Source organism: Luteimonas sp. GW821-FHT14E02, from assembly GCF_058803905.1.
This window is the reverse complement of sequence record NZ_JBXAPK010000001.1, coordinates 114,605-229,947: the sequence shown is the minus strand read 5'-3', so window position 1 is coordinate 229,947 and position 115,343 is coordinate 114,605. Positions and strand designations below refer to the sequence as shown.

Annotated in this window: 89 protein-coding genes and 1 pseudogene (2 of these 90 running past the window's edge); 51 read left to right on the top strand and 39 right to left on the bottom strand. The window is 65.3% G+C overall.

Translation table 11 applies throughout. The features are described 5' to 3' along the window. The 6 genes from AC1RNP_RS00920 to AC1RNP_RS00895 form a co-directional block, all read right to left on the bottom strand. A protein-coding gene (locus AC1RNP_RS00920) for an efflux transporter outer membrane subunit (protein ID WP_493049334.1) crosses the window boundary here: on the bottom strand, window positions 1–42 show its 5' end (the start). Its footprint begins 1,407 nt before the window's first position; only the first 42 of its 1,449 coding nucleotides appear in the window; the start codon lies at window positions 40–42; its stop codon lies off the left edge, out of view. After that, window positions 36–797, bottom strand: a complete 762-nt coding sequence (locus tag AC1RNP_RS00915; RefSeq protein ID WP_493049333.1) for an SDR family oxidoreductase — start codon at window positions 795–797, stop codon at window positions 36–38. Before AC1RNP_RS00915 ends, AC1RNP_RS00920 begins: the two co-directional genes overlap by 7 nt. A gap of 172 nt (window positions 798–969) precedes the next feature. Beyond that, window positions 970–4,143: an efflux RND transporter permease subunit gene (locus AC1RNP_RS00910; protein WP_493049332.1), complete on the bottom strand. Its 3,174-nt coding sequence runs from the start codon at window positions 4,141–4,143 to the stop codon at window positions 970–972. A 257-nt stretch (window positions 4,144–4,400) separates the two neighbouring features. Continuing rightward, window positions 4,401–5,618 carry an efflux RND transporter periplasmic adaptor subunit gene (locus tag AC1RNP_RS00905; protein WP_493049331.1) on the bottom strand — a complete coding sequence of 406 codons (1,218 nt, stop codon included), beginning with the start codon at window positions 5,616–5,618 and terminating at the stop codon, window positions 4,401–4,403. Beyond that, complete coding sequence (locus AC1RNP_RS00900) at window positions 5,615–6,502, bottom strand: SDR family NAD(P)-dependent oxidoreductase (RefSeq protein WP_493049330.1); 888 nt, start codon at window positions 6,500–6,502, stop codon at window positions 5,615–5,617. Before AC1RNP_RS00900 ends, AC1RNP_RS00905 begins: the two co-directional genes overlap by 4 nt. Next, entirely contained in the window at window positions 6,499–6,756 is a 258-nt protein-coding gene (locus AC1RNP_RS00895) for a hypothetical protein (RefSeq protein WP_493049329.1), read from the bottom strand. Before AC1RNP_RS00895 ends, AC1RNP_RS00900 begins: the two co-directional genes overlap by 4 nt. Window positions 6,757–7,028: 272 nt before the next feature. Here AC1RNP_RS00895 and AC1RNP_RS00890 point away from each other — a divergent pair, with 272 nt between their 5' ends. Both AC1RNP_RS00890 and curA read left to right on the top strand, forming a co-directional pair. Then, window positions 7,029–8,081 (top strand): LysR family transcriptional regulator, encoded by a 1,053-nt coding sequence (locus AC1RNP_RS00890; RefSeq protein ID WP_493049328.1) that lies wholly within the window; start codon window positions 7,029–7,031, stop codon window positions 8,079–8,081. Between the two features lie 398 nt (window positions 8,082–8,479). Continuing rightward, window positions 8,480–9,514 carry an NADPH-dependent curcumin/dihydrocurcumin reductase gene (gene curA / locus AC1RNP_RS00885; protein ID WP_493049327.1) on the top strand — a complete coding sequence of 345 codons (1,035 nt, stop codon included), beginning with the start codon at window positions 8,480–8,482 and terminating at the stop codon, window positions 9,512–9,514. A 1-nt stretch (window position 9,515) separates the two neighbouring features. Here the strand turns inward: curA and AC1RNP_RS00880 are convergent, their stop codons facing one another. Then, complete coding sequence (locus AC1RNP_RS00880; protein ID WP_493049326.1) at window positions 9,516–10,355, bottom strand: penicillin-binding transpeptidase domain-containing protein; 840 nt, start codon at window positions 10,353–10,355, stop codon at window positions 9,516–9,518. A gap of 136 nt (window positions 10,356–10,491) precedes the next feature. On the opposite strand from AC1RNP_RS00880, the gene AC1RNP_RS00875 reads away from it, so the two are divergent. Next, entirely contained in the window at window positions 10,492–12,009 is a 1,518-nt protein-coding gene (locus AC1RNP_RS00875) for a hypothetical protein (protein ID WP_493049325.1), read from the top strand. A 79-nt stretch (window positions 12,010–12,088) separates the two neighbouring features. Here the strand turns inward: AC1RNP_RS00875 and AC1RNP_RS00870 are convergent, their stop codons facing one another. Beyond that, complete coding sequence (locus AC1RNP_RS00870; protein ID WP_493049324.1) at window positions 12,089–13,054, bottom strand: LysR family transcriptional regulator; 966 nt, start codon at window positions 13,052–13,054, stop codon at window positions 12,089–12,091. A 211-nt stretch (window positions 13,055–13,265) separates the two neighbouring features. Here AC1RNP_RS00870 and aceB point away from each other — a divergent pair, with 211 nt between their 5' ends. Both aceB and aceA read left to right on the top strand, forming a co-directional pair. Further along, complete coding sequence (gene aceB / locus AC1RNP_RS00865) at window positions 13,266–14,867, top strand: malate synthase A (protein ID WP_493049323.1); 1,602 nt, start codon at window positions 13,266–13,268, stop codon at window positions 14,865–14,867. 186 nt (window positions 14,868–15,053) lie between these two features. After that, on the top strand, window positions 15,054–16,346 hold the full coding sequence (gene aceA / locus AC1RNP_RS00860; RefSeq protein WP_493049322.1) for an isocitrate lyase: 1,293 nt from the start codon (window positions 15,054–15,056) through the stop codon (window positions 16,344–16,346). 165 nt (window positions 16,347–16,511) lie between these two features. Here aceA and AC1RNP_RS00855 read toward each other — a convergent pair whose 3' ends face one another. The 4 genes from AC1RNP_RS00855 to ubiK all read right to left on the bottom strand — a co-directional run bounded on the left by AC1RNP_RS00855 (window position 16,512) and on the right by ubiK (window position 21,119). Beyond that, window positions 16,512–16,997, bottom strand: a complete 486-nt coding sequence (locus AC1RNP_RS00855; protein ID WP_493049321.1) for a nuclear transport factor 2 family protein — start codon at window positions 16,995–16,997, stop codon at window positions 16,512–16,514. Between the two features lie 96 nt (window positions 16,998–17,093). Further along, window positions 17,094–19,169: a S9 family peptidase gene (locus tag AC1RNP_RS00850; protein ID WP_493049320.1), complete on the bottom strand. Its 2,076-nt coding sequence runs from the start codon at window positions 19,167–19,169 to the stop codon at window positions 17,094–17,096. 158 nt (window positions 19,170–19,327) lie between these two features. After that, window positions 19,328–20,842: a YifB family Mg chelatase-like AAA ATPase gene (locus AC1RNP_RS00845; protein WP_493049319.1), complete on the bottom strand. Its 1,515-nt coding sequence runs from the start codon at window positions 20,840–20,842 to the stop codon at window positions 19,328–19,330. Between the two features lie 10 nt (window positions 20,843–20,852). Then, window positions 20,853–21,119: a ubiquinone biosynthesis accessory factor UbiK gene (ubiK, locus tag AC1RNP_RS00840; protein ID WP_493049318.1), complete on the bottom strand. Its 267-nt coding sequence runs from the start codon at window positions 21,117–21,119 to the stop codon at window positions 20,853–20,855. A gap of 306 nt (window positions 21,120–21,425) precedes the next feature. On the opposite strand from ubiK, the gene AC1RNP_RS00835 reads away from it, so the two are divergent. After that, complete coding sequence (locus AC1RNP_RS00835) at window positions 21,426–21,764, top strand: P-II family nitrogen regulator (protein ID WP_493049317.1); 339 nt, start codon at window positions 21,426–21,428, stop codon at window positions 21,762–21,764. Window positions 21,765–21,779: 15 nt separating this feature from the next. Here the strand turns inward: AC1RNP_RS00835 and speE are convergent, their stop codons facing one another. Next, window positions 21,780–22,625: a polyamine aminopropyltransferase gene (gene speE / locus AC1RNP_RS00830; RefSeq protein ID WP_493049316.1), complete on the bottom strand. Its 846-nt coding sequence runs from the start codon at window positions 22,623–22,625 to the stop codon at window positions 21,780–21,782. A 173-nt stretch (window positions 22,626–22,798) separates the two neighbouring features. On the opposite strand from speE, the gene AC1RNP_RS00825 reads away from it, so the two are divergent. The 3 genes from AC1RNP_RS00825 to AC1RNP_RS00815 all read left to right on the top strand — a co-directional run bounded on the left by AC1RNP_RS00825 (window position 22,799) and on the right by AC1RNP_RS00815 (window position 26,921). After that, entirely contained in the window at window positions 22,799–24,646 is a 1,848-nt protein-coding gene (locus AC1RNP_RS00825; protein ID WP_493049315.1) for a M48 family metallopeptidase, read from the top strand. 85 nt (window positions 24,647–24,731) lie between these two features. Further along, window positions 24,732–26,621, top strand: coding sequence for an arginine decarboxylase (speA, locus tag AC1RNP_RS00820; RefSeq protein WP_493049314.1), 1,890 nt, complete (start codon window positions 24,732–24,734; stop codon window positions 26,619–26,621). Window positions 26,622–26,666: 45 nt separating this feature from the next. After that, complete coding sequence (locus tag AC1RNP_RS00815) at window positions 26,667–26,921, top strand: YciI family protein (RefSeq protein ID WP_493049313.1); 255 nt, start codon at window positions 26,667–26,669, stop codon at window positions 26,919–26,921. 21 nt (window positions 26,922–26,942) lie between these two features. Here the strand turns inward: AC1RNP_RS00815 and AC1RNP_RS00810 are convergent, their stop codons facing one another. The 6 genes from AC1RNP_RS00810 to argS all read right to left on the bottom strand — a co-directional run bounded on the left by AC1RNP_RS00810 (window position 26,943) and on the right by argS (window position 32,017). Continuing rightward, a complete protein-coding gene (locus tag AC1RNP_RS00810) occupies window positions 26,943–27,359 on the bottom strand; it encodes a DUF6869 domain-containing protein (protein ID WP_493049312.1) in 417 nt (138 codons plus the stop codon). A 13-nt stretch (window positions 27,360–27,372) separates the two neighbouring features. After that, window positions 27,373–28,122 carry an SDR family NAD(P)-dependent oxidoreductase gene (locus tag AC1RNP_RS00805; RefSeq protein WP_493049311.1) on the bottom strand — a complete coding sequence of 250 codons (750 nt, stop codon included), beginning with the start codon at window positions 28,120–28,122 and terminating at the stop codon, window positions 27,373–27,375. A 68-nt stretch (window positions 28,123–28,190) separates the two neighbouring features. Continuing rightward, complete coding sequence (locus AC1RNP_RS00800) at window positions 28,191–28,742, bottom strand: methyltransferase family protein (protein ID WP_493049310.1); 552 nt, start codon at window positions 28,740–28,742, stop codon at window positions 28,191–28,193. Between the two features lie 203 nt (window positions 28,743–28,945). Further along, on the bottom strand, window positions 28,946–29,326 hold the full coding sequence (locus AC1RNP_RS00795; RefSeq protein ID WP_493049309.1) for a hypothetical protein: 381 nt from the start codon (window positions 29,324–29,326) through the stop codon (window positions 28,946–28,948). 133 nt (window positions 29,327–29,459) lie between these two features. Next, entirely contained in the window at window positions 29,460–30,293 is an 834-nt protein-coding gene (locus AC1RNP_RS00790) for an SPOR domain-containing protein (protein WP_493049308.1), read from the bottom strand. Window positions 30,294–30,313: 20 nt separating this feature from the next. Next, window positions 30,314–32,017, bottom strand: coding sequence for an arginine--tRNA ligase (argS, locus tag AC1RNP_RS00785; RefSeq protein WP_493049307.1), 1,704 nt, complete (start codon window positions 32,015–32,017; stop codon window positions 30,314–30,316). A 173-nt stretch (window positions 32,018–32,190) separates the two neighbouring features. Here argS and AC1RNP_RS00780 point away from each other — a divergent pair, with 173 nt between their 5' ends. Both AC1RNP_RS00780 and AC1RNP_RS00775 read left to right on the top strand, forming a co-directional pair. After that, window positions 32,191–32,817, top strand: a complete 627-nt coding sequence (locus AC1RNP_RS00780; protein WP_493049306.1) for an SLOG cluster 4 domain-containing protein — start codon at window positions 32,191–32,193, stop codon at window positions 32,815–32,817. 83 nt (window positions 32,818–32,900) lie between these two features. Further along, on the top strand, window positions 32,901–33,224 hold the full coding sequence (locus tag AC1RNP_RS00775; protein WP_493049305.1) for a putative signal transducing protein: 324 nt from the start codon (window positions 32,901–32,903) through the stop codon (window positions 33,222–33,224). Between the two features lie 42 nt (window positions 33,225–33,266). Here the strand turns inward: AC1RNP_RS00775 and radC are convergent, their stop codons facing one another. Then, on the bottom strand, window positions 33,267–33,941 hold the full coding sequence (gene radC / locus AC1RNP_RS00770; protein WP_493049304.1) for a RadC family protein: 675 nt from the start codon (window positions 33,939–33,941) through the stop codon (window positions 33,267–33,269). Between the two features lie 362 nt (window positions 33,942–34,303). On the opposite strand from radC, the pseudogene coaBC reads away from it, so the two are divergent. The 5 genes and pseudogenes from coaBC to AC1RNP_RS00745 all read left to right on the top strand — a co-directional run bounded on the left by coaBC (window position 34,304) and on the right by AC1RNP_RS00745 (window position 44,186). Further along, a pseudogene (gene coaBC, locus AC1RNP_RS00765) lies at window positions 34,304–35,496 on the top strand (bifunctional phosphopantothenoylcysteine decarboxylase/phosphopantothenate--cysteine ligase CoaBC). Between the two features lie 102 nt (window positions 35,497–35,598). Beyond that, entirely contained in the window at window positions 35,599–36,054 is a 456-nt protein-coding gene (dut, locus tag AC1RNP_RS00760; protein WP_493049303.1) for a dUTP diphosphatase, read from the top strand. Between the two features lie 141 nt (window positions 36,055–36,195). Next, the gene (locus AC1RNP_RS00755) at window positions 36,196–38,541 is read left to right on the top strand and encodes a phosphomannomutase/phosphoglucomutase (protein WP_493049302.1); all 2,346 of its coding nucleotides are present in this window, start codon (window positions 36,196–36,198) and stop codon (window positions 38,539–38,541) included. A gap of 501 nt (window positions 38,542–39,042) precedes the next feature. After that, window positions 39,043–43,824, top strand: a complete 4,782-nt coding sequence (locus AC1RNP_RS00750; RefSeq protein WP_493049301.1) for an RHS repeat-associated core domain-containing protein — start codon at window positions 39,043–39,045, stop codon at window positions 43,822–43,824. Continuing rightward, entirely contained in the window at window positions 43,800–44,186 is a 387-nt protein-coding gene (locus tag AC1RNP_RS00745; RefSeq protein WP_493049300.1) for a hypothetical protein, read from the top strand. The genes AC1RNP_RS00750 and AC1RNP_RS00745 overlap by 25 nt, the downstream gene beginning before the upstream one ends. A 406-nt stretch (window positions 44,187–44,592) precedes the next feature. Here AC1RNP_RS00745 and AC1RNP_RS00740 read toward each other — a convergent pair whose 3' ends face one another. After that, the gene (locus AC1RNP_RS00740; RefSeq protein ID WP_493049299.1) at window positions 44,593–46,380 is read right to left on the bottom strand and encodes a DUF885 domain-containing protein; all 1,788 of its coding nucleotides are present in this window, start codon (window positions 46,378–46,380) and stop codon (window positions 44,593–44,595) included. 150 nt (window positions 46,381–46,530) lie between these two features. On the opposite strand from AC1RNP_RS00740, the gene AC1RNP_RS00735 reads away from it, so the two are divergent. Continuing rightward, entirely contained in the window at window positions 46,531–48,930 is a 2,400-nt protein-coding gene (locus AC1RNP_RS00735; RefSeq protein ID WP_493049298.1) for a S9 family peptidase, read from the top strand. 159 nt (window positions 48,931–49,089) lie between these two features. On the opposite strand, the gene AC1RNP_RS00730 is transcribed toward AC1RNP_RS00735, so the two are convergent. Then, on the bottom strand, window positions 49,090–49,806 hold the full coding sequence (locus AC1RNP_RS00730; protein WP_493049297.1) for a glutathione S-transferase C-terminal domain-containing protein: 717 nt from the start codon (window positions 49,804–49,806) through the stop codon (window positions 49,090–49,092). A 365-nt stretch (window positions 49,807–50,171) separates the two neighbouring features. Here AC1RNP_RS00730 and AC1RNP_RS00725 point away from each other — a divergent pair, with 365 nt between their 5' ends. The 4 genes from AC1RNP_RS00725 (at window position 50,172) to AC1RNP_RS00710 (ending at window position 57,945) form a co-directional block, all read left to right on the top strand. Then, window positions 50,172–50,801: a TIGR00645 family protein gene (locus AC1RNP_RS00725; protein WP_493049296.1), complete on the top strand. Its 630-nt coding sequence runs from the start codon at window positions 50,172–50,174 to the stop codon at window positions 50,799–50,801. 146 nt (window positions 50,802–50,947) lie between these two features. Then, entirely contained in the window at window positions 50,948–54,301 is a 3,354-nt protein-coding gene (locus tag AC1RNP_RS00720; protein WP_493049295.1) for an EAL domain-containing protein, read from the top strand. 62 nt (window positions 54,302–54,363) lie between these two features. Further along, entirely contained in the window at window positions 54,364–56,589 is a 2,226-nt protein-coding gene (gene uvrD / locus AC1RNP_RS00715; protein WP_493049294.1) for a DNA helicase II, read from the top strand. Between the two features lie 150 nt (window positions 56,590–56,739). Further along, a complete protein-coding gene (locus tag AC1RNP_RS00710; RefSeq protein ID WP_493049293.1) occupies window positions 56,740–57,945 on the top strand; it encodes a threonine aldolase family protein in 1,206 nt (401 codons plus the stop codon). A 54-nt stretch (window positions 57,946–57,999) separates the two neighbouring features. Here the strand turns inward: AC1RNP_RS00710 and cycA are convergent, their stop codons facing one another. Beyond that, window positions 58,000–59,376 (bottom strand): D-serine/D-alanine/glycine transporter, encoded by a 1,377-nt coding sequence (gene cycA / locus AC1RNP_RS00705; protein ID WP_493049292.1) that lies wholly within the window; start codon window positions 59,374–59,376, stop codon window positions 58,000–58,002. 356 nt (window positions 59,377–59,732) lie between these two features. Between cycA and AC1RNP_RS00700 the strand changes: the two genes are divergently transcribed. Next, the gene (locus AC1RNP_RS00700) at window positions 59,733–60,749 is read left to right on the top strand and encodes an AI-2E family transporter (protein WP_493049291.1); all 1,017 of its coding nucleotides are present in this window, start codon (window positions 59,733–59,735) and stop codon (window positions 60,747–60,749) included. A gap of 27 nt (window positions 60,750–60,776) precedes the next feature. Then, window positions 60,777–61,454, top strand: coding sequence for a LuxR C-terminal-related transcriptional regulator (locus AC1RNP_RS00695; RefSeq protein WP_493049290.1), 678 nt, complete (start codon window positions 60,777–60,779; stop codon window positions 61,452–61,454). Between the two features lie 24 nt (window positions 61,455–61,478). Here the strand turns inward: AC1RNP_RS00695 and AC1RNP_RS00690 are convergent, their stop codons facing one another. Further along, on the bottom strand, window positions 61,479–64,070 hold the full coding sequence (locus AC1RNP_RS00690) for a hybrid sensor histidine kinase/response regulator (RefSeq protein WP_493049289.1): 2,592 nt from the start codon (window positions 64,068–64,070) through the stop codon (window positions 61,479–61,481). 242 nt (window positions 64,071–64,312) lie between these two features. On the opposite strand from AC1RNP_RS00690, the gene AC1RNP_RS00685 reads away from it, so the two are divergent. Genes AC1RNP_RS00685 through AC1RNP_RS00675 form a run of 3 tightly spaced genes read left to right on the top strand, consistent with a single transcriptional unit; the run spans window position 64,313 to window position 68,170 of the window. Continuing rightward, entirely contained in the window at window positions 64,313–65,644 is a 1,332-nt protein-coding gene (locus tag AC1RNP_RS00685; protein WP_493049288.1) for a dicarboxylate/amino acid:cation symporter, read from the top strand. A gap of 17 nt (window positions 65,645–65,661) precedes the next feature. Further along, window positions 65,662–66,645 carry an alpha/beta hydrolase gene (locus tag AC1RNP_RS00680; RefSeq protein WP_493049287.1) on the top strand — a complete coding sequence of 328 codons (984 nt, stop codon included), beginning with the start codon at window positions 65,662–65,664 and terminating at the stop codon, window positions 66,643–66,645. Window positions 66,646–66,691: 46 nt separating this feature from the next. Further along, window positions 66,692–68,170: an OprO/OprP family phosphate-selective porin gene (locus AC1RNP_RS00675; protein ID WP_493049286.1), complete on the top strand. Its 1,479-nt coding sequence runs from the start codon at window positions 66,692–66,694 to the stop codon at window positions 68,168–68,170. 28 nt (window positions 68,171–68,198) lie between these two features. On the opposite strand, the gene AC1RNP_RS00670 is transcribed toward AC1RNP_RS00675, so the two are convergent. Both AC1RNP_RS00670 and AC1RNP_RS00665 read right to left on the bottom strand, forming a co-directional pair. Further along, window positions 68,199–69,278 (bottom strand): oxidoreductase, encoded by a 1,080-nt coding sequence (locus tag AC1RNP_RS00670; protein WP_493049781.1) that lies wholly within the window; start codon window positions 69,276–69,278, stop codon window positions 68,199–68,201. Continuing rightward, window positions 69,275–69,574 carry a DUF2782 domain-containing protein gene (locus AC1RNP_RS00665; RefSeq protein WP_493049285.1) on the bottom strand — a complete coding sequence of 100 codons (300 nt, stop codon included), beginning with the start codon at window positions 69,572–69,574 and terminating at the stop codon, window positions 69,275–69,277. The genes AC1RNP_RS00670 and AC1RNP_RS00665 overlap by 4 nt, the downstream gene beginning before the upstream one ends. 105 nt (window positions 69,575–69,679) lie before the next feature. On the opposite strand from AC1RNP_RS00665, the gene polA reads away from it, so the two are divergent. Continuing rightward, window positions 69,680–72,448 carry a DNA polymerase I gene (gene polA, locus AC1RNP_RS00660; RefSeq protein WP_493049284.1) on the top strand — a complete coding sequence of 923 codons (2,769 nt, stop codon included), beginning with the start codon at window positions 69,680–69,682 and terminating at the stop codon, window positions 72,446–72,448. Between the two features lie 588 nt (window positions 72,449–73,036). Further along, a complete protein-coding gene (locus AC1RNP_RS00655; RefSeq protein WP_493049283.1) occupies window positions 73,037–73,513 on the top strand; it encodes a DUF421 domain-containing protein in 477 nt (158 codons plus the stop codon). A 155-nt stretch (window positions 73,514–73,668) separates the two neighbouring features. Here the strand turns inward: AC1RNP_RS00655 and hemF are convergent, their stop codons facing one another. The 7 genes from hemF to AC1RNP_RS00620 form a co-directional block, all read right to left on the bottom strand. After that, on the bottom strand, window positions 73,669–74,580 hold the full coding sequence (hemF, locus tag AC1RNP_RS00650; protein ID WP_493049282.1) for an oxygen-dependent coproporphyrinogen oxidase: 912 nt from the start codon (window positions 74,578–74,580) through the stop codon (window positions 73,669–73,671). Window positions 74,581–74,674: 94 nt separating this feature from the next. Continuing rightward, window positions 74,675–75,169, bottom strand: a complete 495-nt coding sequence (locus AC1RNP_RS00645) for a hypothetical protein (RefSeq protein ID WP_493049281.1) — start codon at window positions 75,167–75,169, stop codon at window positions 74,675–74,677. Between the two features lie 16 nt (window positions 75,170–75,185). Continuing rightward, a complete protein-coding gene (locus AC1RNP_RS00640) occupies window positions 75,186–75,806 on the bottom strand; it encodes a hypothetical protein (protein WP_493049280.1) in 621 nt (206 codons plus the stop codon). Then, complete coding sequence (locus AC1RNP_RS00635; RefSeq protein ID WP_493049279.1) at window positions 75,803–78,178, bottom strand: S9 family peptidase; 2,376 nt, start codon at window positions 78,176–78,178, stop codon at window positions 75,803–75,805. The genes AC1RNP_RS00640 and AC1RNP_RS00635 overlap by 4 nt, the downstream gene beginning before the upstream one ends. A 153-nt stretch (window positions 78,179–78,331) precedes the next feature. Further along, on the bottom strand, window positions 78,332–79,888 hold the full coding sequence (locus AC1RNP_RS00630; RefSeq protein ID WP_493049278.1) for a YadA-like family protein: 1,557 nt from the start codon (window positions 79,886–79,888) through the stop codon (window positions 78,332–78,334). Window positions 79,889–80,107: 219 nt separating this feature from the next. Then, entirely contained in the window at window positions 80,108–82,993 is a 2,886-nt protein-coding gene (locus AC1RNP_RS00625; RefSeq protein WP_493049277.1) for a protein kinase domain-containing protein, read from the bottom strand. Further along, the gene (locus AC1RNP_RS00620; protein ID WP_493049276.1) at window positions 82,990–83,574 is read right to left on the bottom strand and encodes an ECF-type sigma factor; all 585 of its coding nucleotides are present in this window, start codon (window positions 83,572–83,574) and stop codon (window positions 82,990–82,992) included. The genes AC1RNP_RS00625 and AC1RNP_RS00620 overlap by 4 nt, the downstream gene beginning before the upstream one ends. A gap of 141 nt (window positions 83,575–83,715) precedes the next feature. On the opposite strand from AC1RNP_RS00620, the gene AC1RNP_RS00615 reads away from it, so the two are divergent. The 8 genes from AC1RNP_RS00615 (at window position 83,716) to AC1RNP_RS00580 (ending at window position 91,931) form a co-directional block, all read left to right on the top strand. Beyond that, on the top strand, window positions 83,716–85,119 hold the full coding sequence (locus AC1RNP_RS00615; protein ID WP_493049275.1) for a cytochrome ubiquinol oxidase subunit I: 1,404 nt from the start codon (window positions 83,716–83,718) through the stop codon (window positions 85,117–85,119). Further along, window positions 85,116–86,126: a cytochrome d ubiquinol oxidase subunit II gene (gene cydB, locus AC1RNP_RS00610; protein WP_493049274.1), complete on the top strand. Its 1,011-nt coding sequence runs from the start codon at window positions 85,116–85,118 to the stop codon at window positions 86,124–86,126. The genes AC1RNP_RS00615 and cydB overlap by 4 nt, the downstream gene beginning before the upstream one ends. Window positions 86,127–86,241: 115 nt before the next feature. Continuing rightward, window positions 86,242–86,514 (top strand): YcgL domain-containing protein, encoded by a 273-nt coding sequence (locus AC1RNP_RS00605; RefSeq protein ID WP_493049273.1) that lies wholly within the window; start codon window positions 86,242–86,244, stop codon window positions 86,512–86,514. Further along, window positions 86,507–89,824: an ankyrin repeat domain-containing protein gene (locus tag AC1RNP_RS00600; protein WP_493049272.1), complete on the top strand. Its 3,318-nt coding sequence runs from the start codon at window positions 86,507–86,509 to the stop codon at window positions 89,822–89,824. Before AC1RNP_RS00605 ends, AC1RNP_RS00600 begins: the two co-directional genes overlap by 8 nt. A 569-nt stretch (window positions 89,825–90,393) precedes the next feature. Next, the gene (locus AC1RNP_RS00595) at window positions 90,394–90,672 is read left to right on the top strand and encodes a hypothetical protein (protein ID WP_493049271.1); all 279 of its coding nucleotides are present in this window, start codon (window positions 90,394–90,396) and stop codon (window positions 90,670–90,672) included. A 78-nt stretch (window positions 90,673–90,750) separates the two neighbouring features. Next, window positions 90,751–91,062 (top strand): hypothetical protein, encoded by a 312-nt coding sequence (locus tag AC1RNP_RS00590; protein ID WP_493049270.1) that lies wholly within the window; start codon window positions 90,751–90,753, stop codon window positions 91,060–91,062. A 346-nt stretch (window positions 91,063–91,408) separates the two neighbouring features. Next, the gene (locus AC1RNP_RS00585) at window positions 91,409–91,558 is read left to right on the top strand and encodes a hypothetical protein (RefSeq protein ID WP_493049269.1); all 150 of its coding nucleotides are present in this window, start codon (window positions 91,409–91,411) and stop codon (window positions 91,556–91,558) included. Between the two features lie 4 nt (window positions 91,559–91,562). Next, complete coding sequence (locus AC1RNP_RS00580; protein ID WP_493049268.1) at window positions 91,563–91,931, top strand: TfoX/Sxy family protein; 369 nt, start codon at window positions 91,563–91,565, stop codon at window positions 91,929–91,931. A gap of 167 nt (window positions 91,932–92,098) precedes the next feature. Here the strand turns inward: AC1RNP_RS00580 and AC1RNP_RS00575 are convergent, their stop codons facing one another. Then, window positions 92,099–93,901, bottom strand: a complete 1,803-nt coding sequence (locus AC1RNP_RS00575) for a monovalent cation:proton antiporter-2 (CPA2) family protein (protein WP_493049267.1) — start codon at window positions 93,899–93,901, stop codon at window positions 92,099–92,101. Between the two features lie 148 nt (window positions 93,902–94,049). On the opposite strand from AC1RNP_RS00575, the gene AC1RNP_RS00570 reads away from it, so the two are divergent. Then, complete coding sequence (locus AC1RNP_RS00570; protein WP_493049266.1) at window positions 94,050–94,916, top strand: energy transducer TonB; 867 nt, start codon at window positions 94,050–94,052, stop codon at window positions 94,914–94,916. 122 nt (window positions 94,917–95,038) lie between these two features. On the opposite strand, the gene rho is transcribed toward AC1RNP_RS00570, so the two are convergent. Together rho and trxA are read right to left on the bottom strand one after the other, a co-directional pair. Beyond that, complete coding sequence (gene rho / locus AC1RNP_RS00565) at window positions 95,039–96,742, bottom strand: transcription termination factor Rho (protein ID WP_493049265.1); 1,704 nt, start codon at window positions 96,740–96,742, stop codon at window positions 95,039–95,041. Window positions 96,743–97,048: 306 nt separating this feature from the next. Next, entirely contained in the window at window positions 97,049–97,375 is a 327-nt protein-coding gene (trxA, locus tag AC1RNP_RS00560) for a thioredoxin TrxA (RefSeq protein ID WP_493049264.1), read from the bottom strand. Between the two features lie 230 nt (window positions 97,376–97,605). On the opposite strand from trxA, the gene rhlB reads away from it, so the two are divergent. The 8 genes from rhlB (at window position 97,606) to AC1RNP_RS00520 (ending at window position 104,547) form a co-directional block, all read left to right on the top strand. Beyond that, entirely contained in the window at window positions 97,606–99,348 is a 1,743-nt protein-coding gene (gene rhlB, locus AC1RNP_RS00555; protein WP_493049780.1) for an ATP-dependent RNA helicase RhlB, read from the top strand. A gap of 188 nt (window positions 99,349–99,536) precedes the next feature. Further along, window positions 99,537–100,226, top strand: a complete 690-nt coding sequence (ftsE, locus tag AC1RNP_RS00550) for a cell division ATP-binding protein FtsE (protein ID WP_493049263.1) — start codon at window positions 99,537–99,539, stop codon at window positions 100,224–100,226. A 70-nt stretch (window positions 100,227–100,296) separates the two neighbouring features. Continuing rightward, window positions 100,297–101,241: a permease-like cell division protein FtsX gene (gene ftsX / locus AC1RNP_RS00545; protein WP_493049779.1), complete on the top strand. Its 945-nt coding sequence runs from the start codon at window positions 100,297–100,299 to the stop codon at window positions 101,239–101,241. Window positions 101,242–101,262: 21 nt separating this feature from the next. Beyond that, a complete protein-coding gene (locus tag AC1RNP_RS00540) occupies window positions 101,263–102,096 on the top strand; it encodes a response regulator (RefSeq protein ID WP_493049262.1) in 834 nt (277 codons plus the stop codon). 5 nt (window positions 102,097–102,101) lie between these two features. Beyond that, complete coding sequence (locus tag AC1RNP_RS00535; RefSeq protein WP_493049261.1) at window positions 102,102–102,548, top strand: DpnI domain-containing protein; 447 nt, start codon at window positions 102,102–102,104, stop codon at window positions 102,546–102,548. A 110-nt stretch (window positions 102,549–102,658) separates the two neighbouring features. Further along, entirely contained in the window at window positions 102,659–103,381 is a 723-nt protein-coding gene (gene ung / locus AC1RNP_RS00530; RefSeq protein WP_493049260.1) for a uracil-DNA glycosylase, read from the top strand. A gap of 10 nt (window positions 103,382–103,391) precedes the next feature. Continuing rightward, complete coding sequence (locus AC1RNP_RS00525; protein WP_493049259.1) at window positions 103,392–104,183, top strand: HipA family kinase; 792 nt, start codon at window positions 103,392–103,394, stop codon at window positions 104,181–104,183. After that, window positions 104,161–104,547: a DUF3037 domain-containing protein gene (locus AC1RNP_RS00520; protein WP_493049258.1), complete on the top strand. Its 387-nt coding sequence runs from the start codon at window positions 104,161–104,163 to the stop codon at window positions 104,545–104,547. The genes AC1RNP_RS00525 and AC1RNP_RS00520 overlap by 23 nt, the downstream gene beginning before the upstream one ends. Before the next feature lie 40 nt (window positions 104,548–104,587). On the opposite strand, the gene AC1RNP_RS00515 is transcribed toward AC1RNP_RS00520, so the two are convergent. Both AC1RNP_RS00515 and AC1RNP_RS00510 read right to left on the bottom strand, forming a co-directional pair. Continuing rightward, window positions 104,588–105,034, bottom strand: coding sequence for a hypothetical protein (locus AC1RNP_RS00515; protein WP_493049257.1), 447 nt, complete (start codon window positions 105,032–105,034; stop codon window positions 104,588–104,590). Between the two features lie 108 nt (window positions 105,035–105,142). Further along, the gene (locus AC1RNP_RS00510; protein WP_493049256.1) at window positions 105,143–106,192 is read right to left on the bottom strand and encodes a C2 family cysteine protease; all 1,050 of its coding nucleotides are present in this window, start codon (window positions 106,190–106,192) and stop codon (window positions 105,143–105,145) included. A 544-nt stretch (window positions 106,193–106,736) separates the two neighbouring features. Between AC1RNP_RS00510 and AC1RNP_RS00505 the strand changes: the two genes are divergently transcribed. Continuing rightward, window positions 106,737–107,375, top strand: a complete 639-nt coding sequence (locus tag AC1RNP_RS00505; RefSeq protein ID WP_493049255.1) for a hypothetical protein — start codon at window positions 106,737–106,739, stop codon at window positions 107,373–107,375. 63 nt (window positions 107,376–107,438) lie between these two features. On the opposite strand, the gene putA is transcribed toward AC1RNP_RS00505, so the two are convergent. Continuing rightward, window positions 107,439–110,642, bottom strand: coding sequence for a bifunctional proline dehydrogenase/L-glutamate gamma-semialdehyde dehydrogenase PutA (gene putA / locus AC1RNP_RS00500; protein WP_493049778.1), 3,204 nt, complete (start codon window positions 110,640–110,642; stop codon window positions 107,439–107,441). A gap of 463 nt (window positions 110,643–111,105) precedes the next feature. Between putA and coxB the strand changes: the two genes are divergently transcribed. The 5 genes in view from coxB to AC1RNP_RS00475 are tightly spaced (at most 36 nt apart) and all read left to right on the top strand, a layout consistent with a single transcriptional unit that may run on beyond the window. After that, window positions 111,106–112,098: a cytochrome c oxidase subunit II gene (gene coxB / locus AC1RNP_RS00495; protein WP_493049254.1), complete on the top strand. Its 993-nt coding sequence runs from the start codon at window positions 111,106–111,108 to the stop codon at window positions 112,096–112,098. A gap of 28 nt (window positions 112,099–112,126) precedes the next feature. Further along, a complete protein-coding gene (ctaD, locus tag AC1RNP_RS00490; RefSeq protein WP_493049253.1) occupies window positions 112,127–113,773 on the top strand; it encodes a cytochrome c oxidase subunit I in 1,647 nt (548 codons plus the stop codon). Window positions 113,774–113,783: 10 nt separating this feature from the next. After that, window positions 113,784–113,915: a hypothetical protein gene (locus AC1RNP_RS00485; protein ID WP_493049252.1), complete on the top strand. Its 132-nt coding sequence runs from the start codon at window positions 113,784–113,786 to the stop codon at window positions 113,913–113,915. Further along, the gene (locus AC1RNP_RS00480; RefSeq protein ID WP_493049251.1) at window positions 113,912–114,502 is read left to right on the top strand and encodes a cytochrome c oxidase assembly protein; all 591 of its coding nucleotides are present in this window, start codon (window positions 113,912–113,914) and stop codon (window positions 114,500–114,502) included. The genes AC1RNP_RS00485 and AC1RNP_RS00480 overlap by 4 nt, the downstream gene beginning before the upstream one ends. Before the next feature lie 36 nt (window positions 114,503–114,538). Further along, window positions 114,539–115,343: the 5' portion of a cytochrome c oxidase subunit 3 gene (locus AC1RNP_RS00475; RefSeq protein ID WP_493049250.1), read on the top strand. Its footprint extends 77 nt past the window's final position; only the first 805 of its 882 coding nucleotides appear in the window; it begins with the start codon at window positions 114,539–114,541; its stop codon lies beyond the right edge, outside the window.

Genomic DNA, 115,343 nt, shown 5'->3' with positions numbered 1-115,343 from the left:
CAGGGCCGCCGTGAGCCCGAGTGTGAGGGAACGAATCACCATGGCAGGGTTTCTCCGAGGTAGACGTAGCCGCCGCTCGGACCGTTCTGGTCGAGCAGGGCCATGCTGACGCTGGTCTTGGCGCCGGTCGGGATGTCGATCTCGCCTTCGCCGTTGTTCATGTCGGTCTTGACGTAGCCCGGATGCACGGCATTCACCTTGATGGGGGTGTCGCGCAGTTCGTAGGCCAGATGCACGGTCCAGGAATTTACCGCGCTCTTGGAAGCGTTGTAGGCCGGGATCGATTTGAAGTCGTAGATCGGCGAGGCGGGATCGCTGTGCGCGGTCAGCGAGCCGAGGATGCTCGACACGTTGACGATGCGGCCTTCCCCGGACTTGTGCAGCAGCGGCAGGAAGGCCTGCGTCACCGCGACGACGCCGAACAGATTGGTGTCGAAGGTTTCGCGCCAGCGCTCCAGCGGCTGCTCCGACGGTTTCACGCCGAGCGATTCGGCGACGATGCCGGCGTTGTTGACGAGGATGTCGAGGTGGCCATGCTTGCGTGCGACCTCCTCGGCGGCGGAAGCGATGCTCTGGGCATTGGTGACGTCGAGAACGATCGCCTCGACCGGCAGGCCTTCGCCCTGCAGCTTCAGCGAGGCTTCGATGGCCTTGCTGCGATCGCGGCCGGCCAGCAGTACGTGCACGCCGTTGGTGGCGAGCTGGCGCACGGTTTCGAAACCGATACCGCGCGTGGCACCGGTGACGAGGGCGACCTTGGTGGTGGCTTTGATTGGATTATTCGCATTCGTGGACATGGGGGAGTTCCTTGGAGCGGATGCAGGCGGGCCTGCATCGTGGAGAGGGAGGATTGCGATCGTCAGCGGCGAAGGGTGCGCCGCTCGTCGATGCACATTGCGGTGTTGCGACGAGCGGCGCTATCCGATTCTTGCTTCCTCTGTCTTGATCGGCGCGATCACGCCTGCGTGATCACACCTGGGCCGTATGCGTTCCTATCGTGGAATCTCCGTGGCTGACCAGCTTGTGCCCGGCCAGCTTGCGCAGGGCGACGTAGAACACCGGCGTCAGGAACAGACCGAACAGCGTCACGCCCAGCATGCCGGCGAACACGGTGATGCCGGTGACCGAGCGTACTTCCGCGCCGGCGCCGTGCGAGAGCACCAGCGGGACGGTGCCGGCGATGAAGGCGATCGAGGTCATGACGATCGGGCGCAGACGCAGGCGGCAGGCTTCCAGTGCGGCTTCGATGATGCTCTTGCCCTGGATTTCCAGCTCGCGTGCGAATTCGACGATCAGGATCGCGTTCTTGCACGCCAGTCCCATCAGCACCACCAGGCCCACCTGCACGAACACGTTGTTGTCACCGCCGGTGAGCTTGATGCCGAGCAGCGCCGAGAGCATGCACATCGGCACGATCAGGATCACCGCCAGCGGCAGCGTCCACGATTCGTACAGCGCGGCCAGCACCAGGAAGACGAGCAGGATGGCGACCGGGAACACGATCAGTGCCGCGTTGCCCTGCGTGGCCTGCTGGTAGCTCAGGTCGGTCCACTCGATGCTCATGCCGTTGGGCAGCACCTTGGCCGCCAGGTCGGTGAGCGTGCTCATCGCCTGCGCCGAGGAGAGCATGCGCGGATCGGCTTCGCCGGCGATGTCGGCGGCGGGGTAGCCGTTGTAGCGCAGTACCGGGTCGGGGCCGTAGGTCTGTTTGATGTTCACCATCGAGGCGATCGGCACCATCTCGCCGCGGTCGTTGCGGGTGCGCAGGTTGGCGATGTCCTCGACGCTGTCACGATACGAGCTGTCGGCCTGTGCGATCACCTGCCAGGTGCGGCCGAACTGGTTGAAGTCGTTGACGTAGGCCGAGCCCAGGTAGGTCTGCAGCGTGTCGAACAGCTCCGTCAGCGGCACACCCTGCGCCTTGGCCTTGACGCGATCGACTTCGGCATCGAGCTGCGGCACGTTGGCCTGGTAGGTGGTGATCGGGAATCCCATGCCCGGCGTCTGCGACACCGCGCCCTGGAAACTACTGACCGCCGTCTGCAACGCGCCGTAGCCAAGGTTGCCGCGATCCTCGATGAACATCTGATAGCCGTTACCGTTGCCGAGACCGAGGATCGGCGGCGGCATGATGGCGAAGGTGAAACCTTCCTGCAGTCCGGCGATCTTCTGGTTGATCTCGGCGGTGATCTCCAGCGCCGTGCGTCCATGGCGCTCGCTGAAGGGCTTCAGTGGCAGGAACGCGACGCCGGTGTTGGGCGTATTGGTGAACTGGAGCGCGTTCAAGCCCGGGAAGGAGATCGTGTGCGCCACGCCCTCGGTGTTCATCGCGATGTCGCTGACTTTCTTCAGCAACGCGTCGGTGCGGGCGAGGGAGGCACCTTCCGGCAGCTTCACGCCGGCGATCAGGTAGAGCTTGTCCTGCGTCGGGATGAAGCCGGCCGGGACCAGCTTGAACATCATGCCGGTGCACGCCAACAGGATCGCGTAGACCACGAACACCGCACCGCGCTTGCCCAGCGTGCGTGACACCGCACCCTGGTACTTGTCGGAGCTGCTCTTGAAGAAGCGGTTGAACGGACGGAACAGCCAGCCGAACAGGCGATCGATCAGGCGCGACGGGGCGTCCTTCGGCGCATCGTGCGACTTGAGCAGGCGCGCGGCCAGGGCCGGCGACAGCGTGAGCGAGTTGATCGCCGAGATCACCGTCGAAATCGCGATCGTCACTGCGAACTGCTTGTAGAACTGACCGGTCACGCCTGACAGGAACGCCATCGGCACGAACACCGCGCACAGCACCAGCGCGATCGCAACGATCGGGCCGGAGACTTCCTTCATCGCCTGATGCGCCGCCTCTAGCGGGCTCAGTCCTTCTTCGATGTTGCGCTCGACGTTCTCCACGACCACGATCGCGTCGTCCACCACGATGCCGATCGCCAGCACCAGGCCGAACAGGCTCAGTGTGTTGATCGAGAAGCCGAGCACGTAGAGCGCGGCGAACGTACCGACGATCGACACAGGCACTGCGATCAGCGGAATGATCGAGGCGCGCCAGGTCTGCAGGAACAGGATCACCACCAGCACCACCAGCAGGATCGCCTCGAACAGGGTCGAGACCACGGCCTTGATCGAGTCGCGAACGAAGATGGTGGTGTCGTAGACGGCTTCGTACTTGATGCCTTCAGGGAAGCTCTTGGTGAGCTCGTCCATGCTGGCGATCACCTGCTCCTGGATTTCCAGTGCATTGGCGCCAGGCGACTGGAAGATACCGATGCCCACCGCGTTCTTGCCGTCGAGCTGCGATCGCAGGGTGTAATCACCCGCGCCGAGTTCCAGGCGGGCGACGTCGGCCAGGCGCACGATCTCGCCGTTGCTGCCGCTCTTGAGCACGATGTTGCCGAACTCTTCTTCCGAGCGCAGGCGGCCCTGGGCGTTGATCAGGGTGAGGAAGCTGCTGTTGGGCATCGGCTCGGCGCCGAGCTGGCCGGCGGAGACCTGCACGTTCTGCTCACGCATCGCGCGTACCACGTCGCTGGCGGTCAGGCCGCGCGAGGCGATCTTGTCCGGGTCGAGCCAGGCGCGCATCGCGTAGTCGCCACCGCCGAAGATCTGCGCGTCGCCGACGCCGGGCAGGCGCGCGAGCACATCCTTCACGTGCAGTCGCGCGTAGTTGCGCAGATACAGCGTGTCGTACTTGCCGTTGGGCGAGGTCAGGTGCACCACCATCAGGAACACGGGCGACTGCTTCTGCGTGGTCACGCCTTGCCGCCGAACATCCTCAGGCAGGCGCGCCTGTGCCTGCGCGACGCGGTTCTGCACCTTGACCGCGGCATCGTCGGGATCAGTGCCGGGGCGGAAGGTGATGGTCATCTGCAGCACGCCGTCGGAACCGGCGACCGACTTGAGGTACATCATGCCCTCGACGCCGTTGATCGCTTCTTCCAGTGGCGTGGCCACCGTTTCGGCGATCACTTTCGGGTTGGCGCCGGGATACACGGTGCGCACCACCACGGAGGGTGGCACGACTTCCGGATATTCGCTGATCGGCAGAATCGGAATCGCGATCAGGCCGGCGGCGAAGATCACGATCGACAGCACCGCGGCGAAGATCGGCCGGTCGATGAAGAATTTGGAGAAATCCATGGGGGTTTCCTCAGAGGTTTCGCTCCCCTGTCCGCGATCGCGGACAGGGGCGGGAGAAGACGGCCGGGCGCAATGCGCCGAGCATGATTAGGGAATCGGGCGTTCTCTCCCCAGCCTTCCCTGCCTGTGCGGGGAAGGAGGATCGAAGGGAGTGGCGGCCTCGCCGACCCTCCAGCACCGGGGGAGGCGGATGCGGGAGAATCGGCGGCCGCCGGACCTGCGTAGCGAGCTCAGTCCGACGAGAGGGAGAGAGATCGTTACTGCGCTTGCGCTACGCGGGCCTGTTGCTGGGGTTCCGGCGCACCCATCACCACCGTCTTCGGGTTGACGGGCATGCCGGGGAAGAACACTTTCTGCACACCGTTGATGATCACCTTGTCATTGGCGGCCAGGCCGGACTGCACCACGCGCAGACCGTTGATCAGACGACCCAGCACCACGTCCTTGCGCAGCGCCTTGTTCTCCGGACCGAGCACGTAGACGTACTTGCGGTCCTGATCGGTGAGCACGGCCTTGTCGTCGATCAGCATGGCCTTGAACTCGCCGCTGCCTTCCAGCTGCACGCGGGCGAACAGCCCCGGCGTGAACCGGCGATCGGGATTGGGCAGCACCGCACGAGCGTGGATCGTGCCCGTGGTCGGATCGACCTGGTTGTCGGTGAAGTTCAGCGTGGCTTCGTGCGGATAGCCCTGTTCGCTGGCCAGACCGACGCGCACCGGATTCCTGGTCGCGGCGCGTTCGCCCTTGCGTGCGAGTTCCTGATAACGCAGGAAGCTCTGCTCGTCGCTTTCGAAGTACACGTACATCGGGTCGACGGAGACGACGGTGGTGAGCAGGGTGGCATCGGCCTGGGCCAGGTTGCCGGTGGTCACCATCGCACGACCGGCGCGACCATTGATCGGCGAGCGCACTTCGGTGAACTGCAGGTCCAGGCGCGCGGTGGTGACCGCCGCTTCGGCGGCCCGCACCGAGGCGGTGCTTTGCGCGGCGGCGGCCTTGCGCGTGTCGAACTCCTCGCGCGAGATCGCCTTGGCTTCGATCAGGGTTTGAGCGCGGGTGTTCTGCGACTTCGTCAGCAGGGCTTCGCTGCGTGCGCGTTCCAGATCAGCTTCCGCCCGGGCCAAAGCGGCACGGTAGGGACGCTGGTCGATGGTGAACAACAACTGGCCTTTCTTGACTTCGTCGCCTTCGCGGTAATTGACGCGATCGACATAGCCGCTCACGCGGGGCCGCAGTTCGACGGTTTCCGGCGAGGCGACGCGGCCGGTGAAGTCGTCCCACTGCGTGACCTGCTTGGACAGCACCGTGGCGACGCTCACTTCCGGCGGCGGTGGCATGCCGGCGTTGGGAGCGGCGTTGCTGTCGCAGGCCGCGACGACGACCGCGATGACCGCGCTCAACACCAGCGCGGGCAACGGGAAAGCAGTGCCCGAACGGGCAAGGGCTTTGCGAGGGATCGCATTGTTGGAAATCATGGGGAGGGGGTTTCCTGTGAGCGAGGGGAGGAGGCGATCGCGCGCAGCAGCGCGCGCACATCTACTGACGATTGACCGGCGGCCGCTTCGACATGCGCGGCTGAATTCTGTTCAGTTGCCGTATCAGGATTTGAGACGGAGGAAGGGTGGTCGGGGGCGGCGCCGCCATCGATGTCGTCTGACCAGACGTCCAAAGGCGCCGAACGCGCGTTGTGCCGGATGATGGCGTGGTTGGGGGGTTCGACCCCGGCCGTCATCGCCACGGCATGCCGCGCGATCGCGTGCACGCTTGGCCATGTTTCGCAGGCGTGGCGTGCGTTGGACTCGGTGCGTGCCGGCGAATCGACCGCGAGCAGCTGCACGCGCACCGCGAACGTGCGCGCTTCGTCGTGCAGCACGCGCGCGAGCATGCGCAACGCGGCGTTGCCGATCGAGCGGTAGCCGTAGCCGGCCCACGGCTGTTCGGCACCGGGCCCGCCGATCAGCACGTAGCCGCCGCGCTTGGACTCGGCCAGCAACGGCAGCAAATGACGCGCGGCGAACAGGTGCGGCAGCAGATCCTCGTCGAGACGGCGCCGCAGGAAATCGGCCGGCTTGTCGAGCAGGCGACCACGCTCGATGTCGCCGCGGATGGCGACGATCACGCCGCCGATCGGGCGCTCGAGATCGCGGATGCGGTCGGCGAGCGTCTCCGCATCGTGGTCCGTGCCCACCGAGGCGGCCATCGTCACCAGATCGGTGCCGGGGTGCGTGTGGCGCAGCGAGTCCAGCTCGGCCTGGTCGCGGGCGACCGCCACCACGCCGTGTCCGGCCTCGATCGCCGCCGCGACGACGGCGCGGCCGACGCAGCCGGTAGCGCCGAGGATGATCAGGGTCGAGCTCATTGTCCCGCTCCCGGGATTTTTTCTCCCGCCATTGGGACGTTGTCACGAACCGTGACGGCGTCCAGGATCGAGTTCACCAGCGGCAGCACCAGCATGGTCAGCGGCAGGGCAAGCAGGGCCGCCAGGCCCCAGGATTGCCAGAAAGTGACGCCAAACCATTGATTGAAAACGAAAGAAGTCAGGCCCAGCAGATCGACCAGAAGGAACAGGACCAGAGCCGGGCCCAGCAGATTGCGGCGATGGATGTTGCTCATGTCGAATCTCCGGGGGAGAGGGTGCATCGGAATGGAACGAACGATAATCCCGGCGCCGGCACTTGATTAGCCCCTGAATCGGGGAATAATTGTCCCGAATTCGGTCTAATGCCGGGATTGTCCTTGCAATTGGCGGCGGCACACCGATATCGGCTTGCGACATTCAGAGCCCGGCCTGGCCCGGCCGGGCGATCGGAGACGCGGCGAATGCCTGGCCTGGCATCGGCGCGCGGCGTCTCCTTCTTCTGCAGAGAGTTCTTCGGAGAACACCCATGGCACGCGATCTCAACGACACCCTGATCTTCGTCAAGGTCGTCGAACACGGCAGTTTCATCAGCGCGGCCAAGGCGCTGCGTCTGCCCAAGACCACCGTCAGTCGCAAGGTGCAGGATCTGGAAACGCGCCTGGGCGCGCAGCTCCTGCATCGCACCACGCGCAAGCTCGGTCTCACCGAGGCGGGTAATGTGTATTACGAACATTGCCAGCGCATTGCGCGCGAGCTCGACGAAGCCGAGAGCGCGGTTGGACAATTGCAGGGCGGGCCGCGCGGCTGGCTGCGCTTCACCGCGCCGTACTCGCTCGGCATCACCTGGATCGCGCCGCTGCTGGGCGAATTCCATGCGCGCCATCCTGAAGTGCGCGTGGAGATGCTGCTCTCCAACGAGCCCATCGATCTGATCGATCGCGAGGTCGATGTGGCCCTGCGCGGCGGCAATCTGCCCGATTCCAATCTGGTCGCGCGCCGCCTGGCGGTGTTCCGTACCCAGGTCTACGCCAGTCCGCACTACATCGAGCGTCATGGCGAGCCGGTGCATCCGGACGACCTGCTGCACCACCGCACGCTGGCGATGCAGAAGTCGCTGCGCAACGGCCAATACTTCTGGCCGCTCAACGATGGCGAGCGCACGAACGATTACCGCATCGATCCGGTGCTGGTCGCCAACGATCCCGGCGCGCTCACCGGCGCGCTGATCTGCGGCGAAGGCCTGCTGCTGTCCAGCGACGTCAACATGAAGGCGCACGCCGAACTCGGCCACGTGACCCGCGTGCTGGCCGGCTGGACCGGTCCGGAGTACGAGTTCAACGCCGTGTTCCCGCGCGGCCAGACCACCTCGCCGAAGGTGCGCGCGTTCGTCGACTTCCTGGTCGAGCGGCTCAACTTCGACGCCGACTACATGCAGGTGCTGTGCCCGGACCGCAAACGCTTCATGGCCTCCAAGCGCGCCTCCGATCTGGCGAAGGCGCAGCTGGCGAAGGCGTCCTCGCGCAAGACGGCTGTGCCGGAGACGGAAGAGCCGGACGACGAGGATCTGGAACTGGTCTGAGCGGGCGGCGCGCCGCGCTACGCGCGGCCCTGTGCACCGTCCCCGGAAGGCCAGGTGCATGTGGGCACCCGTGATGATCGGGGAGAGGGCGGCATTGTGTGATCGCAAGGATGCAAATGCAAACCATTATCAATTAAGAGCGGTTTTCGTTTATCGGCCATTAGGCCTCGGAATCGCGGGCGAGCAAGCCGCGCGGCGAGAAGCGATCGGATCGGAACGATGGCTCCGGCGGTCCGCGATTGAAGTCGCGAACAGTGTTTCTGTGTTTCGGCGTTGTGCCTTGGGGAGGCGGTTCCGCTCCCGCATGGACGACGGGACCGTTTCGGAATCCTTCGCCCGTTCCTCTTCGGGCTAACGGTACGTCGCACGTCTCCCATCCTCGCCGGAGTTTCGATCCCATGCCGCAAAGCGATACCGTCAACCGCCGCATCGTCCTCGCCTCGCGTCCGCATGGCGCGCCCACGCAGCAGGATTTCCGTCTCGATCAAACGCCCGTGCCGACGCCCGGCGACGGCCAGGTCCTGCTGCGCACGCTGTACCTCTCGCTCGATCCGTACATGCGCAGCCTGATGGATGAAATCGGGCCGTCCTACGCGCCGTCGGTGAAGGTCGGCGAACCCATGGCCGGCGGCACGGTGAGCCGCGTCGTGGCCTCGAAGCATCCGCGATTCCGCGAGGGCGAGCTGGTGCTTGGCGGCGCCGGTTGGCAGGACTACGCGCTTTCGGATGGCGAGGGACTGACCCCGCTAGGCGAGATGGCGCAACCGTCGCTGGCGGTGGGCGGGCTCGGCATGCCCGCGTTCACCGCCTACGTCGGCCTGCTCGACATCGGTCAACCGAAACCCGGCGAAACCGTGGTCGTGGCCGCGGCCACCGGGGCGGTCGGCGCGGTGGTCGGGCAGATCGCCAAGCTCAAGGGCGCGCGCGTGATCGGCATCGCCGGCGGCGCCGACAAATGCCGCTACGCGGTCGAGGAACTCGGTTTCGATGTCTGCCTCGACCGCAACGATGCGCAACTGGCGCAGCGGCTCGCCGAGGTGTGTCCGAACGGCATCGATGTCTATTTCGAGAACGTCGGCGGCGTCGTGTTCGACGCTGTGCTGCCACTGCTCAACAACTACGCACGCGTGCCGGTGTGCGGCGTGATCGCCCACTACAACGACAAGGCGCCGCCGCCCGGCCCGGATCGCTTGCCGAACGCGATGTCGACACTGCTGCAGAAGCGCATCCGCATGGAAGGATTCATCATCCTCGACCACTACGCCGATCGTTTCGAGGCGTTCCGCCGCGACATGAGTGAATGGCTCGCCGCCGGCAAGGTGAAGCTGCGCGAGGATGTCGTCTCCGGCCTGGAGCGTGCGCCGGCGGCGTTCATCGGCCTGCTCGAAGGACGCAACTTCGGCAAGCTGGTGGTGCGCGTCGCCGACGCCTGAGTTATCGCCCGGATTCGGCGTCCGTCTCGGCGAGCAGTCGCTCACCGAGCACGACGCGCCTGTCGCGCGAGTCCAGCGTCTTCAGTTCCACCTCCAGCACGAAGCTGGTGGCGCGGCCCTTGCCTTCCTCCCAGCCGATCCACCAGCCGACGCCGGGCTGGCCGTCATCTTTGAAATGCGTTCCGGTCTTGCCGTAGATGCGGCGACCGCCGGTTTCGCGTTCGAGCATGGCCGCCTTGACCGTGGCCAGGGTTGCGGGCTTGAACGGCAAGTCGCCACGGCGCACGCGATCGATGAAGGCTAGTTGCTGTTTCGCGGTGACGGTCAGCACGCCGTCGTGCCAGGCGCTGACCGCCTTCGGGCCGATGCGGCCGTTGCCGTAACCGACGCGCGTTACCCAGGCGGCGAGACGTTCGCGCCCGATGCGGTCGGCCAATACGCGGAAGTAGCTTTCGCTGGAGGTGCGCATCGCCAGTTGCAGCGCCATGTCGGCCTGCCATTCGGGATGGTCCGCGTACTTGCGGCCGTCCCAGGGAACGATTTCGTCGGCGCTGCGCAGGGCGCCGGTTTCCAGCGCGATGAGTGCGAGCATCACCTTGAACGTGGACGCGGGCGGCTGCGGTGTCTCGGCGAGTGCTTCACCGTGGGCCACGCGTGCCTTGTCGCCCTCGCGCTGGACCAGCCAGGCGCCGGCGTGGCCGTAGTCGGCGAAGCGTGCGGCGATCTCGGTGGGGGCGATCTCAGTGTTCGTCTTCGCGGTATTCGGTGTCGCGGCATGCGCGTGACCGAGTGCCAGTGCGAGAAACAGCGGCATGCATGCGCGGGGGCGAAGCATCGACATGGACATCTTCTCCGGAAGCGGGGTGTGACGCAGTCTGGGATGGCATCGTGTCCGCATCCAATCCAATGCATTGTCGCCGTCGTCACCGCCGTAACCGTCGTCACCGCGCACGGACGCGTGTGCCAGACTTCGGTGCATGATCAAGATCGAGCTGGGAAGCGCGCCGCGCCTGCAGGGGCAGCCCGTGCGCCGGCAGTCGTTGTGGCTGCTGCTGCGATTGTGGCTGGCGGCGAAAACGGAGGATGGCACCGGCTGGGTGCGTGAGGCCGAGTTGCGCGAACGTTTCGCCGCCACACGCAACCTGCGCATGGTGGTCAGTCGCGCCTACGCCGACTTCGAGCGCTGGGGCGTGCGCGTGGGCTGGGGCAAGGATCGCGACCGGCCACTGCACATGCTGCCGCTGGCCGGACGCAGCCGCGGACCACATTGGCTGGCGCGCGGCGAAGCGGAACGCTTGCAGATCTTCCTGCGCGGAAGCGCGGTCGATGCGGAGGCGGTCGCGGTCTGGCTGGGCCTGCCCGCCACCGCGGCCGCGCAAAGCACCGCGAGCGGCTTCGGCGAAGCGGATCCGGCTTACTGGCACGCCTGGGCGGGTGCCCGTCGCGACATGCTCGACGGGCGGTTGATCGTCGACGGCGACCACGGTGCGCTCGCCGGCTATCGTCATGCGCAGGCGCTGGCCTCGGATGCGCGCTGGCAGGCGCTCGCGCTGCTGCAACAGGCCATGGTGTGGCGCCGCGCCGGCAACGCGGACGCGGCGCGCGCGGTACTCGATGAACTGGATCGCCACTGGCACGACGTGCAGGCACCCGAACATGCCTGGCTCGGCGCCATGGCCGCCATCGTGCGCGCGTGGTGCGCGTATGCCGAGCGCGATCCGCAGCGCGCTCATCAGATCCTGCGCGGCGCCATCGACGATCCGCGCTGGGCGCCGCTGTTCCAGCACCATCCGCGTGTGCGTTGCGAGCACGCCAATCTGCAGGCGCTGATCCACCGCGCGTTCGCTTTGGATGCGCAGCGCACGCAGGACGAACGCAACCGGGCCGCCGATACCGCGCTGCAGCACTACCGGCTTGCGCTGACGCTCGCCAACGAAGCCGAACTGTTCGACGCTGCGGCGTCCACGGCCAGCAACCTGGGCTGGTCGATCTGGCTGTTCGAGCGTTGCGGGTTCGATGTCGGCGCCGCCGGGTCGCGGCACTCGCCACTGTCGTGGATCGCGCTCGCGGCGTGGCTGAGCGAGCACCACGGCGTTGGCGGCGGCTGTTGGAACAGCATCTATCTGCTGCGCATGGTGCGCGGTGGCGGGCCGGACATCGTGCATCCGGCCGAGGCCGAATTCCGCCGCTGGCCGGTGCTGAGCCCGCAGCAGTTCCGCACGCGTACCGCGCCGATCGTGCTCACCGCGGGCTGGCCGCGCTGGCTCGACCTGGCGACGGCGTTGCAGGCCGAAGTGGACAGCGGCCGGCTGCAGGTCGATGCCCTGCAGCGCAGCAATCTGCTGCTGGAAGTGGCCTGGTATCAAGCCTACGAAGGTGACCTGGCATCCAGCGCCGCCGCCGCGGCGCGATTGCGGCGCCGCCTGCGTGAACTCGTGCCCGCCGACCGCGTGTTTTTCCGCGAGGCGTTGCGCCGGCTTCCGCATTCGCCGTGATGAAAGTGGCTTTGCTCGTCATTCCCGCGAAGGCGGGAATGACGAGCAAAAGCGTGAACGCTGGAGATCGAGCGTCTTCCTAGCGTTCGGAATGCCCGGCCTCGTCATAACCACGCGGCGAGAACAGGTGCGGCTGGATCAACTCGATGAAGGCGCGCGCCTGCGGCGACAGATACTTGCCCTTGCGCACGACCACGCCGTAGCTGCGCGAGGGGAAGTAGTCGCGCAGGCTGCGCGCGACCAGCTTGCCGCGGTCCGCTTCCGTGAGGCAGATCGAACTGACGATGGAAATACCCATGCCCATCGCCACGTACTGCTTGATGATTTCCCAGCCGCCCACTTCCAGCGCCACGGTGTAGGGCACGCGATTCTGCTGGAACACCAGGTCGACCAGGCGATAGGTGATCTGCCGGCGCGGCGGCAGGATCAGCGGGTAGGGCGAGAGGTCATCGAGCGATAGCTGCGGTTGCGTCGCCAGCGGATGCTCGGGCGGCACGATCAACATCGGCTCGAAGCGGTACACCGGCGCGTAGCTGAGATCGCCGGGCACATCGAGCATCGAACCGACCGCGAGATCGGCGGCGTCCGAGCGCACCAGGTCGGTGCCGTCGGCGGTGATCGCCGGATGCAGCGTGAGCCGCACGTCCGGATGCGCGGCGCGGAAGGCGGCGACGATCTTCGGCAGCAGATACAGGATGGTGGAGCTGTTGGCGGCGATGTTGAGCTCGCCGGCGTCCAGTCCGCTGACCTTCTCGCGGAATTCCGCCGCCAGATCGTCCAGGCCTTCCACCAGCGGCTGCGCCATTTCGTAGAGCAGCTGTCCCTCGCGGGTGGGGATCAGGCGCCGGCCGCTGCGTTCGAACAGGGGCACGCCCATGTCCCGTTCCAGGGCCTGCAGCTGCAGGGTGATCGCCGGCTGAGAGACGTACAGGGCCTCGGCGGCGCGTGAGACCGAGCCCAGCCGCGCCGTCTGGCAGAAGGCGCGCAGAGGCTTGAGACGGTCGCCCTTGTAAGCGAAACGGGGGTTGGCGGTCGTGGTCGTCATGATGTTTTCAGCCTGTGGCGGCTTGCCGTTCGGTGCCCGGAGCTTTCGTGGGCGAAGCAAGATGCTTTTATTTCAATGAGTTAGAGAAAGTCGAGCATTTCATCTAAGTCAAAATAAGTAGAGCTTATGATTTAGATTGAAAAAACTCAGTTGTCAAATACTATGCGCGGGCGGATGGTGGGGACCCCCTCTGTTGTTGCCGGAGTCCGCCATGTCCGCAGTTCTCAAGCAAGCCTTGCCGGGCGGGATCGAAATCGCCGCCCGTGCCGATGGCCAGGACGCCCTGCTGACGCCCGAGGCCCTCGCCCTGCTGGCCGGCCTGCATCGCCGCTTCGACGCCCGCCGCCAGGCGCTGCTGCAAGCGCGCCGCGAGCGCCAGGCCTTCTTCGACAACGGCGGCCTGCCGGATTTCCGCGAGGACACCCGCGCCATCCGTGAAGGCGACTGGCGCGTGGCGCCGCTGCCGGCGGCGCTGCAGGACCGCCGCGTCGAGATCACCGGCCCGGTCGATCCGAAGATGGTCATCAACGCGCTGAACTCCGGCGCCAGCTGCTACATGGCCGACTTCGAGGATTCCACGGCGCCGACCTGGCCGAACCTGATCCTTGGCCAGCGCTCGCTGCGCGAGGCCGTCGCCGGCACGCTCGAATTCGCCAACGAACAGGGCAAGCGCTACGCGCTCAAGCCCTTCGCCGAACGCTCGGTGCTGATCGTGCGCCCGCGCGGCTGGCATCTGGACGAGAAGCACGTGCGCATCGATGGCGAGCGCCTCTCTGGCGGCCTGTTCGACGTCGGCCTGTTCGCCTTCCACAACGCCAAGGCGCTGGCGCAGATCGATCGCGGCCCGTACTTCTACCTGCCCAAGCTGCAGTCGATGGAAGAAGCGGCGCTGTGGCAGGACGCGCTGTCGTACATCGAGGGCGAACTCGGGCTGCCGCAGGGCCAGATGAAGGTCACCGTGTTGATCGAGACATTGCCGGCGGTGTTCCAGATGCACGAGATCCTGCACGCGCTGCGCGATCGCATCGCCGGGCTCAACTGCGGGCGCTGGGACTACATCTTCTCCTACATCAAGACCTTCCGCGCCCATCCTGATCGCGTGCTGCCCGAGCGCGCGCAGGTGACGATGACGCAGCCGTTCCTGAAGACGTATTCGGAACTGCTGATCCAGACCTGTCACCGCCGCGGCGCGCACGCGATGGGCGGCATGGCGGCGCAGATTCCGATCAGCGGCGACAGCGTCGCCAACGAAGCGGCGATGGAGCGCGTGCGCGCCGACAAGCTGCGCGAAGTCGGTGCCGGTCACGACGGCACCTGGGTGGCGCATCCGGCGTTGATTCCGATCGCGCGCGAGATCTTCGACACCGGCATGCCGTCGGCCAATCAGCACGGCAAGCTGCGCGAGGATGTGCAGGCCACGCGCGACGATCTGATCGCGCCGTCCAAGGGCACGATCACGCGCAAGGGCTTCGTCGGCAACGTCGAGGTGTGCGTGCGTTATCTCGCCGCCTGGCTCGACGGCAACGGCTGCGTGCCGATCCACTGGCTGATGGAAGACGCCGCCACCGCCGAGATCGCGCGCACGCAGCTGTGGCAATGGCTGCATGTGGGCGAACAGCAATTGGACGACGGCACTGCGATCGATTTCGAACTGTTCGACGCGGTGCTGCATGAACTGCCGTCGCTGCTGGCCGGACAGGCGCTACCCGGCGTGGCACGCGTGCCGGAAGCCATCGGCATGCTCGACCGGCTCACCCGCAACGACACGCTCGCCGATTTCCTCACGCTGCCGGCCTACGAACGTCTCGACTGACCGGTCCCATCCTTAATGAAGAACTCATTGCCCTCCATGGCGTCGCTCCGCAAACCCAGATCGTCCGGCCCGGCCATCCCTGGCCGGGCGTTCGGGGTTGCAGCCGATGCCGATAGGGCATCGGCTTAACTCAACCCCTCACCCCTTTCCGAGCAGGACAGGGCTCAACGCAAAGGCCAATCGACCATGACCAGCAAACTGCCCACCGCCGAAGAACTGAAGCACGACTGGGCCACCAATCCGCGCTGGAAGGGCGTCACACGCGCCTACACCGCCGAGGATGTGGTGCGTCTGCGCGGCACCGTGCCGGTCGAGCATTCGATCGCCAAGCTCGGTGCGGAAAAGCTCTGGAACTCGCTGCAGACCGAGGATTTCGTCAACGCGCTCGGCGCGCTCACCGGCAACCAGGCCATGCAGCAGGTCAAGGCTGGCCTGAAGGCGATCTATCTCTCCGGCTGGCAGGTGGCGGCCGACGCCAACCTCGCCGGTGAGATGTATCCGGACCAGTCGCTGTATCCGGCCAACTCGGTGCCGCAGGTGGTCAAGCGCATCAACAACACGCTGCTGCGCGCCGACCAGCTCTACCACGCCGAGGGCGATGACAGCATCGACTTCCTGCAGCCGATCGTGGCCGACGCCGAAGCCGGTTTCGGCGGCGTGCTCAACGCCTTCGAGCTGATGAAGGCGATGATCGAGGCCGGTGCCTCCGGCGTGCATTTCGAGGACCAGCTGGCCTCAGTGAAGAAGTGCGGCCATATGGGCGGCAAGGTGCTGGTGCCCACGCGTGAGGCGGTCGAGAAGCTGACCGCCGCGCGCCTGGCCGCCGACGTCAGCGGCGTGCCGACGATCATCGTCGCCCGCACCGACGCCGAGGCCGCCGATCTGCTCACCAGCGACGTCGACGACAACGACAAGCCGTTCACCACCGGCGAGCGCACGGTCGAAGGCTTCTACAAGACCAAGAACGGCCTGGATCAGGCGATCTCGCGCGGCCTCGCCTACGCGCCATACGCGGACCTGGTGTGGTGCGAGACCGGCAAGCCGGATCTGGAGTTCGCGCGCAAGTTCGCCGAAGCGATCCACGCCAAGTATCCGGGCAAGCTGCTGGCCTACAACTGCTCGCCGTCGTTCAACTGGAAGAAGAACCTCGACGACGCCACCATCGCCAAGTTCCAGAAGGAAATCGCCAGCTACGGCTACAAGTTCCAGTTCATCACCCTGGCCGGCTTCCATGCGCTGAACTACTCGATGTTCAACCTCGCCCACGGCTATGCGCGCCGCCAGATGAGCGCGTTCGTGGAGTTGCAGGAAGCCGAGTTCGCCGCCGCCGACCGCGGCTTCACCGCGGTGAAGCACCAGCGCGAGGTGGGCACGGGCTACTTCGATACCGTGACGCAGACCATCCAGGGCGGCCAGTCGTCGACCGTGGCGCTGAAGGGGTCGACCGAGGAAGAGCAGTTCGAAACCAAAGCGGCGTAAGCGCCGGACTCCGAACCAGGGAGAGAGAGGGAAAGATGGGAGGCCGGGCTTGCCGGCCTCCCATTCTTTTTTATGCGTTACTCGCTAGCGCCCATCCATGCATCTCTTCTCCCTGCGCGAGGGTAGGCGGGGACTTCAATCCACGAGAAAGGGATGCCGGGAAGCCTATTGCTTCCCGGCATCATTTCTTTGGGCGGAATACACCTTGTTTGCGATCTTCCACTCGCCATCCACCTTCAAGAGAATGAGATAGTCCGTGAACGTGGTGGCTCCGTGTCGGAGGGTGGCCTTGGCCATCCCCGAACTGCCTGTCACGTCGATCGAGTCAATGGTTCTCACGCGAGTGGCTTCATCGTTCGCGGGTTTTCCCGTGAAACGTGCGCAGTATTCCTCAACCGTCCAGGACGTGAGCTTGCCTTCGCGCACGCCTTCGATATGGGCAGTCGGCAGGAAAGCCTTGCGCAAATAGGATGCGTGGCCGGTGGCGTGCCCTTTGAAATAATTCTCGATCGCGGCCCGGATGCCAGCCTGTTCCGATGCGGTTTGCGGTGATGCTTGCCCGCTTTCAGGCGTCGCCGAGAGGGCACTCCCGCAAACGGCCAAGGCGATGAGGCCGCATGCCGATAAACACAAAAAAGAACTTCTTTTCACGAAGCATCCTCTTTCTTGCTTGTCGTTGACGTGAGTGCGTAAACCGCCAGGGGCGTGTCACTGGAGCATGACACGCCCGAAGCCCTGCATGGCGGACTACTTGCGAACCGCCTGCGTATGCGTCTTCAGCGCCTCCGCGACGCCCGGAATGCGATCCGCGCCATCGGGCACGGTGATGCTCGAGCCGGTGAAGTCATCACCGACCGGCTGCACGCGGCCGCCCAGGCACTGCGCGAGGAAGCCTTCGGTCACCGCGTTGAAAGCCTTGTTGTTCTCCGGCCGCGCGAAACCGTGGCCTTCGTCCGGGAACAGCACGTAGGTCACCGGGATGTTCTTCGCCTTCATCGCCTGCACGATCTGATCGCTCTCGGCCTGCTTCACGCGCGGATCGTTGGCGCCCTGGCCGATCAGCAACGGCCTGGTGATCTTGTCCGCGTGCGTGAGCGGCGAGCGTTCGGCCAGCAGCTTCTTGCCGTCCTCGGTGCGCGGATCGCCGACGCGCTTGGCGAATTGTTCGAAGAACGAGGCCCAGTACGGCGGGATCGTCGACAGCAGCGTGTTGAGATTGGACGGGCCGACGATGTCGACACCGCACTTGAACACATCCGGCGTGAACGTCAGGCCGACCAGCGTGGCATAGCCGCCGTAGCTGCCGCCCATGATCGCGATCTGGTCCTTGGTGGTGATGTTCTGCTTCACCGCCCAGCCTGCGGCGTCGATCAGGTCGTCGTGCATCTTGGCGGCCCATTCGCGATCGCCGGCACTGGTGAAGGCCTTGCCGAAGCCTGTGGAGCCGCGATAGTTCACTGACAGCACCGCATAGCCGCGATTGGCCAGCCACTGGTCGTAGCCGCTGTAGCCGTAGGTGTCGCGCGACCACGGGCCGCCATGCACGAACAGCACCAGCGGCGCGGGCTTGTCGGCCTTGCCATCGTTGTTGGCATCCACGGACTTGGGCAGGGTGAGATAGCTCACCAGCGTCAGGCCGTCGCGCGCCTTGATCTCCTGCGGCCACATCGCCACCAGCGGCTTGCCGTCGAGGGCGGGGCGAGCGGAGAACAGCTTCTCCGGTTTGCCGCCGCGCGCGTAGCGGTAGTACACGACGGGCGACTCGGCGGCGGAATAGGCGACGATCCAGGTCTTGTCGTCGAGCGTGCGCGAGGTCACGGAGGCCTCGCCGGGGCCGATCGCCTGCAGTGTTTTCAGGTCGGCGCCGATGGCCGGATCGATCGCCGTCCATTCCTCCTTGAGATAGTTCGACGCCACCGCCTGCACCACGTTGGTCTTCGGATCGCTCAGCGCGCCGCCGATGTCGACCCGCGAATCCTCGTGCACCAGCGTCTTCTTGCCGCTGGCGACATCGATGGCGAACAGCGCCGAGGTGTTGCGGCCACGCGAATCGAGGAAGTACTGGGTCTTGCCGTCGGTGGTGAAGCCGCCGGGATTGGTGGTGAGCGAATCCTCGAAGGGAATCTCGTCGACCTTCTTCCAGCCGCCCTTGCCGTCCGGAACGAGCAGATCGGAGCCGCCGTCCGGACGCGACTTCTGCGCCATCCGCACCTTGTAGTCGAGATCGGTGATATAGCCGGCGAACTCGTGGGTGTTCTTCTCCACCAGCGTGCGCTGGCCGGTGGCGAGATCGACGCGATAGAGATCGTGCCACTTCGCATCGCGATCGTTCATGCCGACCAGGATCGATTCCGGATGCAGCTGGCTCACACCGGAGACCTCGGCGCGCGTTTTCGGGAACGGCGACAGATCGCGCTTCGTGCCGGAGGCCACATCGACGCTGTAGACATGGAAGTCTTCGTCGCCGCCGCTGTCGCGCAGGTACAGCAGCGTGTCGGGGCGGTAGCTCCAGAAGTACTGGCGGATGCCGCGCGCTTTGTCGTCGGTGACGGCCTTGGCCTTGCTGGGATCGTCGGCGGGTGCCACCCAGACGTTCATCACGCCGTCCACTGGCGCCAGCCAGCTCAGCGTCTTGCCATCGGGGCTGATCTGCACGCCGGCGCGTTCGGGATTGCCGAACAGCGCGTCGCGTGGAATCAGTTCAACCTCGGCCGGCGTAGCCGCGGCTTGCGGCGCATCAGTCTTGGCGGCCGGTGTTTCGGCGGATTGCTTGCACGCGGCCAGCGCAAGCAGAAGGCTGGAGACAAGAATCAGGCGTTGCATGCGATCCCCCATCGTTGCGGATAATGACCGCCACACTAAGCGCTGCCGTTCCGGCATACGTTTGTGCATGGTTAAAAGCGGCCATGACTGATGGCAGGGTAGGGTTCCCCGCTGATGGCGAGTTGCGCGGAAGAAGGGGATGCCGTGTTGGCTCGCGATCAAGCGGCTTGGGACTGCGCGGACTGATCTCCGCGCCGATAGCCGATCGCCTCGGTCAGATGCGCTGTCGCGATCTGATCGCTGCCGGCCAGATCGGCGATGGTGCGGGCGACGCGCAGGATGCGATGCATGGCGCGCGCGGACAACTGTAGCGAATCGATGGCGCGTTCCAGCAGTTGCTGGTCGCGATCGCACAGCCGGCACGATGACATCGTTTCCGCCTGGCCGAGGCGTGCGTTCAACACGCCGGCGCGTTGCGTCTGCATCCGCTGCGCTTGCTCGACGCGGGTGCGGATCGTGCCGCTGGCTTCTCCATCGGGCGCATCGGGGCGCAGTTCCGACGGTGGCAGCCTCGGTACCTCGACGTGCAGATCGATGCGGTCGAGCAGCGGTCCCGAGATGCGTGCGCGGTAACGGCGGATCGCATCGGGCAGGCAGCGGCAGCGGCCGGAAACATCGCCGGCCCAGCCGCAAGGGCAGGGATTCATCGCCGCGACCAGCTGGAAGCGCGCGGGAAATTCGTTCTGTCGTGCCGCGCGCGAAATGGTGACGATGCCGGATTCGAGTGGCTCACGCAGCACTTCGAGGGCGCGGCGATCCCATTCCGGCAATTCGTCGAGGAACAGTACGCCGTTGTGCGCCAGCGAGACTTCGCCCGGACGCGGTTCGCCACCGCCGCCGACCAGGGCGACCGCGCTGGCGGTGTGGTGCGGTGCGCGAAACGGACGTTCGCGCCAGCGCGTCGGATCGAGTCCGCGTCCGCTGACCGATGCGATCGCCGCCGCTTCGAGCGCTTCGGCTTCGCTCGCTTCCGGCAACAGGCCCGGCAGTCGCGAGGCCAGCAGTGTCTTGCCGCAGCCGGGTGGACCGATCAGTAGCAGGTGATGACCGCCGGCCGCGGCGATTTCCAGCGCGCGGCGCGCGTGCATCTGCCCGCGTACATCGCGCATGTCTGGTCCATGCACGGGCACGGTGGCAGGTGCTTCCGCGATCGGCAATGCCTTGCTGCCGTTGAGCAGCGCGCAGACTTCCAGCAGCGTGCGCGCGGTGTGGACTTCGACGCCGGAAGCCAATGCGGCTTCGGCGCCATTGGCGAGCGGCACCACCAATTTGCGTCCCGCCTGTGCCGCCGCGAGCGCAGCGGGCAGTGCGCCATCGACGGGACGCAGTTCGCCGGTGAGGCCGAGCTCGCCGAGAAATTCGTAACCATCCAGCGCCTCCCGCGGAATCTGCCCGCTGGCGGCGAGAATGCCAAGCGCGATCGGCAGATCGAAACGGCCGCCATCTTTCGGCAGGTCCGCCGGCGCGAGGTTCACGGTGATCACGCGCGCAGGGAATTCGTATTGCGCGCACTGGATCGCCGCGCGCACGCGATCCTTGGCTTCGCGCACCGCCGCTTCCGGCAGGCCGACGATCGACATCCGCGGCAAACCGCCGGCGAGATACACCTCCACCTTGACGGCGGGCGCGTGAACGCCCGCGCGCGCACGTCCGTGCACGAGTGCGAGTCCCATGGCGGCGGGATCAGTGCGAAGCGGTGTTGTCGGCGCCGGCGCGTGCTTCGAGCTCGGCGACCAGTTGCTCCAGCGCTTCAAGCTTCTCGCGCGTGCGCAGCAGCACCGCGCGCTGCACTTCGAATTCCTCGCGCGTGACCAGGTCGAGCTTGGCGAGGCCGGACTGCAGCACGGCCTTGAAGTTTTCCTGCAGTTCCTCGCGGCCTTCACGCAGGCCGGGCGGAACCAGGCTGCTGAGGCGGCGGGCGAGTTCGTCGATGGGATTGAGGTCGATCATCTGAATGTCTGTTCCTGCGATGGCGTTCCGAGCTTGCGCCGCGATCCCGTGATCGCGCCATCGGAGCGTCCCGCTACGGGTAGTCAGAAAATTCTGACGCCGGCGCGCACTACAGCATGGGCGGCCTTCTCCGGCAAGCACGCCGCGTGCGCGGCCGAGGCGTGTTATGCCAGCGTTTTGGATTGCCCCATAAGGCGTCGGCCAACGAAATCCAAACGCCTGGAACGTCGCAGGCGGCGGCGCGACCGACAAATCCGTCACCCACTCGCGTTATGCTGACCGCATCAGCTTCCAGGAGATGCCGCGATGAAGATGGTGATGGCGATCATCAAGCCGTTCAAACTCGACGACGTGCGCGAGGCGCTGGCCGAGGCTGGCATCACCGGCGTCACCGTCACCGAGGTGAAGGGCTTCGGACGCCAGAAAGGTCACACCGAGCTGTATCGCGGCGCCGAGTACGTGGTGGATTTCCTGCCGAAGATCAAGCTGGAGATCGCTGTGACCGATACGCAGGCGGAGATCGTGACCGAAGCGATCCTGAAGGCGGCCGGCACCGGTAAGATCGGTGACGGCAAGGTGTTCGTGTACGACCTGGAGCGCGTGGTGCGCATCCGCACCGGTGAGTTGGACGCGGACGCGCTCTGAACTGCGCTCGGCGGCTTACCCGAGCGCGCTTTCGACGAACGGAGGCAGGATCAACGCGGCCTTGTGGATGTCGGCGCTGTAGTACCTGGTGTCGAAGGGCTTGTTGTGGCTCTCGTCTTCGCGGAAATCGAAGTCACCGGATTTGCGCGCGAGCGTGGCGCTCCACCAGCCGGTGGGATAGCACGGCTGCGGGAACGGCAGCGTCTTGAACGTGGTGAAACCGGCCTTGGTCATTTCGCCGCGCATTTCCTTGATCAGTTCGAGCAGCACCAGTGGCGATTCCGATTGCTGCACGAGGATGCCGTCGTCCTTCAGCGCGCGGAAGCAGGATTCGTAGAAGGCCCGGTTGAACAGGCCTTCGGCCGGGCCGACCGGGTCGGTGGAGTCGACGATGACGATGTCGAGGCTGCCGGGCGCGGCATTCTTCATGTAGGCGATGCCGTCGTCGAACAGGAGTTCGGCGCGCGGGTCGTCGTTGGACTCGCACAGCTCGGGAAAATATTTCTCCGCCATGCGCGTGACCTGCTCGTCGATGTCGCACTGCACGGCCTTGCGCACGCCGGGATGCTTGAGCACCTCGCGCAGCGTGCCGCAGTCGCCGCCGCCGATGATCACCACCTGCTGCGGATCACGATGCGTGAACAGCGCCGGGTGCGACATCATCTCGTGATAGAGGAAGTTGTCGCGCGTGGTCAGCATCAGCGCGCCGTCGATGAGCATCAGGTTGCCCCAGTCGGTGCTCTCGTAGATCTCGATCTTCTGGAACGGCGACTGCACCTCGTCGAGCTTCCGGGTGATGCGGTAGCCGATGGCGCTGCCGGCGGGGTCGAAGTTTTCGTAGAGCCAATTCGGAGAGGTCATACGTAAAGCCAGGAAAGGGGGCCGAAGCCGGAATCCGAAAGCGTCACCCGCGACATCGAATCGCCAGGGCGCCATGCGTTCAAGGCCGCAGATTGTAGCGAACCGACATGACGGTCTGCCGGAATCTGGCATACGATTGCGCCCGGGGGATCACGGAACGGACGGAACAGGCAATGGCATCTGCCGAGGTTTATCGGGAGCTGATCGAGCGGCTGGAGATCGAGGCGCGGGAGTCGCCGGGGCGCTACAAGGCCAAGGTCGCGTTGTTCGCGGCGCTCGGCTTCCTGGTGCTCGGCGGGGCGCTGCTGCTGTCACTGGGGTTGTCGGTGGGGCTGGTGATCGGGCTGGTCCTGATCAGTCCGTGGCTGCTGCTCAAGCTGGCCAAGCTGATCTGGATTCCGATCGCCTTCGGCTGGCTGATGCTGCGGGCGCTGTGGGTCAAGTTCCCGCCGCCGGAGGGCTACCGGCTGGCCGATGGGGAGGCGCCCGTGCTGTGCGCCGAGATCGAACGGCTGCGCGAGGCGGCCGGCGCGCCGAGGCTCGACGGCATCTATATCGATCCCGATCTCAATGCCGCCGCGGCGACGGTGCCGCGCCTGCTCGGTCTGTTTGGCCACCGCCATTACCTGCTGCTGGGGTTGCCGTTGATGCAGTTGCTGGATCGCGAGCAGTTCGCCGGCGTGGTCGCGCACGAATTCGGCCATTTCGGCGGCGGCCACGGTCGCTTCAGTGGCTGGATCTACCACGTGCGGCTGAGCTGGTACCGCCTGCTGGAGGCGCTGACGGCGCAACGCTCCTGGACTAGCGGCCTGTTCGTGCGTTTCTTCAACTGGTACGCGCCGTATTTCAATGCGTACAGCTTCGTGATGGCGCGTGGCAACGAGTATCAGGCCGATGCGGTCGCCGCGCGCATCACCAGCCCGCAGACGATCGGGCACGCTCTGATCCGCACCAATCTGGGCAGCGAGCGGCTGTCCCGGGATTTCTGGCCCGGTGTGCAGAATGCGCTGAAATCGCAGCCACAGCCGCCGGCGCTGCTGTTCCGGGAGATGGCCAGCAACCTGCGCCAGCCGGCGGCCGAGGACGAGCTGCGCCTGCAGCGCGCGCTCGGGCAGAAGCCGGATTTCGACGATACCCATCCGACGCTGGCGCAGCGTCTGGCGGCGCTGGGTGTCGACGCCGGCGCGGTGGCGCCGCCGACGGTTTCCGCCGCCGAGGCGCTGCTGGGCGATCTGTTGCCGAAGCTGGAGCAGCGCTTCAGCGAAGAATGGCGCGGCAGCGTCGAATCGGCGTGGCAGGAGCAGCATCAGCAGGCGCAGGCCGATGCCGAGCGCCTGGCGGTGCTGCAAGGGCAGGCGTCGCACACGCCCGAAGAGGCCGTGGAACTCGCGCGCCTCACCGAGGATCTGCATCCGGACGCCGATGTCCTGCCGCTGTATCAGGATGCGGTGACGCGCGCGCCCGAGAGCGCGGTCGCCCAGTTCCGACTCGGCGCGCTGCTGCTCGATCGCGAGGACGCAGGCGGCGTCGCGCATCTGCGCAAGGCGATGGCGCTGGATGCCGAAGCGACAGAAATGGTGCTGCACCAGCTTGGCCAGTACTACTACACCGTTGGCGACGAGGACGGTCGCCTGGGCGTGATCGCGGAACTCGAAGCGCTGTACGCGCGGCGCAACCAGGCCGCGTACCAGCGCGGAGAAATCAGCGGCCGTGATCGTTTTGAAGCGCATGGCCTGGGCGAGGAGGATCTCCGGAAAGCGCGCGCGGTCTTCGAGGGGGTCGGCAAGATTCGCCGCGCCTGGATCGTGCGCAAGCACATCGACGATCCGGAAGGACCGCCGCATTTCGTCGTGCTGCTGCAATGGCGCTGGCTGAGATGGATGACCAGCGAACAGGCCGTGCTGGATCGCGTGGCCGAGGCATTGGAGCTGCCTGGCAGCCTCATCGTCCTCAGCACCGGCAGCCATCGCAGCACCACCAAGCGCGTGCGGCGGACCGGGGCTCCCGTCTACGGCGGCTGAGGCCGCCGAAGTCACAGGAGCGCCGTCCGCGAACGGTAGAATGCGGGCTTTCTCCCCCGCCGGAACACCCGATGGAAGCCCGCCCATGACCGCCTGGTCCGCCGACCAAGCCCGCAAGACCTATTCGATCCCGCACTGGTCGGAAGGTTATTTCGACGTCGACGCCAGCGGCCGCATCGTGGCGCGACCCGGTGGCGAGCAGGGACCGACAATCGCGCTGCCGGAAGTGATCGACGCGGCGCTGGCCGCCGGCGCCAACATGCCGCTGCTCGTGCGCTTCCCCGACATCCTCGGCGACCGCCTGCGCAAGCTGCAGGCGGCCTTCGCGCAGGCGCAAGCCGAGTGGGATTACAAGGGCGGCTACACCGCCGTCTATCCGATCAAGGTGAATCAGCACCAGGGCGTCGCCGGCACGCTGGCCTCGCATCACGGCGAGGGCTTTGGCCTGGAGGCCGGCAGCAAGCCGGAACTGATGGCGGTGCTGGCGCTGTCGCGTCCGGGCGGGCTGATCGTCTGCAACGGCTACAAGGACCGCGAATACATCCGCCTGGCGCTGATTGGGCGCAAGCTCGGCCTGCAGACCTTCATCGTCGTCGAGAAGCCCTCCGAACTGCCGCTGGTGATGGAAGAGGCCAAGGCGCTCGGCGTGAAACCGGGTCTGGGCGTGCGCATGCGCCTGGCTTCGCTCGGTGCCGGCAAATGGCAGAACAGCGGTGGCGACAAGGCCAAGTTCGGGCTGTCGCCGCGGCAGGTGCTGGACCTTTGGAAATCGCTTCGCGATACCGGCATGACCGACTGCCTCGGCCTGCTGCATTTCCACATGGGCTCGCAGATCTCCAACGTGCGCGACATCGCCAACGGCATGCGCGAGGCGACGCGGTATTTCGTCGAGCTGTCGCGGTTGGGCGCGAAGATCAGCCATGTCGACGTTGGCGGCGGCCTCGGCATCGATTACGAGGGCACGCGCTCGCGCAGCTTCTGCTCGGTCAACTACGGCGTGCAGCAGTACGCTTCCAGCATCGTGCAGCCGCTGGCCGATGCCTGCGAGGCGCATGGCCTCACGCCGCCGCGCATCGTCACCGAGTGCGGCCGCGCGATGACCGCGCATCATGCCGTGCTGGTCGCCAACGTGTCCGAAGTGGAAACCGCGCCGGAAGGCCGTGTGCCCGACGCACACGACGACGAACCGGCGGTGATCCGCCATCTGCGCGAGATCCACGCCGAGCTGGAATCGCGGCCGGCGGTGGAATTGTTCCAGGAAGCGCAGCATTTCCACGCCGAAGGGCTGGCGCTGTACTCGCTTGGGCAGATCGATCTCGTGCACCGCGCGCGCATCGACGATCTGTTCTACGCCATCGCGCATGCGGTGAAGTCGCGCCTGACCTACGACGAAAAGAGCCATCGCCCGTTGCTGGATGAGTTGAACGAGCGCCTCGTCGACAAGTATTTCGTCAACTTCAGCGTATTCGAATCGATGCCGGACGTGTGGGCGATCGATCAGGTATTCCCGATCACGCCGATCGAGCGCTTGAACGAAGCGCCGACGCGACGTGGCGTGATCGCCGATCTCACCTGCGATTCCGACGGCAAGATCGACACCTATGTCGAGAACGAGGACCTCGATACCTCGCTGCCGCTGCATGCGCTGCGCCATGGCGAGAGCTATCGGCTCGGCTTCTTCCTGGTTGGCGCCTATCAGGAAATCCTCGGTGACATCCACAACCTGTTTGGCGACACCGATGCCATCGAAGTGCGCGTGCAGGGCGACAGCTATACGATCGCGCAGCAGCGCAAGGGCGATACCACCGACGTGATGCTCGACTACGTCGGCTACAAGCTCGATGTACTGCGGCAGGCTTATCGCGACAAGGTCGCGGCGGCGAAACTGCCGGAAGAAGAAGCCGAACGCTTGAATGCGGCGCTGGAAGCCGGGTTGACTGGTTACACCTATCTCGATGACGCGCCGATCGCCTGATCGGCGCGATCGTTCTTTCGCCGTATTTCAGTTTCCGGAGACGGGATGAACCGCTATCTGGTCCTCGCGATGCGCAAGCCGGGCTTCGATGCCGCGGTCGTGAAGCCGCATCACGCGTTCCTGGATCGTTTGCGCGAACAGGGACAGCTCGAACTGACGGGTCCTTTCACCGACGGCAGCGGCGGTGCCTATCTGCTGCGCGCCGAAAGCCTGGAAGCCGCGCTCGCCATCGTGCATGCCGATCCGCTCCATGTCACCGGTTCGTCGGAGCTGACGGTGCGGGAGTGGAGCGCGAAGTAGAAACACTTAAAAACTTCCCCCTCAGGGATCGGTTGGGCTGCCGTCCCAGCCCCTACGATCCCAGACTGCTTGCACCCGACGCCAGATGTCGTCGCTCATCAAGAACTGCCAAACACCACCGAGAAGCCACGCGAACTTAGGGTCTGATGATGCTCGGGCTTCCACGCGTTCTATGAATGCTTCGCCATGGTGGGAAAGAAAATCTTCCAGTGGGCCGGCCGCAAGTACGCCCCAAATAGGTTCTGCTCGAGGGTTGGCGAGGATGGAAAGAATAGTGTCCCACGCTCGTTCAGGGGCGTCTTCAATCAGCCAGTCGAGTTCGGCATATGCAGCACCAAAAGGGTTTTCGTTCAATCCGTCTGAATGCTCTCGCTGCCAGATCGCCATGGAAATCCAATCTTCGACAAGATTTGGAAATGGCGGCGGCGGATTGCCCATATCGAGTTGGACACTAATTGCGGTGAATCTGGAATCCGGCGAACGACTGGCTCACCGGCATCACTTCCAGCCGATTGATGTTCAGGTGCGGCGGCAGATTCGCCACCCACCAGATCGCATCGGCGATGTCGGTGCCGGTGATCGGAGACGCGCCTTCATAGAGTTTGTCGGACGCCGCCGCATCACCGCTGGTACGCACCAGGGTGAATTCGGTCTGCGACAGCCCCGGTTCGATCGAGGTGACGCGCACGCCGGTGCCGTGCAGGTCGCTGCGCAGGCCGAGCGAGAACTGGGTGACAAAGGCCTTGGTGCCGCCGTAGACGTTGCCGCCGGTGTAGGGATAGGTGCCGGCGATGGAACTGATGTTGACGATGGCGCCCTTGCGTTCAATCAGCCTGGGCAGCAGCGCATGCGTGAGCGTGGCGAGGGCGGTGACGTTGGTGTCGATCATCTGCCGCCACTGTTCCAGGCTCGCGTGCTGCGCCGGCGCGGTGCCGAGGGCGAGGCCGGCGTTGTTGACGAGCACGTCGATGTCGCGGAATTCGGGCGGGATGCTGTCGAGCGCGGCGCGCAGCGCATCGGCATCGCGTATGTCGAAGGTGAGCGCGTGCACGCGTTCGGCGCCGTGGCGTTCGACCAGTGCTTGCAGGCGATCGGCACGACGGCCTGTGGTGACCACGCGCCAGCCGCCCTCGACGAAGCGATCGACAGTGGCGGCGCCGAAGCCGGAAGTACCGCCGGTGATGAGAATGATTTTGGACATGCCAGGATTCTAAGCCCTCTCCATGAAAGGGAGGAGAAAGCATCAGGCATCGCGCATGCGCGATGCACTCACCAAAGAAATGGGATCAGCCGCTTGGTCGCGAGCGCGTATGCGGGATAGGCATCGGGAAACGCTTCGGCCAGTACGTGCTCCTCGACACGGATGCGACGGATGAACACCGCCGTCACCGGAACGACGATGACCAGCAGCGAGAGCCAGCTGCCCAGAGCAATGCCGAACCCGTAGAAGGTGAGCAGGGAGCCGGTGTAGGAAGGATGGCGCAGCCACCGGTAGGGACCGTTGCGGATGAGGGTCTGCCCCGGATGGATGGCGACATCGATGGTGAAGAATTCGGCCAGTGTGCGCACCGCCCAATCGCGCAGGGCCATGCCGGCGAACATCAATGCGCAGCCGGTCCAGAGCAGTGGCGCGGACGCGGAGGCGGGGAAGCGCCCGTCCGGCCATAACGCCAGCCAGACGGCGGCGACCAGGCAGGGGAAGAAGACGATCCGCAACAGAAACAGCGTTCCGGCATCGAGGCTCCGATCGGCGGCGCGCTTGCGGTTGATCCACCATTCGTGGGCTCCCCACAACAGACACAGGATGAGCAGAAGCACCATCTGTCGGTTCACCCTCGGGTGGGAACGCTGGAAGCATACCTGTCAGGTCGCGGGTTTCGTCTATAGCCGGCGTTGCCGCTGCGATCGGCCGCGCGCCTGCGACCGATCCACCATTCGCCGCACAGCCAGATCACGCACAGGGCGGGCGGCGGCAAAGGCATCTTCCGTCCACACGCGGCCGGAAGGCCCACAGCTTCCGCGCGTCAGGCAGCCGGTTTTGTCTTTTTCGCCGCGGCGGATTTGGTCGGGGCTTTCGCCGCCGGCGTGTCGTTGCTCCTGGCCGTCGCGGTCGGCTTGCGCTTGCGTCCGGTCGCGGCCTTGCCATTGGTGCGGCTCTTGGCGGCGCGGTGCTTCTTGAGCATGTCCTCGGCCAGTACCACGTCCTCGGACAGGATGCCGGCGGCCTTGGCGACGGCGATGCGCGCCTCGGCCTTGTTCTCGTCCGGATTGGCTTGCAGCAATTCGCGGATGACCTCGCGCAGTGCTTCCTCGGCGTTGTGTTTCAGGCGCAGGTTGTCGCCTTGCTTGAACAGGCCAAGCAGTACATCGACCACGGGTTTGATGAGTGCGGCTTCGATGACCATCGTCGTTCCCTCCCAGTGGCCGACAGGATGCCGGAAGGGTTTCTCAGGGATCGCGACCCCATCCGAGGCGGGCGAATCCCGCGACTTCGCAATGCGTCGCGAACGGCGAGACGACCCCGCCGTTGGAGATGGCTTATTTCGCCTTGACCGCCATCGCGGGCAGGCCGCCGTTGCCGAGCTTGCGCTTGGCCTCGGCCAGTTCGGTGGCGGTGCCGTATGGCCCCATGCGCACGCGGTAGACCGTCTTGCCGCCGATGCTGGCTGATTCGACACGGGCGTTGAGGCCGAGCATGGCGATGCGGGCCTTCAAGGTTTCGGCATCGCCGGAGGCGCCGAAGGCGCCGGCTTGCAGGATGTAGCGCGCCTGGGTATCCGCTGCGGCGACCTGCGGTGCGGGCGTCGCGACGGGTGCGGTATTCGCGGGTGTGGTTGCGGGCGCCGTTGTTGCCGGTGCCGGTGTCTGCTCGGGGATCTGCGCGGGCAGGGTATTGGCGGCGGCGGTCTGTTGCGGTTGCTGCTGTTGTTGTTTCTGCTGTTGTTGTTGCTGTTGCGTGAGTTTGCGCTGACGCTCCTCCTCCGCGCGCTCGCTGGCGGCGAGCTCGGCATCGGACATCGCCACTTCCTGGCCGGGCAGCAGCGTGTAGAAATCGTACTGCTGCTTGTCGTCCTTCTCGCCCTGCGCCGGCTTGGCATCGGTCGCGGCGTGCGCGGCGGCGCCGGTGTTCGGGGCATCCGATTCCTGCACCACGCTGTCTTCGCCAGCGGACGACACAGCGGCCGGCTGCGCATCGGGATTGGGCTTGGGACGGATGAAACCGTCGCCGCCGTCGGATTTGAGCCACTTCGGCGCCATCAGGATCACGATCAGCGTCAGCACGATGCCGAGCACCAGCCAGGCCCAGCCGGGCAGGCCGCCGCTGTTGCCGGTGTTGCGTCGTGCTTGGGATTTGCCTCGTCTTGCCGCCATCAGAACTCAATCTCGGTTGGTTACATGCTGTCCGGTGCGTTCACACCGACCAGTCCCAGGCCATTGGCCAGCACCTGGCGGACCGCCAGGGCCAGGGCCAGCCGGCCGTTGCGCACGCTGGCATCGTCGACCAGGAACTGGTGGTCGTTGTAATACGACTGGAACGCCTGCGCCAGTTCGTGCAGGTAGGTCGTGATCAGGTGCGGTTCCAGTTGCTCGCCGGCCGCCGCGACAACTTCCGGCCAGCGCGAGAGGTCGATCAGCAGGTCGCGCGTGGCAACGTTGTCGAGGTCGAGCGGCTGCGCCAGCCCGTTTTCGAGATCGAAATCGAGCTTGCGTTCGTTCAGCTGGCGCAGCAGGCCGCAGATGCGGGCGTGCGAGAGCTGGACGTAGTAGACCGGATTGTCGAGTGATTGCGAGCGCGCCAGGTCGATGTCGAACACCAGCTGCGAGTCGGGCTTGCGCGCGATCAGGAACCAGCGCACGGCATCGCGTCCCGCTTCTTCGATCAGATCGCGCAGCGTGAGATAGCCACCGGCGCGTTTGCCGAGCTTCACTTCCTCGCCACCGCGCATCACCGTGACCATCTGGTGCAGCACGTATTCCGGGTAGCCGGCGGGAATGCCGGTATCGAGCGCCTGCAGCCCGGCCTTCACCCGCATCAGCGAGCCGTGGTGATCGGCGCCGAGTTCGGTGATCGCGCGCTCATAGCCGCGCTGCCACTTGCTGCGGTGGTAGGCCACGTCCGGCACGAAGTAGGTGTAGGTGCCGTCGGACTTGCGCATCACGCGGTCCTTGTCGTCACCGAAGTCGGTGCTGCGCAACCACAGTGCGCCGCCTTCCTCGTAGGTGTGGCCGTGGGCGATCAGCTCGCGCACGGTCTCCTCGACCTTGCCGTCGGCGTAGAGCGAGGATTCGAGGAAGTACACGTCGAACGACACGCCGAAGGCGGCCAGATCGCCGTTCTGCTCGCGCCGCAGATAGGCGACGGCGAAGCGGCGGATGGCGTCGAAGTCCTCGACGTCGCCGGCGCCGACGATGGTGTGGCCTTCTATTTCGACGGCGGCACCGGCGAGATAGGCGTTGGCGACATCCTGGATGTAGTCGCCGCGATAGCCGTCCTCGGGCCAGCCGGCGTCATCGGGCTTGAGGCCGCGCGCGCGCGCCTGCACCGACTTGGCGAGGTTTTCGATCTGCACGCCGGCGTCGTTGTAGTAGAACTCGCGCTTGACGTCCCAGCCGTTGGCCTCGAGCGCGAGCGCGATGCAGTCGCCGATCACCGCGGCGCGGCCGTGGCCGACGTGCAGCGGGCCGGTCGGGTTCGCCGAGACGTACTCGACGCCGGCGGTGCGGCCGCTGCCGCTGTCGTTGCGGCCGAACGCGGCGCCCTGGGTGTGCACTTCGCGCAGCTGGTGCTGCCAGGCGCTCGGCGCGAGGCGGAAATTCAGGAACCCGGGGCCGGCGATGTCGACGCCGGCGATGTCCTCGTCCTTCGGCAGCGCCTCGACCAGCAATTGCGCCAGCGCGCGCGGATTGCTGCGTGCCCCGCCTTGACCAGCGTGCTTGGCCAGCAGCATGGCGGCATTGGTGGAGAAATCGCCGTGGCTACGATCCTTCGGACGCTCGACCACGAAATCGGGCGTCGCCAGATCGGCGGGCAGGGCGCCATTGGCGCGTAGGGCATCGATGCCCTGGGCGATCAGGGCGCGGAGTCGGGATTTCACGGCCGGGTGTGGAAACTGCGGGAAGTGCGAATTCTAACCGAGGGGCCGGTGATTGTTGCCTGTAGGGCGAAGCGGGGCATTTTCGATGCTCGGGAGTTTCGCGGTTGGTCGCAGGGCACGTCATCGCGGCGATAGGCGGATCGCAAGGTGAAATTGCGAGCTGGGAGGACGAGATGAAACTGGCGCCTCCGAGTTCTTCATCCACCGGACGTGTTCCAGTGTTTCGTCCACTTCCACATACTGTTCATGTCAAACGCCGAGCCGCACGAGAACGATTACAGATGACCACCCCGATTCGCCGCCCCCAGATCTGCGTGCTCGGCAGCGCGGAACCAGGCTCTCCTGCCTACGAATTGGCCAGCGCGGCCGGAGCACTCCTGGCCAAGCTCGGCATCACGGTCGTCAGCGGCTGCGGAAGCCCCGCGACCCGGGTCGCGGCCGAAAGCGCGATCCGCGAAGGCGGTCTGGTGGTGAGCATCATTCCACCGGATCAGATGCCGCCGGCGGACTGGCCCGCCACGGTCGTCATTCCCTGCGGCATGGGCGATGCGCGCAATCTGCTGATGGCGCTGTCCGGAGATGCGTGCATCGTCATCGGCGGGCGCGCCGGCACGATTTCCGAGGTGTGCCTGGCCTGGTTGCACAAGCGGCCTTTGTTGCCGCTGGTCGGTTGTGGTGGCTGGTCCGATGATTTGCCGGCGAATCCTCCGGATGAAAGGCAGAATTCGCCCATTCTTCCGTGGGGGTCGATCGAGCAATTGGAGACGCAGCTTCGCGGTTTGGGCTTGGTTCAAGCGTAGCGATGGATTGCTGCGACTATTAGAAGGAAGGCGTAACTTTTCGCTTCAACAAGCCAACAATTTGGTTTGTGCCAGGGAATTGCATGAAGCTTCTGAGTTCATCGAATAGTCTTGCCTTCGTTCATTCTCTTCGAATCGCCTTGGACGGCGAAGGGATCGAGACTTACTGCACGGACGCCGACACCACGCTATCCAGCATCGCGGGGCCCATGACGGGGAGCGCCGCCAGGATCTACGTGCTCCATGAGGAAGACTGGGATCGCGCGGTTGAGCTCATGCGTGAGCTATCCGGGCCCACCAAGACACAGGCAGTGGAGGCGCCCAAAAGAGCTGCGCTTCCCGTTTGGTTCTGGATCGCAGCTTCTGCCGTGTTTGTGGCTTTCTTGGTGGGCGTGCTGAGCAACTAGGGCCAGTCCCTGCAATCCCAGGCAGGCCAGAAACGAGGGCAGCTACACCCAACCGCGCGCCGCCATCGACGTCGGCGTCCCGTCACCGACGACGAAATGGTCGAGCAACCGTACATCCACCAGCGCCAGCGCCTGCTTCAGCCGTGAAGTGACGCTGCGATCGGCGGCGCTCGGTTCGGCGCTGCCGCTGGGATGGTTGTGGCCGACGATCACGGCCGCGGCGTTGTGGGCGAGCGCGCGCCGGGTGACTTCGCGCGGATGGACTTCGGCGCCGTCGACGGTGCCGTGGAACAGCTCCTCGAACGCCAGGGCGCGATGCTTGGTGTCGAGGAACAGGGCGGCGAAGGTCTCGCGCGAACGGCCGCGCAGGCGCTGGGCGAAGTAGCGGCCAGCGGCGAGCGGGTCGGTCAGCGAGGCGCCGCGTTCGAGATTGGCGGCGAGGTGGCGGTTGCACATCTCCAGCACGGCGGCGAGCTTGCAGGCGCGTGCGGGACCGAGCCCCGGCAGCTTGGCGAGTTCGGCCGGGCTGCGTTCGAGCAGGCCGCGCAGCGGGCCGTGCTCGGCGAGCAGGCGGCGGGCCGTGGCGACGGCGTCGTAGCCGCGCAGGCCCGAGCCGAGGAAGATCGCCAGCAGTTCGGCGTCCGAAAGCGTGGCGACGCCGCGCTCGATCAGTTTCTCGCGGGGACGTTCGTGGGCGGGCCAGTCGCGGATGAGCATGAGTGTGGGCCGTGTGCTAGCGGACGCTTTCAGGGCGTCTGCTTCGGCTCCGAACGTCCCGCCAGGGATGGCCGGGCAGGATGATCCGGAGCACCGGAAAAAGTTGCGCCAGGGACGGCAAAGCAGTCCATCCAATGCCGTCCAGGGCGTGTGGATGACCGACGGCGACCGGATTTGGAGACATGACCAGGGGAATGGGGTGTTCTCCGCACCGGCCGCCGCCGGTTGCAAGCATTGGACCGCATCGCCGGGGCTGGCGCCGTCGGCCGTCGACCCGGCATCGGGTAAGCTGTGACCCCGATTCGCTGTAGGGAAATTCCGATCCCGTGACCGCCGCCAATGCCAATCTCGGGGGGCGCCGCATCCTGCTGGGGGTCAGCGGCGGTATCGCCGCGTACAAGGCCGCGGAGCTGGTGCGTCGATTACGCGATGCCGGCGCCGAGGTGCGTGTGGCGATGACCGAAGGCGCGCAGCATTTCGTCGGCGCGGTCACCTTCCAGGCGCTCTCCGGCCAGCCGGTGCGCACCTCGCTGTGGGATGCCGAGGCCGAGGCGGCGATGGGGCATCTGGAGCTGGCGCGCTGGGCCGATCACGTACTGATCGCGCCGGCCACCGCCGACACGCTGGCCAAGCTGGCGCACGGCTTCGCCGACGATCTGCTGACCACGCTGTGCCTGGCGACGACCGCGCCGCTGACCGTGGCGCCGGCCATGAACCATCGCATGTGGCTGCATCCGGCCACCCAGGCGAACATGGCGCTGCTGCGCGAGCGCGGCGTGAAAGTGATCGGCCCCGACGACGGCCCGCTCGCCGAAGGCGAATCCGGCCCCGGCCGGCTGGCCGAGCCGGCGGCGATCGTCGCGGCACTGGCGACGTGGGCATGACGGCGCAGGCGGTGGCATCCGCCGCCGGGCTGCGCATCGTGGTGAGCGCCGGCCCGACGTTCGAGGACATCGATCCGGTCCGCTTCATCGGCAACCGCAGCAGCGGCAAGATGGGGTTCGCCGTGGCCGAGGCCGCGGTGCGGCATGGCGCCGAGGTCCTCCTCGTGGCCGGCCCCGTGGCCCTGGCGACGCCGGAGGGCGTGACGCGCATCGACGTGCGATCGGCGGCGCAGATGCACGACGCGGTGCTCGCGCAGTTGCCGGCGGATGTCTACATCGGCGCGGCGGCGGTGGCCGATTTCACGCCGCAGCGGGTTGCCGGCAGCAAGATCAAGAAACAAGCGGGACAGGAAGGCCTGACGCTGGAACTGGTGCGCACGCCGGACATCCTCGCCGACGTCGCCAGCCACGCGCAGCGGCCGCGCCTGGTGGTCGGCTTCGCCGCCGAGACCGACGATGTGGCGCACTACGCCCGCGACAAGCTGACGCGCAAACGGCTCGACCTGATCGCGGCCAATCGCGTCGGCGTGGCCGGCAGCGGCTTCGAGAGCGACGACAATGCGCTCACCGTGTACTGGCCGGGCGGCGAACGCGCGCTCGGTCCGGCGCCGAAGACGGCGCTGGCGGACCAACTGCTCGATCTGATCCTGGAGCGGCTGCCGGCTGCTTGATGCGAGCGCGAGGCGCCGATCTCCCGTCGTGCCCGCTGTCCCGTCACGCGCGGAATGACGCCTCCCGAAGACAATCCTTTCCCCTCGATCCTTTCCTTCGCGATGCATACCCTTCAAGTCCGAGTTCTCGATTCCCGTTTCGGCGATGCCTGGCCGCTGCCGGCCTATGCCACTGAAGCCAGCGCCGGCCTTGATCTGCGCGCGGCGCTCGAACAGGCGCTGGTCCTGCAACCGGGCGATGCGGCGCTGGTGCCGTCCGGACTTGCGATCCACATCGCCGATCCGGGCCTGTGCGCGGTGGTGCTGCCGCGCTCGGGACTCGGACACAAGCACGGCATCGTGCTCGGCAACGGCACAGGCCTGATCGACGCCGATTACCAGGGGCCGTTGATGATCAGTGTCTGGAATCGCTCCCGCGAGGCGTTCACGATCGAACCGGGTGATCGAATTGCGCAGTTGGTCCTGTTACCGATCGTGCGCGCCGCGCTGCAGGTGGTGGATACTTTCGCCGACAGCGCGCGTGGAGCAGGGGGCTTCGGCCATACCGGGGTGCGCTGACGGGATCGGCCGCGCTCTGGCCGTCGCTCGTCGGCGACGGCCGTCATGCGAATGTCCGGATGCGGAACGCCGGACGAAACGATTTGTGGATCGGCAAGCGCTGCGTCATGGACAGCAGTGCCGATGCTTAAGGGGGACACCATGACGGAAGAACAAGAGCCAGGCGGGCTACGCCGCGTGCTGCCGCAAATCCGGCCCTACCTGTCGCTGGTGGCGGTGGTGCTGGCGCTGCTGGGGCTGTGGCTGGCGTGGAGCGGCTGGCAGCAGATGCAGGACGAATCGCGCCGCGCCGACCTGGAGCTGAGCCGCGATGCCGTCGCCACCGACACCCAGCGCCTGCTCAACACCGAACGCGATCGCCTGACGCAGAAGCTGACCGCCGCCGAGGTGCAGACCGCCCTGCAGGTGGGCGATCTCGCCGCCGCGGGCCAGGCGCTGGGACGCGACTGGCCGCAGGTGCAGGAGGCGATCATCGTGCCGGCCGATCTGGAGGGCGTGTACGCGGCGCTGCCCAAGGGCGGCTTCGGCCGCGCGGCGGCGCTCGAGGCCGCGCTGACGGAAGACAAGGCGGTCGTGACGATCGCGCGCATCGACGGCAAGCCGCAATTGACGCTGGCCGCGCCCGCGCGCCTGGGCGATCGGCTGGCCGGCGTCGCATTCGTGCGCCTGCCGCTGACGCGGGTGACACTGGCGCTACAGAACGCCATGGTGCCCGACGACGGCTACCTGGCGCTGCGCCAGGGCAGCCACACCCTGCTGGAGCGCGGCGACGCCAGCCTGGCGAGCGGCGCCGAGCGCCGGGGCGCGCCGATTCCGGGAACGCCGCTGCGGCTGGCGGCGGCCGTGCCGAGCGCCGCGGTCAGCCAGGCCGGCGCGCTGGGGCTTGGTGACGTGGGTTCGTTCATCGCCGCCACCGTATTGTTGCTGTTGGCCTACGTGGCCTGGCGCATACCCAAGCGCCTCGGCCGGCAATCGGCTGCCGCCGCTGCGACCGCGCCCACGCTGGCGCAGGCGATCGCAACGGCGCCCGCCGCGCCGCCGCCGCTTCCCCCAACAGCAGCAGGAGAGAGGATCATCGACGTCCAGGACGCCCCCAAACCCGCGCCCGTTCTCATCGATCGCGGCATCTTCCGCGCCTACGACATCCGCGGTGTCGTCGGCGAATCCCTAGATGTCGGCGTGGCCAAGCTGATCGGACAGGCCGTCGGCACGCTGATGGCCGAGAAGGAGCTCGACGACATCGTGATCGGCCGCGACGGCCGCATTTCCGGTCCCGAACTGGTCGCGGGCCTGGTCGAAGGCCTGCGCAGCACTGGCCGCAACGTCATCGACATCGGCATGGCGCCAACCCCGGTGACCTACTTCGGCGCCTACCACCTGCGCACCGGCTGCTGCATCTCCGTCACCGGCAGTCACAACCCGCCGGACTACAACGGCTTCAAGATCGTGGTCGGCGGCGAAACCCTGTCGGGCGACGCCATCATCGATCTCTACACGCGCATCAGCGAACACCGCCTGCACGCCGCGGCGACGCCGGGCACCGCGAACAAGCGCGATATCAACGACGATTACGTACAGCGCATCGCCGGCGACGTGCATCTGGCGCGGCCGCTGAAGGTGGTCGTGGACGCCGGCAACGGCGTGGCCGGCGAGATCGGCCCGCGCGTGCTGGAAGCGATCGGCGCCGAGGTGATCCCTCTCTACTGCGAGATCGACGGCAGCTTCCCCAACCATCACCCCGATCCGAGCGAGCCGCACAACCTCGAGGACCTGATCGACAGCGTGTCGCGCCTGAACGCCGATCTGGGCATCGCCTTCGACGGCGACGGTGATCGCCTCGGCGTGGTCACGCGCAACGGCCAGAACATCTTCCCCGACCGCCTGCTGATGCTGTTCGCCGCCGACGTGCTGGATCGCAATCCGGGCGCGGTGATCCTCTTCGACGTGAAGTGCACCGGCCGTCTGCCCGGCTACATCCAGCGTCACGGCGGCAGCCCGCTGATGTGGAAGACCGGCCATTCGCTGATCAAGGCCAAGATGCGCGAGACCGGCGCCGAACTGGCCGGCGAGATGAGCGGTCACTTCTTCTTCGGCGAGCGCTGGTACGGCTTCGACGACGGCATCTATGCCGCCGCGCGCCTGCTGGAAATCCTGTCCTCGCGCGCGGAATCGCCAAGCATCGTGCTGGAAGCCCTGCCCAACGGCGTGTCGACAGCGGAGATCAAGGTCGACGCGCCCGGCGGCGATCCGCACAGCTTCGTCGATCGTTTCCAGGCGCAGGCGCAGTTCGAGGGCGCGCGCGCATCCACCATCGACGGCTTGCGCCTCGACTGGCCGGACGGCTGGGGCCTGGTGCGCGCCTCCAACACCACGCCGGTGCTGGTGCTGCGCTTCGACGCCGATTCCAAGCAAGTGCTGGCGCGCATCCAGAAGGATTTCCGCACGCAGCTGCTGCGTATCGATTCGTCGCTGAAGCTGCCGTTCTGAGCAGTTTGGCGCGCTTCTCTGATTAAATAGCCCCTCTCCCGCGTGCGGGAGAGGGGTAAGGGCAGGGCATGAGTGCCGAGGTCGTGCCATTGCCCGCCTGCAAACCTCCTCCGCGTCTGGGCGAGCGCGCAATATCCCCATATTCCACGAGGGTTGCATAAAGCCCTAGGGTTTCTCTTTTTAGCGTCAATGGTCGCTAGCGGGATTCCACCCAATGGCCAAACGACCGTATTCAGCGAATTCGGAATTTCCCGACACGACGGTGAGCAGTTTCCCGACTGGAAGAAACCCTCGATCCGGACACCCTCCCGGCATAATATCCACGTGGCTACTCGGCGTGCCTACAGTCGCAGGCCATGCGATGCGCCTTCGCTAACCTGCCGTGCTGCAAAAATTTGTTTGCACAAGGCGGCGGCGCCTTCACCAAGCCGCAAGAAATCCATGCCACATTCCGCCGGGAATTGGCTTAAGACTTAAGCAGTTCGATTAGGGGGTAAAACGATGGAAGTGACGGGGACGAGCACAACGCTCGCAGACAACAACTCACGAAAGCCTGCCCGGCTACGTTTCGCCTGCTATCAATCTTTGCTCGCTCTGTGTCTTCTGGTGATGTCGCTGTTTTCAGCAACAGCGGGCGCGCAATACACGCCGCCGTCCAACTTCTGCAAATCCAGCGGTGCCGGGGGCTGCTTTCCCTCCAAGGCAGAAGCGGAAGTAAAGCTGCGGGAGGATTTCGCCTATGGGGCGCGGATGGAGATGTTCGCGATTAGCCGGCCCGACAGCTCGCAGACGTGGTACCACTATGGAGTGACACGCAGGCACGAGCCTGTGCAGTACTACACCACCGGCTACTACATGACCAACACTACGCCTCCCTGTGCGCTCGCGAACGATCCGCAGAGAGCGACAGCTTGTAAGAGTGAAGCGGAGGCCGCTAAGAATCGTGCGGAGCAGATCCGTTCTAATTCTTACCCATCATGTACGCTCGTTTCCTACAGTCTTCGAGGCAATTATACGGAGCCGTATTCCGCGATCCGAACTGCAGGGAATGGCTCGGGAAACATCTATTACGGCGCGAAATTTTTGGATGTCGTAGTGAAGTGTGGAACTTCCGAGGTTACAACCGGCGATACCATTCATAAGGCAACTAGTTTCGACTGTCCTGCAGGATTCACGCCTGTTACTCAGGGCACACCGCCGGCCGTACTGCCAGCGCTCTGTGGAGCGCCTTCAACAAGCGCCCGTATCACAGGGCCGGCGCCTACCCAATACGGCAGCTGCGCCACTCCGCACCCCTGCCATCCTTCGACGGGTGACAAGTCCAGGAACGAAGTTGACTTCACATTCGCTGGCCGTCCCTTCGTCCGCTACTACCATTCACTCAATCAGTATCGGGGCAGCACGACCCTCGGCGCTGCCTGGACACATTCTTTTGCCGAGACCATCGATGGCAGCGGGCCATATCGCTACTCACCACAAGGGGAGTACGAAGGCTTTGTCTCGATCGGCACGAATCGCTATCGGGCGCAGAACTCCGAGGCCCGTATTCTCGATGTCCTGACCAGCGGAGAGGTGAAGTTCCGTCTCACGGATGATGACGGCGAAATCCGGGAGTTCGACACCGATGGTCGCCTGATGCGTATCCGCGACCCGAACGCGCCAGACAGTGACGTTGAACTTGACTATGGCACGGATGGGCGCCTATCAAGAGTGGTCAATGTGTTTGGCCGCGCCTTGACGTTCGCCTACAGCCCGACCGGATTCCTCACGAGTATTACGCGGCCTAATGGCAGTGTGGTGTCTTACACCTACGATACCGATGGCAACCTGACTATCGCCGACTACGGCAGTGGTCACCGCAGGACGTACATCTACCACGAACCCACTCTGGTCAACGAGAACTTCAGGAATCACCTGACCGGAATCATCGATGAAACCAACCAGCGTTACGCCTCTTTTGGTTATGACGCCCATGGCCGAGTGACCTCCAGTCAGCTTCACGCCAACGGCGGTTACGTCAACAAAACAACGTTGAGCTATGACACGGCGGACAAGGTCACCGTGACCAGTGAGACTGGCGACACTCAGACCTTCAATATGCAGTCCGGTGATTATCGACGTATCACGAAGCTGACCGACAGCGCAGGCGACAACGTTCAGACTTACAATGGCTCCGACCGTCTGGACACGCAGACCGACGCGCGCGGCATCGTCACCAAGTACGGGTACACCGATACTGCCACGACCTCGTATCTGTCCAGCCTCACCGAGGCCGTGGGGACACCGCAGGAACGTAAGACGACCTTTGAGCGTAATAACGAGAATCGTCTGACCAAACGTCAGGTGTATGGCCTGCAGAACGGCGTGCAGACGCTGAAGCGAGTCGACTCGAACGTTTACGACACCAATGGACGCCGTGCGGCAACCTGTGTAGCGGATCCCGCCGTCTCCGGCGCGCCGAATTATGGTTGTGGCTCTCAAACGAACGCGCCAGCGGGCGTTCGTCAGACCCGGATCACTTATTGCGAGCAGGCCGACATCAATGCTGGCACCTGCCCGCTGCTGGGCCAGATCATCAAGGTCGACGGGCCGCGCACCGATGTCAGCGACATCACGACGTACACCTACTACGCCAGCGACGACGCGACCTGCACGACGGCACCGACCACCTGCCCACATCGCAAAGGCGACCTGTGGAAGGTCACCAACGCACTCAGTCATGTCGTCGAGACGTTGAAATACGACGGCGCGGGACGCCCGCTCTCGGTCAAAGACGCCAACGGCGTCATTACCGATTTCGAATACTCTCCCCGCGGCTGGCTGACCGCCCGCAAGGTGCGTGGCACCGATAACGCCGTCGAGACCGACGACCAGATCACCCGCATCGACTATTGGGGCAACGGGCTCGTCCGGAAGATCACCGATCCGACTACGGCGTCCATCCGGTTCTCCTACGATGCCGCCCAGCGTCTGACGTATCTGACCGATGACGATGACAACAAGGTCAATTACGAACTCGACAGCGCCGGCAACCGGACCAAGGAGCGGGTGCTCAAGGCTCCCAACCTGGACGAAATCCGCCTGCTCACACGGACCTTCAATGTCCTGGGTCAACTGGCAACCCAATCTGACTCCGATCCGGTACCGAACAAAACAAGCTTCACCTACGACGCGAATGGCAATCCGGAAACGGTGACCGATGCGCTGGCGCAACCGCACCGTACGCGTCAGGGCTATGACGCGCTCGACCGCCTGACCAGCACGCTGGAAGACGAGACCGGGCTGCAGGTCGAGACCAAGTACGAGTACGACGCCCTCGACAATCTCACCAAGGTCCTCGATCCCCGGCAAAAGGGCACGACGTACACCTACAACGCCTTCGGCGACGTCACCCAGGAGGTCAGCCCGGATCGGAAGACCACGACCTACACCTACGATGACGCCGGTAATCTCAAGACAAGAACCGACGCACGTAATCTCCCCTGGACGTACAGCCATGACGCCCTGAACCGCTTGACCCGGATTGCCCACGGCAGTCGCGAGCAGCTGTGGGGCTACGACGGCTGCGGCGGCGGTTTTGGCAAGGGCCGGCTGTGCTCGACCGGAATCCTCGGGACGAACATCCTGTTCGACTACGACCGCTTCGGCAACATGCAATTGCGGCGGGATCAAATCAGAGGCAAGGAGGGGGCCGGAGCGTTCAGCGACTACTCCACCAACTACACCTATGACGCGGCTGGACGGCTGACCACCCTCCAGTATCCCAACGGCATGAAGGTCACTTACGCCTACAACCGCGACAAGCCGATCTCCATGAAGGTGACGATCGGCACGGCAGAAACCACGGTCATCAGTGGCGCCACCTATGAGCCCTTCGGCCCGGCCAATGGCTGGACGTATGGCAACGGCCTGACACGACTGATTGGTTACAACAAGGACGGGCAGCCCAATGCGATCAGCACCAGTGGCACCAATCCGCTGCAGAGCCTGACCTACGCCTTTGATGAAAACAACCGCATCGACAAGATCACCAACTTCCCCTACAGCACCAACACGCAGGAATACGGCTACGACGGCCTCTCGCGGGCGCGGCAGTTCATCCTCCCGGTGGATGGCACCTGGACGTACTCCTACGACGGCACGGGCAACCGGACGAAGCTGGAGGTGGCCAAGAACGGCCAGACCATCCGGACGGACACCTATGCCATCGACGGCGACAATAACCGCCTGAATACCATCGGCGGCGGACAGACCGCAGCCTTCGGCTACGACGACGCCGGCAACACGACCAGTGCCTACGGCATGACGCTGACCTACAACGGCTTCAACCGCCTGCAGTCGGTCAGCAAGAACGGGGTGCAGGTGGCGGCATATCAGTACAACGTATTCAACGAGCGCACGTTCAAGACCGCGACACACGGTGACTTCCGCTATGTCTACACGCCAGGCAGCCAGCTGCTGAGCGAGCATCAGGACAACGGCGACATCTGGACGAACTATGTGTGGTTCGGCGGCGAACTGGTAGGCATGGTTCGCAGCGGCCAGTTTTACTACATCCACAACGATCACCTGGGACGGCCGGAACTGGTGACCGATGCCGCCAAGGCGGTGAAGTGGCGGGGGAACAACTATCCGTTCAATCGCACGGTGGGGCTGGATTCCATTGGCGGTCTGAATGTTGGGTTCCCGGGCCAGTACTTCGATGCGGAGAGTGGATTCTTTTACAACATCAACCGGTACTACGACCAGAATACGGGCAAGTATCTGCAGGTCGATCCGATTGGGCTGGAAGGCGGGATCAACCCATATGCGTATACTGGAGGGGATCCAGTTGGCAACATTGATCCCCTCGGGTTAATGGGAAGGGGAACGCCTGGAAGTACTACTCCAGGAGTACTTCATTCTCCAGGATGGAATGCGGTGTACGAACGTGCTCACTCGATAAGAGATTGGGGGAATTCCAGGTTTCCAAGAGTTCCAGGTGACCCTAATGACCCCATGCGTCATTGCGTAACTAGTTGCATGATGGCTGGTGATGCAAATGTTGGGGTTAAAGTTGGCCGAACACTAGGTGTCGCCAATGAAGCATGGGGATTTATTCAACATGACTTGCCAGATCTCATTGGAAAACTTAAAAACGGTGGGCCGTGGGCTTTTCAAACATCAGACTTAGCTCACAATGAGAAGGGGTTTTGTGCTGGAAGCTCATTGCCACGCCAAAAATCATCAAATATTCCGCTTGAGCAAATAGGTGCGCAATGCATTCAAAAATGTTCAAAATAAGTTTTTTTAGAAGCTGCATTGTAGTGATAACGATGCTTCTTCTTATAGGGGGTTGCACTACAGAGGACTACCCTGCTAAAGAAACAGCGAAGCAAGACTTTTTAAGTCTTGCTTCACAGCGGGTTCCTGCTTCTATTAAAATTAATATGATGTCAACTTATCGCGGAGATGGTGATGAGAATTCTTTCTCTCAGGTATTTGTATTTAGTGCAACTTCGGAAGAAGAAATAAGTATTACAAAAGGCTGGCTGAAAGGAAATACATTAAATCCAGGCGATAAATCAACCAAATTTAAGGTGGAATTAATTTATCAGAAATTACATGGTAAATGGACAATTGTTGCTGACGGGCCCATTCCGTGAAATGGTTATCGCATTCATTGCGGCAGTACTTTTTGCACCGCCTCGCCCAGTCATTGTTAGTGTGCGTGTAGGTTGACGGCCGTACGTCAGGCAAAAAACGGCGGGCTTAAGCCCGCCCTATGATCATTTTGCCGACGTAGGGTGGGCCCTGGCCCACCGCATGAGTGATGGGGCCGGAGTGACGCCAATTAGCTTCACAGGTCCTTGGGGCTGCAGCCGCGCAGCCCGGATGAAGCGAAGCAGAATCCGAGGTTGAGCCACGAAATGAACCGTGAGACCTCCCAGATACATGGAGCTGCACAAGTCCTTGATGAGCTGATGGCAGATTGCAAGAGCCTTTAGTGACGCAGTTCCGGGTCGCGAAGCTTACCCGAGGCTCGCCCTATCAATCGCGGAAGCAGCCGAATTACTCGTGCGCGGGCACGAACTGCTCGCGCACCGCCTTGCCGAGCAGATCCGGCGGCAACATGCCCTGGTCGATCAGGAAGTTGTTGAAGGCCAGCCGATCGAATTTCTCGCCCAGCGCCAGCTCGGTCTGCATGCGCAGTTCGAGGATGCGGCTGTAGCCGTAGAAGTAACTGCCGGCCTGGCCCGGGGCGTTGAACATGTAGCGATCGAGTTCCTGCTTGGCCATCGCCTTGGACACGCCGACGTCGTTCTCGAGGATCTGCCCGGCGCGTTCGCGGTCGATCAGGCCGAGGTTGAGCATCGGATCGAGGATCGCGCGCGCCGCGCGCAGCAGGCGCAGCTGCAACGCGATCATCTGCCCTTCGACCGGCTCATACGGCACCATCTCGGCCTCGGCGTACAGCGCCCAGCCTTCCACGTTCACCGAATTGAAGGCGAACATGCTGCGCGCCAGCGACACGCCGCGCTCCACCATCGCGGTGAACTGCAGTTCGTGGCCGGGGCGGCCTTCGTGCGCGGACAGCGTCCACGCCGCGGCGTCGTAATTGAAATCGTCGTATTGCAGCGAAGTGCCGTCCGGATTCGGCACCGCCACCGGCAGCACGAACTGGCCCTGCTGTCCGGTATTGCCCACCAGCGGCGCCGGCAGGAAGTGCGGCGCCGGCTGTGCCGCGGATTCGGCGGGGCTGCCCAGGCGCATCACCATCGGCCGCTGCGGCACGTCGACGATGTGCTCGCGGCGGATGATCGGATCGATGGCGTCGATCACCTTGCGGTAGCGCGCCTCGAGCTGGTCATTGGGGATGCTCTTCTTCTTCAGCGCGCGGATCACGGCGATGTAGTCGCCCTGGGCGATGCCCTTCAGTCCTTTCGCCTTGGCCACCTGTGGCGCCAGCTGGCGCATCGCCGCGCGTGTTTCCATGAACTCGACCTGGGCGCGGCGCATCAGCAGCTGCGGATCGATGTCGATGCCCATCTGCTTGAGCTGGTAGGCGTAGAGCTCCGGCGGCAGTTGCGTGGTCGGGCGCGCTTCCGGCAGAACGACGTTGCGCGTCCAGGTGGCGTAGTCGTGCAACTGCTTGTCCATCGCCGTGAGTGCATCTTCGGCGCCGGTGATCTTGTATTTCTCGAACAGCTTGCGGATGCCTTCGACGAAGGTGTCGACGTTGCCGAGTGCCTGCTCGACCTCCAGCTTGCTCGGCCGCAGCAGTGCCTGGTCGCGTGCGCGCTCTTCGTAGCGCGCCTTCGCCTGTTCGACGACTGATTGCGAGCCTGGCACCAGTCCGACGTAGGCCTTCAGGCGATCGAGTGCCTTGGCGCGACGCTCCGGTTGGGTCTGATCAGACAGCAGGCCCTGCATTCCGGAGAACACCGTCTGCGGCACATCGCTCCATGGCAGGGTGAGCTTGTCGTACAGCGCGCTGCCCTCGGCCGCGTCATCGGCGGCGTGGATCATGATCTCCAGATCCTGGCGCACGTTCGCATCGCGTTCGAGCTGCAGCTTCGTCGACAGTGCCTGCTTCGCCTCGGCCATCGCCGCCACGAAGCGTTCGCTGCGGCGCGGGCCGAAATCGGAGACCTTGTCGTCGTAGCCGGGAATGCCGAAGAACGAGAACTCCTCCGGCGAGAACTGCGCCTGCGCCTTGATCAGGATCATCGCGTTGTCGTTGCTTGTGGCAACCCAGGCGGGCGTCGTGGCCGCGGCGGCGGGCGGCGGGGCGGCCGTGACGGAAAGCGGGATCGAGACGGACAACGCAAGCGCGAGAGCGAGGACGAGCGGCTTCATGGCATGACCCGTGGAAAATATCCGCCGACCCTACGCCCTGCGCTGGCGCGGAACAATGGTTCACAAGTCATGTGTGGGCGACGCGTGCCGCGACGCGTTAGCATGCCCGCCCATCGCCGCGCCGGGCGCGGCCTTCCAGTGGAGTCAGGCATGGTCCCCATTTTCGGCACGCGGTATTCGCTCGGTCTGCTGGCGCTGCTGGCCGCCGGGGTTTCGGCGCCGGCGATCGCGCAGAACGCTGCGCAGAATGCCAGTGTCGGCGCCGGCGACTACGCGCGCGCGGCGCGCCTGATGAAGCCGAATGCGGAATCGCTGGTCGATCATGCCGTCGGCAAAGTCTATTGGCTGGATGATGGCCGGTTCTGGTATCGCGATCACGATGCCAACGGCGATCGCTATCTGCGCGTGGATGCCGCTTCCGGCGAGATCGCGCCAGCGTTCGATCACGACAAACTCGCCAAGGCGCTCGGCAAGGCCAGCGGCAAGACGCTGCGCGCGAATGCGTTGCGGATCGATGATCTTGTTGTCGAAAACGGCCGCGATCGTTATGAAATCACCTTCAAGGATCAGCGTTATCGCTGCGATCTGTCGGGCAAGGGCGCTTGCGCGCCCGTGCAAGTCGGCAAGAAGGAAGCTGGCAAGAAGGAAGCTGGCAAGAAGGAAAACGGCGATGGGAAGACAGCCGGTAACGAACCCGGCACACCGTCGCCGGACAAGACGCGCGAAGCCTTCATCCGCGACTGGAATCTGTGGGTGCGCGATCGCGCCACCGGCGAGGAGACGCAGCTCACCCGCGACGGCATCGAGGACTATGGCTACGCCACCGACAACGCCGGCTGGAAGCACACCGACAAGGCGATCCTGGTGTGGTCGCCGGATTCGAGCAAGATCGCCACCTTCCGCCAGGATCAGCGCAAGACCGGCGACATGGTGCTGGTCGCCACCACCATCGGCACGCCGAAGGTGGAGAAGTGGAAGTATCCGCTGGTGGGCGATCGCGACGTCACCATGATCGAGCGGGTGATCATCGATGTGCCGGCCAAGCAAATCATCCGGCTGAAGATGCCGCCGGACCAGCATCGTTCTACGCTATGCGACGACATCAGCTGCGACGGTGGCTGGGAAGACGTGCAATGGGCCGAGGATGGCAAGACGCTCGCCTTCGCTTCCAGCTCGCGTGATCACAAGCAGGTGTGGTTGCGCATCGCCGATGCGGCGAGTGGCGAGGTGCGCACGATCTTCGATGAAACGGCGAAGACCTGGTTCGACAGTGGCATCAGCGGCGTCAGCTGGCGTTATCTGCCGCGCAGTCGCGAAATCCTCTGGTACAGCCGGCGAAGCAATTGGGGGCAGCTCTATCTCTACGATCTGGACAGCGGCAAGCTCAAGCACGCGGTGACGAAAGGCGAGGGCAATGTCGCCGAAGTGCTGCGTGTGGATCAGGATGCGCGCACGGTCTGGTTCGTCGGCGTCGGCAAGGAGGTAGGCCGCAATCCCTACTATCGCCATCTCTACAAGATCTCGCTCGACGGCGGCGAGCAGACGCTGCTCACGCCCGAGGATGCGGACCATGCCATCACGTTGTCGAAGGATGGCCGCTATTTCGTCGATACGTATTCGACCGTCGCCACGCCGCCGGTAACCCTGCTGCGCAAGGCCGATGATGGCGGCACGGTGAAGGAGGTCGCGCGCGCGGACATCACGCGCCTGAAGGCCGCAGGCTGGATCGCGCCGGAACCGTTCACGGTGAAGGCGCGCGACGGCAAGACCGATCTGTATGGCCTGATGTTCAAGCCATCCGATCTTGATCCCGCCAAGCGCTATCCGATCATCGATTACATCTACCCCGGCCCGCAGCAGGGATCGGTGCAGAGCTGGGGTTTCCTGGCCGCGCGCAGCGACAGCCAGTCGCTGGCGCAGCTGGGCTTCGTGGTGGTCGCCATCGACGGCATGGGCAGCAATCCGTGGCGTTCGCAGGCCTTCTACGAGGCCTATGCCGGCGACATGGGTGACTACACGCTGCCGGATCAGGTGGCGGGGTTGCGCGAACTGGGCAAGCGCCATGCCTGGATCGATATGGATCGCATCGGCATCTGGGGCCATTCCGGAGGCGGCGCCGCCACGGCTGCGGCGATGTTCCGTTATCCGGACGTGTTCAAGGTCGGTATCAGTGAAAGCGGCAATCACGACAACCGCAATTACGAGGACGACTGGGCGGAGAAGTGGCAGGGCCTGCCCAGGAAGAACAAGGACGGCGGCAGCAGCTACGACGATCAGGCGAACCAGAACCACGCCAGGAATCTGAAGGGCCATCTGCTGCTGGCGCACGGCACACTCGACGACAACGTGCCGCCGTACAACACGCTGCTGGTGGTGGATGCGTTGATCAAGGCCAACAAGGACTTTGACCTGATCCTGCTCCCCAACGAACGTCACGGCTTCAAGGACGCGGCCGCGTACATGACGCGGCGGCGCTGGGATTATTTCCTGCGCAATCTGATGGGCGTGGAGCCACCGAAAGACGTCGAGCTGAAGGTGGAGAAGCCCTGACAGAGGGAGACGGCACGAGACTGGCGCCGCCGCTTTCGTTCGTCATCCCGGCGAAAGCCGGGATCCAGCCCTTTCGTCCAGCGAAACGAATGCTTCAAGAAAAACCGGATCCCGGCTTTCGCCGGGATGACGAGCATTTTTTCAGGCGGTCTCAGCGAATCAGTCTTTCTTGGCCCCATGCCCGAAGAGGTGCTTGCGTTCCTCTTCCGTTACCGGCTTCCCGGCGGCAGGATTCACCTGTTTGGTCAGCGCATACGCCCGCTTGGTCGCCGGCCGGGCGGCGATGGCGGCCTGCCAGCGCCGCACGTTGGCGAACGGTGCAAGATCCAGCGGCGCGGCGGTGTAGGGGCTGATCCACGGATAGGCCGCCATGTCGGCGATGGTGTACTCGCCACCGGCGATGAAATCGCGGCCGGCCAGGCGCTTGTCGAGCACGCCGAGCAGGCGTTCGGCTTCCTTGGTGTAGCGGTCGATCGCGTAGGCGATCTTCTCCGGCGCGTAGACGTTGAAGTGTCCGTACTGGCCGGTCATCGGGCCGAGCCCGCCCACCTGCCAGAACAGCCATTCCAGCGTCTCGATGCGCGCGCGCGCATCGGTTGGCAGGAATTTGCCGGTCTTCTCGGCGAGATAGAGCAGGATCGCGCCGGATTCGAACACGCTGATCGGCTCGCCGCCGCCGGCCGGGGCCGTATCGACGATGGCCGGAATCTTGTTGTTGGGCGAAATGGCCAGGAACGCCGGCGCGAACTGGTCGCCCTTGCCGATGTTAACCGGATGGATGGTGTAGTCGAGCGGTTGGCCCGCATCGACCAGCTCCTCGAGGAAGAGCGAGATCTTGTGGCCGTTGGGCGTGGTCCAGTAGTGCAGTTCGATCATGGCGTTGGGTCGGGGGGGCGGTGCCGAGAGCGGCCTCGGTCGCGCGGTGGGTGCCGGCCGCGGAAGGCCGGGACAGGGGCATCCGCGGCGGGTCTTCATCGCCACGGACGGTTCGGTTGCGCCGCCAGACTGTAGCGTAGGCACGATAACCGTGCGAGCAATGCAGCGTTGCGCCTCCAGCCCAGCAGGCTGATTGGCCAATCGATCGATGGAACGGCAACGGAGGAGTGAACTGAACGCACGAAATCGCGCCAAGGGGCGCTCCGCTCGTGCGATCGCAGCAAAAACCCGGCGCCGTCGCGCTTGGCAGCGTCATCGCCGGCCGCTAACCTGCGCCCTGTTTTCCGCTGCAAACGCCCAATCGCATGACCGACGCCCGCTCGACCCGCCTCAATCCCTTGCCGGCACTGATCTTCAGCTCGCGCTGGCTGCAGCTGCCGCTCTACCTCGGCCTGATCGTGGCCCAGGGCGTGTACGTGTTCCTGTTCGTGAAGGAACTCTGGCATCTGATCCACGACGCGGCCAAGCTGACTGAACAGGCGATCATGCTGATCGTGCTCGGCCTGATCGACGTGGTGATGATCTCCAACCTGCTGGTGATGGTGATCGTCGGCGGCTATGAGACCTTCGTCTCGCGCCTGCGCCTGGAAGGCCACCCGGACCAGCCGGAATGGCTGAGCCACGTCAACGCGAGCGTGCTGAAGGTGAAGCTGGCGATGGCGATCATCGGCATCTCCTCGATCCACCTGCTCAAGACCTTCATCGAGGCCGGTTCGCTCGGACTGCCAGTGTGCAGTTCGGTGGAATTCGCCAACCTCACCCAGGCGGCCGGTGAAACCGCTTCGCAGCTGAAGTGCACCACCGCCACCGGCATTGGCGTGATGTGGCAGACCATCATCCACTGCGTCTTCATCCTCTCGGCGATCGGCATCGCCTGGACCGACAAGTTGATGTCGCAGACATCGTCCAGGCGCGAGCACGCAGCGGCGCATTGAGCGCCGCGGAGGACGTCCCGTGTGGATCGTGATGACACCGGGGCGCGCGTTTTCATTCATGGACCGGCCGGCCGCCGCGCCGTGCTTGACGGCGCCCTGCGCCTGCGAAACATTGCCCACCTAGAGGCGCACGCGCGGAGCCTGTCATGAGCACTGCCGCGACCGGGCAGAAACGCTGGAACTACCGCACCATGGTCTATGGTCTGGCGCCGGCCATGATCCTGGGCATGGCGGCGATCCTGGCGCTCGCATTGTGGAACGACTACCGCGTCCGCTACGACACCGGCAAGGCGCACGCGGCGACGCTGGCCAACAGCGTCCTGCGCCAGGTGACGCAGCTGCTGCGTGACATCGAGCACGGCGCCGAGGTCGCGATCGACGACAGCGACGGCCTCGAGGAACTCGATGTCCGTTATCCGGAGCTGTACGCGATCGAGGCCGGCCCCGCATTGTCCGCGCCCACCGGGCAGCAGGAGTCGACGCGTCACATGCTGCGCATCGACCCGCCCGAACGGCGCGGCAAGGAAGGCACCTGGGTGCTGCCGATGCGCCTGGAGGACGGTACGGGCCAGGTGCGATTGCGGCTGTGGCTGCGGGTCAGCGTTTTGCAGGCGATGGTCGACGGCATCGGCATCGGCCAGCATGGCACCGTCGCCATCGTGCATGCCAACGGCAGCATGATCACGCGCTCCAACGATCCCACCCTGCGCTTCACCGGCGTCGACATGAACCGGGCGCACGCCTTCTCCGGGGCGTACCGGAACATGCGCACGGCCACATACGTGGAGCCGAGTCCGGTCGACGGGCAGCGGCGCATCATCAGTTTCCGTCGCTCGGAGGCCTTCCCGCTGATGGCGGCGGTGGGCACGTCCTATTCGGATCTGCTGCTGGGCTGGCTCGGTTTCGCCGTCGTTTCGGGCACCCTGTTCGCCCTGATCGCCTCGCTGTGCCTGCTGGAACTGTGGCGGCTCACGCGCGCGGCCGGGCGCGAGCACGCGTTGCAGCAGCACATGACGCAGGCGGCACAGAATCTGGCCGAGATGCGCGAGCGCGCGCGCCAGGCCGAGGAGCAGTACCACTTCCTCTACGAACGTCATCCGTTGCCGGCGTGGGTATTCGACAAGCAGACGCTGCGCATCCTCGAGGTGAACGACATCGCGCTGGCGCAGTACGGCTACACCCGCGAGGAATTCCTCAAGCTGAGCATTCTCGACATCCGGCCGGAAGAGGATCGCGACGCCGTCGCCAGATCTGCGCGATCGGAGGAGCCGCAGACGCGCCACGGCATGGTCTGGCGGCATCGGCGCAAGGACGGCAGCCTGCTGTACGCGGCGGTCTACGCCAGCGACGTGATCTTCCAGGGACAGTCGGCGCGGCTGGCCCTGGTGCTCGACGTCACCGACCGCATCCGCGCCGAAACCGATCTCGCGCGCAGCGAGGAGCGTTTCCAGCTGGTGGCGCGTGCCACCAGCGACGCGATCTGGGACTGGGACATCAGGACGAACGCGCTGTGGTGGAGCGACAGCTTCTACACGCAGTTCCAATGGCCGCGCGAACGGATCGAGCCAACCCTGGAGGCATGGGAGGCGCTCCTGCATCCGGACGACCTCGACCCGACGATGCAATCCTTGAACGCGGCGATCGAAGCGAATGGGGCCGATGGAGGCGTGGACGAGTGGAGCGGAAGCTATCGTTTCCGCCGCGGCGACGGCAGCTATGCCATCGTCCTCGACCGCGCCATCATCCAGCGCGATGCGGCGGGCCGCGCCGTGCGCGCCGTCGGTGGCATGGTCGACATGACCCGCCAGCGCCGCGACGAAGCCGAACTGCGGCTGCTGCGCAGCGCCATCGAGGCCGCGCAGGACGGCGTGGTGGTGGTCGATGCGCTGGACGAGAACCGGTCGCTGGTCTACGTCAATCCCGCGTTCGAGCGCATGACCGGCTATACCGAGGCGGAAGTGCTCGGGCGTCCGGCCGATTTCATGCTCGGCGGCGACAATCAGCCGGCCTTGCAGGCGCTTTCCTCCGCGCTGGCCGACGCGCGCGAAGCGCGCGCGCTGCTGCGCGGTTATCGCAAGAACGGCGATCTGTTCTGGTACGAGGTGCTGGTCTCCCCCGTCTACGGCGAGGAAGGCAAGGTGACCCACTACGTCGGCACCTTCAACGATGTCAGCGCGCGTCAGCGCGCGGAAGAGCAGCTGACCTATCGCGCCACCCACGACCCGCTCACCGACATGCCGAACCGGCAGCTGCTGCTCGATCGCCTCGAGCACGCGGTGAGCGTGGAACGCCAGCCAATCGCCATCGCCTTCATCGACATCGACGACTTCAAGCTCATCAACGACAGCCTCGGACATTCGATCGGTGATGAAGTGCTGCGGATCATCGCCGCGCGCTTGCGGGCGACGGTGCATTCGGCCGACACCGTCAGCCGCTTCGGCGGCGACGAATTCGTGCTGCTGCTGACTCGGCCCGACGAACTCGACGACGTCGACGCGATGATGCAGCGCGTGCTCGCGGCGCTGACCCGTCCGGTGGAAGTGCAGGGCGCGGTGCTGCACATCACACCCAGCATCGGTTATTGCCGCTATCCCGAGGATGGCGCGGATCAGCAAACCCTGCTGCGCCATGCCGACCTGGCCATGTACCAGGCCAAGAGCTACGGCCGCAATTGCGTGGCCGCCTATCAGCCCGAGTTCGACCAGCGCGCCAGCCAGCGGCTGGAGCTGGTGTCGCAATTGCACGAAGCGTTGCAATTCGGGCAGTTCGAGCTGGTCTTCCAGCCGCAGTACCACCGCGACGGCGCCCTGGTGGGCATGGAGGCGCTGCTGCGTTGGCGGCATCCGCAGCGCGGATTGCTCGAACCCGCCGAATTCATCGAGGCCTGCGAGGATAGCGGCCTCATCGCCCCGATCGGGCGCTGGGCCCTACGCGAGGCCGCGCGCCATCACCGCCTGCTGGTCGAGCGTGGCTGGGGACACGTCCGCATCGCGGTCAACATTTCCGCCGAGCAGTTCCTGCAGAACCTGGTCGAGGACGTCATCGCCGTGGTGAACGAGCTGTCGCTGCCGCCGGGCGCGTTCGAGCTCGAACTCACCGAAAGCGTGGTCATGGCCAATCCGCAGGTGGCGATCCGCAGCATGCAGCGGATCCGCGACGCCGGCGTGCTGATCGCGGTGGACGATTTCGGCACCGGCTATTCCAGCCTCGCGTATCTGAAGCAGTTGCCGCTGGACCGGTTGAAGATCGACCGTTCCTTCGTCAAGGATCTCGGCCACGATCGCGACGACGAACTGATCTGCCAGGCGATCGTGCGGCTGGCGCAGGCGATCGGCCTGAGCACGATCGCGGAGGGTGTGGAAACCGAGGCGCAGCGGCAGTGGCTGCTCGACTGCGGATGCGACGAGATGCAGGGCTTCCTGTTCGCGGCGCCGGATACCTTCGCCAACATGCTGCGCCGGATCGGCAACGCGCCCGGTTTCGAGACGCAGCGCGCCTAGCCGGATGCGTGTTCAGGCACTGGCGTCTCACGTCTCGCGCCTGCTTGCGATAAAATGCGCGCATGGACGTCTCGCACCTGCTCGCTGCGCTGAATCCCGCGCAACGCGAGGCGGTCAGTGCCCCTCCCGGACACTATCTGGTCCTCGCCGGCGCGGGGTCCGGAAAGACCCGTGTGCTCACGCACCGCATCGCCTGGCTCAACGAGGTGTTCGGCGTGCCGGCGCATGGCATCTTCGCCGTCACCTTCACCAACAAGGCCGCTGGCGAAATGCGCGCGCGCGCCGACGCGATGCTGCGGCATGGCGGTCGCGGGCTGTGGATCGGCACCTTCCATGGATTGGCGCACCGCCTGCTGCGGCTGCATTGGCAGGATGCGAAGCTGCCCGAAGGCTTCCAGATCCTCGACAGCGACGACCAGCTGCGCCTGGTCAAGCGCGTGCTGCAACAGTTGGAACTCGATGAATCGCGCTTCCCGCCGCGCCAGATCGCCTGGTGGATCAACGCGCAGAAGGACGAGGGCCGGCGCCCGCACAACATCCAGCCAGAGGCCGGCGCGTCCGGACGCGATGAATGGTCGGACGTGATGCTGCGCAGTTACGCGCTTTACCAGGAGCGCTGCGATCGCGCCGGCCTGGTCGACTTCGCCGAGATCCTGCTGCGCGCGCACGAGCTGCTGCGCGATCATCCGGCGCTGCTGGCGCATTACCGCCAGCGCTTTGCCCACATCCTGGTCGACGAATTCCAGGACACCAACAGCATCCAGTACGCGTTCGTGCGCGTGCTGGCGGGCGAGACCGGCCAGGTGTTCGTGGTCGGCGACGACGATCAGGCCATCTACGGCTGGCGCGGCGCCAAGGTCGAGAACGTGCAGCGGTTCCTGCACGATTTCCCGGGCGCGAAAACCATTCGCCTCGAGCAGAACTATCGTTCCACCGCCAACATCCTCAACGCCGCCAACGCGGTGATCGCGCACAACCCGGAACGCCTGGGCAAGCAGCTGTGGACCGACAGCGGCGACGGTGATCCGGTGGATCTGTACGCCGCGTACAACGAAATCGACGAGGCGCGCTTCGTGATCGAACGCATCCGGCAATGGGTGCGCGATGGCGGCAGCTATGGCGAGGCGGCGGTGCTGTATCGCAGCAACGCGCAGTCGCGCGCCTTCGAAGAGGCGTTGCTGGCCGAGCAGATTCCGTACCGCGTCTACGGTGGCGTGCGCTTCTTCGAGCGCGCGGAAATCAAGGACACGCTGGCGTATCTGCGGCTGGTCGCCAATCGCGGCGACGACGCGGCGTTCGAGCGCGCGGTCAACACACCCACGCGCGGCATCGGCGAGCGCACGCTGGATGAAGTGCGTCGGCGCTCGCGCACCGATGGCGTTTCCCTGTGGGAAGCCTCGGTTCGCGTCGCGCGCGAGTCGTCCCCGTCGGAACGGACACTGACGCCGCGCGCGCGCAACGCGATCATGGCATTCCACACATTGATCGATGCCATCGACAGCGAGATCGTCGATCTGCCGCTGCAGGACAAGATCGATCACGTGCTGATGCGTTCCGGTCTGCGCGAGCATTACACCAACGAATCGAAAGCCTCCATCGATTCCCGTGTCGACAACCTCGACGAACTCGTCTCGGTCGCTTCGCGTTTCACCCGTGGCGATGACGACGAATCCGCGGCGTTGACCGAACTGGTCGCCTTCCTCGCCTACGCGGCGCTGGAAGCAGGCGAGGGCCAGGCGCAGGCGGGGGAAGACGGTGTCCAGCTGATGACGCTGCACAGTGCCAAGGGGCTTGAATTCCCGCTGGTCTTTCTCGCCGGCATGGAGGAGGGGCTGTTCCCGAATGCGCGGTCCGTGGAGGAAAGCGGCCGGCTGGAAGAGGAGCGTCGCCTCGCCTATGTCGGCATCACGCGCGCGCGGCAGAAGCTGGTGCTCAGCTATGCCGAGACGCGGCGCCTGCATGGACAGGACATGTACGGCATGCCGTCGCGCTTCCTGCGCGAGATCCCCACGCCCCTGCTGCACGAGGTGCGGCCGAAGGTGCAGGTTTCGCGGCCGATGTATGCATCCTCGCGTGCTCAAGCAGAGTCGCGCCGCAATTTCGGCCACGCCGAGCTCGCCGCGCCGCCGGGATTCAGGCTCGGTCAGAACGTGCGGCATGCCAAGTTCGGCACCGGCATCGTCACCGACATCGAGGGCGCTGGCGGCCATGCGCGCGTGCAGGTGAATTTCGACGACGTCGGCAGCAAGTGGCTGGTGCTGGCCTACGCGAATCTGCAGCCGGCCTGATTGGCTCGATCGGTCTGATAGAAGCGAACGAATATCCGTGCGCATGGACGGCGGACGTCCGCGCAAGCGGACACTCACGCATGACTACCGACACTGGCCGCGGTATCGGCGCGGGCACAAGGTGCGCCAACCACGTTCGAGCGCGCCACCATGACCATCGAATTCTCTAGTTGCGCCGATCTCGATTGCGCGGACCCCGCGCGCCGCCGCCTGTTCGCCGCCGCGCTGCCGGCGGGGTTGATGATGTTCGGCGCCAACGCACTCGCGGCCGCGCCCGCGAACACTGCATCCGCGCCGCCGCGTCCCAAGCTGACCGAACGCAGCGTGCTGTTCGGTGGTGATGGCGTGCCGATGACGACGCTGGAGTGGACGCGGCATCTGCAACAGCTGCTGGAACGCGATCCGGAAGTGAAGGACATCTACCTGGCCGAAGGCGCGGTGGAGAAGCTCGAGAAGCGCTTCGCCGAGAAGCTCGGCAAGCAGTCGGCGGTGTTCCTGCCCACCGGCACGCTGGCCAACAATCTCGCGCTGCGCGTGCTGTGCGGCGAGAACCGTCATGCGCTCGTGCAGCACGAGAGCCACGTCTACCTGGACGAGAGCAATGCGGCCTCCACACTCAATGGCCTGCATCTGGTGCCGCTGGCGAAAGGCCGCGCGGCGCCGACGCCGGAGGAAGTGCGCACGGCCATCGACGAGGCTGAGAACGGGCCGTATCCGCTGAAGGTCGGCGCGATCTCATTGGAGAGCCCGGTGCGCCGCGCCGATGGTGCGATGGTGCCGTATGACACGGCGAAGGCGATTTCGGAGCTGGCGCGCGCCAAGCGGATCCCTTTGCATCTGGATGGCGCCCGCCTGTTGCTGGCGAGCGGCCTGCCGGGTTTCGAGCTGAAGGCCTACAGCGCGCTGTTCGATACCGTGTACATCTCGCTCTACAAGTATCTTGGCGCGCCGTTCGGCGCGATCCTTGCCGGCGATGCGGCCACGATCGACAAGGTGCGCGAGTGGCGGCACGTGTTCGGCGGCTCGATCTTTCGCGGCTGGCCGGCGGCATTGCCGGCGTTGGACGGACTGGAAGGATTCGAGGCGCGATACATCGCCGCCAAGGACGTGGCCGAGCACCTGTTCGCCGGCTTGGCGCAAGCCGGCGGCTTCACGCCGCAGCGGGTCGAGCACGGCACCAACATCGCGTTCCTGCAGGCGAGCCCGGAACGCGCCGAAGGTCTGGTCGAACGCCTGCGCCGCAACGACATCTACCTGCGCGACATCAAGCAGGGTCGCGTGCAGATCGACACCAATCTGACGCTGCTGCGGCGCAGCCCCGACGAGTTGATCCGCGCGTTTACCGCGTCGCGTTAGCCGCTTCGGCGGGTCGGCGCGCTTCGACGGGTCGAACTCGCAATGCGGCGTCGGTCAGGCCGCCGTCTTGCGCTTTTTCAGCCAATACCCGATGCCCAGCAACACGAACCACGCCGGTGCGAATAGCAGTGCCTGCAACGTGTCCGGCTTCAGCGTCAGCAGCACCAGTACGAAGGCGAAGAAGGCAAGGCAGGCCCAGCACATGAAGACCCCACCCGGCATCTTGTACTGCGATTGCGCGTGCAGTTCCGGGCGCTTGCGCCGATAGGCGATATAGGACAGCAGGATCAGAGACCAGACGAACATGAACAACACCGCCGACAGCGTGGTGATCAGGGTGAAGGCTTCGATCAGGCTGGGCACTACATAGGTCAGCAACGCGGTTCCCAGCAGCACTAGGCAGGAGACCAGCAGACCGAAGGCCGGGACCGCGGTACGCGAGAGCTTCTCGAAGGATTTCGGCGCATGGCCTTCCTGCGCGAGGCCGTAGAGCATGCGGCTGGTGGAGAAGATGCCGCTATTGGCCGAGGACGCGGCCGATGACATCACCACGAAGTTGATCAGGCTGGCCGCGATCGGGATGCCGGCCAACAGGAACAGGGCGACGAACGGGCTCATTTCCGGCACCACTTGGCGCCAGGGCGTGACAGCCATGATCACCACCAGCGCAAGCACGTAGAACAGGATCATGCGGATCGGGATGGCGTTGATCGCCTTGGGCAGATTGCGGCGCGGGTCGGCGGTTTCGGCGGCGGCAGTGCCGACCAGTTCGATGCCGACGAAGGCGAACACCGCGATCTGAAAGCCGGCGAAGAAGCCGGTGATTCCATTGGGGAACACGCCGCCGTCATTCCAAAGATGGGCCAGCGAGGCGGTGTGCCCGGCGGGTGAGCGGAAGCCGGTGGCGATCATATAAAAGCCGGTGCCGACCAGGGCGATGATGGTGACGACCTTGATCAGCGCGAACCAGAACTCCAGTTCGCCGAACAGCTTCACCGCCACCAGGTTCAGGAGCACCAGCAGACCCGTGCAGACCAGCGCCGGAATCCAAGGCGCGAGCGTGGGAAACCAGAACTGCACGTACCCGGCGACCGCGATGATCTCGGCGGCCCCGGTGACGATCCAGCAGAACCAGTAGGTCCAGCCGCAGAAGAAGCCGGCCCAGGGGCCGAGCAGGTCGGTGGAGAAATCGATGAAGGACTTGTACTCCAGGTTCGACAACAGCAGTTCGCCCATCGCGCGCATCACGAAGAACAGCATGATGCCGATGATCAGATACACCAGCAGGATCGACGGCCCGGCCAGGTGGATGCTCTTGCCCGCCCCCAGGAACAGGCCGGTGCCGATGGCGCCACCGATGGCGATCAGCTGCAGATGGCGATTGGATAGGCCGCGCTTGAGTTCTTGAGAGGCTTCGGGGTTTGCCTGCATTGCAGTCTCCGGCTGTCAATCGATCGGGTTGCGGGAAGCGGCATCGCCACCGTGCGCAAAATCGTCGCCGAGTGTAGACGTTTCGGTGAGCGCGATGCGGGCCGGGCGTCCAGATGCGGCGTGGAGCCGGGAGATGCCGCCGTGATGGAACGGCGCGCAGCATACGCAGCCGTACCGGGGCGGGCCCGGAAGAAAAGTTCCTGATTTCTTGATTTTTCCATTCCCGGCCGCGTCCCGGCCGCGCCGGCGCTTGCCGCGGGCGGCTGCCGATCACAAAACCGGCTTGCCAGGCCGGCGTCAGCCGCCGTTCGTGGCCTTCGCGTAGGATGATGCGCACCCCGCCATCCGCGCTCGCCATGAACGACACGCTTCGCACCGCTCCGCCCTCGCGCATCGCCGCCTGGCTGCTGGCGTTGCTGGCGATGTTCCTGGTCGTCAAGTTCGGCCTGATCGGCGCCTTGCTTGCGGGCCTATTGGTCTATCAGTTGATCGACGTGCTCGCGCCGCTGGTCGAGCGCATGGTGCGCGGCCCGCGCGCGCGCGTGATCGCGGTGGTGGTGCTGGCGGTCTTCGTGGTCGGCCTGCTCACGCTGGCGATCGTGGGCGTGGTGACCTTCATCAACACCGACGCCAGTGGCCAGCAGGCGTTGCTGTCACGGTTGATGGACATCATCGACGCCTCGCGCGGCCAGCTGCCGCAATGGGCACTGCCGTACCTGCCCGAGGACATGTCCGAACTGCGGCAGGCGCTGAAGGCCTGGATCGACGAGCACCGCGCCGAACTGAGCATCGCCGGCGCCGAGGCGGTGCAGACCGCCGCGCGCCTGCTGATCGGCATGGTGCTCGGGGCGATGATCGCGCTCTACGACGAATTCACGGCGCCGCACCTGGGGCCGTTCGGCCGGGAACTGGTCGGGCGCGTCAGCCGTTTCTCCGATTCGTTCCGGCGCGTGGTGTTCGCGCAGATCAAGATCTCGCTGCTCAACACCACGTTCACCGCGATCTTCCTGCTGGTGGTGTTGCCGCTGTTCGGCGTGCACCTGCCGTTCGCCAAGACGCTGGTGCTGATCACCTTCGTGGCCGGCCTGCTGCCGGTGATCGGCAACCTGATCTCCAACACGGTGATCACCATCGTCGCGCTGTCGGTGTCGCTGTACGTCGCGATCGCGGCACTGGCCTATCTGGTCGTGATCCACAAGCTGGAGTACTTCCTCAACGCACGCATCGTCGGCGGCGAGATCCGCGCCCGCGCCTGGGAGCTGCTGCTGGCGATGCTGACGATGGAAGCCCTGTTCGGCATGCCGGGATTGATCGTCGCGCCAATCTACTACGCCTACATCAAGCGCGAGCTGGTCGATCAGGGTTGGGTGTGAGCGGGCCGCTGTGAGCAGGTCGTGCCGATGAGCGCGGAAGCCGCGCCGCTGCTGTCGGTCGTGATCGTGGCGGACGATCATCCGATGTTCCGCGCGGCGATGCTGCATGCGATCGATGGCATGGTCGCCGCGGGCGGGGTGATCGAGGTCGCCAGCCAGAGCGCGCTCGACGCCGCGGTCGCGGCCGCGCCGCAGATCGATCTGGTGCTGCTCGACCTGACCATGCCAGGTGCGCTCGGCTTCTCCTCGCTGGTGCGCCTGCGTAGCGAACGCCCGGAAGTGCCGTTGATCGTGATTTCGTCCAACGATCATCCGCGCACAGTGCGGCGCGCCCAGCAGTTCGGCGCGGCCGGATTTGTCTCGAAGGCCGCGCCGGCGCAGACGCTGCGCGAGGCCGTGCGTGCGGTGATGGCGGGCGGCACCTGGTTCATGCTGACACAAGCCACGCTCGCCCAGGCCGGGCGCAGCGAGCAGGACGAGCAGCTGGCGGCGAATCTGGCCCAACTCACGCCGCAACAGTTCCGCGTGCTGATGCTGCTGGCCGACGGTCTGCTCAACAAGCAGATCGCCGCCGAGCTCGGGTTGTCGGAGAACACGGTGAAGATCCATGTCACCGCGATCCTGTCGAAGCTGCAGTGCCGTTCGCGCACGCAGGCGGCGGTGTTGCTGAAGACGCTCGATCTGGAAGACGTCCAGCAAGCCTGATCCCGGGCCTTCGCGGCGCGATGATCAGTGGTTGCGGCGATGGGCGAGCAGTAGCTGCGACAACAGTGCGCGCAGTGCGGCCGGAGCGATCGGCTTCGGGAGGAAATGCAGCCCGTCGGCGATGATGCGCTCGCGCAATCCCGGGTCGCGCAATCCGGAAATCACGACAGTGGGCGGAAGCGCCGCCCAGGCCGTGGAAAGTTCCGGCAGCAGGTCCGGCCCCAGCGTTTCGCCAAGCTGGTAGTCGAGCAGCAGCAGATCCGGTCGCGGCTGCGCATCGCGCAGCACCAGGGCGCTGTTCCGGTCGTGCGCGTCAAGAACCTGGCAACCCCAACCTTCCAGCAGCGTGCGCAGCGAATCGCGGCTGCCGTGATCATCATCGATCACCCAGATCACGCTGCCGGACAGCGGCGAGGTGGCGACGGCATCGTCCGTGCGTGGCGGCGACGGCCGGGGCGTGGATTCGACATCCGCCAGCGGTACGCGCAGCGAAAACACGCTGCCGCGTCCCGGCGCGGAACGGAGCGCGATCCCGTGCCCGAGCAGCTTGGCGATGCGGTCGACGATCGACAGGCCAAGCCCGGCATTGCGCCTGTCGCGATCGATGCCGCTGTCGAGGCGGCGGAATTCCTCGAAGATCGCCGCCTGCTTGCTCTCGGCGATGCCGATGCCGGTATCCCACACCTCGATGCGGACGTGGGTGTTCTCGCGTCGGCATCCAAGCAGGACGCCACCGCTTCGCGTGTACTGCAGCGCATTCGACACCAGGTTCTGCAAGGCGCGCCGCAACAACAGGGCATCGCTGCGCACGGTCAGCCGCGTGTCGACGGCACGCAGGCGTAGCCCACGCGCCTGCGCGACCACGCCGAACTGCGCGACGAGGCCGGAAAACAGTGGCGACAGCGGCACGTCTTCGATCTTCGGCTGCAGCGCGCCCGTGTCCAGCCGCGAGAGTTCGAGCAGGCTGGCAAGCAGGTCGTCCTGTGCTTCCAGCGACTGGTCGACGCGCTCGGCGAGTGCACGCTCGTCACCGGCCAGCCGCTCCCGCAGCGCGCCGAGCAGCATGCGCGCGGCGTTGAGCGGCTGCAGCAGGTCGTGCACAGCGGCGGCGACGAAGCGGCCCTTGTAGCGATTGGCATCCTCCGCCTCGGACTTGGCCTGGCGCAGGTCGTGCGTGCTTTCCTCGATGCGTCGTTGCAACGTGTCCGCGAGCGTGCGTAGATCGCGCGCCGAGGCCTTGTAGCTGGTGATGTCGGCGTAGCTGGTGACGAAGCCGCCATCGGGCAGGGGATTGCCGCGGATTTCCAGCACCGTGCCGTCCGGCAGTTCGCGCTCGTGCACGTGCGGCTGCCGGTTGCGCAGATGGTCGAGGCGCCGCTGCACGGCTTCGTCGGCGGAGCCTGGGCCGAGCCAGCCGCGACGCGCGTTGTAGCGCAGCATGTCCTCGATCGGGCGGCCGATCTCCAGCAGTTCCTGCGGATAGCGGAAGATCTGCTGGTAGCGTGAATTCCACGCCACCACGCGCAGATCGGCGTCGACCACGCTGACACCGTGCGGCAGGTGTTCGAGGCTCGCGTTCTGCCCCTGCGCGGCGCGATGCGCGGCCAGCACGATGCCGTCCTGCGCGCTGCGCAGCGCCTGCGCATGGTGCGCGACCATGCGTTCGAGTTCCTCGCGACTGCGCTGGCGCAGCCGCGCCAGGCGCACGCGCTGGCGCAGGAACAGGCCGAGCAACAGCAGCGGCAGCCAGGCCAGCAAGGTCGCCACGAACGCGGTACGCGCGGCGAGGCCGGCGCCGCGCGTGTCCTGCAACGCGCGCAGCATCCAGGCCTGATCGGGAAGTGTGACCGTGCGCATCAGCCAGGTGCCGGACAAGGCGGGCGCATCGATGCGCACCCGCTCGGTGCCATCGTCGCCACGATCGAGCACGTACAAGTGCGCGGCTTGCAGCTGTTCCGTCCGGTACTGGCGCGTCGAGACCAGCGCGCGGCGTTCGGTGGGCGTGAGCATGTGCAGCATCCGGTAGCGCCAGGCCGGACGGTTGCTGAGGAAGACGATGCCGTGCGCATCGCTGAGCAACAGCAGCTCCGGCGTCTTGGCCCACTCGCGCTCGATCGCATCCAGGGTGACCTTCACCACGATCGCGCCGATGGCCTGACCGCCGGGATCGCGCATGGCTTCGGCGATGAAATAGCCCGGGACGCCCGTGGTGACGCCGACGCCGTAGAAGGTCCCGGTGCCGTTGCGCATCGCATCGCGGTAGTAAGGGCGGAAGCGGTAGTCGACGCCGACGTTGCTGATCGGGCTTTGCCAGTTGCTGGCGGCGATGGCGATGCCGCGACGGTCGATCAGCGTCAGCGTGGAGACGCGCGTGGCGCCGTTGGCCTGTTCCAGCTTGCGATTGAGCGCGGCGGTGTCGACGGCCTCGGGAGGCTGTGACAAGGCCTGACGCAGCTGCGGATCGAGCGCCAGCACCGTCGGCAGCACGCGGTAGCGATCGATCGTGCCTTGCAGCGCCTGCGCGCGCAGATCGAGCTGCCTGGCCAGGCGCATGCCGTCGCGCTGCGCCGTGTACGTCCACGCGAACCAGGCCGCGAGCGCCGCGGTGCCCGTCATCGCGGTGGCGATCAGGACGACCAGGGCAGCTCTGTGGAAACCTGGGCTGCGTAGAAGTGAGACGAAACGCATCGACGGGTGGCACGGCCGGATGTTGCGATGCGCCATCGTGGCACAGCCGCGGGTGATGCGGGCACGACTAGTACGAATAGGTTATTGGCCGGTCTTCCCCCGGGGCGTACAACGGACGCGTCGAACGGCGGCGTCCTTGCGCCTGCCGTCATCGAGGGAGGAGGGTCCCCATGCTGAAAACCGGTCATGAGATCACCGCGCCGCCGGCGCGGGTGCCGTTCTATCGCCATCTGTACTTCCAGGTGATCGTGGCCATCGTGGTCGGTGCCGTGCTCGGGCATTTCGAGCCGGCGTTCGCGGTACAGCTCAAGCCGCTGGGCGATGCCTTCATCAAGCTGGTGAAGATGATCATCGCACCGGTGATCTTCCTGACCATCGTCACCGGCATCGCCAGCATGACCAGCCTGAAGACGGTGGGCCGGGTGATGCTGAAGGCGATGCTTTATTTCCTCGTGTTGTCGACGCTGGCGCTGGTGGTGGGCCTGCTGATCGCGCACGTCGTGCAGCCCGGCGCCGGCATGAACATCAATCCGGCCGAACTCGACACCACCGAGGTGACGAAGTACGCGAGCAAGGCGCACGATCTCACCCTCACCGGCTTCCTGATGGACATCATCCCGGAAACGGTGATCGGTGCCTTCACCACCGGCAACATCCTGCAGGTGCTGTTCTTCGCCGTGCTGTTCGGCATCGCGCTGGCGCTGGTCGGCAAGCCGGGCGAGCCGGTGCTGAAGTTTTTCGAAGCGTTGACCTGGCCGATCTTCAAGCTGGTCGCGATCCTGATGAAGGCCGCGCCGATCGGCGCCTTCGGCGCGATCGCCTTCACCATCGGCAAGTACGGCATCGGCGCGCTGGTCAATCTGGCCTGGCTGGTCGGTTCGTTCTACATCGGCGCGCTGTTGTTCGTGCTGGTGATCCTGGGGCTGGTGGCGCGGGTGAACGGCTTCTCCATCCTCGGACTGTTGCGCTACCTCAAGGCCGAGTTGCTGCTGGTGCTGGGCACCTCGTCGTCGGAAGCCGCGCTGCCGGCGTTGATGCAGAAGATGGAGCGTGCCGGTTGCGGCAAATCCGTGGTCGGTCTGGTCGTGCCGACCGGCTATTCGTTCAATCTCGACGGCACCAATCTGTACATGACGCTGGCGGCACTGTTCATCGCCCAGGCCACCAACACGCATCTGTCGATGAGCGAACAGCTGGGGCTGCTGGCGGTAGCGATGGTGAGTTCGAAAGGCGCCGCGGGCGTGACCGGCGCGGGCTTCATCACGCTGGCGGCGACACTGTCGGTGGTGCCGTCGGTGCCGGTGGCGGGCATGGCGCTGATCCTCGGCATCGATCGATTCATGAGCGAATGCCGCGCGCTCACCAATTTCATCGGCAACGCGGTGGCGACGGTGGTGGTGTCGCGCTGGGAAGGTGCGCTCGATCGCGATCGCCTGGATGCCGCGCTGCACGGGCATGAACTGCCGATGCCGGAACTCAACGAGCCCACGCTCCCCACCTGACGCGCGGAGAACTTTCGATGAAGATCCGCTGGATCGCGATCATGTTCGCGGCCTGGCTGGCAGCGGCCGGCCTCGCGAACGCCCAAACGCCTTCGCCGGACATGACGTTGGACCTGTGGCCCGCCGAACGATTGGCCGATGCGCCGATCAGCGGCCCCGAGCGTGTCGGCAAGGACGGCAGTGCGAGAGGCGCGGTCACCCATGTCTCGCGGCCGCGTCTTGAAATCTACAAGCCGGCGCATCCCAACGGCAGCGTGGTGCTGGTGATCGGCGGCGGCGGTTATTTTCGTATCCAGATCGGCGGCGCGGCGAAGCCGATCGCGCAATGGTTGCAGGCGACCGGCACCACGGCGGCGGTGCTGTATTACCGGTTGCCCGGCGATGGCTGGAAGCCCGAGGCGCCGTTCCAGGACGGCCAGCGCGCGATGCGCCTGTTGCGCGCGCATGCTGCCGAACTCGGCGTCGATCCGAAGCGCGTCGGTGTGATCGGTCTGTCGGCGGGCGCCAATCTCGCCGGCATTGTCGCGACGCGTCCGGATTTCGCGTTCTACGCGCCGTTCGACGAAGCGGATGCGTTGTCGGCGCGACCGGATTTCGTGGGCATGATCTATCCGGTGGTGTCGTTGCGCCCGCCGCTGAACACCACGCGTTCGGCGCGCGAGCTGTCGAAGCAACCGGATGCGGCCGAGGCGTATTCGGTGGAGGCGCACGTCGACGCGAAGACGCCGCCGACCTTCCTCGCGCAAGCGGTCGACGATCCGATCGTCAGCGTCGATCACAGCCTGCTGATGTTCTCGACCTTGCGCAAGGCCGGCGTGCCCGCCGAGATCCATGTCTTCGAGAAAGGCGGTCACAGCTGGGGGTTGGGCGCGCCGGGTTCGACGGTGTCGGCGTGGCCGCGCCTGTTCGCAGCCTGGGCGCGCAGTCATGGCTATCTCGGCGCGACGCCCGAGGACACCGCGTCGAAACCCGCGGCCGATGCCGATGCGAATGGCGGCTGATGCCGCGCAGCACTACTTACTCACCCCACGAAACCGAGAGATCGCCATGAAGCAGATCCGTCCATGCGTGCTGGCTGTTGTCGTCAATCTCGCCTTGTCGGGCGTCGCCTTGCCGGCGTTGGCGCAGGATGCCGCGATGTCAGACGCGATGTCGAATGCGGAAATGGCGCGATTGATCCGTGCGCAGGCCGCCAAGATCGATGCGCTGGAAAAACGTCTCGCGGCCGTGGAGCAGCAAAACGCCACGCTTGCCGCGAGCCCCGCCGCACCGGTGGACCCGAAACAGGCCGAAGTCGCCAATGCCATCGCCGACACCACGCGGCAATCCGACATTGCGCAGCTACAGGCACAAGTCGCGCAACTCGCGGCCGCGAAGAACGACAATCCCAGCGTCGATTGGCGTGACGGCAGCCCGGAATTCCGCAGCGCCGATGGCAAGTTCACCTTCCGCCCGCGTGGCCGCGTGGCGCTGGACGTGTCGACCACGCGCGGCTCCGACTTCGATGCCCGCAACATCGGCGGCACCGAGATGAGCCAGGTGCGCCTTGGCGCGGAAGGGACGATCGGGCCGTTCGGCTACAAGGTCGAAGCGGATTTCGCCGACAACGCCACCTCGGTGAAGGACGCGTTCCTGTCCTACGACACCAAGGCCGGCGGGTTGCCGCTGGAAATCTTCGTCGGCAACAAGCTTAAGGATCGCAGCATCGAAGGCGCCGGCACGCAGACCCGCACGCCGTTCATGGACCGCAACGCGGTGGCGACCGTCACCTCGCCCGTCAACGGGTTCTACGGCCTCGGCGTGCAGGCGCGGCTGTACGGGTCGAACTGGCATCTCGGCCTCGGCATCACCGGCGACGACCTCAGCAACACCGGCGAGAGCAGCGACTCGGTGGCCTATACCGTCCGCGCGCATTGGAATCCGATCAAGCGCTCGCAGGGATTCGTGCATCTGGGTGGTTGGTACTACTACGAGAATCTTGCCGACGACGTGCTCAGCATCAACAAGACCTCGCGCATCGGACTCGGCTTCAACGACAATCTGCGCGTCTCGGGGAGCGCCATCGACAATCCCACCGACAACCACGGCTGGGGTTATGAGATCGGCGGCGTGTATCGCAGCATGTATGGCTTTGTGGAACAGGGCGAGCGCACCATCAATTCCAGCACCGAACCCAGCGTCGAGCACAAGGCGACGTCGGTCTACGGCGGCTGGATGATCACCGGCGAGAAACCCGGCTTCAGCGCGCGCTCCGGCGTCTGGGGCACCACGCGCGTGGCCAATCCGGTGGGCGAGGGCGGGTGGGGCGCGTTCGAGGTGGCCGTGCGCTACGACGACTACGACTTCACCGATGCGCCGCGCGGTGGCGAGGGCAAGGCCTACACCCTGGGCCTGAACTGGCACCTCAACAACTGGGTGAAGCTGATGCTCGACTACATTCACTGGAAGACCGACAACCAGGTCGGCAACTTCCGCGGCCTGGATACCGGCGACACCATCGGTCTGCGAACGCAGGTGGTGTTCTGACGCCACCGCCGCGTGTCGCGGCGATGCGTCAGCGCCAGTCGGCGCGTTCGGTGTCCGTCAGTGGCAGATCGACGGCGGCACCGTCGCGCGCGGATCGCAGCGCCGCTTCCAGCACGGCCATCGTCGCCAAGGCCTGTGCCGGCGTGACTGGGGCGTCGGCGTCGTTCAGGATTGCAGCGCGCACGCCTTCGTAGTAGCGACGCTGATCGCCTGATGGCGCTGGGAGTTGTTTCGGTGCCTCGCCGCTGCCGTCGAACAGCAGCAGCGGATCATCGTCCTCACCCCAGCCGGGATCGCCCGGACGCATCCCGCGCAGCAGTTGCGACTCCTGCGGGTCGAGATTCCGTTTCACCACACTGCCGCGCGTGCCGTGCACGGTGAAGCGGGTGCTGCCGCCGGCGACCAGCATGCCGGCATGCAGGATCGCGCGACGCCGGCCATGATCCGGCCCGCCGTAATCCAGTACGACATGCGCCCAATCGAGCGTGCGGCCACCGTCTCGCTGCGTGGCGAAATCGGCGTTCACCCGGCGTGGCAGGCCGAGCAGCTGCAACGTCTGATCGATGAGATGTGGGCCGAGATCGAACCAGATGCCGCCGCCGGGCACATCGCGTTCGCGCCAGCGATCGCGCACTTCGGGGCGGAATCGGTCGAAATGCGTTTCCAGGTGCGCGACTTCGCCGATCAGTCCGTCGTCGATCGCTTTCTTTACCGCGAGAAAATCGCTGTCCCAGCGCCGGTTCTGGAATACCGAGAGCTTGCGTCCGCGCTCGCGCGCCAGCGTGACCAGCGCTCTCGCCTCGTCCAGCGTGAGCGTAAATGGTTTGTCCACGACCACGTGCTTGCCCGCTTCGAGCGCAGCACGCGCCAGGGGGGCGTGGCTGTCGTTGGGCGAGGCGATCACGACGAGATCGACGCCAGGATCGGCGATGGCCTGGAGCGGATCGTCGATCACCCGTGCATCCGGAAAGTCCGCATACACCTTGTTCGCGTCACGCGAAGCCACCACGGCCAGCTTCAGCCCGAGCGTGGTGGCGATCAGCGGCGCATGGAAGGTCTTGCCGGCGAAGCCGTAACCGATCAGGGCAACGGCCAGCGGTTTCGTCACTTCCATTCGAACAGCTTGAAATAGGTCTGCGGCGGATTGCCGCCTTCCTCGTCGACGATGCCGTCGCCATTGCGGTCGAACAGGTAGTAGGCCGGCCCGCGGGCAGGCTGCACCTTCACCGCGCGCAGTTTGCCGGCGACGTGGTATTGGGTGATCACATCACCGTTGTCGTGGGTCACGGTGGTCGGCACGGCATCGGGCGGGATATCCGCCTCCGAATTCGCGCCCCCCATCGTGGCGCAAGCGGCGAGCGCCAGCGACGAGGACAGCAGCAACGCGATATGGGCTCGATTCACGGCGGACTCCTCGATCTCTGTAGGGGACAGTATGCGCCGCCGCGGCGTCGGCCGGGAGTGACGGTGCGTCAACGCACAGTCTCGCGACAGCAGTAGAATCCCCACATGACACGCCTGGTCCTGATCGACGGTTCCTCCTACCTCTATCGCGCCTTCCACGCGCTGCCGCCGCTGTCCAACGCCCAGGGCGAGCCCACCGGCGCGCTGTTCGGCGTGGTGAACATGCTGCGTGCGCACCTGAAGGAAAAACCCGATTACCTCGCTTTCGTGGTGGACGCGCCGGGCAAGACCTTCCGCGACGAGCTCTACCCCGAATACAAGGCCAACCGCGCGGAGATGCCGGGCGATCTGCGCGCGCAGATCGAGCCGATGATGGAAGTGGTCGAGGCGCTGGGCATTCCGCTGCTGCGCATCACCGGTGTCGAGGCCGACGATGTGATCGGCACGCTTGCGCTCGCCGCCGCGGCCGACGGGATCGACGTCACCATTTCCACCGGCGACAAGGATTTCGCGCAGCTGGTGCGCCCGCACGTCGAGCTGGTCAACACGATGAGCGGCAGCCGCATGGACTCCGATGCCTCCGTGATCGACAAGTTCGGTGTGGCGCCGGGGCGGATCGTCGATCTGCTGGCGCTGATGGGCGACACCATCGACAACGTCATCGGCGTCGAGAAATGCGGACCCAAGACCGCGGCGAAGTGGCTGGGGGAATACGGCTCCCTCGATGGCGTGATCGCCAGCGCCGACGGCATCAAGGGCAAGGTCGGTGACAACCTGCGCGCCGCATTGCCGCGCCTGCCGCTGAACCGCACGCTGGTGACGATCAAGACCGACGTGCCGCTGGAACAGCCGCCGACCGCGTTGACGATGCGTGAGCGCGACGTCGAGAAGCTGCGCGAGCTGTACAAACGCTTTGGCATGAACCAGGCGCTGCGCGAGCTCGAAGGCGCGAGCGCCGGCAGCGATGCGGTGGCGCCGGCATCGGGCTCCTCGCGTCGTGGCGGCGCGGCGTTCATCACCGCGCCTGCGGCGGAATCCGAAACGCCCGATGCCGAACTGGCCGCGCCCGGCCGCTACACGGCCGTCACCACCGAGGAACAATTCGAGGCCCTGCTCGCCAGCCTGCGCGCGGCGGACAGCTTCGCCTTCGACACCGAAACCGACGCGCTCGACGCGATGCGCGCCAATCTGGTCGGCCTGAGCTTCAGTACGACCCCCGGCGAAGCCTGTTACGTGCCGCTGGGGCATCTGTATCCCGGCGCGCCGCCGCAACTCGATCTGGCCAAGACACTCGCCGCGCTCGCGCCGCTGTTTGCCGATCCGGCCAAGAAGAAGATCGGCCAGCACGGCAAATACGATCTGCACGTGCTGCGCCGCCACGGCGTGACCGTGGCCGGCTACGCCGAGGACACCATGCTGGAGAGTTTCGTGCTCGATTCCGGCCGCACGCGCCACGACATGGATTCGCTGGCGACGCGCTACCTCGGCTACCAGACCATCAAATACGAGGAAGTGGCGGGGAAGGGCAGCAAGCAGATCTCGTTCTCGCAGGTCGCCATCGATGACGCCACGCGCTACGCCGCCGAGGACGCCGACATCACGCTGCGCCTGCATCGCGTGTTCGCGCCGAAGATCGCCGCCGAGGCGGGGCTGGAGCGCGTCTATCGCGAGATCGAGATGCCGCTGGTGCCCGTGCTCGAACGGGTGGAGAGCAACGGCGTGATGATCGACGCCGAGGAACTGCGCCGCCAGAGCGCGGATCTGTCCAAGCGCATGCTGGCCGCGCAGCAGAAAGCCACCGAGCTGGCCGGACGCAGTTTCAATCTCGATTCGCCCAAGCAACTGGGCGCGTTGTTGTTCGACGAGTTGAAACTGCCGGTGCTGGTGAAGACGCCATCGGGCGCGCCGTCGACGAATGAAGAGGCGCTGGAGGCGATCGCCGACCAGCACGAACTGCCGCGCGTGATCCTCGAATATCGCGGCCTGGCCAAGCTGCGCAGCACCTACACCGACAAGTTGCCGGAGATGGTCAATCCCGACACCGGCCGCGTGCATACCAGCTACCACCAGGCCGGCGCCGCCACCGGGCGGCTGGCCTCGACCGATCCCAACCTGCAGAACATCCCGATCCGCACCGACGACGGCCGCCGCATCCGCCGCGCCTTCGTCGCGCCGGCTGGGCGCAAGCTGGTGGCCTGCGACTACTCGCAGATCGAGCTGCGCATCATGGCGCACCTGTCCGAGGACGCCGGCCTGCTGCGCGCCTTCGACTCCGGCGCCGACATCCATCGCGCTACGGCGGCGGAAGTGTTCGGCAAGCCGCTGGACGAGATCTCCGGCAACGAGCGCCGCGCCGCCAAGGCGATCAATTTCGGCCTGATGTACGGCATGAGCGCCTTCGGCCTGGCCCGCAACCTCGGCATCGCCCGCGGCGAGGCGCAGGACTACATCGCGCTGTACTTCTCGCGCTATCCCGGCGTGCGCGACTTCATGGAGCGCACGCGCCAGGAAGCACGCGAGAAAGGCTTCGTGGAGACCGTGTTCGGCCGCCGCCTCTACCTCGAATACATCAACAAGGGCACGCAGGGGCAGCGCGCCGGCGCCGAGCGCGCGGCGATCAACGCGCCGATGCAGGGCACCGCGGCGGACATCATCAAGCGCGCAATGGTCGCCATCGACGGCTGGCTGGCGGAACAGGCCGGGCGCGCCATCATGATCCTGCAGGTGCACGACGAACTGGTGTTCGAGACGGATGCCGATTTCGTCGAGATATTGCTGCCGGAGGTGACCAAGCGCATGTCCGCCGCCGCGCAGTTGCGCGTTCCGTTGGTCGTGGATAGTGGAATCGGCGACAACTGGGATGAAGCGCACTGACTGTCGGTGGAAAGCATCGTCTTGCGCACTGCATGCAATGCACGCGCGATCTGTGTGCAAAGCAGCGTAAAGGCTGCGTAGACGCGATCAACGTCACTGATATGAAAACGATTTCCACCGCGGGTAAACACGCGCTGAACCCAACAAAAACTTAACACGACGCTTCACGAACTATCCATGCACCGGGTGGTCATATACGCCGTGACAGATGCAATGTCTGTCACTGAGATCACTCCCTCCCCTGGAGTCGATCCCCGGAACGAAGGCCCCTCCCCAGGCCCCGTTCCCCAGCCCCGTTGGCCCCCCCTGCCTGCGGGGCTTTTTATTTGCTCCGCATTTATGCGGAGCAAATAAAAGCCCAAAGTTTTCTGCGAAAACTTTGGGTCCCGCTATGCTCATCCAATCCCCGCGGCTTCGCCGCGCCCCCTTACTAAGGGGGCTCTCCTCCAGATAGATCTCAATATTCGCTGACTTCGAGCCCTTCTCCCGCTTGTGGGAGAAGGTGGCCCGAAGGGTCGGATGAAGGTGCTTTTCGTGAATCGCTGAAATTTTCGTGCTAATCAAGCAAACCCTTTGGAGGGAATTGCGATGTCCGATCTGTTTGCGCTTTCGGCGCCGTGGTGGCACTTCGTGTTGCGGGCAGTCGCCATTTATTTCGTGGTGATGCTGCTGATCCGGATTTCGGGCAAGCGCGCGGTGGGGCAGTTCACGCCGTTCGATCTGGTGCTGCTGATCCTGATCGGCAACGCGGTGCAGAACGGCCTCAACGGCGGGGACAATTCGCTCACGGGGGCCGTGGTGCTGGCCGGATGCCTGATCGCGCTCAATTACGCGGTGGCGTGGCTGACGGCGCGCAGCGCCGTGGCGCGGCGCATCGTCGAGGGCGAGCCGGTGATGGTGGCGCAGGATGGGCGCGTGTTCCACGACGTGCTCAGGCGCGAGCTGGTCAGCAAGGCCGATTTCCACGAGGCAATGCGCGAGGCGGGATGTTCCGACGTCGCGCTGATCAAGCTGGCGTTGCTGGAGACCAACGGCCACATCAGCATCACGCAAAGGGACGGGTGAGCAAGGGCATGCTTTGCGCGGCATTGCCGCGCAGCCCTTGCGAACGCCCGGCCGCGGATGGCCGGGCAGGACGCTCCGAAGTCATTGCGCAACGCCATGGAGGGCGGAGGCCATCTTGAAAGGATGGGCCGGCTGCGCAGTTGAGGACGAACGAATTACGAGGTCAATTCCCGCAGCCAGTCGCGCGGATGCAGGTAGTCCTGCAGCCGCGCCTCGGCGCTGCCGGGCTCGGGCGCGAAGCCGTATTCCCAGCGCACCAGCGGCGGCAGGCTCATCAGGATCGATTCGGTGCGGCCGCCACTTTGCAGGCCAAACAACGTGCCGCGATCCCAGACCAGATTGAATTCGACGTAGCGGCCGCGCCGGTACAGCTGGAAGGCGCGCTCGCGCTCGCCGTGGGGCGTGTCACGGCGGCGTTCGACGATCGGCAGGTAGGCGTCGAGGAAGCCGTCACCGACAGCGCGCAGGTAGGCGAAGTCGCGTTCGAAATCCTGGTTCAGATCGTCGAAGAACAGGCCGCCGACACCGCGCGTCTCGCCGCGGTGCTTGAGGAAGAAATACTCGTCGCACCAGCGCTTGTGTGCCTCGTAGCGGTCCTCGCCGAACGGCGCGCACAGGGCTTGCGCGGTGCGGTGCCAGTGCAGGATGTCTTCGTCGACCGGATAGAACGGTGTCAGATCGAAGCCGCCACCGAACCACCAGGCCACGGTCTCGCCGTCGCGCTGGGCGCGGAAATGGCGCACGTTGGCATGCGTTGTCGGCAGATGTGGATTGTGCGGATGGAACACCAGCGAGACGCCCACCGCGCGCCACGACGCGCCCGCCAGTTCCGGCCGTGCGGCGGTCGCGGCTGGCGGCAGTTTGGTGCCGGAAACGTCGGAAAACCCGATTCCGGCCTGCTCGAACACCGCGCCATCGCGCAGGATGCGCGTGCGCCCGCCGCCGCCTTCCGCGCGCGACCAGAGGTCTTCTTGGAAGCGCGCGGCGCCGTCGGCGTCCTCGATCGCCTTGCAGATGCGGTCCTGCAGGTCAGAGAGATAACCGTGGACGAGGTCGAAATCGTTCATGCCGCCATTGTAGGACACCGCCGATTCGATCCCGGGTGATGTCTTGTCCCAGCTCCGAGAGCGCCCGGCGTCGCGACCGCGCCGGTGAACGAAGTCAGTCGCCGCGCGCCTGCAACGCCCACGCCCGCCAGGCGCTCATGAGATCGGCCAGCGCCTGCGCACTGCGGCCATAGGTATCCGGCAACGCCGCCTCGAACCCGGACAGGCCGGCGTTGAGCTTGCGCAGGTGCCCGTGCCCGGTATGGCCGGTGGTGAAGTTCCAGCCGACCATGCGGTTCAACATGATCTGCATGACGCCGAAGCCCGCGACCTCGCGCCAGGCGACGCGATGCGAGCGGAACAGCGAGCGCATTTCGAATCCTTCCGCATCCAGGCGCAGATGGCTGGCGCCGGGCAGCAGGTTGAGCAGCGCGACCAGCGCGCACAGCGTGAAGAACGGCCCGGCGAGGACGGCGATCCAGAAATGATCCGGCAGCAGGCGGAAGCCGCCGTAGGCGAGTCCCGCAGAAGCGGCCAGCATCAGCAGCCAGCGTCCTTTCGACAGCCGCAAGGTCAGCGTCTTGCCGGGGCCGGGAGCGTCGTCACTCATGTTGGTGTTCCCGCGATCAGAACTGCGTGCCGGAAGATTCGAGGCGCGCGGCGGCGAATTCCGCGCGCACCCGCGGCGAGCGCAGTTTCCACGCCAGCCAGGCGAACAGCCCGCAGAAGACGAGGCCGAACGCGGCGCCGAACAATCGGGAGATGATCGTCGTCGCTTCCATCTGCGCCTGCATCATTGCCTGCACCTCTGGCCGGACTTCCTGTCCCATCATCATCAACCCTTGCATGTGCCCGACCATCGACCACTGCAACGGAATCATGACGATCTGCCAGACGATGAGCAGCACGAGCAAGGCGATGAACAATTTGCGCCCCCACTCCCGGCGCTTGAGCAATCCGACCGACGCCGTCACGAAGAGCAGGTTCTGCACGGTGAACAGCACCGCCAGCCAGGGCAGCCATTCCAGCGCCATCGACAAGAACGCCGATGCCTGCGGATCGAGCGCGAGTTGCTCCTGCATCTTGGCGAACAAGCCCGTGCGTCCGGCGGCCAGGAACATCGCCGCCTGCAGCGCCAGCATGAGCAGGCCCAGGCCGGAGAGGCAGAGGGTGATCCAGGCCGTCGCGCTCACGAACGAGGAGCGTGGCACGGGCGGCAGCGGCGGCGGGATGGCGGGAGTGTTCATTTTTTGAGAGTCCGTTCGAACAGTTCGTCGATGCGGCGATATTCGTCATACCAGCTGTCCGGATGCACGAAGCTGTGGCGTTCCAGCGGGTAGGGCGCGATTTCCCACTTGTCCTTGCGCAATTCGATCAGCCTCTGCGTCAGCATCACCGAGTCGCGGAAGAAGACGTTGTCGTCGAGCATGCCGTGGCAGATCAACAGATGATCCTGCAGTCCGTCGGCGAATTCCATGGGCGAAGAGGCCTTGTACGCCTCGGGATCAATGTCCGGAGTGTTGAGAATGGCCGATGTGTAGCCGTGGTTGTACTGCGACCAGTCGGTGACCGGGCGCAGCGCCGCGCCGGCCTTGAAGACGCCGGGCGCGCGGAACAGCGCCATGAAGGTCATGAAACCGCCGTAGCTGCCGCCGTAGATCCCGGCGCGGTCGCGATCGCCTTGTTTTTCCGCGACCAGCCATTCGACGCCGTCGAGATAATCCTCCAGTTCCGGATGGCCCATGTTGCGGTAGATCGCGGTGCGCCAGTCGCGGCCGTAGCCCTGGCTGGCGCGATAGTCGAGATCGAGCACGATGTAGCCCTGCTGCACCAGCAGGTTGTGGAACATCTGCTCGCGGAAATAGTTCGGATAGCGCGCGCTGACGTTCTGCAGATAGCCGGCGCCGTGCACGAACATCACGATCGGATATTTCTTGCCGGCTTCCGGCTGCTTCGGGCCGTAGAACTTGCCCCAGATCATTCCGGTGCCATGCTTGGACGGCACCTGCACGATCTGCGGCGGAATCCAGTCGATGGCCTTGAAGGCGGGTTTGCGCGTGTCGGTGAGTTCGCGCACCGTGCCGCCGTTCGCATCGACCACAGCCAGCTGGATGGGCACGTAGCTGGCCGAGTGGCGGATCAGCAACTGGTTGCCGTGGGGAGAGAGTATGAAGCTTTCCACGCCGTCGAGCGAAGTAAGCTCGCGCACCTCGCCGCCAGTGGCCGGGATGGAACAGACTTCGTAATCGCCCGGCGCCTTGCGATTGCAGAGGAAGAAGAACGTGCGGCCATCCGGTGACAGCACCGGCGCTGAAACTTCCCAGCGGCCCGACGTGAGCGCGCGCCCCTTGCCGCCGTCGGCAATGTAAAGGTGCGAATAGCCTGACTGCTCCGACTGCAGCCACAGCCGGTCGTCCGGCGTCCAGCCGAAATCGTTGTAGTCCCAGTTGATCCAGGCCGGATCGTGCAGTCGATGACGCGGTTGCGGCGTCGCATTGGCCAGGTCGACCTCGGCGATCCAGCGATCCTTGTTGTCCACCGAACGCAGCATCAGCGCGACATGGCGGCCGTCGCTGCTCCAGCGGATGGTGCTGCTGCCGTCAGCCTCTTCACTGGTGAGATAAAGATCGCGATTGCCCTGCAGTACCGGTTTGCCGGCAGCCTTGCGCAGATCGGCGAGCGGGTCGTTCTTGATGCCGGGCAGAGCGTCGAACTTGAGTTCGCGCGCGGAGGCATTGGCGATATCCACTAGCCACGCCTTCTGCGGCGGCGGCGGGTTGCGGCCGACGCGGGTGCGCGCCTCCTCGGTTTCCTCGTAACCGGATTCGGTGACGTATTTCGGCAGCTTGCTCTTCTGGCCTTCGTCGATGTCCTTGGGTTGCGTCACCGCGATCAGCCAACGTCCTTCCGGCGATAGCACGCTGTCGACGATCGCGACGTCCTTGCCAAGATAGACCGCGGCTGCTGCGCGACTCGGGTCGGCTTTGCGCCATTGCAGATCCTGCTCGCGCGCCGCGTCCTTGCGCGCCTTGTCGTCGCGCAGCGTGGCGATGTAGCGCAGCTGGCGCGCGCGCAGCTCATCAGTGAGTTCATTGGGCGGCGGCTTCGCCGGATCGTCCTCGCTCTTGAGGTTGGAGGCTTGCCAGACGCCGTCGCGTGCCGTCCAGCGGAACCAGTTCTCGTCCGAACGCCACACCAATGCGCCGGAGCTCGACCATTGCGGACGCGATTCCTTAGCATCGCTGCGGGTGAGCTGGGTGAGCGCGCCAGTTTTCAGATCGCGCACGAAGATGTCGCCATTGCGCTCGAAGGCCATGCGCGCGCCCGTGGCATCGATCACCTGCTGCGCACCGTCGATATCGGCGAGCGCGGCACCATCCAGACGCGCCGCCGCACCGCTGTCCACGCGCTGCGCATACGTGTCGCGGATGCTGCCGCCCTCGCGCTTGAGCAGGTAGTACGCCTGCTTGCCGTCCCATGACCACCAAGCCTGCTCGACTGGCGGGCCGATCCAGTCGGGATCGGCCATGATCTGGGTCATGGTCAGCGGCTGTGCCGGCGCGGCCGCTGCCGAGAGGGCCAGCAGCAGGGCCGTGGAGAAGACGGACAAACGAAGCATCGGGGACGGGCTCGCGGGCTGAAAAACCGCAGGGTAACAGCCGTTTCGCGTGCCCGGATCGGCCGGTGGTCATGCTGGCCGGCTGAATTCTCCGCAAACGGTACTGACGGCTTGGCGCGCGATCTTCCATCGCGCGCCGGATCGCGAATGGCATCACCAGCTGAAGCCGGCGCCTCCCATCAAACTCTTCTCGCCACCACCGAACGCGGCGCCGATCGACACGCTGGCGCGATCGCCAATGGCGCGCTGGTAGCCCACGGCCATCGCCTTCTCGCCGCCCTGGCCGCCGACGCCGACACCCACGCGATTGCGTCCCGCCAGGCCGGAGGTGTTCATCGCCATGCCGGCGTAGGCGCCGCTCATCGCCGCCATCTTGTCGATGCGCTTGTCCATCTGCCGGAAGCGATCGTCGATGTCGGTGCGGAAGCCGGCCAATGCCTGATCCGTGTATTCCTTGGCCGAGGCCAAGGTCTTGGTGGCGGTGGTATCGGTGTATTCCCTGGCCGATTGCAGGGTCTCTGCATCGCCAGCTGCCATGTCATTGCGCACGGCGGTTTCGCGCTGGTCGGTGTAGGTCTTGGACGAGGCGAGTGTCTTGGCATCGCCGGCATCCATCTGGCCCTTGTTGACCGCATCGCTGGCCTCGACGCCATCGCCGAGATTGGTAATGCGCGTGCCGTCCTCGCCCTTCAGAGTGACTTGCTCGCCGTCTTCGAGCGGAACCTCGCCGCCGCTGGGCGGATCGTAGAACACCGCGTTGTCCAGGCGCGAGGACAGGTTGTTCAGCCGTTGATCGACGGCGAAGAAGGCATCGCCGACGTTGTGATAGTCAACGCCTTGGATGGAGTAGGTGGGGGCCATGAACACGCCTTCCGCAAAATAAGCGTTGCCGCCTAGAGCCCATGCCAAGGGTTCCACCTGGAGGAGGTTGACCGCATCGGTGCCTTGTGTCGCAGCCTCGACGTTGATGATTTGACGCCGCATCAGCACGGCGCCAACGGAAACCGTGTTGGCTCGACCATCGCTGGTGGAGAATGCGCCTAGCGCAACACTATTTTCTCCGGTGGCCATGCTTGCATATCCAAGGGCCAGGGCGCCCTTGCCAAAGGCAGAGCTGTTGTAGCCGAAGGCATTGCTATATTCGCCGTGGGCAAGGCTCGAAACGCCAAAAGCACTGCTGTATGCGCCAAGAGAAAAATTGTCGGTACCAAAAGCACTGCTATATTCGCCTGCGGCCGTATTGTTGTAGCCGAAAGCGTTGCTGTGGTCGCCGCCTGCGAAGTTGCTGCTGCCAAAAGCGTTGCTACTGGAGCCGCGAGCTTCATTTACAAAACCGAAGGCATTGCTATCGCGGCTGAAAACTCTGTTGAATACGCCAAACGCGCTGCTGTAAGCCTCATAAGCTCCGTTATTGGCGCCGAAAGCACTGCTCGAATGACCTTCCGCTATGTTATAGCTGCCGAAAGCACTGCTGTTGGATTCTTGCGCAATATTGTAGCTGCCGTATGCATTGCTGGTAGTGCTGTTGCTGAAGTTCCATGCACCTATGGCATTGCTATAGGTGCCGTAGGCATGATTCCGCTCGCCGTAGGCGCTTGAGGTCTCAGTGCAAGTTGTATTTTGCTCGCCGTGCTCGTTTCCCCGATCAGTGCTCCCACTATCGGGGCAGACAACATCGGCCCAGGCGGGGGCGGCCATGATCGAGAGCATGAGGGTCGCAAGAAGAGAGATGGTAGGAGAGTGCCGACCACCAAATCGGCGGTCGGAGAAAGTTATCGCACGCATGAGATTCCCCCAGGAAAGTTGAATGCCGCGAACGGAGACATTCCCGTTCACGCTAAATCCTAAGCCAGGAGGATCTCATTTACTGCGTCGCCGGAAATTTGGGTGGCCTTTGTTTATCCGGCGCCGATGGAGGAGGCTGCAGGTTCAGGAGAAACTGTTCAAGCCCGCATAGGCCGGTAGAGGATTGCTGCCGGCCAATACGATCAAGCCAGCACGCGCCCGCGCGAGCCGGGATGGCTCGATGCCGGGAACGCCGAGGTCGCGGGCGATGCTGTCGATGAGTAGATCGGTCTGCCAGATCACCGGTTTGTCTTGGGAGTTGATTGCGCGCGCCAGTTCATCCCGCTCGGCGCGCATCGTCTGCAGCACCATCGGATCTCGCGTGATGAGAGCCTGCGCCCAGGCACGATGCAGCTTGCAGCGCAGCGTGCGCGGATGCGTGGCGCCAAGCGCGGTGGTCATCGCTATGACTGCGCGTTCGAAGTAGTCGCTCGCGCCAGTAAGGTCGTGCGCCAGCAGTCGGCAACGGCCAAGGCTGTCGAGCGCTTCTGCGGCATTGGCGTTGGCCGGATCGTCGCTGGTGGCCAGCGCGTCGGAGAGGGCGATCTTGAGCGCGGGCTCGGCGCTGGCGCAGTCGCCGTTCTGCAATGAGGTCTCGCCGATGATCCACTGCATCCGGCCACGCTCGAATGAAGGTTCCATCGGGTGATCGTGCAGGTAATTCTCAGCCTCGCGTGCCAGCGGAGCGGCCTCGGCGCTGCGCAGCGCGTAGTTGAGAATCTTCGCCTTGACCAGACCGATCTCGATGCGATCGCGCGGATTCTGGATGCCGCTGGCCGCCACAGCTTGCAGGTTGCGTTCGATCACGGCCAATGCCTTGTCGTACTCGCCGTTGCCGGAATAGGCCTGCGCCAGTTGGCTGCGCGCGATCATGGTGCGGTTGGATGCGAAACCGACCAGCTTCTCCTGCTGGGGCACCACTTCTTCGAGGATCGGAATGGCGTGGGCGTAATCGCCCAGACGGGAATAGGCGAGGCCAACGTTGAAGCGGCTCACCAGACGTTGCAGCTTGCTGGCATCGGAGGATTGGCGCACCAGCGTGTATGACTTCTGGAAATTGACGAGGGCCTCGCGTGGACGGCCGGTGCCCAGTTGCAGGTGCCCCAGGTTGTTGTACAGCAACGCATAGCTGGCGGTGCCGGTGGCGGCGGCCTGTTCGTAGAGCGAGATTGCGGCGCGCAGATCGCGCTCCGCCTCTTCCGTGCGGCCGATCTCCGACAATGCCCAGGCACGCTGCGACAGCAGGATCGCGTCGGCCGGTTCACCGTGCAGGACGATGCCACGCAGGCGGGGGCGTTCGCGATCGACCAGGCGCAACGCGCGATCGTACTGATAGGTCTCCAGATAGGCGGAGCCCAGCGCTTCGACGCGCCCGGCGTAGAGTTCGCCATGGTCGGCTCGCGCGGCGCGCAGCAGCGAGACGGCGCGATCGAGATGCGGGATGGATTTGTCGTGCAGGGTCAGGTTCTGGTAGACGTCGCCGAGTTCGCCGAGCAGTTGTGCCTTGGCGACGGGATCGTTCGGAAAGTAGCCGTCGATGCGTTCGCCGGCGCGATCGAGCAGCTGCATCGCGGTGAGCTTGGCGCCATCGGTGTTGTCGGGTGCGTTGGCGGCGAAGATGTCGCGCATGAACGTCAGCGTGGTTTCGGCGCGTTCGCGTTGCAGGTGTTCGGCATGTGCGCGCTGGAATGCATAGAACGCGCTGCCGGCCAGCGCGAGCGCGAACACGGTGACCAGCGCGGTCGCGACCCGGTTCCTGCGCACGAACTTGCTTGCGTGGTAGGCGAACGTGTCGCCCCCGACCGAGACAGTGCGGCCTTCCAGGAACCGCCGCAAATCCGTGGAGAACGCCGCCACGCTGGCATAGCGGCGCGGTGGTTCCTTGGCCAGCGCGGTCTGCACGATGCGGGTGAGATCGCCGCGCACGAAGCGGCGGAACGCGGTGGGGCTGGTGTCGCGTTGCGCGATGCGGGCGCGAACGTCATCCGCGTTGCCGGTGACCAGCGCCTTGTCCATGCGATCGGCGGTGCGCGAAGTGATCGTCTCGGCGGCGGCGCGCAGGTCGTCCTGGTCGATGCGATAGGGCAGTTGGCCTGCGAGCAGTTGATAGAGGATCACGCCGAGCGCGTAGACGTCGGTGGCGGCGCTGATGGTGCCGCCGGTGATTTGTTCGGGTGCCGCGTATTCGGGAGTGAAGCCGGCGAACACGCCGGTGCGGGTGGTGCCGGGCGTGTCGTCGATGCGTTTGGCGACACCGAAGTCGAGTACCTTGGGATGGCCTTCCTCGTCGACCAGGATGTTGGCCGGCTTGAGATCGCGGTGCACGACGAAATGTTCGTGTGCGTGCTGTACGGCGGCGCAAACCGTGCGGAACAATTCGATACGTGCGTGCAGGCCGAGCCGGTGCGTGTCGGCCCAGTCGACGAGATTGCCGCCGTCGACGTATTCGAGCGCGAACCAGGGGCGGCTTTCGGCATCGAGGCCGTGGTCGAGCAGTCGCGGGATATTCGGATGGGATAGCGCGGCCAGGATGCGCCGTTCCTGCAGGAAACGCTGCGCCTGCAGGCTGCCGTCCCAGCGTCGATGCAGCCGCTTGAGCGCGGCGCGTTGCAGCGTGTCGCCATCGTCGCGGCGCGCTGCGTATACCGTGCCCATGCCACCGCGGCCGAGTACGCGTTCCAGCAGCCAGGGCCCGGCGTGATCGCCTAGGACGCCTTCCTCGTCATCGGTGAGAGACTTGCCAAGATCAAACCTGCCGACATCGCGTGACAGGATGTCGGCGATGCCCTGATCGAGCGCATTGGTGCTGGCATCGGCGGCCAGCATGCGTTCCAGGTCCGCGCGCAAATTGCGATCGTCGGCGCTGAGGTCCTGCAGCCATTGCGTGCGCGATTCGGGTGGCAGTTCGATGGCATGGTCGAACAGCGCCGATAGGCGGCGCCAGCGTTCCGGATCGACCGAGACGCTCATCGCCCGGTATCGTCCAGCACGGCATCGTCCAAATATGCGAGCAGGAAGGCGCGCGCCTTGCGCCAGTCGCGATGCACGGTGCGTTCGGTGAGGCCGAGGTGCGCGGCGATCTCGGCGAATTCCATGCCGCCGTAGAAGTGGTATTCGACGACCGTCACCAGGCGCGGATCGAGTTGCTCCAGTGCGGCGAGTCCCTGCTCGATGGCGAGGATGTCGACGCGATCGTTCTCGGCGGCCATGGGGATGTCCGTGGCCAGGGTCACGCGCACGCGATCGCCGCCGCGCTTGTGCGCGGCGGCGGCGCGCACATGGTCGACCAGCACGCAGCGCATCGCCTTGGCAGCCAAGGCGAGGAAGGCGCCGCGATCGCTGGCGTCGACGGTGTTGCCGGCGAGCTTGAGATAGGTCTCGTGCACCAGCAGCGTCGTGGAAAGCGTGGCGCGGGAGCGGCGGCCGGACAATTCGCGGCGTGCAAGCATCCGCAGCTGCTGATACAGCTGTTCGAAACGTGCGCGATAGTCTGGATCGTTCCGCTGGGCGACGGGCACGAGCGTGCTGGCAGCGGAGCTGGTATCGAACATCGTCTCCCTCCCCGGAGCGAGTCCTGCCACGTGCGATGTGATTATGCGCTTGTAAACATGGACAAAACGTCACATTTACGCAATCCATGATACGGAGCACACTATCTGCACCAGCGCTGCCCCGCGCTGCGGAGAACGCCCGTGGACACGCTCTTATTGTCGCGGATCCAGTTCGGTTTCGTGATTTCGTGCCACATCCTGTTTCCGGCCTTCACTATCGGGCTGGCGAGCTGGCTGGCCTTTCTGGAATTCCGCTGGCTGCGCACGCGCGATCGCGCCTGGCTCGATCTGTATGCGTTCTGGCTGAAGGTCTTCGCGGTGTCGTTCGGCATGGGCGTGGTGTCGGGCATCGTGATGAGTTTCCAGTTCGGCACCAACTGGTCGGTGCTGTCGGAGCGCGCGGGCAATATCCTCGGGCCGCTGTTGTCGTATGAGGTGCTCACCGCGTTCTTCCTGGAGGCGACCTTCCTCGGCGTGATGCTGTTCGGCATGCGGCGCGTGCCGGAGAAACTGCATTTCCTCGCCACCTGCATGGTGGCGCTGGGCACGTTGATCTCCACGTTCTGGATCATTTCCGCCAACAGCTGGATGCAGACGCCGGCCGGTTACACGCTGGTCGAGGGGGTGTTCGAGCCGGCTGACTGGTGGCAGATCGTCTTCAATCCTTCGTTCCCGTACCGGCTGGCGCACATGGTGCTGGCCGCGTTCCTCACCACCTGCTTCGTGATCGGTGGCGTCAGCGCGCGTTATCTGCATCGCGGCGAGCATGCCGATGCGGCGAAGCGGATGCTGCGGCTGGCGGTGGTGTTCGCGGCGATCACGGTTCCGTTGCAGATCTTTGCCGGTGATCAGCACGGCTTGAACGCCCTCGAACATCAGCCGATCAAGGTCGCGGCGATGGAGGCGCACTGGAAGAGCGAGGGTGAGGGAGAAGGCGTGCCGCTGGTGCTGTTCGCGGTGCCGAACGAGGCGCAGGAACGCAACGATCACGAGATCGCGATTCCCCGCCTCGGCAGCCTGATCCTGACGCATTCGGTGAATGGCGAGATTCCGCCGCTGACTTCGGTGCCGCGCGATCAGCGACCACCGGTGAAACCGGTGTTCTATGCGTTCCGGGTGATGGTGGGGCTGGGCGTGGCGATGCTGGCGCTGGTGCTGCTGTCGCTGTGGACGTGGTGGCGCAAGCGGCTGTTCACCGCGCGCTGGGTGCTGGTCGGATGGCGGGTGATGACGTTGTCCGGCTTCATCGCCATCCTCGCCGGCTGGTACGTGGCGGAGATCGGGCGACAACCGTATGTGGTGTATGGATTGCTGCGCACGGCCGATGCGGTGAGTCCGACGCTCGCCGCCGGCAGCGTGCTGGCCTCGCTGCTTGTGTTCATCACGGTATATCTGGCCGTGTTCGGTGCCGGCGTCTGGTACCTGTTCAAGCTGATCCGCAAGGGGCCGCAGCCGTTCGAGCTTCCGGCGATGGAAGAGGGCAAGGACAAGCGGCCGGCGCGCCCGTTGTCCGTGGCCGATGAACCGTGGGAGGGACAGACATGATCGAGCACTGGCTCCCCATCCTCTGGTTCTGCGTGATCGGTTTCGGCGTGCTGATGTACGTGCTGCTCGATGGTTTCGTGCTGGGCCTCGGCATCCTCGCGCCATTCGCCGAGGACGAGAAGCAGCTCGACCACATGATGAACACCGCCGCGCCGATCTGGGACGGCAACGAGACCTGGCTGGTGCTGGGTGGTGCCGGACTGCTGGCGGCGTTCCCGAAGGCGTATGCGCTGATCCTGTCGGCGCTGTACCTGCCGGTATTGCTGATGCTGATCGCGCTGGTGTTCCGCGGCGTCGCGTTCGAGTTCCGCTTCAAGGCGCATCGCGCGCGGCGCTGGTGGGGCGCGGCGTTCGCGCTCGGGTCGCTGTTCGCGGCGTTCGCGCAGGGGGTGATCCTCGGTGCGATCGTCGAGGGCATGCCGCTGGCCGATGGCAAGTACATCGGCGGCGCATTCGGCTGGTTCAGTCCGTTCTCGATGCTGACCGGCGTGGCGGTGGTGTTCGGTTACGCGCTGTTGGGGTCCACTTGGTTGATCCTGAAGACCGAGGGCGCGATGCAGCAGGTGGCGCGGGCGCTGACCCGGCCGCTGGTGCTGGTGGTGGTGGCGTTCATGGGCCTGGTGAGTGCGTGGCTGCCGTTCCTGGATTCGCGGATCATGGCGCGCTGGTTCGAGGGCGGGAATTTCTGGTGGCTCTCGCCCATCCCGCTGCTGGTGCTGGCGAATGCCTTCTGGCTGTGGCGCGCGGCGATGCACCGGGATCGCGACGCCCGGCCGTTCATGCTGACGCTGAGTTTCTTCGCGCTCGGCTTCGCCGGCCTCGTGCTCGGCATCTGGCCGTATCTGGTGCCGCCGGCACTGACGATCTGGCAGGCGGCTTCGCATCCCTCGTCGCAAACTTTCGTGCTGGTGGGATTGGTCGTGCTGCTGCCGGCGATCCTCGGCTACACCTACTGGTCGTATTCGGTGTTCAGGGGAAAGATCGCGGCGGATGCGGGATATCACTAGCAAGCGTTTTCAATACGCTGCCGGAAAAACCGCGAAAATCGGCGATCGGAATCGCAAAAGAAGGTAAGCTTCGGCCGTTGTTTTCCGACGCTTCCCAAGAGCCCGTTCCGGCTGCATGCACGCCTACGTCTACAAGAGCCAGCGCAAGGCTGATACCTACGTCTATCTCGCCGCCCGCGACGATTTCGCGGTGCTGCCCGAATCCCTGCGCAATCAGCTGGGCCCGTTGAACTTCGTGCTGGATGTGGCGCTGACGCCGGATCGCAAGCTGGCGCGCGAGGATGCGGCCGCGGTGCGGGCCAATCTCGCCAGCCGCGGGTTCCATCTGCAGTTCCCGCCGACACTCGGGCAGGACCCGATGACGGAGGATTGGGGGACCGATGCCTGAACCATCGCGTCCGATGCCATCGCGTCCGAACCGGCGATCGATGATCGCGCTCGCGCTGGGCGTGGGACTGGCGTTGCTGACCGGATTCGGCGGCGTGCTGGCGGTGCTGGGCGGGTGGCTGGCGCAGCCGGTGCTGGCGCTGGCGCTGCGCTGGTGGCGCGGCGAATCGCGTGAAGAGGTCAGAGCGCTCGAAACGGCGGCGCTGCGCCAGGATCTGCTGGCATTGGGATTGTTGTGGGGCGGAACGCTGCTGGCGGCCGCGGCCCTGGTGGTGTGGCCGCTGACGGCATTGCGCCAGAGCGGAAGCCTGGGCGCCGTGCTCGGGCTGAGCGCCGTGGTCGGTCTCGGCGTGGTCGGTTTGTGGCGGACCTGGCCGCTGTGGCGGGCCGTGGAGCGGGAAGGCGGCAGCCTGGCGCAGCGTTGGCACCAGTTCGGCGAGAGCGATGCCAGCGGCTGGCAGGGCGTCGCGGCCGCGGCTTGCGTGGCGGTGGTACTGACGCTGGTGCTGGTGCTGGCCTGGCCGGATCTGTTGCCGCCGGGCGCGCGCTGGGGCCTGGCCGTGCTCGCCGCGATCGCCTGGCCACTGCTGCATGGCGCCTTGCAGCGCTTCGCGGCGCCGGCGGCGCTGTCGCTGCCCGTGATCGAGATGCCGGGCGTCATCGCCGCGGCAGCGCCGGAAATCGACGGCGATCCGACCACGCTGCTGTTCGATGCCGCGCGCCGTGGCCGCGTCGATCGCGCACTCGAACTGCTGGACGCCGGCGCCGACGCCTTCGCGCTCCCGCCCGCGGACGAGCGCGACCAGCGCAACTTGCCGGTGCTGGCGGCGGTGCTGCCGGACCTGCGCCTGCTGCGCGCGCTGATCGCGCAGGGCGTCGACCTCAACGCCACATATGCGGGCATGACGCCGCTGCTGGCGGCCACCCGCGACAGCTGGCACGGCCGCCCCGAGGCGGTGATGACCCTGCTCGCCAACGGCGCCGACCCGCGCGCGCGCGATGCCGATGGCAACACGCCGCTGCACCACGCCGCGCGCAGTTCCGATCCGGGCGTGGCCGCCCTGCTGCGCGATGCCGCGGCGGAGATGACGGCGCTGAACAACGATGGCCTGACGCCGCTCGGCGTCGCCTGCGCTTCCGGCAACTGGCGGCTGGCGCGTTTCCTCCTGGAGCGTGGCGCCTATCCCGAGCCGGAAGACGCCACGCCGGCCCTGCTCGCCGCGTCCGGCGGCGACGAGGACGACTGCGCCGGCGTCACCCTGTTGCTGAAGAACAAGGCCAAGGTGAACGTGCGCGGCCGCGACGGCCGCAGCGCCCTGCATGAAGCCGCCTTCGCCGGCCATGCCGAGATCGCCGCAGCCCTGATCGACGCCGGCGCCGACGTGCAGGCGCGCGACGCGGCCGGACGCACGCCGCTGCTCGAAGCCGCGCGCGGTGGTCGCCTGTCCACGTTCGAGGCCCTGGTGGCGGCACGCGCCGACATCCATGCGCTCGACAACGATCAACATGATGCGTTGCAGCTGGCCAGCCGCGCCGAGATCGTGTCCTCATCGCTGGTGCGGCGCCTGCTCGAACTCGGCGCCGATGCCACGCGCACCGACGCCGATGGCAAGCGGGCGATCGATCATGCCGCGAGCGCCGGCCGCTGGACGCTGGTGGCGGTGCTCGATCCCGACTATCCGCTGCCCTCGGCGGTCGCCGCCGAGGCCGGCGACGAGTTGGCTAACGGCCGGCCGCCGCCGGATCGCGCGCCGCTGTCGCTGCTGCGCGATGCCTTGCGCGAGCAGCGCTTCGAAGGCCACGAGCGTTTGCTGTCGCTGCTCTCGCCAACCGAACTTGGCAGCCTGCTCGTCGATGCCGAGGCGCCGCTGTCGATCCCGCGCATCGAATGGCTGCTGGCGCAGGGCGCTGATCCCGAGGCGCGCGACGCGCATGGGGATACTCCTGCGTTCACTCTGCTCGCGCAGGGGCCGGCCGCGGTGTCGGCGTTGCAAGTGTTGCTGCGTGCCGGCGCGTCCCCGGCCGGCAGCGGCGGACTGGCGCGCTTCCTCGATGCCTGCGCCGCCGGCGATCAGGCCGGTCGCGGGCTGGAGCAGTTCGCGCTGGAACTGCTCGAACGCGGCGCCGATCCGCACACGGTGTCGAAGACGGGAAGCCCGCCGCTCTCGCTGGCGGTGCGCCTGGGCTGGTCGCGCTTGCTCGAACGTCTCGTCGCGCACGGTGTCGACCTCGACGCGCGCGATGCCCACGGCATGACCGCGCTGCATCTGTGCGCGGCGCTGGCGCGCGAGCCGGCGCTGAAGATCCTCATTTCGCACGGCGCCTCGCCCGACATGCGCGCCGCCGACGGACAGACGCCGCTCGGCGTCGCGCTCTCCGGCGGTCATCGCGAACTGGCCGACTGGCTCGACTGGCGCGGCTGGCCGCTGCCCAAGCGCGCGCTACGCGACACCGACCTGCCGTCGGCGGCGATCGTCGGCGACGCCGACGCCGTGCGCCGCCTGCTCGATCTCGGCTTCGGCGTGGACACGCCCGACGTGCAGGGCTGCACGGCGCTGCTGCGCGCGGCCGGCGGCGGTCACAGTGCGGTCGCCGATCTGCTGCTCGCGCGCGGCGCCGATCCGCGGCAGTCCGCGAAGACCGGCGCGACGCCGCTGTCGGCGGCGGTGAGCATGCGCCAGGGCGAGATCGTCGAACGCCTGATCAAGGCCGGCGCGCAGCTCGAACAGCGGCTGCCGGGCGAAGTCACCGTGCTGATGCTGGCGGCCGCATTGGGTCTGCCCGATCTGTGCGCGCGCCTGCTCACGCATGGCGCCGATATCCACGCCGTCGACGCGCAGGGCCTGACGCCGCTGCACTGCGCCGCGCTGTACGGCTTCACCGCGCGCGATCGTCCGCGCCTGCTCGCCCTGTTCGACACGCTGCTGCTGGCCGGCGCCGAACCCGATGCCACCGCCGCGGGCGGCGTCACGCCGTTGCTGCTGCTGGTCGGCGCCCGCGCCGAGCCCGGCACCGCTTGCGACGAGGACGTGGTGATGTCGGCGCTCGATCATCTGCTCGACGAGGAAGTCCTGCTCGACGCGCAAGACCCGCGCGGCTTCGGCCCGCTGCATCTGGCCGCGTTGCACGGCCTGCTGCGCATCACCCAGCGCCTGCTGCGCGCCGGCTGCAACCCGGACCTGCGCGACGCCCTCAACCGCCCGCCGCGCGAGATCGCGGTGATGCGCGGCTTCGTCGACGTCGCCGCGCAGTTCGCGCCGATGCAGACTGGCGTGTCGATGGCGCGGTTCCTGCGCGATCAGGCGGGGTGAGATTGGTGCCGTTCCCCGTCGCTAACATTAGGAAGGGCGGTTCAGTCCCTCTACTTTCGCCTTTCTTGGCATTGGGGTGATCGATATCCCCTTATCTGGCTTCGATAACAACGCAACATGCATGGCAGGAATGTGCGGTAGTACGATGCAATTTTCCGATTAGCCTAAGAATTTCCGATTGGCGCTCGACCATTGGGATACATTCCACGTAACACTTCGAATTTATGGACGAATAAGCGTTAGATGGCCTTTGGGGGGAGGGATGCATGGTCATTCTCTTTATCATCTTCGCAATTGGGCTCGGCATAGCTGCGTACCGCACGGAAGATCGCTTCATTCGTATCTTCTGCATTATCTGTTGCCTGGGTAATCTTGCGGCTGCTACATTGGCCGTTTACAACAACGATCCTTATGCTTTCAAGCTGCGTCCAAACGATGGGGGATATGATCCGAGCTATCGTGGAGGCCGCCGTTAGTTCTCTGGTCGATGTATCTACAAGTCGTTAAAACCGACGCCGCTTCGCGAGATCGCTTGGCTCAGGTGTTGCTAAAGGTTTTTGGAGAGTTAAATGTTTTCAGATCGAGACCCCGCCACTGGTATTCTTTATCTGAGCGAAACCACGCCAGGAAAGAAAATCAAGAGCTCTATCGTCGATGGTGATGAGGTGACACTGAAGATAGGTGACGAGGAAATTTTCGTGCGGGATGTTGCTACCAACTCACCAGGACAATTCTCTGGAATCATTTATGGCTTTAATCCGAGTCACGCCATGGAATTTGGCGAGCTCAAATTAGGCGACCGGGTTGAGTTCGGTGAACATCATGTCATTTTTTGTTGTGGCCTCTAGCAATTCAGCAGAAGCCACCCTGCGGCTCGGCTTAATTCAGGCGTAGGCGATATGGACGGATGCTGGTTCACATCAACCTTGTTCAAGGTCGAGTCCGGAGAGGACGAGGAGATCAGTCCTGGTCGATACGGGCGACAGCTCGCTATTTGGCTCAAAGCACAACCAGAGCAGCGTGGCTATGACGTCGAGCTGGTTATTGCGGAGGACTGGGGCCGTTGCCTTATGCTCTCTCGCGATCCATTTCTGCTGTGCTTTGCAACCGCCGAAGTTCCGCTGCTCAAGCGCATCTTCGGCAAGCCAGATACAAGCGCCGCTCTTTCAAAGCTAGACGCGGACTTGCATGCCATTCTTAGTGCGGAGCCTGCGATTACGTTGGTGGCGGAGCCATAGACTCGCTGCCTATCATTCAAGACTTAGGTTAGGCATATGGACATTCCGAATATCGGCCCTCTTCTGCAAAGCCTTGCGATTGGTTCTCGCGTACAGGTCTCGGCCAAATGTGCAGGCTGGCGAAACAATTTTCATGGCGTAGTTTGTAGCGGTCCCGAATCAGTCGAAACAATGCAAGGCCCGGACTACTTGTACTGGATCCAGTTCGACTCTCCGCAGCAGGATCTCAGCGAAGATGGGCCGTACTGCAAGGCTCAGATTCTGGGTCGTTGTCTAGCACCCGCGCCTTAGCCCTCACTGCGATGGGCACAATTCTGCAAGCCGAACTCGGTTGGTGTTCCAGGCCATGAACGCGGCCTATCTCGGTTACATGGATCCTTTCGCGGCGATCGCCTTCGTGATGTCGCTGTTGTTCACCGCAGCCACGGCGTTTCTGATCGGATTGGCGTTCCTCTGGCGTTGCAAGGCGCGCCGTGGCGAAGCTGGCGGAGATTGAAGCAATGCGCGCGGACAACGACGAATTCGTGCAATTCGTGCTGGAACAGCTCTCACCGCTGCGCGAGCTGAACGCCGCCACTTTTTTCGGCGGCACCGGCATCAAGTCCGGTACGGTGATGTTCGCCATGATCATGGACGGCACGCTCTACTTCGCGACCGACGAGGCCACGCGCCCGGAATATGTCGCGCTCGGGAGCCGCCGCTTCTCGTACCGCACGAAATCACGCCTCGTGGAGACGAAGTTCTTCGAAGTGCCGGCGGACATTCTCGATGACCGCGAACGGCTGGCCGAATTCGCCGAACGCGCGATCGCCGTGGTGCGAACGACTTCGCATGCGCGCACGCGAGGTCGTCGCAAGAAGAATGTTTGAGCACTAGCGCCGGGCCGCTACGGCTTTTTCCGATTAGGGCTCAGATCCGTCATCCCAGCGAAAGCTGGGACCCATTTTGATCTTTTCTTCAATCAGCGCAAAAGCAACAAGGGTCCCAGCTTTCGCTGGGATGATGGAGTGGTGTTATCGCGTGAATCGAAAACGCTCTATTTGACCGTTCCCTGCGGCGGAGCATTCTCCGTATCCGCCTCGAACAACTGCATCAGTTCGGCCCGCGCCTCGCGCCCGGTCTGCCGCAGCGCCTCGTCGTCGTCGTACACCAGATGCTGGGCGCGCAGCACCTTCTCGTCGTGTTCGCGGAAGCGCCGCGCGTGATCGGCCGCGACTTCCGGGTCCATGCCCAGTGCCGTCATCACCTGCTCGCCCATCTCCATGCTGGAGCCGAACATCTCGCGGAAGACCGTCGCGCCGAGATCCATCAGCCGCCAGGCATGGCGGCGGTCGCGCGCCCGCGCGAACACCTTGGCGTTGGGATACATGCGCCGCACCAGGCGCACCGCCTTGGTGTTGGTGTCGGCATCGTCGATCGCCATCACGAACACCTTGATGCGGTCGCCGCCGGCGGCGCGCAGCAGGTCGGGCCGCGTCGGGTCGCCGTAGTACAGCTCCACGCCGAAGCTGCGCAGCGTGTCGATGGTTTCCAGATCGTTTTCCAGCGCCACGATCGGAATGCGCTGCGCCACCAGCAGGCGCGCGACGATCTGGCCGAAGCGGCCCATGCCGGCGATCATCACCTTCGGCCGTTCGATCTCGATCTTGTCGAACTCGCGCTTGGGCTTCTCCTCGCGCTTTCCCGGGAAATCCTTCAGCAGCCGCGTCAGGCCGATCAGCAGCAGCGGCGTCAGCGCCATCGATACACCGACGATCGCCACCAGCCGGTCATGCACCGCGTTATCGAGCAGGCCCACGCGCAGCGCCTCGCGGAACACCACGAAGGCGAACTCGCCGCCCAGCCACAGCACGCCACCGAGCATGAGCGCGCTGCGCCCCGGCAGACGTCCCGGCCACAGCTTGCCGACCAGGAACAGGATCGCGAACTTCACGATCAAGAGCGCCAGCACGCCGCCGGCGATCAGCTGCGGCTCCTGGATGATGCGGTCCAGGTCGATGCCCATGCCGACCGCGATGAAGAACAGGCCGAGCAGCAGGCCCTCGAACGGCTGGATCTGCGATTCCAGTTCGTGGCGGAATTCCGAATCGGCCAGCAGTACGCCGGCGATGAACGCGCCCAGGCCTGCGCTCAGGCCGGCTTCCTGCATGAACCAGGCCGACCCCAGTACCGCAAACAGGGCGGTGGCCGTGAATACCTCCGGCATGCGCGTGCGCGCGACCACGCGGAACACCCAGCGCAGCAGATAGCGTCCGCCGATCACCACCAGGATCACGGCGCCGATCGCCTTGCCGGCCACATCCCAGGTCAGCGTCTCGGCGTTGGCGCCGCCGAGCAGCGGGATCGCGGCCAGCAGCGGGATCGCGACGAGGTCCTGGAACAGCAGGATCGCGAACGCCAGCCGCCCGTAATCGGCGGACAGTTCCTTGCGTTCGCCGAGCAGCTGCAGGCCCACCGCCGTCGAGGACAGCGCCAGGCCCAGGCCGATCACCAGCGCCGGCTTCCAGTGCTGACCGCTGGCCAGCGCGATCGCGCCCAGTGCCGCCGCCGTGAGCACCACCTGCAGGCCGCCCGAATAGAACACCGGCTTGCGCATCACCCGCAGCCGCGGCATCGACAGTTCCAGGCCGATCACGAACAGCAGCATGACCACGCCGATCTCGGAGGCGTTGAGGATGCGCGCGGTATCGTTGACCACGCCGATCCCGTCCGGCCCCAGCACCACGCCCGCGGCCAGATAGGCCAGCACCGCGCCGAGGCCGAAACGCTTGAACACCGGCACGGCGATCACGCCCGCCAGCAGGAACACCAACGCCAATTCCAGACCGCTACCGTGCATGTGCACCTCCGCCAAGGATTATGCCCGCTAGGGCCTTAACGCGGTTCGGAGGAATGGTTGCATGGACCATGTATGCAGGACTGTGCAAAGATTTTCTCCTGGGAATACAGCATGCCGGCCCAGGGAAAAGGACGAGGAGTTCGGAACAATGAAAAGATTATGGATTGGCGTCTGCCTGATGGCCGTGGCGGCGGTCGCGATGGCCGGTGGCGGACCTCGCGCGGTACGCAAGCAGGCCGAGGCAAGCATGCGGGTCACGGGGATGATCCATATCGCCGCCGACGGCGCCGTGAGCGGCCATACCTTGGACAAGTCTGATCGGCTGCCGCCCGGTGTGATCAAGCTGATTGCCGACAATGTGTCGAAGTGGCGTTTCGAGACGACGGAGAAACCGGACCCGTCCGCCGTTTTGCGCGCGAAGATGAGCTTGCTGCTTACGGCGAAGAAGCTCGACGACGATAGTTATACCTTGCGCATCCGCGCCGCGCATTTCGACGATGAGCTTGAGTTGCCGGGAGAACGGATCAAGGCAATCGACATGGGACCGCCGCGGTATCCGGGAAACGCGGTACGCTCGAACGTCAAAGGCACGGCGTATGTGGTGCTTCGTGTCGGCAGGCAAGGCACGGTGGAGGATGCGTTTGTAGAACAGGTCAATCTCACGGTGATCGGCAGCGAGCATGGAATGACCAAAGCGCGCGACATGCTGGGGCGCAGCGCGCTGAATGCCGCGAAGCGCTGGACCTTCAAGGTGCCGACTGCAGGCAAGGAAGCGAGTGCCGAGTATTGGACGGTTCGTGCTCCCGTGAGCTATTGCATTTCGGAAACCCGCGGCAACGCCTGCGACAGCAAATATGGGGAGTGGAGCGCCTACATCCCGGGCCCTCGCCAGCGTGCGCCATGGATAACGGAATCTCCCGATGCAAATTTCAGTCCGGATACCTTGGCCTCGAATCAGGTCTATGACATGAGCAGGCGCGGCCCGCGTCTGCTGACTCCACTTGAGCAAGGATGAAAGAACATGGGGGCTGTAGTTGACCTGCTCTTCCTCTTCGCGCGTTAAATCGAAATGGCCGCGCGTCACCGGAAAACAAAACGCCCCGCATCGCGGGGCGTTTTGTTGAAGCCGCATGAACCTCAGCGCTTCATCGACTGGAAGAACTCGTCGTTCGACTTGGTGGTCTTCATCTTGTCGAGCAGGAATTCCATCGCCGCGATCTCGTCCATCGGATGCAGCAGCTTGCGCAGGATCCAGATCTTCTGCAGCAGGTCCGGCTCGATCAGCAGGTCCTCGCGGCGGGTGCCGGACTGGTTGACGTTGATCGCCGGGTACACGCGCTTCTCGGTGATGCGGCGGTCGAGGTGGATTTCCGAGTTGCCGGTGCCCTTGAACTCTTCGTAGATCACCTTGTCCATCGCGCTGCCGGTGTCGACCAGGGCGGTGGCGATGATCGTCAGCGAGCCGCCTTCCTCGACGTTGCGGGCCGCGCCGAAGAAACGCTTCGGGCGGTGCATGGCGTTGGAGTCGACGCCGCCGGTGAGCACCTTGCCGGAGGAGGGCACGACGTTGTTGTAGGCGCGGGCGAGGCGGGTGATGGAGTCGAGCAGGATGACGACATCCTTCTTGTGCTCGACCAGACGCTTGGCGCGCTCGATCACCATTTCGGCGACCTGCACGTGACGCGCGGCCGGCTCGTCGAAGGTGGAGGAGACCACTTCGCCGCGCACGGTGCGCTGCATTTCGGTCACTTCCTCGGGGCGCTCGTCCACCAGCAGCACGATCAGGTGCACATCGGGATGGTTGCTGGTGATGGCGGTGGCGACCTGCTGCATCATCATCGTCTTGCCGGCCTTCGGCGGCGAGACGATCAGCGCGCGCTGACCTTTGCCCTGCGGCGCCATCAGGTCGAGGATGCGACCGGTGATGTCCTCGGTGGAACCGTCGCCGCGTTCGAGCTTGAAGCGCTTGCGCGGGAACAGCGGGGTGAGGTTCTCGAACAGCACCTTGCCGCGGCTGGCTTCCAGCGGCTCGCCGTTGATGGTGTCGACGATGGCCAGGGCGAAGTAGCGCTCACCGTCCTTCGGCCAGCGGATGCGGCCGGAGAGATGGTCGCCGGTGCGCAGGTTGAAGCGGCGGATCTGGCTGGGCGAGATGTAGGTGTCGTCGGGACCGGCCAGGTAGCTGGCCTCGGCCGAGCGCAGGAAGCCGTAGCCGTCGGGCAGGATTTCCAGCACGCCATCGGCGGCGACGCCCTCGCCGTGGCGGGTGAGTACCTTCAGCAGGGCGAAGATGACGTCCTGCTTGCGGGCGCGGGCCACGCCTTCATGGATGTTGAGCTGTTCGGCGATGTCCAGCAGCTTCTGCGCCGGCATGCGCTTGAGGTCGCCGAGCGAGTACTGCGGGAAGCCTTCGGGGATGTTCGGGGGCGGCAGGCGCTGCGCCTGGTCGTTGTTGCCGTCTTCGCGGGGCAGGCCGTCTTCACGGTAGCCGCGGTTGTTGTTGCGGTCGCGGCGGTTGCGGAAGCGGTCGCGACGGTTGTGGCGGTTGCCGAAGTCGTTGCCCTGCTGCTGCGAGCGCTGCTCGCCGCCGTCCTGCTGGCCGTTGCCGTTGTTGGGGTTGCCACCACCGCCGTTGCTGAAGGACTCGGAAGCGGCGGGCGCTTCGGCCTGGGGAGCGGGAGGCGGGGGCGGCGGTGCGGCCTGGGCCGGAGGCGGTGGCGCAAGAGGCAATGGCGCGGTTTCGGGCGCGTCGGCCGTGGTTTTGGCGGTCTTGGTGGTGCGCACGGTTTTGCGCACACGCTTCACGGCGGTATCGCCGGAATCGGAAGTTTTGTTGGACAAGTGCGAATTCCTCGCTAGCTGCGAGCGTCCGCAGAAGGCGGACGGGGGATGTGGAAAATATGGAGGCTTCGAGAGGGGCGCGGCGTGTGGATCGCGGTGGACCGCGCCGATTGAACCGCCGGTTACGGGAAAACTAGCACTGACCTGACACGTCGGCAAGCGCCGAGTGTGCGGCGATTCATCGAAGCCTGCGGTCGGCGGCCGGTGCGGAAGGTGCCCGGCCTCGATTCGGAGATGGGGATGATGTCCTGGAAATCAAGCATTTCGCGCGCGCTGGCGGTGTTTGGCCGGGCGCGCGTGGGGCGCTCAGAGCGCCTTGTCGATCATTTGCGCCAGTTGCGCCTTGCCGACAGCGCCGATCTGGGTGGCCTGGACCTGGCCGTCCTTGAACAGCAGCAGCATGGGGATCGAGCGCACGTGGTACTTCATGGCGGTGCTGCGGTTCTGGTCGACGTTGACCTTGGCGATGCGGATCTTGCCGTCGTAGGTCTCGGCCAGCTCGTCCAGGGCGGGGGCGATCATCTTGCACGGACCGCACCATTCGGCCCAGAAATCGACCAGAACGGGCTCCGACGACTGCAGCACGGCAGCGTCGAAATCGGCGTCGGTGGCATGGATGATCTTGTCGCTCACTGCAATCTCCTGGTCAATCAAGGGGATATAAATGACATGGCGCCGCGTGGCGGTACCGGTTAACTGTTAAACTGGGGTAAGTCGCGACCGTTTCAAGAGTCATTTCAAGAGCGAGCGGCCGAACCAGGGAGGGCGGTTCCGAAGCCGTGGCCGATCTTTCGGCCGGCGCAGCCAGTCTGCGCGGCGGCCGCCATCCACGCAAGCGCATCGATGCGCACACTGCATTCTTCATGAGCGACAAACCTCTTACCGATATCACTTTTTCCGCGTTCGATCTGCATCCGGCATTGCTGGCTGGGCTCGACGCTGCGGGATTCACCCGCTGCACGCCGATCCAGGCGCTGACCCTGCCTGTGGCCCTGCCTGGACGCGACGTCGCTGGCCAGGCGCAGACCGGCACCGGCAAGACCCTGGCCTTCCTGATCACGGTCATCAACCGCCTGCTGTCGCGTCCGGCCCTGGCCGAGCGCAAGCCCGAGGACCCGCGCGCGCTGATCCTGGCGCCGACCCGCGAGCTGGCGATCCAGATCCACAAGGACGCGATGAAGTTCGCCTCCGACCTGGGCCTGAAGTTCGCGCTGGTCTACGGCGGCGTCGATTACGACAAGCAGCGTGCGCTGCTGCAGGCCGGTGCCGACGTCATCATCGCCACGCCGGGCCGCCTGATCGACTACGTCAAGCAGCACAAGGTGGTCTCGCTGCACGCCTGCGAGGTCTGCGTGCTGGACGAGGCCGACCGCATGTTCGACCTCGGCTTCATCAAGGACATCCGCTTCCTGCTGCGCCGCATGCCGGCGCGCACCGAGCGGCAGACCCTGCTGTACTCGGCCACGCTCAGCCATCGCGTGCTGGAACTAGCCTACGAGCACATGAACGAGCCCGAGAAGCTCGTGGTCGAGACCGAGACCGTCACCGCCGCGCGCGTGCGCCAGAAGCTGTACTACCCGGCGGACGAGGAAAAGCTGCCGCTGCTGCTCGGCCTGCTGTCGCGCAGCGAGGGCGCGCGCACGATGGTGTTCGTCAACACCAAGGCCTTCGTCGAGCGCGTGGCGCGCGCGCTGGAGCGGGCGGGCTACCGCGTCGCCGTGTTGTCGGGCGACGTGCCGCAGAAGAAGCGCGAAACGCTGCTGAAGCGGTTCCAGGCCGGCCAGCTCGAAATCCTGGTCGCCACCGACGTCGCCGCGCGCGGCCTGCACATCGATGGCGTCAGCCACGTCTACAACTACGATCTGCCGTTCGACGCGGAGGACTATGTCCACCGCATCGGCCGCACCGCGCGCCTGGGCGCCGAGGGCGATGCGATCAGCTTCGCCTGCGAGCGCTATGCAATGGGCTTGCCGGACATCGAGGCGTACATCGAGCAGAAGATTCCCTCCGAGCCGGTGACGGCGGACCTGCTGACCGCGCTACCGCGCAAGCCGCGCGAAGGCGGGGACGTGCAGATCGAGGACGAGGAGGAAAGCATCGGCGAGATCTTCAAGGAGGCGCGCGAACAGCGTGCCGCCGACGAGGCGCGCCGGGGCGGCGGTTCGCGTGGACGCGGAGGGCATGGCGCCGGTGGTGGTGCTGGCCGCTCGCGCTCTGGAGAGGCACGCTCTGGAGAAGCACGCTCTGGAGCAGGCGGTGGCGAAGGCCGGCGCGAACGCGGACCGCGTCCGCCGCGCAAGCCGGAAGACGCGCCGCGTCCGCAGGTTGCGAATGCTGCGAGCGCTCCGGCCGTGGTGGAAGGCGAGGAACGCGCGCCGCGCAAGCGTCGCCGTCGTCGCGGCGGACGCCGTGTCGAAGGTGGCGAGGCCGTGGCGCAGAACGCCGCGCCGGCGCAGGGCGCGCAGACCGCGTCGGTCCGTGCGTCCCAGCAGGTCAAGCCGAGCAAGCCGGCGGCCGTTTCGTCCGAGCCCGCACCGTCATTGCTGGCCCGCATCGGCCGGGGCCTGAAGAAGCTGGTCACCCGCGCGCCGCGGACGCAGCACTAGGTTTTCCCTTCTCCCTCCGGGGGATCGAAGCCGCTTCAAGCGGCTGAGGGCCCGGAGGGCGGATGAGGGTGGGAAAGTGATGTGCCATGGAGCGTTCTTAGGTCAGTGATTTTCCCGCCCTCATCCGGCGCTTCGCGCCACCTTCTCCCGAGGGGAGAAGGATAAAAAGCTTGAGGCATAATCACCGCATGAGCGTCCTCCGCTTCGACAACGTCAGCAAGCAGTATCCGGGCGGCCACGCGGCGCTCTCGGACGTCAGTTTTGAAGTGCGGGCCGGCGAGATGCTGTTCATCACCGGCCATTCCGGCGCCGGCAAGAGCACGCTGCTCAAACTCATTCATCTCTCCGAGCGGCCCAGCCGCGGCGCGGTGCTGTTCGGCGAGCGCAATCTGATGAAGGTGCGCGGCCGCCGCGTCGCGCTGCACCGGCGCGAGGTCGGTGTGGTGTTCCAGGACCATCGCCTGCTCACCGATCGCAGCGTGTTCGAGAACGTGGCATTGCCGCTGATCCTGCGCGGCATGCGCCGTGGCGAGATCTCGCGGCGCGTGCGCAGCGTGCTGGAGAAGCTCGGCCTCGGCGCGCGCGAACGCGCGCTGCCTTCGCAGCTGTCGGCCGGCGAGCAGCAGCGCGTGGGCATCGCGCGCGCGGTGGTGTCCGAGCCGCAGCTGCTGGTCGCCGACGAACCCACCGGCAATCTCGATCCGACCCTGTCGGCCGAGATCATGACCCTGTTCTCCTCGCTGCCGGCGCGCGGCACCAGCGTGCTGATCGCCAGTCACGATCTCGGGTTGGTGAAGCGCATGAAGAAGCGGGTGCTCGTGCTCGATCACGGCACGCTCGCTGACGACATCTCGCCGGAGGACCTCGCCGATGAGTGACGATGCCCCGCAGGCGCCCGTGACACGCGCCAACCCGCTTGCGCAAGTGGTGGCGGGCGCCGAGCCGCTGATGCGCGCGCCGCCTCCGAAACCCAGTCCTGTCGGCACCTGGTTCGATCATCATCTCTACAGCTTCGTCGCCAGCCTGGGCCGCGTGCTGGGCAAACCGTGGGCGACGCTGCTCACCATCGGCGTGATGGCGGTGGCGCTGGCGTTGCCGCTCGGGTTGTGGCTGGTGCTGGGCAATGTTGAACGCTTCGCCGGGCATGTGGAACAGTCGCGCGAGATCAGCGTCTTCCTCAAGCAGAACGTGGATGCCGCGCGCGCCGAAGCGCTGGCGCAGGATCTGCGCGGCCGCCGCAATGTTGGCAAGGTCGAGCTGCGCACGCCGCAGCAGGGGCTGGAGGAACTGCGCGACAAGGGCGGTCTCGGCGATGCGATCGACGCGGCCGGGGGAGAATCCTCGCCCAATCCGCTGCCCTTCCTGCTGATCATCACGCCGAAGGGCGACGAGACCATGCTCGCCGACGGACTGCGGCAGCTGCCGGAAGCCGATCTGGTGCAGCACGACGCGCAATGGCGCGCGCGGCTCGACGACTGGCTGCGCTTCGGCACGCGCGTCGCCTGGGTGCTGGCGGCGCTGCTCGGTCTCGGCGCGTTGCTGGTGGTGGGCAATACCGTGCGTCTGGACATCCAGTCGCGGCGCGAGGAAATCGGCGTCCTGCAATTGCTGGGCGCCACCGACGGCTTCATCCGCCGGCCGTTCCTGTATCTGGGCGCGTGGTACGGCCTGGCGGCCGGTGCGGCCGCGATCGGGCTGCTGACGGCAATGGGGCTCGCATTGCGCGAGCCGCTGGCGGAACTGGCGCGCAGCTATGGCAGTCATTTTGAGCTGGCAGGCTTCACACCCATGCAGATCCTGATCGTGTTGATCGGCGCCGCCTTGCTCGGCTGGCTGGGCGGAGGCCTGGTCACCGGCCACTTCCTGCGCCAGACCCGTCCGACCGAAACCTGACCCGCGCGCACCTCCGACCCGATGGCCGCAGCCCAGGACCTCCGCCACGTTGCCAGCGATGCGCCGCGGGTGATGGTGGTCGACGGCTCGCGGATGATGCGCAAATTGATCGGCGACGTGCTGCTGCGCGAATTGCCCAATGTCGAGGTGATCGGTTGCAACGGCCTGGCGGAGGCCGCCGCGGCGCTGGCTTCCACGCCCGTCGATCTCGTCACCACCGCGCTGGTGCTGCCCGACGGCGACGGCCTGCGGCTCGCGCAGGCGGTGCGCACCGCGGCGGGCCAGCGCTACATGCCGGTGATCGTGATTTCCGGCGATGCGCAGTCGCATCTGGAAAACCGGCGCTTCACCGAGGATGTCACCGACTATTTCGACAAGTCGCTCGGCCATCATGCGCTGGCGGCGTTCATCCGCGGCTACGTGCAGCCCGAACCGATTCCGGGCGCACACGTGCTCTACATCGAAGACAGCCGCACCGTCGCGTTGGCGACGATGCGCATGCTGCAGGCGCGGGAGATGCGCGTCACCCACGTCGTCAGCGCCGAGGCGGCGCTGGACTTCCTGCGCGAACGGCGCGAGGCCGGCGATGCGCCCGGTGCGGATCTCGTGCTGACCGACGTCTACCTGAAAGGCGCGCTCGACGGACGTGACGTGCTCGCCGCCGTGCGCAACGAATTCGGTTATGGCAAGCGCCGCCTGCCGGTGCTGGTGATGACCGGCGATGCCAATCGCGACAACCAGTCGACACTGCTGCGCGAAGGCGCGAACGATCTGGTGATCAAGCCGATCGAGGAGCGGTTGCTGGTGACCAAGGCGTTGTTTCAGTTGCGGTTGGCACGGATCTCGGAGCGTTAGCTTCTATGGCAACAGCAAAGCAACAGTTGGGCACATGGGGCGAGAAGTTGGTTGCGGCAAAGTGCACTTGCCCAAAGTGCAAGCGGCCAAAGACGCTGAAGCTTCTACCGCCAAATTTCAAATGTGCCGACCTCATTTGTGACTTCTGCGGGTTCTTGGCGCAAGTTAAGGCCATGACAGTTCCCACCGTTTCACCTCTGCCCAAGCAGGTTCTCGGCGCCGCCTGGGGGCCACAAAAGGAACGGATGGATTCTGGCATCTACTTCCCGCTCTTCTTGGTTCTAAAGGCGCCGGCTGCTCAGGCTGTCTACTACCTGCCAGTGGACTTCCAGAGTCCTGCGCTGTTCTCTGCTCGCAAGCCACTCTCCGCTTCGGCCAGACGTGCCGGCTGGCAAGGCTTCATGTATGTTCTTGGAGCAGTGCCGGAAGGGGCATTCGTTCGTCTGCTTTAACTGCCGAATAAGCGGACGCCATTTCGCGGCACCGCTTAATTCAAGCCTAGACCGCCTTTTGAGGCAAAAGCGGGTACGCTTCAACGTCTTCCGTCCCACGATTTCGCTCCATGTCCGACGACGATCGCATCAAGCTCGAACCCTCCTGGAAAGCGCACGTCGGTGATTACCTGCAGCGCGACGAGATGCGCGCGCTCTCGCAGTTCCTGCGCGAACGCAAGGCGGCCGGCGCGCGCATCTATCCGCCGGGGCCTCGCATCTTCGCCGCTTTCGACGCCACGCCGTTCGATGCGGTGAAGGTGGTGATCCTCGGACAGGATCCGTATCACGGACCAGGCCAGGCGCACGGCCTGTGCTTCTCGGTACTGCCGGGCGTGCCGGTGCCGCCGTCGCTGGACAACATGTACAAGGAGCTTCAGCGCGATCCCGGTGTCACGCCATCGTTTCAGCGTCCCGATCACGGCTATCTGATGCCATGGGCCGAGCGCGGCGTGCTGCTGCTCAACGCGGTGCTGACGGTGGAGGAAGGTCGCGCGGGGGCGCATCAGGGCAAGGGCTGGGAAGGCTTCACCGATCACGTCGTCGATACGCTCAATCGCGAGCGTGAGGGTTTGGTGTTCCTGCTCTGGGGCAGCTACGCGCAGGCCAAGGGTCGGGTGATCGACGTGCGCAAGCATCGTGTGCTGAAGACCACGCATCCCTCGCCGTTGTCGGCACATCGCGGCTTTCTCGGCAGCGGGCATTTTTCCGCGACCAACGATTACCTCACGCGCCGCGGCGCAACGCCGATCGACTGGTCGCTGCCGCCGCGCGCCGAACTGGTCGTGAAGTGAGCATGCATTCGTGAGCACGCCTTCGATACGATCGGTCGTCGCCACCCGCTACGTCACGCCGCTGCGCGAGGGTGGTTCGTTGCCGGCGGTGATCGAGGCCGACGACGACGGCATGTACGTGATGAAGTTTCGCGGCGCCGGGCAAGGCGCGAAGGCGCTGATCGCGGAGCTGATCGCGGGTGAATTCGCGCGCGCGCTCGGCCTGCCGGTGCCCGAGATCGTGCTGGTCGAACTCGATCCGGACATGGCGCGCACCGAGCCCGACCCTGAAATCCAGCATCTGATCCGCGCCAGCGGCGGGCTCAATCTCGCGCTGGATTATCTGCCGGGCTCGCTCAACTACGATCCTCTGGTCGATCGTCCGGAGGCGGATCTGGCGTCGCGCATCGTCTGGTTCGATGCCTTCGTCAGCAACGTCGACCGCACCGCGCGCAACACCAATTTGTTGATGTGGCATCGCCGGTTGCACCTGATCGATCATGGCGCGGCACTGTATTTCCATCACGACTGGAGCAGTGCGTCGCGCAGCGCGGCCGCGCCGTTCGCGATGATCAAGGATCACGTGCTGCTGCCGTTCGCCACGCGCTTGCGCGAGGCCGATCTCGAACTGGCCGGCCGCGTCGACGAGAGCGCGATCGCGCGCATCGTCTCGCTGGTGCCGGACAGCTGGTTCGAGGGAGAATCGGCGTTCGACGATGTGGCGCATCATCAACTGGCCTACATCGAATATTTCTGCCGGCGCCTGTCTGGCCGCTCGGCGTTCGTGGAGGAGGCGATTCGTGCCCAGTCCATCCACGTATGACTACGCCATCGTGCGCGTGGTGCCGCGCGTGGAGCGCGAGGAGTTCGTCAATGTCGGCGTGATCGTGTCGTGCCCGGACGCGAATCTGCTCACGGCCGCGATCGAGCTCGACGAAACACGCGTGCTCGCGCTCGATCCGCGTGTCGATCTGGAGGCGGTGCGCGCCCATCTCGATGCTGTGGTACGCATCTGCCGCGGTGGTGCGGAGGCCGCGCCGATCGGTCTGTTGCCGCCGCGTGCGCGTTTCCATTGGCTGACCGCGCGACGCAGCGCGATCATCCAGATGTCACCGGTGCATACCGGACGCACGAGCGATCCGGAGGGCGTTCTCGAACACCTGCTGACGCGCATGGTGCGCGTCTGAGAGCCCGGTCCGACACGGCGCGCGTGTCGGACCGCGTCGCTTACTTCTTCGTGAGTTCGAAGTAGCCGATCAGGCGACGGCCGTCGGTCAGCGGTTCCTTGGTCATCGCCACGGCGATGCGGCGCGGATCGTCACCGACCTTCCAGACCGCCACGAGGTCGATGCCGGGATCGTGCCAGCTGTAGCGTTCCTGCGTGCCGCCGAGGTCCTGTTCGACGTAGTTGCCGATCAGTTTCTCGACTGCGTTCCAGGTGGTGAAGTCCTTGCGCGTCAGGAAGTAGCGCTGGGCGGTGATGGTGTATTCGCCCTTCATGTAATCGCTGAGCCAGCCGGACAGGGCCTGTTCGGTCCTGGCCTGTTGCTGCGGTGAAAGCGGCTGACCTTGCGGGTCGCTCCATGCGGGAAGTTGGTCGATCAAGGTGGCATCCTCGGTAGCGGGACAGCCTGCCGTCATGCCCAGCAGGGCTGTCAGAAGAATGGATTTCAACAGGGGGAAGCGTTGTAGGGCCATGCCATCTCCCGGGAACCGGTACGCGCCAGTTGGGGTGAACTGTACAACCTCGGTTCCGGCCCGGGATGAAGGCGGCGGGCGGCGTTACATCCGCCGCGCGGCCTGGGCCTTTTCCGCGACTTCGACGGTATCGGGCTGCGGCTGCGCGGCCTGCTTGGATTGCTGGTCCTGCGCCTGCTGCTTCCCTTCGGCCTGGAAGGCCTGGCCATCCGGCGAGCCGGCGAGGCCTTTCAGCGCTTCCTTGAACGCGCCCGGATCGCCGAGGCTGCCCAGCAGCGCGTCGATCTGCGCGCCGGCCTTTTCGCCGAGCGTCTTCGCGGGCGTCTTCACTTCCGGGCCGATGTTGAAATACTCGAAGCCCTGATCCTTGAGGATGTCGTTGAACTTGACGGTCATGATCGGGCTCGGGTTGTCCTTGCCCTCGCCGACGTTGCTGTTGTTCGTCCACGGATTGCGCAGGTCGACCATCACGTCGCCGGCCTGGTTCTTGTACATGCGCTCGACGGTGTAGACGTGGTTGTCGACCAGTCCGTCCTGGGCCGCGCCGGCCTTCTCGGGATCGGTGGACAGCGTGACCGGACGGCCGTCCATCAGCGCCTTGTCGATGCGTTCGAGCGTCTTGTCGACGCCGATGCTCTGCGCGGTGGCGTTGCTGATGTCCTCGCCCTTGCTGCCGGTGAGGGTGAGCATGGCGTTGCGCGCCTTACCGCCCGCAGCGATGACGTTGTAGCCTTCCTTGAGGCCTTCGACCTTCGGGTCGGAATCGTTCAACTTGGCGAACGCGGTCTCGATCACCGCCGGCCAGATCGGCGAGTCGCCGGCCTTGCGGTTGTCGACCGTGCTGCCGCCCTGGCGCTTGAGGTTGTCCTCGAGCTCGGCCTGGGTGATTTCGAGCTTGACCGGCTTGATCTTGCCGCCTTCGTCCTTGTGCAGGGTGACGCTGAAGGTTTCGGTCTTGGGGTCGTACTGGATCATGTCCTTGATCCGGCTCGGCTGCTGATCGGCGATGGCGCCGAGCGAGGCGACGAAGAAACAGTCGCCCAGCGCATCCTGCTGGATGTCGCGAGCCTGGGGTTGTCCGTGCTTGCGAAAGAGGTCTTCGCTGGTGAAGCGAGGGGTAGGCGTCCCGGCCATAAATGCTCTCCTTGAGCGAGTTTGGGCGGCGGAAAGCTAATACCCCGGTCCGGCCTCCGGTCAAGCAGAAACAGGGGGTTTCGCCGGCTGCCGGGCGTGCGCCGGTCTGGAAATCCAGGGGCGCGGTGATTTGAATCGGTTGAAATCCCTTGAAATCGCGGAAAACCGAAAACCGGGTCATCTCCGACCGTTCGGCCGGAGATAATCAGGATTACATGGAATTCGCTGGAATTTGCTGCGTTTGCACCTGGGCTAGCGCTCAGTTGCAGAGCGGGACAGCGGGCGTCGCCGCCAGCCGGGGGCCGATATCAGCCGGTTCTGGCCACCGGGGGCGGTGGCGCCGAGGCCGCGCTGCCAATCCGCTTGCTCGCCGTCCGTGTTGGCTAGGCGCCAAGGTTCTGTTAGCAAAGGTGTGGTTTTCCCTCTCCGCACCTGCGCCATCCGATACGATGGCGCCGACGCGCCATTGATGGTTTTCCGGGTCGAATGGCGGAAATGCTGGTTCCGGAATTATCGCAATCACGTAGAGCCAAGGAGTGTGGCGATGTCAGTTGCTAAAGCAATCAGCGGTGCCGTGATTTTGTCTGCGTTCTGCATGCCGGCAATGGCCGGCGAGAAAGTGCCCACCATTCCGGAGGCAACGTATGCCGCTGCAGCTTCCATACAGTTGATTCCGCAAGGCGATATCGAATTCGATCACCACCCGCACTTTGTCAGGACCATTGACTTTAATCACGACGATGTATCGGAAATCGTCTACCTGCTGACAGCGATCAACACGGGTTCAACCGTCGATGCCACCAATGACCTGGTGGTGATGAGCAAGCTCAAGAAGGGCGATAAGCGAGGGATCAATCCCTATCCTCGAACACTGGACGATCGCGAATATGCGGAGATTCGCAAGAGCGGTTACGCGAATGACGCATGGGCACATATTCCAGGCAAGGTCGAACGCCTCGATAGCACGAGCGATAACATCCAAGTGATGTTCACTAGCGAGGAAGATTCACCGATCTGCAAGCGCTTCTACGGCGAGGACAGGAAGCCAACCAAGCACTGCCCTCCGCCGGGAACCTATATCTGGACCTATACATGGACGCCGGGCAAGCTGAAGCGGATCCTGTGCCAGAAAGCATCCCAAGAGGAGATGCCGTGCAACCCGGATCATGAGGTCGGCGGCTAGAGAAAGCGTAGGTGTCAGATTGGGCGCTCCCGGCTAGACACGGGAGCGCCCTGCGGCCGCGGCCTACTCGCCCAAAGTCAGCAGCGAGGCGTTGCCACCCGCGGCGGTCGTGTTGACGGTGACGGTCTTCTCGGTGGCGAATCGCGGCAGGTAGTGCGGGCCGCCGGCCTTGGGGCCGGTGCCGGAGAGGTTCTGGCCGCCGAAGGGTTGCACGCCGACCACCGCGCCGATCTGGTTGCGGTTGACGTAGACGTTGCCGACGCGGGCGCGCGCGGCGATGCGCTCGATGGTCTCGTCGATGCGCGAGTGGATGCCGAGGGTGAGGCCGTAGCCGGTGGCGTTGATGGCGTCGATCACGGCGTCGAGCTGGTCGGCCTGCCAGCGGATCACGTGCAGGGCCGGGCCGAAGTTCTCGCGGGTGAGTTGCGAGAGCGATTGCAGTTCCCAGGCGCGCGGGGCGAAGAAGGTGCCGTGGGCGACGCTCTCGTCGGTCTGCGCTTCCGCGATGAGTTTTGCGCTGACGGCCATCTTCGCGGCGTGGTCTTCGAGCAGCTTCAGCGCGTCGGTGTCGATCACCGGGCCGACGTCGGTGGAGAGCAGGCCGGGATCGCCGACACGCAGTTCGGCCATCGCGCCGGCGAGCATGCCGATCACCTTGTCGGCGATGTCGGCTTGCACGAACAGCACGCGCGCGGCCGAGCAGCGCTGGCCGGCGGAGGTGAAGGCGGAAGCGAGCGCGTCCTTCACCAGCTGCTCCGGCAGCGCGGAGGAATCGGCGATCAGCGCGTTCTGGCCGCCGGTCTCGGCGATCAGCACGCCGATCGCGGCATCACGGGCGGCGAGCGCGCGGTTGATGGCGCGGGCGGTGTCAGTGGAGCCGGTGAAGGCGACGCCGGCCACGCGCGGGTCCTTCGTCAGCGCGGCACCGACGGTGGCGCCGTCGCCGGGCAGGAACTGCAGCACGGCCTCGGGAATGCCGGCTTCGTGCAGCAGCTTCACGGCTTCGTAGCCGATGAGGTTGGTCTGCTCGGCGGGCTTGGCGATGACGCTGTTGCCGGCGGCGAGCGCGGCCGCGATCTGGCCGGTGAAGATCGCCAGTGGGAAGTTCCACGGGCTGATGCAGACGAACACGCCGCGGCCGGCCAGTTGCAGGGTATTGGATTCGCCGGTGGGACCGGGCAGGGCCTCGGGTGCGAACAGCTTGCGCGCCTGGGCAGCGTAGTAACGCAGGAAGTCGGCCGCTTCGCGCACTTCGGCGACGCCGTCGGCGAGGGTCTTGCCGGCTTCCTTGGTGCACAGGGCGATGTACTGCGGCAGGCGCTGTTCGAGCAGGGTGGCGGCGTGTTCGAGGATGGCGGCGCGCGAGGCGGCGGGCGTGGCATCCCAGGCGGGCTGCGCCGTCACGGCGTTCTGCAGCGCCAGTTCGACGGTGGCGCTGTCGGCGGCCTGCCATTGGCCGACCTGCTGGCGGCGATCGGCGGGGTTACTGACGGCGATCAGCGGTCCGCCAACCTGCGCGCCCGGCACCAGCGGCGCGGCGCGCCAGGACTGGCCGGCGGCTGCGTTCACTTGTTCGGCCAGCGCGCGCAGCTGATCGTCGTTGGCGAGGTTGACGCCCATGGAATTGCTCCTGTCTGCAAACTCATTAACAGCCGCTTGGCTGCGGTACAGATCGACCGGCAGCGGAATGCGGGGGTGGGGAATCGCTTCGAATGCGCTCACGGTCTCGACCGGGTCGCGGATGAGGTCGTCGATGGCGACGTCCTCGTCGGTGATGCGATTGACGAAGCTGGAATTGGCGCCGTTCTCGAGCAGGCGGCGCACCAGATAAGGCAGCAGGTCCTCGTGCGAGCCGACCGGGGCGTAGACGCGGCAGGGCACGTTGAGGCGATCGGCGGGGATGACTTCCGCGTACAGGTCGTCGCCCATGCCGTGCAGCTTCTGGAATTCGAAGCCGCGATCGCCGCTCTGGCCCGGCGGCAGCAGCTTCGAGGCCATGCGGTGCACGGCGGCGATCGTCTGCGCGTTGTGGGTGGCGAACATCGGATAGATCGCGTCGGTGGCCGACAGCAGGCGCCGCGCGTTGGCGAGGTAGGAAACGTCGGTGTTGGGCTTGCGCGTGAACACGGGGTAGCCGGCCTGGCCTTCCACCTGCGCGCGCTTCACCTCCGAATCCCAGTAGGCGCCCTTCACCAGCCGCACCGGAATGCGGCGTTCGAGGCGGCGTGCCAGGTCGGCGATGAAGTCGATCACGAACGGCGCGCGCTTCTGGTAGGCCTGCACGACGATGCCGAAGCCGTGCCAGCCGCGCAGCGAGGGGTCGGCCAGCACCTGCGCGATCAGGTCGAGCGAGAGTTCGAGGCGGTCGGTTTCCTCCGCGTCGATGGTCAGGCCGATGCCGTATTGCTTGGCCAGCTGCGCCAGTTCCAGCAGATGCGGGCCGAGTTCGGCGAGAACGCGGGCGCGCTGGCCGTGCTCGTAGCGCGGGTGCAGCGCGGAGAGCTTCACCGAGATGCTGGGTGAGGAGAACACATGACTGAAAGGCCCCGTCTTGCCGATCGCATGGATGGCCTTTCGGTAGGCTTCGAGATAACGCTGCGCATCGCGCGCGGTCAGCGCCGCCTCGCCCAGCATGTCGAAGGAATAGCGGTAGGCGGCGTTGTCGCCCTTGCGCGAGCGCGTCAGCGCCTCCTCGATGGTGCGGCCCATGACGAACTGATGGCCCATGATCCGCATCGCCTGGCGCACCGCCAGCCGGATCACCGGCTCGCCGACGCGGCCGATCAGACGCTTGAAGGCGCCATGCACATCGTGCTTGGTGCCGTCGGCGAGGTCGACCAGATGGCCGGTGAGCATCAGGCCCCAGGTGGAGGCGTTCACCAGCACCGAGTCCGATTGGCCCAGATGCCGCTTCCAGTCGGCCTCGCCGAGCTTGTCGCGGATCAGCTTGTCGGCCGTTTCCTGGTCGGGAATGCGCAACAGCGCCTCGGCCACGCACATCAGCAACACGCCTTCCTCGCTGCCGAGGTCGTACTGGCGCATGAAGGCCTCGATCGCGCCCTGGTTCTCGGCATGGGCGCGGACGCGGCGGACCAGATCGGCGGCGGTGGCCTGGATGGACTGCCGGTCGGCATCGCTCCAGTCGGGGTGGGGCTGGCGCGCCTGTTCGAGCAGTTCGCGCACGTGCGCGGCCTCGTCGCGTGCCCAGGCAGCGGTGATCGCCGCGCGCAGCGTGGCCGGCGGGGCGGGGAGTTCGGGGGAAAGAATGCTGGTCACAAAGTGCTTCAGGGCACGAGAGGGGCGTGATTTTAGGGGCGAAGGCGTTCTTGACGCGACCTTCATCGGTTTCGGCCCGTGCGGGAGGCGGTTTTCGGCATTGCCGGCTGTCTTGGGGTGGGATGGTGTGTTCGCCCAGGCTGTGAAGTGCGCATTTTCTGCACTTGTCGTGCTTCCCCCGGCTGTCCGTGGCGGCACGAATTTGGCTTCGGATCGCCCGGCCCGGCCCTCCGTGGCCGGGCACTTCCCGGGCCTGCGCGGCAGTGCCGCGCAAAGCGCGGCCTGGTTCGTCCTTGCCCGCAAATGCCCGTCACCGCTACCATTTGCAGGTTATCCGCAGACCGCCGCCGCTTCCTGCGTGCTTTCCGGCCCCCGGCCGTGTAGGCCGGACGTGGTCGACGTCTCAGCCATTTCGCCTAGCCAGACGCCAACGAGGCACTCGGGGTTCGATGTGATGCAATTCGGTCAGCTCAAACAAGCGCTGCTTTCACCGTTCCGCTCAGGACCGGCAAGTCTCAAGCAGTGGGCCGCGGGCCTTGCCCTGTCGGCGGCCTCCGCCAGCGCCTTCGCACAGTCGGCCGATCCGGTGGAATGGCAGCTCAACATGGGGCGCGGTGTAACCCCATTGTCCGAGCACGCCTACGACGCGCACATGTTCGTGCTGTGGGTCTGCGTGGTGATCGGCATCGTGGTGTTCGGCGCGATGGCCTATGCGATGTTCAAGTTCCGCAAGTCCAAGGGCGCGGTCGCCGCGCAGTTCAGCCATAACACCAAGGCCGAGATCATCTGGACGATCGTGCCGGTGATCCTGCTGATCATCATGGCCTACCCGGCCACCAAGAAGCTGATCGCCATGTACGACACCCGCGAGAGCGAGATGTCGGTGAAGATCACCGGCTTCCAGTGGATGTGGAAGTACGAGTACCTGGGCGAGAACGTGTCCTTCACCAGCCGCCTGGATCGCGAGAGCGACCGCGTCCGCCAGAGCGGCGAGCGGCCGACGACCGAGTCCAATCCACACTACCTGCTCGATGTCGACCACCAGCTGGTGCTGCCCACCGACACCAAGATCCGCTTCCTGATCACCGGCGACGACGTCATCCACGCTTGGTGGGTGCCGGCGCTGGGCTGGAAGCAGGACGCCATCCCGGGCATCGTCAACGAAGGCTGGGCGGTGATCCAGAAGCCGGGCATCTACCGCGGCCAGTGCGCGGAACTGTGCGGCAAGGACCACGGCTTCATGCCGATCGTGGTCAAGGCCGTGCCCAAGGAAGAATTCAAGCAGTGGCTGGCGGCCGAGAAGGCCAAGAACGCGCCGGCGCAGCCCGCCGCGCCCGCGACTCCGGCACCCGCCGAAGCGCCGGCCGCTCCGCCGGCTGAAGCCGCTCCCGCGCCCGCCGCGACGGCGCAACAGCATTCCGACGCCTCCGCGCCCGCGGCCGGCTGATCGCACGCATTTCCTGAGGTTCTAGCTCATGTCCGCCACTCATCCCGAAGCCGTCGATCACGCTGTCGACAAGCATGGCCACGACGATCACGCCCACGAGCACAAGCAGAGCTTCGTCGAGCGTTGGTTCTTCTCGACCAACCACAAGGACATCGGCACGCTGTATCTGCTCTTCAGCTTCGTCATGTTCATCATCGGCGCGGGCTTCTCGGTGTACATCCGCGCCGAACTGGCCGAGCCGGGCCTGCAATTGCCGGGCGGGCCTGAATTCTTCAACCAGATGACCACGATCCACGCGCTGGTCATGATCTTCGGCGGCGTGATGCCGGCCTTCGTCGGCCTGGCCAACTGGATGGTGCCGCTGCAGATCGGCGCGCCGGACATGGCGCTGCCGCGCATGAACAACTGGTCGTTCTGGATCCTGCCGTTCGCCTTCACCATGCTGCTGATGACGCTGTTCCTGCCGGGCGGCGCGCCCGCCGGCGGCTGGACGCTGTATCCGCCGCTGAGCCTGCAGGGCGGCAGCAACGTGGCCTTCGCCATCTTCGCCATCCACATGATGGGCATCAGCTCGATCATGGGCGCGATCAACGTCATCGCCACCATCCTCAACATGCGCGCCCCGGGCGTGGACCTGCTGAAGATGCCGGTGTTCTGCTGGTCATGGCTGATCACCGCCTTCCTGCTGATCGCGGTGATGCCGGTGCTGGCCGGCGCGGTGACGATGCTGCTCACCGACAAGTTCTTCGGCACCAGCTTCTTCAATGCGGCCGGCGGCGGCGACCCGGTGATGTTCCAGCACATCTTCTGGTTCTTCGGCCATCCCGAGGTCTACATCATGATCCTGCCGGCTTTCGGCGTGGTCTCGGAGATCCTGCCGACGTTCTCGCGCAAGCCGCTGTTCGGCTACCAGGCGATGGTGTACGCGATCGCGTCGATCGCGTTCCTGAGCTTCATCGTGTGGGCGCACCACATGTTCGCCGTGGGCATGCCGCTGGGCGGCGAGATCTACTTCATGTACGCGACGATGCTGATCGCGGTGCCGACCGGCGTGAAGGTGTTCAACTGGGTCAGCACGATGTGGCAGGGCTCGCTGAGCTTCGAGACACCGATGCTGTGGGCGATCGCCTTCGTCGTGCTGTTCACCATTGGCGGCTTCTCCGGCCTGATGCTCGCCATCGTGCCGGCGGACTTCCAGTATCACGACACCTATTTCGTGGTGGCACACTTCCATTACGTGCTGGTCACCGGCGCCCTGTTCGGCATCATCGCCGCGGTCTACTACTGGTGGCCGAAGTGGTCCGGGCGGATGTACAGCGAGAGGTGGGCCAAGTTCCACTTCTGGTGGACGGTGGTCTTCGTCAACCTGCTGTTCTTCCCGCAGCACTTCCTCGGATTGGCCGGCATGCCGCGCCGCATCCCGGACTACAACGTCGTCTTCGCCGACTGGAACCTGGTCAGCTCGATCGGTGCCTTCGGCATGTTCCTCACGCCGTTCATGATGCTCGCGATCCTCGGCTACTCGCTGAAGAAGGGCGCCCACGCCCCGGCGCGTCCGTGGGAAGCGGCGAAGGGCCTGGAATGGACGGTGCCGTCGCCGGCGCCGCACCACACCTTCACCACGCCGCCGGTGATCAAGGACGGCGATCTGGCGCACGGCGACGTGACGCACTGAGCGATCCGCGATGAGCCCCGCACAACTCTCCAGCGATGACGTCCAGGCACGCCGCAAGTCGGCGCGCCGGACCGCGCTGTGGGTGGCGGGGATCGCGGTGCTGATCTACGTCGGCTTCATCGTCGCGGGAGTGCTGCGATGAGCGTGCGGCGTCTCGGCGTGCTGAAGATGGTGGCCGTCGCGCTCGGCGCGTTCGCCTTCACCTTCGCGCTGGTGCCGCTGTATCGCATCGCTTGCGAGAAAGTGTTCGGCGTGCGTCTGGAGAAGACCGCGCTGGCCGACGAGCGCGCCGCCGCGATGGAAAAGTCTGCCGGCCAAAGCGAGGAACGCTGGATCACGATCGAGTTCGACGGCGGCGTCAATTCCAAGCTGCCGTGGGCGTTCCATCCGGAGCAGACGCGCATGCGCGTGCGCCCCGGCCAGCAGTACGAGACCCTGTTTTACGCCCGCAACAACGGCCAGCGCGCCATCGTCGGCAACGCCGTGCCGTCGATCGCGCCGGCGCGTGCCTCGGGTTATTTCAGCAAGACCGAATGCTTCTGCTTCACCGCGCAGACACTGGCGGCGGGCGAGTCGCGCGACATGCCGGTGCGCTTCATCGTCGCCCCCGACCTGCCGCCTGAAGTGAAGACGATCACGCTGTCCTACACGTTCTACAAAAACGACGCGCTCACGTCGCAATTGGCATCGCCGGTTTCGGGTGCCGTTGCCTCACGCGCCAAGCAGTAACCACCGCAAGCCCCGTTTCGTTCCCGGACATCCGCCATGGCCCAAGCTCACGCCCACCACGACGCCAACATCTACTACGTGCCGCACGGCAGCCGTTGGCCGGTGTTCGCCTCCGTCGCCCTGTTCATCACCATGTTCGGGCTGGCGAGTTGGATGAACGACGAAAGCTATGGCAAGCCCACGTTCTTCGTCGGCGCGGTAATCCTGCTCGCCATCCTGTTCAAGTGGTTCGCCGACGTGATCCTCGAGTCGATCTCCGGCTACTACAACAAGCAGGTCGACACCTCGTTCCGCATGGGCATGGTGTGGTTCATCTTCTCCGAGGTGATGTTCTTCGCCGCGTTCTTCGGTGCGCTGTTCTACGCGCGCCAGTTCGCGCTGCCGCACCTGGGCGGCGACGCCAGCCGCATCATGACCAACGAGCTGCTGTGGCAGGGCTTCAGCGCGGCGTGGCCGAGCAACGGTCCGGGCGCGATCGGCGGCCAGTACCAGATCATCCCGCCGTGGGGTCTGCCGTTGCTCAACACGCTGATCCTGCTGACCTCGGGCGTGACGATCACGATCGCGCACCACGCGCTCAAGGCCGGACACCGCAAGCAGCTGCTGCTGTTCCTCGGATTGACCGTCCTGCTCGGCGCGACGTTCCTGTACTTCCAGGCCGAGGAATACATCCACGCCTACAAGGAACTGAACCTCACCCTAGGTTCGGGCATCTACGGCTCCACCTTCTTCATGCTCACCGGCTTCCACGGCGCGCACGTGACGCTCGGCACGATCATGCTGATCATCATCTGGCTGCGCTGCGCGCGCGGGCACTTCAAGAAGGACGACCACTTCGCCT

Excerpts from the sequence above, each read along its gene's own strand:
- AC1RNP_RS00915 (WP_493049333.1), bottom strand. The coding sequence starts at position 797 with ATGTCCACGAATGCGAATAATCCAATCAAAGCCACCACCAAGGTCGCC.
- AC1RNP_RS00910 (WP_493049332.1), bottom strand. The coding sequence starts at position 4,143 with ATGGATTTCTCCAAATTCTTCATCGACCGGCCGATCTTCGCCGCGGTG.
- AC1RNP_RS00905 (WP_493049331.1), bottom strand. The coding sequence starts at position 5,618 with ATGATTTCCAACAATGCGATCCCTCGCAAAGCCCTTGCCCGTTCGGGC.
- AC1RNP_RS00900 (WP_493049330.1), bottom strand. The coding sequence starts at position 6,502 with ATGAGCTCGACCCTGATCATCCTCGGCGCTACCGGCTGCGTCGGCCGC.
- AC1RNP_RS00895 (WP_493049329.1), bottom strand. The coding sequence starts at position 6,756 with ATGAGCAACATCCATCGCCGCAATCTGCTGGGCCCGGCTCTGGTCCTG.
- AC1RNP_RS00890 (WP_493049328.1), top strand. The coding sequence starts at position 7,029 with ATGGCACGCGATCTCAACGACACCCTGATCTTCGTCAAGGTCGTCGAA.
- curA (WP_493049327.1), top strand. The coding sequence starts at position 8,480 with ATGCCGCAAAGCGATACCGTCAACCGCCGCATCGTCCTCGCCTCGCGT.
- AC1RNP_RS00880 (WP_493049326.1), bottom strand. The coding sequence starts at position 10,355 with ATGTCGATGCTTCGCCCCCGCGCATGCATGCCGCTGTTTCTCGCACTG.
- AC1RNP_RS00875 (WP_493049325.1), top strand. The coding sequence starts at position 10,492 with ATGATCAAGATCGAGCTGGGAAGCGCGCCGCGCCTGCAGGGGCAGCCC.
- AC1RNP_RS00870 (WP_493049324.1), bottom strand. The coding sequence starts at position 13,054 with ATGACGACCACGACCGCCAACCCCCGTTTCGCTTACAAGGGCGACCGT.
- aceB (WP_493049323.1), top strand. The coding sequence starts at position 13,266 with ATGTCCGCAGTTCTCAAGCAAGCCTTGCCGGGCGGGATCGAAATCGCC.
- aceA (WP_493049322.1), top strand. The coding sequence starts at position 15,054 with ATGACCAGCAAACTGCCCACCGCCGAAGAACTGAAGCACGACTGGGCC.
- AC1RNP_RS00850 (WP_493049320.1), bottom strand. The coding sequence starts at position 19,169 with ATGCAACGCCTGATTCTTGTCTCCAGCCTTCTGCTTGCGCTGGCCGCG.
- AC1RNP_RS00845 (WP_493049319.1), bottom strand. The coding sequence starts at position 20,842 with ATGGGACTCGCACTCGTGCACGGACGTGCGCGCGCGGGCGTTCACGCG.
- ubiK (WP_493049318.1), bottom strand. The coding sequence starts at position 21,119 with ATGATCGACCTCAATCCCATCGACGAACTCGCCCGCCGCCTCAGCAGC.
- AC1RNP_RS00835 (WP_493049317.1), top strand. The coding sequence starts at position 21,426 with ATGAAGATGGTGATGGCGATCATCAAGCCGTTCAAACTCGACGACGTG.
- speE (WP_493049316.1), bottom strand. The coding sequence starts at position 22,625 with ATGACCTCTCCGAATTGGCTCTACGAAAACTTCGACCCCGCCGGCAGC.
- AC1RNP_RS00825 (WP_493049315.1), top strand. The coding sequence starts at position 22,799 with ATGGCATCTGCCGAGGTTTATCGGGAGCTGATCGAGCGGCTGGAGATC.
- speA (WP_493049314.1), top strand. The coding sequence starts at position 24,732 with ATGACCGCCTGGTCCGCCGACCAAGCCCGCAAGACCTATTCGATCCCG.
- AC1RNP_RS00815 (WP_493049313.1), top strand. The coding sequence starts at position 26,667 with ATGAACCGCTATCTGGTCCTCGCGATGCGCAAGCCGGGCTTCGATGCC.
- AC1RNP_RS00810 (WP_493049312.1), bottom strand. The coding sequence starts at position 27,359 with ATGGGCAATCCGCCGCCGCCATTTCCAAATCTTGTCGAAGATTGGATT.
- AC1RNP_RS00805 (WP_493049311.1), bottom strand. The coding sequence starts at position 28,122 with ATGTCCAAAATCATTCTCATCACCGGCGGTACTTCCGGCTTCGGCGCC.
- AC1RNP_RS00800 (WP_493049310.1), bottom strand. The coding sequence starts at position 28,742 with ATGGTGCTTCTGCTCATCCTGTGTCTGTTGTGGGGAGCCCACGAATGG.
- AC1RNP_RS00795 (WP_493049309.1), bottom strand. The coding sequence starts at position 29,326 with ATGGTCATCGAAGCCGCACTCATCAAACCCGTGGTCGATGTACTGCTT.
- AC1RNP_RS00790 (WP_493049308.1), bottom strand. The coding sequence starts at position 30,293 with ATGGCGGCAAGACGAGGCAAATCCCAAGCACGACGCAACACCGGCAAC.
- AC1RNP_RS00780 (WP_493049306.1), top strand. The coding sequence starts at position 32,191 with ATGAAACTGGCGCCTCCGAGTTCTTCATCCACCGGACGTGTTCCAGTG.
- AC1RNP_RS00775 (WP_493049305.1), top strand. The coding sequence starts at position 32,901 with ATGAAGCTTCTGAGTTCATCGAATAGTCTTGCCTTCGTTCATTCTCTT.
- radC (WP_493049304.1), bottom strand. The coding sequence starts at position 33,941 with ATGCTCATCCGCGACTGGCCCGCCCACGAACGTCCCCGCGAGAAACTG.
- dut (WP_493049303.1), top strand. The coding sequence starts at position 35,599 with ATGCATACCCTTCAAGTCCGAGTTCTCGATTCCCGTTTCGGCGATGCC.
- AC1RNP_RS00755 (WP_493049302.1), top strand. The coding sequence starts at position 36,196 with ATGACGGAAGAACAAGAGCCAGGCGGGCTACGCCGCGTGCTGCCGCAA.
- AC1RNP_RS00750 (WP_493049301.1), top strand. The coding sequence starts at position 39,043 with ATGGAAGTGACGGGGACGAGCACAACGCTCGCAGACAACAACTCACGA.
- AC1RNP_RS00745 (WP_493049300.1), top strand. The coding sequence starts at position 43,800 with ATGCATTCAAAAATGTTCAAAATAAGTTTTTTTAGAAGCTGCATTGTA.
- AC1RNP_RS00740 (WP_493049299.1), bottom strand. The coding sequence starts at position 46,380 with ATGAAGCCGCTCGTCCTCGCTCTCGCGCTTGCGTTGTCCGTCTCGATC.
- AC1RNP_RS00735 (WP_493049298.1), top strand. The coding sequence starts at position 46,531 with ATGGTCCCCATTTTCGGCACGCGGTATTCGCTCGGTCTGCTGGCGCTG.
- AC1RNP_RS00730 (WP_493049297.1), bottom strand. The coding sequence starts at position 49,806 with ATGATCGAACTGCACTACTGGACCACGCCCAACGGCCACAAGATCTCG.
- AC1RNP_RS00725 (WP_493049296.1), top strand. The coding sequence starts at position 50,172 with ATGACCGACGCCCGCTCGACCCGCCTCAATCCCTTGCCGGCACTGATC.
- AC1RNP_RS00720 (WP_493049295.1), top strand. The coding sequence starts at position 50,948 with ATGAGCACTGCCGCGACCGGGCAGAAACGCTGGAACTACCGCACCATG.
- uvrD (WP_493049294.1), top strand. The coding sequence starts at position 54,364 with ATGGACGTCTCGCACCTGCTCGCTGCGCTGAATCCCGCGCAACGCGAG.
- AC1RNP_RS00710 (WP_493049293.1), top strand. The coding sequence starts at position 56,740 with ATGACCATCGAATTCTCTAGTTGCGCCGATCTCGATTGCGCGGACCCC.
- cycA (WP_493049292.1), bottom strand. The coding sequence starts at position 59,376 with ATGCAGGCAAACCCCGAAGCCTCTCAAGAACTCAAGCGCGGCCTATCC.
- AC1RNP_RS00700 (WP_493049291.1), top strand. The coding sequence starts at position 59,733 with ATGAACGACACGCTTCGCACCGCTCCGCCCTCGCGCATCGCCGCCTGG.
- AC1RNP_RS00695 (WP_493049290.1), top strand. The coding sequence starts at position 60,777 with ATGAGCGCGGAAGCCGCGCCGCTGCTGTCGGTCGTGATCGTGGCGGAC.
- AC1RNP_RS00690 (WP_493049289.1), bottom strand. The coding sequence starts at position 64,070 with ATGACGGGCACCGCGGCGCTCGCGGCCTGGTTCGCGTGGACGTACACG.
- AC1RNP_RS00685 (WP_493049288.1), top strand. The coding sequence starts at position 64,313 with ATGCTGAAAACCGGTCATGAGATCACCGCGCCGCCGGCGCGGGTGCCG.
- AC1RNP_RS00680 (WP_493049287.1), top strand. The coding sequence starts at position 65,662 with ATGAAGATCCGCTGGATCGCGATCATGTTCGCGGCCTGGCTGGCAGCG.
- AC1RNP_RS00675 (WP_493049286.1), top strand. The coding sequence starts at position 66,692 with ATGAAGCAGATCCGTCCATGCGTGCTGGCTGTTGTCGTCAATCTCGCC.
- polA (WP_493049284.1), top strand. The coding sequence starts at position 69,680 with ATGACACGCCTGGTCCTGATCGACGGTTCCTCCTACCTCTATCGCGCC.
- AC1RNP_RS00655 (WP_493049283.1), top strand. The coding sequence starts at position 73,037 with ATGTCCGATCTGTTTGCGCTTTCGGCGCCGTGGTGGCACTTCGTGTTG.
- hemF (WP_493049282.1), bottom strand. The coding sequence starts at position 74,580 with ATGAACGATTTCGACCTCGTCCACGGTTATCTCTCTGACCTGCAGGAC.
- AC1RNP_RS00645 (WP_493049281.1), bottom strand. The coding sequence starts at position 75,169 with ATGAGTGACGACGCTCCCGGCCCCGGCAAGACGCTGACCTTGCGGCTG.
- AC1RNP_RS00640 (WP_493049280.1), bottom strand. The coding sequence starts at position 75,806 with ATGAACACTCCCGCCATCCCGCCGCCGCTGCCGCCCGTGCCACGCTCC.
- AC1RNP_RS00635 (WP_493049279.1), bottom strand. The coding sequence starts at position 78,178 with ATGCTTCGTTTGTCCGTCTTCTCCACGGCCCTGCTGCTGGCCCTCTCG.
- AC1RNP_RS00630 (WP_493049278.1), bottom strand. The coding sequence starts at position 79,888 with ATGCTCTCGATCATGGCCGCCCCCGCCTGGGCCGATGTTGTCTGCCCC.
- AC1RNP_RS00625 (WP_493049277.1), bottom strand. The coding sequence starts at position 82,993 with ATGAGCGTCTCGGTCGATCCGGAACGCTGGCGCCGCCTATCGGCGCTG.
- AC1RNP_RS00620 (WP_493049276.1), bottom strand. The coding sequence starts at position 83,574 with ATGTTCGATACCAGCTCCGCTGCCAGCACGCTCGTGCCCGTCGCCCAG.
- cydB (WP_493049274.1), top strand. The coding sequence starts at position 85,116 with ATGATCGAGCACTGGCTCCCCATCCTCTGGTTCTGCGTGATCGGTTTC.
- AC1RNP_RS00605 (WP_493049273.1), top strand. The coding sequence starts at position 86,242 with ATGCACGCCTACGTCTACAAGAGCCAGCGCAAGGCTGATACCTACGTC.
- AC1RNP_RS00600 (WP_493049272.1), top strand. The coding sequence starts at position 86,507 with ATGCCTGAACCATCGCGTCCGATGCCATCGCGTCCGAACCGGCGATCG.
- AC1RNP_RS00595 (WP_493049271.1), top strand. The coding sequence starts at position 90,394 with ATGTTTTCAGATCGAGACCCCGCCACTGGTATTCTTTATCTGAGCGAA.
- AC1RNP_RS00585 (WP_493049269.1), top strand. The coding sequence starts at position 91,409 with ATGAACGCGGCCTATCTCGGTTACATGGATCCTTTCGCGGCGATCGCC.
- AC1RNP_RS00580 (WP_493049268.1), top strand. The coding sequence starts at position 91,563 with ATGCGCGCGGACAACGACGAATTCGTGCAATTCGTGCTGGAACAGCTC.
- AC1RNP_RS00575 (WP_493049267.1), bottom strand. The coding sequence starts at position 93,901 with ATGCACGGTAGCGGTCTGGAATTGGCGTTGGTGTTCCTGCTGGCGGGC.
- AC1RNP_RS00570 (WP_493049266.1), top strand. The coding sequence starts at position 94,050 with ATGAAAAGATTATGGATTGGCGTCTGCCTGATGGCCGTGGCGGCGGTC.
- rhlB (WP_493049780.1), top strand. The coding sequence starts at position 97,606 with ATGAGCGACAAACCTCTTACCGATATCACTTTTTCCGCGTTCGATCTG.
- ftsE (WP_493049263.1), top strand. The coding sequence starts at position 99,537 with ATGAGCGTCCTCCGCTTCGACAACGTCAGCAAGCAGTATCCGGGCGGC.
- ftsX (WP_493049779.1), top strand. The coding sequence starts at position 100,297 with ATGCGCGCGCCGCCTCCGAAACCCAGTCCTGTCGGCACCTGGTTCGAT.
- AC1RNP_RS00540 (WP_493049262.1), top strand. The coding sequence starts at position 101,263 with ATGGCCGCAGCCCAGGACCTCCGCCACGTTGCCAGCGATGCGCCGCGG.
- AC1RNP_RS00535 (WP_493049261.1), top strand. The coding sequence starts at position 102,102 with ATGGCAACAGCAAAGCAACAGTTGGGCACATGGGGCGAGAAGTTGGTT.
- ung (WP_493049260.1), top strand. The coding sequence starts at position 102,659 with ATGTCCGACGACGATCGCATCAAGCTCGAACCCTCCTGGAAAGCGCAC.
- AC1RNP_RS00510 (WP_493049256.1), bottom strand. The coding sequence starts at position 106,192 with ATGGCCGGGACGCCTACCCCTCGCTTCACCAGCGAAGACCTCTTTCGC.
- AC1RNP_RS00505 (WP_493049255.1), top strand. The coding sequence starts at position 106,737 with ATGTCAGTTGCTAAAGCAATCAGCGGTGCCGTGATTTTGTCTGCGTTC.
- coxB (WP_493049254.1), top strand. The coding sequence starts at position 111,106 with ATGCAATTCGGTCAGCTCAAACAAGCGCTGCTTTCACCGTTCCGCTCA.
- ctaD (WP_493049253.1), top strand. The coding sequence starts at position 112,127 with ATGTCCGCCACTCATCCCGAAGCCGTCGATCACGCTGTCGACAAGCAT.
- AC1RNP_RS00485 (WP_493049252.1), top strand. The coding sequence starts at position 113,784 with ATGAGCCCCGCACAACTCTCCAGCGATGACGTCCAGGCACGCCGCAAG.
- AC1RNP_RS00480 (WP_493049251.1), top strand. The coding sequence starts at position 113,912 with ATGAGCGTGCGGCGTCTCGGCGTGCTGAAGATGGTGGCCGTCGCGCTC.